Raw genomic sequence first — 115343 nt, 5'->3', positions numbered from 1 at the left:
GCCACAGGAGGCTTCCTGTACGTCGATAATGCTGTGTCTGCGATGATTGCCGCAGCCCAGAGCGCAGACGCGGAGGGCCAAGCCTACAACCTTGCGGACGGCACCGGAGCTACCTGGAAGAGATATGTGGCGACACTGGCAGAGGGGTTGGGGCGAAGGCCGCCGTGGATTGATCTGCCGTATGGGGTGGCAATGGCGATTGCAGGCGCGATGGAGGCTCCGTACCACTGGATAAAGGCGCTGCCAGGGCGTCCTATGCTCACGCGTCATGCAGTTCTTCTGCTGGCGAGGGAACAGGAATTTCCGAGTGACAAGGCTCGAGCAGAATTTGGCTTTGCCCCGCAGGTTTCTTTTGAGGAGGGTGTCGCCCGTTCGGTGGATTGGCTGAAGAGCCGGGAGCGTATCTCTAAGGCAGCGATTTGAAGGCGAGCGTGGCGTTTAACCCGCCAAAGGCGAAGGAATTTGAAAGGCAGGCCTCTACCGTGGCTGCCCGGGCCTGATTGGGAATAATATCCAGATCGCAGGCTGGGTCGGGAGTGAGGAAGTTGGCGGTGGGAGGAAGAATGCCATGCTTGAGACTGAGGATGCTGGCTACAGCCTCAAGGGCCCCAGCAGCTCCAAGGGCGTGCCCGTGCATAGATTTTGTAGAGCTGACAGCAAGCTTATCGGCGTGCGCTCCGAAAGCATCGCGAATGGCTGTGGTCTCAATGCGGTCGTTGGCCTCTGTGGCTGTCCCGTGGGCGTTTATGTAGCCGATCTGCTCATGGGTGAGATTGGCGTCGCGAAGCGCCAGCCTCATTGCGCGAGCAGGTCCCTTGGCAACTGGCTGCGTAATGTGGCCAGCATCGGCTGACATGCCGAAACCTACTACTTCGGCCAAAGGGCATGCGCCACGGGCAAGGGCGGCTTCCAGCGATTCCAGCACAAGCATGGCAGCGCCTTCCCCCAGAATCAGGCCGCTCCGCTCGGCAGAGAAGGGACGGCAGGTGTCCTTGCTGATGACGCGCATGGCCTCCCACGCCTTGAGACCGCCAAGGAAGAAAGGAGCTTCGCTGCCACCTGCGATGGCAAGAGGAGCAACGCCGGAGCGTACCAGCCAGAAGGCATGGCCGATAGCATGGGCCGAAGAGGCGCAGGCGGTTGAGAGGTTGTAGGCCGGTCCTTCAATGCCGAACTGCATGGAGATATGACTGGTGCCGGCATTGCTCATTCCAAGCGGAATCGTATAGGGGTGGACGCGGCTCTTGCCGTTATGGAAGAGCTCCCAGTAGCCAGCCTCCTCTGTACCGCGACCTCCCAGGCAGGAGCCGGTGACGACGGCTGCAGTTTCGCGCAGATCAGGGGTCCATTCGATGCCTGCTGCGGCGACGGCTTCGCGGGCAGCCAATACGGCAAACTGAGCGAAACGATCCATGACATCGATGTCTCTGGCTGCGAAGTTATCTTCGGGGACGTAATTGCGGACCTGTGCGGCGTTCTTGAAGCGGATTTGAGAGATGTCGACATTAACCATCTCTTGAATGCCGGAAACGCCTGAAATCAGGGATTGCCAGAAGCTGGGTGTATTGTTGCCAAGGGCGCTGATGACGCCGGTTCCCGTAACGACTACACGATGCATGATTACTCGCTGGGCGAAGAAGATGCCTTCGCCTGAAGAAGCTGAGTGATACCTTCAATCATCTCGTGAATGTTCTGGATGTGCTTGGCATCTTCATCGTTGATCTCGATGTCGAACTCGCTTTCGAGGCCAAAGAGGATGTTGAGACGGTCGAGGGAGTCGATTTCCAGCGATTCAAAGCTACTGTCGGGGTGCACATTCTCGATGGGAATGCGTTTGGTGGTCGCGATGACCTTTAAAACCCGATCCTGAATGGTATGGTCTGTCACTTCAGCGATGATCCTTGGCACCAATTAAGTGGTGTGAACTGGTTTTGCAGAGCCAATTCTACCTTGACTTTGGGAAGGTTGATACTGCGAAGGCATCCAAGGCTGGACCGAAGGAGGGGATAAAAGCAGATTCTTGATCAGGTTTGTTCGATAAGGACGTACCAAGATATGCTCATATCCTTGCAAAAACAGCCGAAGAGCATCTCTTATAGATGGCTGCCACCGCTATTTTTCACTTTGGAACGCGTTGCGGACTTAGAGCTGCCTGCCTTACCCGGCAGTTTGTGCAGTGGGGAGCCGGTTGCGAGATGGTCGCGCAATTTGCGTGATCTTTCCTGGTTGCGGCTGTTAAGCAGCAAATCTCGTGCGTCATTCAGATGGTCAGCCATGAGGCGTTCGGCAAGCTCAGGATTGCGCTGTTCGATGGCATTTAAGATGGGTTGGTGAAAATGCAGAGTATGTTCGAGCTCGACGAGCTGCGAAGTTACCATAATCATGTTCAGCATGGCGCGGTGAATTGTATGAAAAAGCCGACCGGCGAGACGATTTCCGGAAGCCTGAAAGATAGCACGATGAAAGAGGATATCTGACGCAACTAGCCGGACACGATCTTGCTTGCTGTGTTCGAGGTCGGTGATGGACTGCTTCAAGAGTGCAATATGCTGTGACGTGGCGCGCTCGGCGGCTTTGGCAGCCAGAGCAGGTTCCATCATCAGCCGCATCTCGGTCAGCTCTTGGAGCGACGTGTCGTCCAGCAGGAACAAGAACTCCATGGGGACCGCCAGAACAGAAGAGGCATCTTTGTTCAGATAGCTGCCGTCCCCAACCTTCTGTGTGATGACGCCCATAATCTCCAATACTTTAAGAGCTTGACGCAGGGACGAGCGCGCGACTCCAAAGCTCGCGGCAAGTTCCCGTTCCGATGGCAGCTTTGTTCCGGGGGACAGCACTCCATCACTCAGCAGTTGCTGAAAACGCAGAATGAGGAGGTGAGTGACATCCTCCTTATTGCTGAGGATATGTTCGCTATCGTCAATTGGAGACTTACGTCGTCCATTCATTCCTCAAATAATCCGTATCATTGCGAGCTTTGTCAAATTTGAATCTATAGAAGTCGCAACCATCGGTACGACCGTTTTAGGGGAAATATGAATTTATTATTGCGGACGGTAGCAATGATTTTAATCCCACTTTCCTCAATAGAGCGCTGCAATTACTGATTTATTTGAAGACCGCAAGATCGCCCTCAAATTTTTTGTTTGACATGATCTTCATTTTGGTACTACCTTTGCACTCGTTCAAAAAATAGTCTCCCGCTATGGATGTGGAGAAAATATACGAGGTCGCACATGAGAAAGATCGATAGCCACGTCAGAATGGGCCTGATAGCAACATCCTTTGCAATTCTTATCAGCGTTTCAGCGGCGATGGCACAGGTCGAAACGGGCCGATTTGTGGGGCGTATCACCGATCCTCAGGGGGCGCTTGTTCCGAACGCCGCTGTCAAGGCGACTAACCTTGGAACTAATATTGTGCAGACCGCTACCACCAATGCCGATGGCGAATATGTAATCACTCCCGTGCAGGCTGGAGTCTATAACCTGACAGTGACAGCCAAAGGCTTTTCTGTCGTTAGCACCTCAAACGTCGAGGTTCAGGTTGGACAGGTGGTTCGAGAGGATCTTGCTCTCCAACTGGGTTCTGAGAATACTACGATTGATGTGACGGTCGAAACGCCGCTGCTCAGTACGGATACAGCAACGATCGGTACGGTAATCAGCAATCATCAATTGACCAGCCTGCCGCTTAATGGCCGTGGATTTTTCCGCCTGGCAGAGTTGACTCCTGGAGCTGCCCTTTTGCCGCCGACCGGTAACTCATTGGCAATCCGGCCCGAGGTTGTCGACGGAAATACGATCAGCGGCATTCGCGGAAGTGCTATCTCGTTTCTGTTGGATGGCGTGGATGTGAGTGAGCAGCATCAGGGGGGCACATTCATCCAGACTTCGATTGACGCATTGCAGGAGTTCAGTGTGCAGCAGAGTCCCTATTCTGCGGAGTACAACCGTGGGGGTGCGTTCTTCAACGCCACTACCAAATCCGGCACAAATAAGTTTCATGGCGGCGTATTCGAATTTATCCGTAATGACAAGTTGGATGCTCGCAACTTCTTCTCAACGACGCGCGCTATCTTGAAGCGTAATCAATTTGGAGGTGCCATCGGCGGTCCGTTATCCATTCCACACCTGTATAGCGGGAAGGATAAAACATTCTTCTTCCTCGATTATGAAGCCCAGAGGCTTCGGCAGGGCTTAGTTGTTAACAGCACAGTGCCGACAGATGCAGAGCGAAATGGCGACTTCAGCGCACCGGGGTTGAAGCCGATCTATGATCCGTTGACGACGGTAACGAATGGTACAACCATTACGCGGCAGCAGATCAGTTGCAATGGGGTGCTCAATGTAATCTGTCCATCGCGAATTCCAAGCCAAGCAGCAGCTGTGTTGGCTTACATTCCGCATGCAAACACTGGCGCGACAAACTTCGAAGCCGTTCCATCTCAGGCAATTGATTGGGACCAGTTCACCATACGGATCGATCATCAAATTAGCAGCTCCAATCACCTCTTCGGCCGTTGGGTGTACGTCAATAATCGAGAGGTGGATCCCAATGCCGCTCCGCTGCTGAAGACTGCATCACTGACTTCAAATGGTCAGGACATCGCGGTAGGCCTCATTACAAATATTGGAGCCAATAAGGTACAGGACTTTCGCGTGCACTACCTTCCCAGCCATGTGCGGCTTGCTGCGTTTTTGCAGGGACCTGACTTCAATGGGTTGAACGGCATTGCAGGATTTAGTGGGCTGTTGCGGCCTGGAACGGGAGGATCGTTTCCGGACTATTCCTTCAGCGGGTATAGCGCTCTGCAGGGATCGGCCTTTGATCAGCGTCCGAAGTCTCAGGATCGCACGGTCTTTGAACCTACAGACACATTTACGATCCTGAAGGGAAAGCACTCTTTGAAGTTTGGCGTATTAGTGCGCTATTACCAGTGGATTGGTTATGACAGCTCAAACTACGCCGGCATCTTCAACTTCACCGGAATCGAAACACAGAATCCTACTGCAACTCCGTCTCATACTACCGGCGGTGATGCGTTTGCAGACTTTCTGCTGGGATATCCTGCTTCTGTGGCTCGAGCCTATCCAGGAGCTAACTTTGGCGGACAGCGCTGGTATCACCAGTATTTTGCTCAGGACGATATTCGAGTAAATGATCGCTTAACTGTGAATGTTGGCCTACGATACGAGTACTCCCCATGGCTGAATGGATATAAAGGGCAGCTAGGTACATTCGATGCATCGCAGGCCAAGCCGATCATCGTTGAAAGTCATACCGATAAAGTGGATCTATCTTCGCAATATGCTGCTCCTGCCGCGTATCAATTTTTTGGTCAATATATTCAGACCAGCAGCCAGGCAGGACTTCCTTATTCAATTACGTACACAGACAGAACCCAGTTCGGTCCGCGGATTGGATTTGCATGGCGTCCACTTGGAAACAATACAGTTGTTCGCGGAGGCTTCGGCATCTTCTACGAGCCTGAAGGTACCGGAGGCCGCGTGAATCGTAATATCTTGCCATTCTTGCTATCGGAGACAGTCAACCAGACGCAGAATATAGTCCCAACGCGTACGACTGCAAACTTCTTCCTCGGTTCGCAGCTTGGTTCAGCAACCGCTAATCCATCGCTTCTACCGACATTGACCCATCTAAAGGTAGGATCGAACCAGCACTACAGCTTCGGTGTGCAGCAACAACTTACTCCCAAGACAGTATTTGACATTGCATATGTAGGAAATCATGGGGTTCATCTGCAGAGCACAGATGACTTCAACGATCCATCCCCCGGCCCCGGCGGAGTGCAGGCGCGACGCCCATACCAGCCATGGGGAACCATTACCTACCAGTCTCAGGATCTTGGAACAACATATCAATCATTGCAGACGAAGATCGAACATCGTGCCGGTAACGGTTTGACAGGGTTGATCTCCTATACGTGGTCTAAGTTCATGCAGTCGAATCAATCGTCTGCAGTTGGTGGCAATCTCGGATATGAGAGAACTTATTCTCCCTTCAATACTCCTCAGAATTTGGCGATCAGTGGCACGTACGAACTGCCAATAGGGAGAGGACGGAAGTATATGGGGAACAGCAACCGACTTATTGACGCTACGTTAGGTGGATGGCAGGTGCAGACAATCATCGTTCTGCGGAGCGGGACTCCATATACGCCAGTGGTTTCATCGGACCGAGCAAATACCGGTGTCGGATCGCAGCGGCCGAATCTCAATCCTGCGGGTGGATCGCCGACATTTCATCGATCGTTGACGAGTTGGTTCGACAAGACAAAATACGTTGTAGCTCCGCAATATACCTATGGACAGGTTCTCGCCAACACGCTTCAATCCGACGCTTTCCGCCAATACGATGCCTCAATTTTCAAGGACTTTGCGATGCCCGGGGAGTCTACTCTCTCGTTCCGTGCAGAGTTCTTCAACTTGCCAAATACGACCAGCTTTAATGCCCCAAGCTCGACGATTGATGCTTCATCCTGCTGCACCATTACCTCCACTTCCATTCCTTCGCGTGATATCCAGTTCGCGTTGAAGTACAACTTTTAGACGAAGAGGCTAACGACCCATGCATAAACTTGCAATGACCTTGCTCTGTGCTGCTGCTATTCAGGCTGCGGCGCAGGCACCATCAACAAACCCGGTATCGATTCAAGTGAATCTTGCAAAGCCCGTGGGAGCCTATACACCTATCTATCGTTGGTTCGGATATGACGAGTCGAATTACACAACAATGAAGTACGGTAAGCAGTTGTTGGGAGAGTTGCACGATCTCAGCCCGGAGCCTGTATACATTCGAGCGCATCACCTGTTGACTTCAGGCAATGGAGTTGCCGAGTTGAAGTGGAGCTCTTCCAATGTATTTACCGTGGACGCCAACGGAAAGCCTGTATATGACTTTACGATCACAGATAAAACCTTCGACGAATTCCAAAGAGCAGGAGTTCGTCCAGTAGTTGAATTGGGCTTCATGCCGAAAGATCTTGCCACGAAAATTCCGGGAGTTGATGAATACCAGGTCCGCTATCCGAAAAGCACTATCTCGGGCGCATCTAATAATCCACCTCGAGATTATGCGCTTTGGGGAGAGTTGGTGCGGCGGTATACAGAGCACCTTGTTCAGCGCTATGGAAAGAGCGAGGTAAGTTCGTGGTACTTCGAGGTCTGGAATGAGCCTGATATCGCCTATTGGCACGGCACTCCCGAGGAGTACTACAAGTTATATGACTATGCTGTGGATGGCGTCCGAAAGGCTCTGCCGAATGCTATCGTAGGTGGCCCGGCGAGCACGGGACCAGCTTCTGAAAAAGCATCAGTATTTTTGAATAATTTTCTCAAACATTGTCTAAACGATAAAAGTGCAGCGGACGGAAAGGCGATTCCGCTCGATTTTATTTCATTTCATCCCAAAGGCCGTCCGACAGTTGTTGATGGACATGTGCAGATGGGATTAGCAAATGAATTAAACGCTGCAGCAAAGGGTTTCAGTATTGTAGCGAGCTATCCGAAGTATGCCCATCTTCCTATCATTCTCAGTGAAGCCGATCCTGAAGGATGTGCCGCTTGCTCGATGAAGGTCAATCCAGCCAATGCTTATCGCAATGGACCGTTGTATCCGGCATATACAGCCACTGCAATTAAATCGTTATTTGATCTGCGGGATCAGTACAAAGTCGACCTGATTGCCATGTTGTCATGGGCATTTGAGTTCGAAGGCAAGGAATACTTTGAAGGCTTCCGTACGCTGTCGACAAATGGAATCGACAAACCGATTCTCAATGTCTTCCGTATGGCTGGGTTGATGTCGGGTGAACGAGTCAGTACAAACAGCACCGGGCAGATACCCTTGAAGGACATTCTCAGCTCCGGAGTGAGAAATGCCGACGATGTTGACGCTTTAGCAACCAAAGGCGACCGCGAGGCTGCGGTCATGATCTGGGACTACCATGATGATGATGTCCCAGCTGTCGGTGCTCAAGTGCAGGTAACGATCTCAGGGATTCCATCGAATATAAAAAGAGTGCTATTGCAGCACTATAGGATTGATGAGACGCATAGCAATTCCTACCATGTCTGGAAGGCGATGGGATCGCCACAGGAGCCGACGCAAGCACAATATGCCCGATTGAAAGAAGCTGGTCAGTTAGAGCTTCTGAGTTCTCCGAAATGGCTGAATGTGGCTGATGGTAAGGTGACAATTGCTACTGAGCTTCCTCGCCAGGCTACTTCATTGCTGCATTTGAAATGGTGATGATGTGGCGATATCAGTAGGGAGCGTCAAGGAGCACAGACTCATAGAAGTGCAATGGTACTTTGTCGCGATGGTCACAGCGGCAATTGCCATCAGCTACTTCGATCGGCAAACGCTGCCGGTTGCCATTTCTGCGATTCAGCGGACAATACCGCTCAGTGACCAGCAATTTTCGTGGCTTCAGTTTGCATTTCTAATTCCTTACGCATTGTTGTACGCGGCAGGTGGAAGGATGCTCGATCTACTGGGAACACGCCGCGGATTTCTGCTCATTATGCTTTGGTGGTCGGTTGCATGTGCGCTACATGGATTGGCTACGGACTTTACTGTTTTGTTAGGTGCTCGCTGCCTATTGGGCATGGGAGAGGGGGGAGCTTTTCCTGCAGCAACGAGGGTAGTTGCAGAGTGGATTCCCTTGAATCAGCGTTCTACCGCCATGGGAATCATTAATGCTGGGACGGCTGTGGGATCGGTGTTGGCTCCGCCTTTGATCGGAATTGTGTTGCTTACAAGTGGATGGCGGATGGTCTTCTTTGTGTCAGGTGCGATTGGCTTGGCCTGGGTCATATGGTGGTGGGCTAGCTATCACGGGAGTAACGATGCTTCTATCGCTACCCTCGATGCAAGATTGATTGCACAGCAAATGTCATTTCTAGAGATAGTTGGAATGCGTAAGGTAAAGATACTGGTATTTGCCAAATTCATGAGCGACTCCGCATGGTACTTCTATCTCTTCTGGCTACCTAAATATCTGTATGACATGCGTGGGTTCGATATCAAGCACGTTAGTTACTATGCATGGATTCCGTATGCTGCTTCAGGCGTAGGAAGCTTTTTGGGGGGCTGGCTATCAAGCGTACTGCTGGCGAAGGGGAGGTCTCTCGACTTCTCACGAAAGTTTGTTCTGGGCGTCAGCGCACTTTTTATGCCAGTTGTTATGTTTGTTCCGCACGTTCCTGTGGGATGGGCTCTGCTACTGTTCAGTATTGCGTTTTTCTGTCAGCAATCATGGTCAGGACTCATTATGACATTGCCGGCGGATATCTTTCCTTTGTCGGCAGTTGGAACTGTGTCTGGCCTCGTTGGCTTTGGCGGCGCTATCGGCGGCGCTGTCTTTAGCGTGATCGCCGGTTTCCTATTAGGCCATGGCTTTGGGTATGGAATGTTGTTTTGTATTGTTGGAACTTTTCACATCATTGGATTTCTTGCCATCCTGTTTTTGGAAGGCAAGGTGCAGCCGCTTCGTGCTCCAGATTTGCTAACAAGAAACAGCTAATGACGAGGACTATAGAGAGTCAGCCATGAAGATTACAGAAGTACGCACACGAGTCGTTCAATGGGAAGGCAAAACCACTCCACTTCCTCCCCATTTTTGTACCAACCCGATGGATCTGGTGATGTTTCGCGAAGCTTCCATGGAAAATTTTGCATTTCATGAGTGGGTGCTCGTCGAAGTATTTACTGATGCGGGATTAGTTGGACTAGGTAATGCCGCTCTGTCGCCTCTTGTCACCAAATCCTGCATCGACAATTATCTAAGACCTCTTTTAATCGGGGCAGACCCTTGGGACGCAGAGTACCTCTGGCAGCAGATGTATCGTCGGACGATGGCCTTCGGACGAAAAGGAATCGGAATGACAGCTATCAGCGCAGTTGATATCGCCCTGTGGGACCTAATGGGCAAATCGGCGAAGCAGCCTGTCTATCGATTACTAGGGGGACGCACAAAGAAAAAAATTCCCGTCTATGCCAGCCGTCTTTATAGTATGCCCCTGAACGAACTCCGCATTGAGGCACAACGGTACAAAGACCAGGGATACAAAGCAATGAAATTGCGTTTCGGGTGGGGACCAGTTGATGGCGCTGAAGGGATGCAGCGCAACATCGAGTTGTTGCGTACGATACGTGAGGTCGTTGGCGATGGCATCGATTTAATGGCCGATGCTTATATGGGGTGGACGCTCGATTATGCCAAACGCATGTTGCCGTTGTTGGAACCATTCCATCTTCGATGGCTGGAGGAGCCTGTTATTCCTGATGATACACGTGGGTACAAAGAACTAAAGTCCCATGGACATGTGCCCATTGCTGGTGGTGAGCATGAGTTCACGATCTTCGGCTTCCGTGACCTGCTGGAAGCAAATGCACTGGACTATATTCAGTTCGACACAAACCGTGTTGGCGGTATCAGTCAGGCTCGTAAAATTTCTGCACTCGCAGAGTCGTTTCAGATACCAGTGGTTCCGCATGCAGGGCAGATGCACAACTACCACGTTGTGATGGCCAGCCTCAACTCTCCAATGGCAGAGTTCTTTCCTCAGGTTGATGTTGAAGTCGGCAACGAACTTTTCTGGTACATCTTCGATGGCGAACCCACTCCGGTTGATGGCTACATTAATCTCGACGAAAACGTTGCGGGCTTGGGGCTTACTGTCAACGAGAAGTCTCTGAAGCGCTTCAAGATAATTGAGTAAGGCAGGTAAATCATGATTCATCTTGTTCAGATCAGAAATGGTTCTTCTCGGCGAGTGGCATTGGTTGAAGAGCCGAACCTGCGCTGTTTAATAGGGATACACAGTGTTTATGAGTTGGTACAGCAATACCTCCCCGGTGGCAGTCATTTGAGCGAAAAGGTATTTGCATTAGCACATGGGGAGGTGCTGCCGTATGACCTAATCTATGCTGGCAAATCAGAGTGGCATCTAATGCCTCCGATCGATGTTCCTGACATGCCTTCTCGTCTGATGATCTCTGGCACCGGGCTGACACATCTGGGAAGTGCAAAAGAGCGACAGGCAATGCATGCCGTCAGTACTTCGAAGGTTTCTGAAGTGATGACGGACAGCATGCGAATGTTTCAGTGGGGAGTGGAGGGAGGACGGCCCTCTAATGGCGAGATAGGAGTTGCGCCAGAGTGGTTCTATAAAGGGGACGGTTCAATATTGAAAGCGCCTTTTGCTCCTCTTACAATACCCACCTATGCAGAGGATGGAGGTGAGGAGGCAGAATTGGCAGGCGTCTACATCATTGGAGAAGACGGCCAGCCTTATCGTGTCGGATTTACGACAGGCAACGAGTTTTCCGATCATCGTTTTGAAAAGCGCAACTATCTGAATCTGGCAGGATCGAAGCTTCGAAACTGCAGTTTGGGGCCGGAGCTAATAGTCGGTGGTGACTTTCAATCGATTGCTGGAGAGGTTCACATTGAGCGCGAAGCAAAAATAATCTGGGCGAAGACAATCGCTACAGGTGAAGAGAATATGTGCCACAGCTTGGCCAATATGGAACATCATCACTTTAAATTTGAAGCACATCGCCAGCCGGGAGATGTGCACGTGCACTTCTTTGGAGCCCATTCACTTAGTTTCGGTGACGACATTGTGCTCGAAGATGGAGACTGGATGGCGGTTCGCTATGAAGGCTTCGGAAGAGCTCTGCGCAATCCTATTCGGGTAGAGAGAGCAGATAAGAAGTTGGTGACGGTGTATCCGCTCGTTTAGGTAGGAGCAAAGGAGAAGGTTCTATGAGTAAGGATGTAGCGTTACTTGGCTTGGGCACGATGGGAACAGGCATGGCGGAAAATCTGTTGAAGGCGGGATTCTCGCTGACAGTCTATAACCGAACGCCGGAAAAGGCTCAGGCGTTGATCGGTGATGGCGCGCGTTTCGTATCCACTCCATCGGAGGCTGCTCGAGATGCCGCAGTTGTCATCAGCATGCTTGCCGATGACGCAGCCTCTCGCGATGTATGGATGGGGAGCAATGGAGCACTTACGACTACCAAAAAAGAGACGATCCTGGTTGAATCGAGTACTGTTAGTCCGGCATGGATAGCGGAGCTTGCTAGTCTTGCCTCACGGAAAGGCGCGAAGCTGCTGGATGCTCCTGTAACGGGAAGCCGGGTACAGGCAAAGCTTGGCCAACTTTCCTTTCTCGTTGGCGGCGATGACGCAACTCTGAAAGGTGCAATGCCGATATTGAAGGCGATGAGTAAAGAGATCATTCATCTTGGGCCGATTGGAAGTGGAGCCAAGATGAAATTAATCAACAATTTTCTCTGTGGCGTACAGGTCGCATCGCTAGCGGAGGGGCTAACGTGGATTGAGAGAAGTGGGCTGAACGTAGAGAAGGCGCTTGCAATACTCAAAGCAGGAGCGCCGGGAAGCCCGCTGTTCAGTGCAGTTTCAGCACGGATGACGGAGCGCGATTACTCTGTGAATTTTTCTCTCAAGCTAATGGAAAAAGACCTTCGATATGCAGAAGTAGAAGCGGCTCAAAACCATGTGAGCCTCAAAACAGCTAAAGCAGCGCGCTGCCTCTTTGAGATGGCCGCGGCAAAAGGATTTGCTGATAAAGACATGTCTTCGGTGATAGAACTACTTCGCGACAAAATAACACCCATTCAAATTGAGAAACAGATTTGCTAAATACTCATTCGGGAGAGTCGAACGATGAAGCTCGTTGCGGTCTTCTGCAGTGTCTTGTTTATTTTTTGTAGCGCCTCTGCACAGACTACATCTGTACCGGCGTACCTTGATCCCTCGAAGCCGATTCAGATAAGAGTGAATGATCTCATCTCAAGGATGACTCTCGAGGAAAAGGCTGAACAGCTAAATCATCTAAATACTGGAATACCTCGCCTCAACGTAAAAGCATGGGGCGGTTGGAACCAGACGCTACACGGTGTGTGGTCGAAGCAGCCGACAACTCTGTTTCCAGCCCCCATTGCAATGGGAGCTACTTGGGATCCGTCGCTGATTCAGAGCATTACAGGAGCGATGTCCGATGAGGCACGAGCGCTTTATAACATCAATGCAGATGGGCCTCGTTCAAAGCACGGTTTGGTATTTCGCTCTCCAGTCATTAATCTCAGCCGCGATCCGCGATGGGGACGCATTCAGGAAGTATTCAGTGAAGATCCTTATCTGACCGGACGTATGGGAGTGGCATATGTCAAAGGGCTGCAGGGCAACGATCCTCACTATTTGAAAGTTGCTGCAACGGTAAAACACTTCGCGGTATATAACGTTGAAACTAATCGTCAGCATCTGTCGGCTGCAGTTGACGAGCGTAATTTGATAGAGTACTGGTTGCCACAATGGAAGGTTGTCATTACAGAAGGTCACGCACAGTCTGTAATGGCTTCCTATAATGCGATCAATGGTACGCCGGATGCTGTTAATCACTATCTGCTGACCGACATCCTGCGAGGGAAGTGGCACTTTGATGGATTTGTAACGGATGATCTCGGCGGTGTTAATTTGCTGGTTACAGGACATCACATCACTGAAGATCCTGTTGAGGCTACTGCGCGTGCCATTCAGGCCGGTTGTGATTCAGACGATGCGCAATTCGAGACCAATATCCCTCTGGCTGTAAAAAGTGGACGTCTGCCAATTGCAGATGTGAATCGTGCATTGGCGCGCGTACTCACGGTGGGTTTTCGCTTGGGTGCTTTTGATCCTCCTACAGAGAATCCTTACACGAAGATTCCAGCTAGTGTCATTCGTTCCAACGAACATCTGCAGCTCTCGCTACAGACTGCACTTGAGTCAATGACGCTGCTTACAAACCATCACAACTTTCTGCCTATTAAAAAAGAAAATCTGAAACGCGTAGCAGTGATTGGCCCGGCTGGCGACATTAACTATGAGACTGGAAATTATTACGGAAAACCTGCACGAAAAATTAGCCCTTTTCAGGGATTGAAAGATGCTCTGGGCGCGGGAGTTGATGTTGAGTACGAACAGGGAACGGGTTTTGTTGAGCCTGCCGATCCGGCCGCCATCACACGCGCGGCTAATCTGGCGCGCAAGTCGGATGTTGCAATTCTCTTTCTCGGCACGAATCTTAGTATTGAGGCTGAAGGCAGAGATCGGCGTGATCTAAATCTGCCGGGCGCGCAAAAGCAACTGATGGAGGCCGTCTATGCCGCCAATCCAAAGACAGTTCTTGTATTGATGAATGCTGGACCATTAGCTGTCACCTGGGCGAACGATCATCTGCCAGCCATCCTCGATGCCTGGTATCCGGGGGAGTCAGGTGGTACGGCAATCGCGCAGGTATTGTTGGGAGACTACAATCCAGGTGGACATTTACCCTATACCATCTATGCCAGCCTGGACGGAGTTCCGCCGCAAAACGAATATGATGTTTCCAAAGGCTTCACCTATCTCTATTTCAAAGGGATACCGTTATATGCCTTCGGGCATGGCCTCAGTTATACGCAATTCAAATTTAGCGATCTGAAGCTGACACGAGCTACTACTAGTACTGTAGGCCACGTTGAAGTCTCATTCGACGTGCAGAACACAGGGGGAAGAGAAGGGGCAGAGGTTGCGCAGATGTATGTTCATCAATTGAAATCGAATGTCGTACAACCTATCAAAAGCCTACGAGGTTTTGAACGCGTGCAACTTGCTCCCGGTGAGACAAAGCACATCACGCTCTCTCTAGAGGTCTCACAGCTCTCTTATTATGATGTAACCACCCATAAATTTACTGTTGCTCCAGGGACATTCGAAGTGATGATAGGAGCATCATCAGACGACATTCGTCTCCGGGCACAACTAAAGGTGTACTGACTGCAGGCCGCGATCTTCACTAAGAAGATAAGGAGCGAAATGGCTATGGACGTAAGCTATAGCGAGGCCATCCCTAGCTAAATTCTTACTTGAATATTTTAATGGGGCGCTTGGAGAGAATGTAAACGCCGCCTCGCAGTTTAAGAGCATACGAAGCGGCGATATCGAATTAGAAATGCTGAGTCAGTAAATACGAGTAAGCGAGTCAGGCAGGCTTTCCTAATTGGAGTGGAGATCGAGGAAAGCGTGCGCCTTTTAATCGCGTTTGTTCGGCTGCGAGAGATGCCTGTTCCATCCTGCTGATTTTTTCAGCGATTGCAAGGCTAATGAAATAGTTCAGCGATATTCCCTCTGCGTGTGCTAAGCAATTGGCTTGCTCACGCATCGAAGGAGATAAACGGAGTGGAAAGCTCTGCTTCCGCTTATATTCGAGGCCCATTTGTACTCCCTATAACTGCATGTTGTTTACGTAGCAAATTTCAAAACGGATTTTGTTACTTAGGTTTTTGATTACTTTGGTGCTTTCCCGCCGAAGATCCTCACTTGTCCACGCGTTGGAAATTTTAGACTTCATTGACGTTTAAAACCATAATCACCCAGCTAACAACCCCATATTTTCTAATAAGATATTCCGGTAAAACTCTGGTGATATCGCCTGCGATATCGAATAGCGACTTTATCTCTTTCGCTTCGATTCCAATCTCTATTCCCAACGCTATAAAGATAAGGCCAAAGGTTGGTTACTTTTGGCACCTGTATTTTGGGTTTTGACTTGACGTTGGAGAAAACAGTGTCTCGCTTGCCAAAGTGCTGCCAGGTGGCTCGTCATAAGTTCTCGAACAGGTACTTGATAGCGCATCCTTTCGCTTTGTTGAATACCCTGCTTGCTGAAAGTCCAGCCTTCGATATTCCTCTCTCACTTCTCAAAAACACAGATCAGCCGCTTCGTGGGATCGAGGTTATCGATCCGACAAGTTTATCTCTTCGCATAGACCACAAGGAGTTCTCATGGTAGGCACATCACACTCTTCGAATGTAGAGCATCTGAAACACTCCAATACGGATTCCAGTCAGCTTCGCTTCTCGGCCCTGAAATATTTCATCCATATGGGAAGTGCGATCGTGCTTTTGGCAATGTGCCTTGTGACTCTGACCGGATGTGGCTCCAGCGGATATGCAGGTGGTGGAATCGTGAGTCTATCGGCCTCTTCTGTGACTCTGGATGCTGGTCAGGCTTTCATCGTGGACTCTAAACTCTCGGGGAACCCAACAGTCTCCTGGTCTCTTGCAGGAAGTTCGTGTAGCGCTAGTACGTGCGGTGTACTCTCCAGTACGACAGGAGCTGGAATTACTTATACGGCACCTACCGGTATCGCATCGCAGATGAAGCTGACGTTGACTGCAGCGGTTGCCGGAACGAAGAATCAGAGCACTGTTAGCATTACAGTGAATCCGGCACCTACGATCTCCGGAACTCTTCCTATTGGATCAGTGGGAGATGCTTATACTGCCACACTAACCGCATCGGGTGGAACAGCTCCATTGAAATTGAGCTTTGGAAGTGGCTCCCTTCCAGCAGGTCTTAGCTTCGACACCACGACAGGAGTTATCTCTGGGACTCCTACGACTGTGGGAACTTCGAGCTTTACTGTCAAAGTTACAGATGCGAGCGATGTCCCAAACACAGTATCCGCCTCAGAGATAATTGTGATTGGAACCGGGCAAGGCGGTGGGCAGTCTGGTCCGCTTACTGTTATCGGAGGAAACCCGCCGACTGGAACAGTTGGCACGCCGTATTCGACCTCGCTGCAGGCAACGGGTGGAGCGACTCCCTATACTTGGAACATTCTGTCTGGCGCGCTCCCGGCAGGTCTTACGATCTCTCCTTCTACGGGCACGATCTCAGGAACACCCACCACGCAAGAAACATCGACCTTCACCGCCCAGGTGAAAGATGCTCTTGGCACTCAGGCAAGTGCCTCCTTTAGCATTACGATCAATGCGGCTACGTCTCCTCTCACATTAACTTTGACAACTCTGCCTGGTGCAACCGTAGGCGTTCCCTATACGGGCACAATTGGAGCTACTGGCGGTACAGCACCATATAGCTGCGCTATTACGGCTGGAAGCCTTCCTGCCGGATTGACTCTGAACGGATGTGTAGTGAGTGGAACACCCACTACAGCAGGGACATCGACGATCACCGTCAAGGTGACGGACTCCAGCAACCCTACGCAGAGTGTCACGGGGCCAGTTACACTTACGGTATCTCCCGCAGCTTTGACGCTCACCCTTTCTTCGCTGCCGAACGCGACGGTTGGAACACCCTATACCAGTACGATCGGTGTCTCTGGCGGTACGTCTCCCTATGCCTGTGCAATTACATCTGGGACCTTGCCTGCGGGATTAACCCTCACCGGTTGTGTAGTCAGTGGTACGCCGACAGTGGCTGGCACAGCTCACCTTACCGTCAAGGCAACTGACTCCAGCAATCCAGTGGAGACAACAACCGGCCCAGTTAGCCTTACAGTCTTGCCGGCTGCTGTCACTCTGACCCTCACCTCACCGCCTGATGCTACCGTTGGAACGCCATACACCGGAACCATCGGTGTCAGCGGTGGAACAGGTCCATACTCTTGCACGGTTACAGCAGGAACGTTACCTGCTGGCCTGTCGATCTCGGGTTGCGTTATCAGCGGAACTCCAACGATAGCGGGGACAGCCGACCTGACGGTGAAGGCAACCGATTCGAGTAGTCCTGCGGCAACCACAACTGGGCCGGTCAGTCTCACTGTTGTAGCGGCTGGCGCCACCCTGACCCTCACCTCACCGCCTGATGCTACTGTTGGAACGCCATACACTGGAACCATCGGTGTCAGCGGTGGAACAGGTCCATACTCCTGCACGGTTACAGCAGGAACGTTGCCTGCAGGATTATCGATCTCGGGCTGTACTATCAGCGGAACCCCAACAACGGCGGGGACAGCCAACCTAACGGTGAAGGCAACCGATTCGAGTAGCCCAGTCAATACCACTACGGGACCGGTGACTCTCAAGGTCTTGCCAATTGGAACTCTCAGTCTTACGGGCTCACTTCCAAATGCAACTTTGGGACAACCTTACACGCAGACACTCCACGCCATTGGAGGAGTGGCTCCATATACCTACACTGTTACCACTGGCGGCTTGCCCGCAGGGCTTAGCCTTTCGCCCTCGGGTGACATCACCGGAACGCCGACTGCTGTCGGAGCCAGCAGCTTTACGATATCTGTTAAAGACAGCGAATCCACACCGCAGACTGCAACCAATGCTTATGTCCTCCTTGTGGTCTATCCCACAACACCAAATGACTCTGAGCTGAATGGTCCGTATGCCTATCTCTTCCAGGGATACGACGACGTGCTCGCCGGTGTCCTCGCCTATCAGACTGCGACTGTCGGAAGCTTTACCGCCGATGGAGCCGGTGTTCTCAGCAATGGAGAATTGGACTCCAACCATCAGACTTCCAATCCCACTGGGAGTATGGTTGGCACGGATACATTCATTGGAACCTATACGATAGGAACCAATAATCGCGGATCATTGACGATAACTACCTTGAACGCCGACGGCACAACGGGTAATACTTCCACGTATGCTATCGCTCTTAAGGCTCCTGTTGCTCCCTCAACCATTTCTGTCAAAGGAGATTTGATTGAGTTCGACAATAACTCACTACAGGGAACGAAAGGTTCGGGAACGCTGCTTGCTCAACAGCCGACAGATTTTGCGGCTGGGTTAAATGGTAGCTATGCATTTGGTCTTCAGGGCGATACGCCTTGTCTACCGACATGCACGGTTGGCATTATTGCAGGACCGACAGCCGCTGTAGGCCAGTTCACGACAAACGGAGCTGGAGCTATCAGTGGAGGAACGAGCGACGCGAATATCGCTACGGCAAACTTCGCGAACGAAGCTCTGTCTGGAAGCTATGGAGTTGCGGATGGAAATGGTCGTCTGCAATTGACAATGAACACGGCAGGTATGCTAGCTGGTGTCTATCCGCAGGACTATGCGGTTTATATGGTGAGTGCTAATCATGCCTTCGTCTTATCGACGGATAAACACTCAGCTTATATTTTGTTTGCTGGGTCCGCGCAGCTACAGACCCAGAGCACCTTTAGCAATGTTTCGATGAGTGGGCCAATCATTGGGTATGAGAATGCACAGTCGAATCCTGGACTACTTGGCACCACGCTCCAGGATGTACTGAACTTTTCGACCTCGACGATCTTCCGTGCCACAGCGAATGCGGGAACCTGCGATACGACAAATGTCGATGTCGCTGGTGTAACCGGGCTGGTCAATCAGATTACGGGGCTCGGCGGTTTATTGCCAACCAATGTGGTCCAGGCGCTCCTGGGTACCTATCAATCAACAGGTAACTCCAGTTGCACGGTTGGTAGCAACGGTAGGGGCGTATTCAATTATCCTGCCCCTTCAGGTGCAATCGCTACCCTGTTAGGCCTGCTTGGTCTGGACAACCCACCTGCGCCTCGAGTGTTTTATCTCGTTGGTCCCAACCAAGGATATTTCCTGGAGACGGGCTACGCCGGACTGGGCAACTTCGATCCTCAGATTGGAGCTCCCTTCAGCATTGCGAGCTTCGATGGAACGTTTGTCTATGGAACTGCTCCGGCTAGTTCTTTGGCAAGCATTAATAGCTCTGGCGTAATTGTAGCGAACGGAGCTGGACAGGCAACATCTACGCTTGATCTGAACGTAGGTCTTGGCACTGTCAATCTTCTTCAACTGGGGGTAACAAGCACATCTAACTACACTCTGACCGACGCGACGGCAGGTCGCTTTACGATGGGCACCTCCGTTATCTACGAGATCGCTCCCGGTAACTTCGTTTTGCTCGATACGAATCCGGTGACGACTTCGCCATCCATTGTGCTGCTCTACTAGGCTGTCTGATCGGCTAACACCGGGCGCTCAGCCTGGAAGGGGATATGAATGATGCGTCTAATGAATGTAGCTCTGATTTTCGTAATGGCTGGAACCTCTGCTGCGATCGCACAGCAGAGGCCAGCGAATTCTACCTCGACTGTTCCACGCTTTGATCTTTCGCTGGGCTATAGCAACATTAGAGCCAATGCGCCTCCGGGCGGCTGCGATTGTTTTGATATGAATGGCGGATACGCTTCTGTGGACTTCCATCTAAAGGACTGGCTTAGCATCGCTGGAGAGTTTACCGGTGGTCACGCGAACAATATCAGCATGCTTGGCCAGAACCTCACTCTACTTACCTTTATGGCCGGTTCCAAAATATCGTATACCGGTCATCGGCTGGTTCCATACGGTCAGGTGCTCTTTGGAGGAGCGCATGGAAGCGATTCCTACTTTCCTACAAATACATCGAGCACTTCAAGCGCATCAAGCTGGGCGCTATCCACTGGTGGCGGCCTTGATCTAAATATTAATCGTCGCTTCGCCATTCGAGCGCTCGAGATGCAATATCTCAGGACTGCTTTACCCAACGGGACAAACGATGCTCAGAATCACCTCATGATTGGTGCAGGAATTGTCATTAAATTTGGTGGCAGCCACGAGGCTCCGCCAGCTCCTCTTTTGGCGCAGCAGCAAAATGAGCTTTCCTTCACCTGCACCACAAACGTGGCCAATATCGATCAAGGTCAGACCCTTGAAATCATTGGCAATACCATGACTGAACCTGACAGATTAGACGTTAACTATTCATGGTCTTCCAACGGAGGAACAATCGAAGGCTCAGGTCGGCGCGTGACGATCAACACAACCGGCATGTCGCCCGGTGATTATCGCGTGACGGGTCATGCCTCCCTGGTTTCAAGCCCTTCGACCACCGCAGAGTGCGAGGCCGCATTTCGTGTCCATCAGCATGTTGAGTCGACGCAGACGTCGGCAGCACTAAGTCAGGCGGACAATGCGGAAAATGAGAAGGTCTTTCACGAAAACGTACAGGATGCGCTGTTCGACTATGACAGTTACCAGATCAGATCTGATGCTCAGGTAGCGATTGATCACGCAGCTCAGTATTTGAAAGAGCATCCGGAGATCAATGTAATGATTGGAGGATATTCTGATGAACGCGGTTCTGCCGAATATAACCTGGCGCTCGGTGAAAAGCGCGCAGATGCTGCTCGCAAAGCACTTATTGCGGATGGCGTAGCCGCAGATAGGCTCCAGATTATTAGTTATGGAAAAGAAGCCCAGGTATGTACCGCTGAGAATTAAAGTTGCTGGCAGCAGAACCGCCGTGCAGCTTTCTCGCTGCATCCGTAAGCTGCGTTACCGCAGTTTCACGGATTCTTATGGAGGTTAGGAAAAATCGCTTATTTCCTAACCTCCATAAGCACACTAGCTTTAGGAAGCAGAGATCGCATGTGCTGGCATTACTATTTTGGTAGCCGCGATTACACACGCTACCCTCCGATCAGCCAAAAGCTCATCACGAGTTTTGTGATAGCAGCTGAGCCCAATCTTTGTCTACTGTTTCTACATCCGTTTAGTTCTCTGGGGTAGGAAGAATATTGAATTGGGAGGTGAAAAAAAGAGGCAACTGGCGGAAGAGGAGGGATTCGAACCCCCGATACCCTTTCAGGTACGCCAGTTTTCAAGACTGGAGCCATCAACCACTCGGCCACTCTTCCTCTATAAAGTTTAGTACGTGATGGGCTGCCGGCGCAAAGAAAGAGTGGACAAGATTAGTATTACCGGGAAAATGATTGCTTGAACCGGCGCACAGCCCAGTCGCAGCAAAACGCCCTCCTGGCCGGTGCAGCTCTTTGTGTCCTTACCCTATGTTGATCCATGTCTTTCGCTTCGACGCTATGCTGGCTCAAAAGAGGGTTTGGCGAGTTTATGACGGAAACATGTATCTTTATTGCCAGATAGATTGAGCGCGGTCCTACATTAATTGCTGGAAGCGCATAGGCACAATGAGAGCATGAGCATCTGGATTAAGAGGAAGGCGGGAGCGACGCAGTGAGAAGCAATGCAGTTAATTTGTGGTGGATCTGCGCGTTTAGCTTGCTCATTGCCGCGACTTCAGTAGATTCATTGTCACAAACAACGCGCCCGGCAAGTTTGGGACCGGTCTCTGCAGAGGCACCTATCGTCCCAGGAAATTTTGTCGATACCACGGAGGCCAGCCATATTAAGTTTACGGGTGTGGCATCGCATACTTCGAAGAAGTATCTGATAGAGACGATGGGCTCGGGCGTCGCTGTTTTCGATTACGACAATGATGGCCTGCTTGATATTTTCTTTGCCAATGGTGCTCCCCTCTCCGATCCTACGCCGCTGGGAACCATTCCGCAGAAGAAGAGCGAAAAGGACTGGAACCGGCTCTATCATCAGAAGAAAGATGGAACCTTTGAGGATGTTACAGAGCGTGCGGGCCTGCAAGGCGTGGGCTACGATATGGGCGTCGCTGTCGGCGATTATGACAATGACGGCTATGAGGATCTTTACGTAACCGGATATGGTGGAAATCATCTGTATCACAACAACGGAAACGGGAAATTTACAGATGTAACCGTGCAGTCTGGTACAGGTGGAAGCGGATGGTCGACAAGCGCGGCTTGGGTCGATCTGGACAACGATGGTCTGCTCGATTTGGTTGTATTGCGCTACATGAAATGGGACTTCAACGATATCTGGTGTGGAGAGCACCGCGAAGGAGCCCGTTCTTATTGCCATCCTGACACGTTTCCCGCGATTTCACCTTTGGTCTATCACAACGACGGCAACGGGCATTTCACCGAAGTTGCACAGAAGATCGGCATGGGTGCTCCGGGAAAAGGGCTAGGTATTGCTATAGCGGACTTCAATAGAGACGGCAAGATTGATGTCGCCGTCGCAAACGATTCCATGCTGGAATTTCTCTATCAGAATAAGGGTGACGGCACCTTTGAGGAGACTGGTCTAACAGCAGAGACCGCTGTTGATGGCGATGGTCGCACCTACGCTGGGATGGGAATCGATTTTCAGGATTACAACAACGATGGCCTGCCTGATCTGGTTGTTACCGACTTGGCGAACCAGAAGTACGCGCTCTATCGCAACAACGGCGACGGCAGTTTTAGCTATGACAGCTATGTCTCCGGTATAGCCGGAATAACTCTTTTGCACTCCGGTTGGGGGGTCCACTTTCTTGATTACGACAACGACGGTTGGAAGGATCTGCTGATTGCACAGGGACACGATCTGGATACTGTGCAATTGAGTTATCCGCAACTGCATTACAAAGAGCCGATGTTGTTGGTACGAAATACTGGGAAAAAATTTGTCGATGTCTCCAGCGAATCAGGAAGCGTATTTCAGCAGCCTTGGGTGGGACGAGGCATGGCTGTTGGCGACCTGGATAACGATGGTCGAGTCGATGCGGTAGTTACGACCAACGGAGGTGCGGCGCACATTCTGCACAACGAAACCGTAACCCGGAATCACTGGCTTTCAATCTATCTTGTGGGACATCGCAGCAATCGCGATGGCATTGGCGCAGAGATTAAAGTCACCACAACCAAGGGCGCACAATATGTAACGGTAACGACCGCAGGAAGTTACCTTTCTTCGAACGACAAGCGCGCTCATTTTGGGCTTGGTTCAGACGCCGTAGCAAAGGAGGTCGAAATTCATTGGCCCAGCGGCATCATTCAGAAGCTTGAGAATGTCCAGGGCGATAGAACTGTGAAGATCGACGAGCCAGTTGGAAACAAGAATTAAAGACAAAGAGAAATCCATCACCATTTAGCCACGGATGCAGGTTCTTCGATGGAGTGGGTAGATCATCGGGTTCAGTGGTGAATACCAACTAAACCCGATCGGCGATGCTTTCCGCAAAGGCACATTCTCACCTGGGTTCCACCTCAAGCTATTTGGCAGGCGTACCTCTTCCTGTAAGCTGGCGAATCAGATCGACCTCATGCTGCCGATAAGGAGTGTCGTCCTGACGAAACACCTCGTGGAACCAAACAGTAGGCTGTATCAGCACGTAAGGCCGTTTCCATGAATCCCACGGTAGATAGGTCTGTGTCTTGCCTGCAACGAGTCCCCAGTTGATCGCGGCGACGTTGTACTTCTTCGCGATCGGCAGGGAGCCGTCAAACGTGCTGCCGGCGCCGCGCGCCATATACTCGGTGCAGAGAATCGGCCGATGCCTCGGCTGCAACTCCTTGATGCGCGCCTCGAACTCTTCCGGCCAGCCATAGTTATGGAACGAGAGAACGTCGGACTCAGCGAGCTGAATCTTCGTTGTGGCACTCTCTTTCGCCGGATCGGACCAGTTGCCAGTCCACACGCCACTCGTAAGCGGCTGCGAAGGATTTTCTTCGCGGGCCCATGCAAATGCCTTCGGAAGCAGTTCATCAACACGCTTTACCTTTGCTGGAACATCTGCTTCGACATCTCCACCTTGATTGTCCGGTTCGTTCCACACGTCCCAGCCGAGAATGCGGTCATCGTTAGCGAAGGCACCCACGACGCCTTGAACGTACGCCTTCAGCTTCGGTTCATAAGAGCGGTCGAGCAACTCACGCTTTCCCGGGCTTTGCACCCAACCTGAGTTGTGAATACCCGGAATAGGAGGATGCTGTGGGCCAAGATGCGGATCGGTCTCCCAGCACGAGTCAAATAACACCAGCAACGGCCGGATATGGTGTTTCGCTGCGATGCTCAAAAAGATATCAAGCCGTTTTTTGAAACCCTCGGGATCCTGCTGCCATAGCTGGTCTTGCAGAAACACTCGCATCGTATTCATCCCGATCGATTCACCGAGCCCCAGCTCTTTATCGTTCAGTGCAGGATTGAATGTGGCTGCCTGAAACATCTCGAGTTCGTTAATGGCATCAGAGGGGATAAAATTTGCTCCCACAAGCCAAGGCTGCTTTGCATACCAATCGTTCGCTTGTTTTTCGGTCCAACGAGGGCGCCCCTGACCCAATACGGCGACTGTCTCCAGCATCGCGAGACTTAGTACGAGGGCAAATTTGAGCTTCATAGCGAAACCTTTCAAATGCAATTGAAATGGGATGATGATCCGCGGCTTCCATCATATAGGAAATACATGAAATCGGTTACATTACACACCTGTCTATACTTAGCGTTAGTCGACCATTAGCGGAGGAATGAACAGAAGCATGAAAGATTCTTTTTTGCCTAATCAAGCATCAGACGACCAGCAGCACACCGGCCTCTTTACCCGTCGCCAGATACTGCAAGGTTCAGGATTGTTGTGTGCTGCTGCATTCACCTCTTCGCCGCTCTTAGCTGCGTCAACCGGCAGCGCGTACGATCGGCGGCCCGCTGCTTCAAAGCGGAAATTTGTAAGCCACGCCATCGAAGCGGCCATTGTCCGCACAAAGAAGCAGATCGCAGATCCGCAGCTAGCCGCTATCTTTGAGAACTGTTTTCCCAACACACTCGACACGACCGTTTTTCCTTCCACCGTTGACGGAAAGCCAGATACCTTTGTCGTCACCGGTGACATTGATGCCATGTGGTTGCGTGACTCTTCAGCGCAGGTGATGCCCTATCTTCCCTTCGCCAAAGAAGACCCCGATCTCTCGCACCTGCTCGAAGGCGTCATCCGTCGCCAGGCAAGGCTTATCCTCATCGACCCATACGCAAATGCCTTCGTACCTACACCCTCCAGTCCGCCGCTCTCCTGGTCGCTCCACGACGACACCGACATGCACCCCGGCGTAGGCGAGCGTAAATGGGAGATCGACTCCCTCTGCTATCCCATCCAACTTGCCCATGCTTATTGGAAAGCCACAGGAAATGCCGCGCCCTTCGACGAAACCTGGAAGCAGTCGGCACACGCTATCGTTCGTACCTTCCGCGAGCAGCAGCGCAAGACGAACCACGGCCCGTATCACTTCCAGCGCCCCGCCGCGTCGCCTACCGACACCCTCATGCTCTCCGGCTACGGAAATCCCATCCGTCCCAACGGCCTCATCTGTTCCATGTTCCGCCCGTCTGACGATGCCTGCATCTATCCTTTTTTCATCCCGGCCAATCTTTTCGCGGTCGCATCATTGAAGAAGTTGGCAGAACTCGCTACCGGAGCAGCATCCGATCAGAAACTCGCCTCTGACTGCAATGCTCTTGCCACAGAGGTAGCAGAGGCAGTCGCGCGTTACGGCATTGTCGAGCACCCAACGCACGGAAAGATCTATGCCTACGAGATCGATGGGTACGGCAACCACGTCTGTATGGACGACGCCAATGCCCCCGGCCTCCTTAGTCTTCCTTTTCTTGGTGCCTGCTCTATCTCCGACCCGCTCTATCAACGCACCCGCGGCTTCGCCCTCAGCAAAGACAATCCTTACTTCTTCCAGGGCAAAGCGGCAGAGGGCATCGGCGGTCCGCATATCGGACTGGGTTACATCTGGCCGATGTCCATCCTCATCCGTGCTTTTACCTCAAACAACGAAGCAGAGATTCGCCGGTGTCTCTACACTCTGCGCAATACGACCGGCGGCACTTACTTTATGCACGAGTCATTTCAGCAGGACAATCCAAAGGATTTCACGCGTGCCTGGTTCGCCTGGGCCAACACGCTCTTTGGCGAACTGATCTTAAAGCTCGCCACTACTCACACTTCACTCTTGCGCGAAGACTTCAGCGTAAGAACATAAGCGTCCCGCCAGCGCGCATAAGTTTTCGGAATGACCTGAGAACGCCAGATCATCAGGCGTTCGCTCGTCATAAAATAGCCGTACTATTTGGAGAACAGCGCGTTCATGTCAACACTGTCACCCTTTGTCCTTCTTCCTAGTTCGCACGTACGTGCTCACGATCAATTTCCCGGTGCCTCCGAGCTTGAAAAACAGCTTCGCGCCAAGATTCGTGGCGAGGTTCGCTTCGACGCAGCTTCCAAAGCCGCTTACTCCACTGATTCCTCCAACTATCGTCACATTCCGATCGGCCTCGTCATCCCTCACGACGAGCTCGACGTTGTCAATACGGTAACCATCTGCCGCAGCTTCAATGCTCCTATCCTCTCTCGCGGTGGTGGCACTTCGCTCGCTGGCCAGTGCTGCAACGCCGCCGTCGTCCTCGACTTCTCCAAGTACATGAATAAGATGGGCGCAGTTGATCCTGTCGCTCGCACGGTTCATGTCCAGCCTGGCATCGTCCTCGACCGTGTTCGCGAAGCGGCAGAGAAGTTCGAACTTACCTTTGCTCCTGATCCTGCCACGCACAGCCGTTGTACCCTCGGCGGCATGATCGGCAATAACTCCTGCGGTGTCCATGCGCTGATGGGCGGTAAGACTGTCGACAACATCGAATCGCTCGATCTTCTCCTCTACGATGGAACACGGCTCACCGTAGGCGCGACTACTGAAGCCCAGCTCGAGCATCACATCGCCTCCGGAGGCCGCATCGGCGGCATCTACGCCGAGCTCAAGCGTCTCCGGGACTCTTACGCCGCGCTTGTTAGGAAAGAATTTCCGCGCATCCCCCGCCGCGTCTCCGGCTTCAACCTCGACGAGCTTCTCCCCGAGAACGGCTTCAACGTAGCCCGCGCACTGGTCGGCAGCGAAGGCACCTGCGCCATCATTCTCGGAGCAACGCTGCGTCTCGTGAAGAGTCCGCAGTACCGCACCCTCGTCGGAGTGGGCTTCGAAGATATCTTCATCGCCGCCGATCATGTTCCTCAGCTTCTCACCCACAAGCCAATCGGCCTCGAAGGAATGGACGGCCACCTTCTTGATGCTCTCCGCAAAAAGCACAAGCTCGAAGATGACCTCTCGCTGCTCCCCGAAGGCCGAGGTTTCCTTCTTGTCGAGTTCGGTGCAGACAGCCAACCCGAAGCCGACCAGCAGGCCGAAGCCTTTGCAGCGTCATTAAAAGATCTTCCTGCCAAGCCCTCCTACCGCATCTACAACGCACACGAGGCCCACCGCGTCTGGGTCATTCGCGAGTCCGGCCTCGGTGCTACCGCAGTCGTCCCCAATCAGCCCATGCGCTGGGAGGGCTGGGAAGATGCTGCCGTCGATCCCGCGCAGGAGGGCTCTTATCTCCGTGCCATCGACGCGCTGATGCGCGAGTTCAACTACACCAGCCCCATGTATGGCCACTTCGGTCAGGGCTGTGTCCACATGCGCTTCAACTTCGACTTCGAAAGCGAAGCGGGCGTCCTAGCCTTTCGAGAATTTATCGACCGCGCTGCCGATCTCGTCGTCGCCCATGGCGGCTCGCTTTCCGGCGAACACGGCGACGGTCAGGCTCGCGCCGCGCTTCTCCCCAAGATGTACGGCCCGGAACTCTTGCAGGCCTTTCGTGAGTTCAAGCAGATCTGGGACCCCGATAACCGGCTTAACCCCAGCAATCTCATCGATCCGCACCAGCCACACGAAGACCTTCGCCTCGGCGCCGATTACAAGCCCTGGCAGCCCAAGACGCATTTCGCCTACGCCGAAAACGATGGCTCCTTTGCCGCAGCGACGCTGCGCTGCGTCGGCGTTGGCGCCTGCCGCAAACAGGACGCCGGAACCATGTGTCCCAGCTTCATGGCTACTGGCGAAGAGCTCTATTCCACTCGAGGCCGCGCTCATCTCCTATGGGAGCTGATGCAGAAAGAAGTCCTCCCCGGCGAATGGAAGAATGACCAGGTAAGGGAATCGCTTGACCTTTGTCTTTCCTGCAAGGCCTGCAAGAGCGAGTGCCCTACCAGCGTGGACATGGCCACGTACAAGGCCGAGTTCCTCTCCCATCACTATGAGCATGCCTCGCGTCCGCTCTTTCACTATGCCTTCGGGCGGATCGACCGTTGGGCACGTCTCGCCTCCATCGCTCCGGGCTTCGTCAACGCCTTCAATAACGCGCCGCTGATCCGCAACATGATCAAATCGACCCTCCACATCCACGGCAAGCGAACGATGCCACGCTTCGCCAAATCCTTCACAAGCGAACGAAAAAAAGCCCATACCCCAACCGGGAAAGACGTCTTTCTCTGGGCTGACACCTTCAATAACTACTTCCATCCCTCGACGATGCGAGCGGCTCATGCCGTCCTGACCGATGCAGGCTTCCGCGTAGGCTTGCCGAATCAACATCTCTGCTGCGGTCGCCCGCTCTACGACTTCGGCATGTTGGATACGGCCAAAGAGTATCTCCTCAAAATACTCGATACTCTCGCGCCGCAATTAGCCGCTGGAACTCCCATCGTCGTGCTCGAACCGAGCTGCGCCTCTGTCTTCCGCGATGAACTGACCAACCTGCTCCCTAATGATCCTCGTGCTGCCAAACTCCGCGATCAGACGCTTCTGCTCGGCGAGTTCCTCGTAAAGCATGCGCCTGACTACCACCCTCCGCAGATCGATCAGAAGATCATCGTCCACGGTCATTGCCACCACCACGCCACTCAGAGCATGAGGGACGAGATGCAGATCCTGCGTGCTACCGGAGCTGATGTCCAACTCCTCGACTCCGGCTGCTGCGGCATGGCTGGTCCCTTCGGCTTCGAGGCCGACAAGTACGAAGTCTCGCAAACCCTTGGCGAGCGGGTTCTCCTTCCCGCTGTTCGTAGCAATAAAGAAGCCATCATCATCAGCGATGGCTTTAGCTGCCAGGAGCAGATCACGCAAAACACCTCTGCGAAACCCATGCATCTGGCCGAGGTTCTAGCGCAAAATCGCCAACGGTAGCTAATTACCTTGAAAATTGCTAAAAATGCACTGACCTTAGCGTGGTATGACCAATTGCAGGTAAGATTCCCAAGAGCGCAGTGTGCGCATTGGAGAACGCATGAAAATAACCGATATTCGATGGATTGCAGTGGCAGTGGCAGGTTTAATGGTTGGGACAGTCGTCCCAGCAATGGCAGCAGGCAAGGTCTGTGATGCTCGCGCCTACGGTGCCAAGGCGGATGGCACAACGAAAGACACTCAGGCCATTCAGAACGCGATTGACGACTGCGCGAAGGCCGGTGGCGGTACCGTGAAGCTTTCCGGTGGCACATTCCTCTCAGCGCCTATCGTCCTTAAGAGCAATATCACTTTCGACATTGCCAAAGGGACGACGTTGCTGGGTTCTCCAGATCATGCTGACTATCCGAGCAAAATTGAGTTTCGTGGTCCCGGTTATCAGTCTCTCGTCAGCGCAACGAATGCTCAGAACATCACCATCACCGGTGGCGGAGTCATCGATGGCAATGGTGCAAGCTGGTGGGCATTGGCGCGAACCCAGAAGAACGCCGGCGTCCTTGGCAGTGAAAACTCGCGACCAAGAGGTGTTGTCTTCGACCACTGCAAGCACGTCCGCATCGAGGGTGTGACTGTTCAGAACTCGCCTTACTGGCAGATTGTTCCGTACTATACCGACGACGTGGTCATCCGTAACGTTCGCATTCTCGCTCCTCAGCACTCGCCGAATACCGATGCTATCGATCCTTTCAGTTCCAGCAACGTTGTCATCGATCACGTCTATGCTGACGTAGGCGACGACAACGTAGCCATCAAGAGCGGCATGATTAATTCGCCCGGTCCTGATGCGCCGAGCAAAAACATCACCATCACCGATTGCGACTTCATGCACGGTCATGGCCTCTCCATCGGCAGCGAGATCGCTGGTGGCGCGCAGAACATCAAGGCCGAGCGCATCCACTTCAACGGCACCGATCAGGGTATTCGCATCAAGGCAAACCGCGACCGTGGCAACGATGTCAGCAACATCTCCTTCAAGGACATCACGATGGAGAACGTGAAGACTTCGATCCTCATCAGCGAGTACTATCCGAAGGCGCTGCCTCAGGGAGAGGTTGCGGCAGAACCTGTTCAGCGACTGACGCCGCACTTCCACAACATCACCATCGAAAATGTGAAGTCGGTCAACAGTGCATGGGCAGGCGTCATCATCGGCTTGCCTGAGGCTCCTGTAAAAAATCTTGTGATGAAGAATGTCGACATCCAGGCTAAAAAGGGGATGGCGATTGCCTATGCAGATGTCACTGGAAAGAATGTCAAAGTGACGGCAGCCGAAGGGGAGGGAATTACTGTCGCTCCTACAGCAAAGGCGACCTTCAAATAATTAGCAAAGCTCTAATAATTAGCAAAGCTCAATCGGAAAAAGCGCGGCCTGAACCTCGGCAGCGCTTTTTCCTGTAATGCGAAGCACCTTCATACGGCTTGTCGTGCCGGAAAGAAGGGCAATGCGCGACCGAGGAATCCGCAGCAGGTCGGCAATGAACTCAATAAGCGCCTCGTTGGCGCGTCCATCCACCGGTGGCGTTGTCAGCGAGATCTTCACGGCACCGGCATGGAGGCCGGTAACGTCATTTTTCTTTGCTCCTGGGTGTACGCGGACTGCCAGCGTGCAACCGTCAGGGACATTCTGAGCGAAGGTACATGTGTCTTCGATCATGCCGGATACTCCCGCTTGCCGAAGAGCGCCGTGCCGACGCGGACACAGGTGCTGCCTTCCTCAATCCCTACGACAAAATCGTTCGACATGCCCATGGAGAGCTGCGTCAGTGCTGGATGTGTCTTTTGTGACTCATCTCGAAGCCGCCGCAGTTCTTTGAAGTAAGGCCGCGCCGTTTCGGCGTCGAGCGACCATGGCGGAACAGTCATCAAGCCGACAGCTTCGACTGATTCGAGGTGGTCTATCGCAGCCAGAAGCTCCGGTAACTCTTCCGGAGCCAGGCCGTGTTTCGATTCCTCGTAGCTCAGCTTTACTTCAACCAGCACGGGGAGCTTTTTGCCGAGTGCGGTTGCGGCTGCGTTCAGGCGCTGTGCGATCTTCAATGAATCCACCGCGTCGATCGCGTCGAACAGCTCGGCTGCTTTGTTGGTCTTGTTGGATTGCAGCGGGCCGATCAGGTGAAAGTTAGCATCGGTCAGGCCGCCGAGGTGCTGCGACTTCTCCTGAAACTCCTGCACGCGGTTTTCGCCGAACAAGCGCTGACCCGCCGCATAGGCCTCCAGAATGACTTCGACTGGATGAACCTTGCTGACGGCCATCAGCGCTACTTCGCTCTCCGAACGATTGCTCTGGCGGCAGGCCTGTGCAATCTGTTCGTGCAGGCGGGCGAGATTATCGGCGATGGACATGATTCTGTCTTATCTGCCGTGCTCTTCCAGATACTTCTCTACCTCGAGCGCGGCCATGCAGCCTGATCCGGCTGCGGTAATGGCTTGGCGGTAGCGGCGGTCCTGAATGTCACCGCAGGCAAAGATGCCGGGGATGATCTTGCCGTTCAACGTCGGAAAGACGTTGTTTTGCGTCAGGATGTAGCCGTCTTCGTCGAGATCCAGCATGCCCTTGAACGCCGATGCGTTTGGCGTGTGACCGATGCCGAGGAACATCGCCGAGACGGGAAGGATGGACTCTTCGCCGGAGATGCGGTTCTTCAGACGAAGACCTTTTACGTCTTTCTCTTCAACACCGAGCACTTCTTCGACCGTGGTGCTGGAGAGGAACTTGATGCTCGGATGAGCGATGGCGCGCTCGAGCATGATCTTCGAGGCGCGGAAGTTCTCGCTGCGATTGATCAGTGTGACCTTTGAGGCGAAGCGGGTGAGAAAAAGCGCCTCTTCCATGGCCGAGTCGCCGCCGCCGATGACGGCGATCTCCTTGCCGGAGAAGAAGAAGCCGTCGCAGGTGGCGCAGGAGCTGACGCCGTGGCCGATCAGGGCTTGTTCCGACGGCAGGTTCAGCCAGCGGGCGCTTGCGCCTGAGGCGATGATGAGCGTCCGGGTGTGAATGATCTCGTTGCCGAGGTTCAGCTCGAAGGGATGCTTGCTGAGATCGACCGACGCGAGATGGGCCATGCGCAGCTCGGCACCGAAGCGGACTGCCTGCTTCTTCATGTTCTCGATCAGCTCTGGACCTTGAATGCCGTCGGGCCAGCCGGGAAAGTTTTCGACCAGCGTGGTGATGGACAACTGGCCGCCGGGCTCGTGGCCTTCGAGGACGAGAGGCTTGAAATTGGCACGGGCGGCGTAGATGGCGGCGGTCAGTCCGGAGCAGCCGGACCCGAGGATGACGGTGTCGCGAGTATTGTTTTCTGGCATATGAACTCTCTTAGTGTAAATGCGCGGTTCAGGAAAAGGATTCAAGGGCGCATTTAGTGACACAATTGAGGCTATGGCAAATCTTACGTTGGTCTACGGAATGAGGCTGCTGCCCGCGGATGAGATCGCGGCAGTGGGCGACGCACCGGTTACGCTGAACAATGGCAACGAAGCGCATGTGACCATGCATATTCTGGAAGGAAGCCGGGAACAGATCGAAGCGCAGCTTCGCATGAGCATTGACGCCTTCTTTGATTTCTATCCTGAGATCTAGGTACTTCCAGGGTCTACCCCCCCGGTATACTTATTTTGCAAAGTCTTCATTCTACAGGGTTTATTTTGCAAAGTCTTCTTTCTAAAAGACTTAGGTCCAGCCTGCTTTGGCTGGGCCTTTGTGTGTTTCTTTCTGTTTTAAGTTTATCGAATGGGAAGGAACTATTTTGCAGTTTTCGGGGATTTATTTTGGAGGATAAGTTGTTTATTTTGTGCTGGCTAACTGTTTTCTGACGGCTTCTGGGCTTGACAGGTATTTTTGCTGAAAAGGCAACGGCAACGGGTTGTACAGGGGCAAGGAGAGTGCCGCAGGGGAGGCTTGTCTCGAAATAGGGCAAGACCGTCACGTTACCAGTCTTCTGCCGAAAAAGAGCAGAGGACGGTGTGGCGAGATGTTCGGGACTCTGTGGATATTTCGGCGGTTGCGCGGCTTGTCAGCGGTGATGCTGTTGGTGGTGGCGACCGCTGCTCCCTCACAGACAATTCCCTCCAAGGGCTCCGGGACTGCGACAACGGCACAGAACGTGGAAGATGTTCTGCATGAGATGTCGGATAGAGCGGACGTCATCTTCGTGGGGCAGGTGGTGGCGATACGTCCCCATGATGGCGGCGGCGAGGGTGCAGGGTTTGTCGAGGTTGATTTTCAAGTGGCGCAGGCCATTCGCGGCTGCAATGGCGGCACATATGTTTTGCGGGAGTGGGGTGGGTTGTGGTCGGGCAATGGGCAGCGCTACCAGGTAGGTCAGCGGCTGCTGATGTTGCTGCATGCGGCGGGAGCCAGCGGGATGAGCTCGCCTGTGGGTGGTTTGGATGGGGCGATCCCCATTCGAGGAGTTGCCGATGCTTCGCCGCTGGTGACGGCTGAGTCGAATGCACCTGTTCCCATGGCTGACCTTCGCTGGCTTGGTGCGAAGGTGATGCATTCGGCGTCGTATGTGTTGCAGGCACCGCTGCCCCTTGCTCCTTTGACATTGGGACAACAGACGGCCTCCTTGAACAATCCGATTGTGAACCCAGTTGTCTCTGCGGAAGACGGTTCTAGCCGTACATCGGCTCCGGTGCAGCAGGCGACGGTCGATACGGTGGTCAAGCTGCTGACCTCGTGGAAAAAGGCAACGGATGATGGCCGTTGAAGTTACGCGATGGCTGCGAAGGATATCTGCGGTTGTCCTATGGTGGCTGGTTTCAATCGCAACGGTCTTTGCCGGAGGGCCGCGGTGGGTGACGGGGCCGCCATATTTCAGCACATCCGGTTTTCCGGTGACGTGGTATACAAACCAACTGCTTTATTTCACCGATCCGGGCGACCTGAGCCCTTATGTCGACAATGCCGCAGCGAATGCAATCGTAGCTGCCGCTGCAAACGTTTGGAATGTGCCTACCGCAAGTCTGGTGCTGGGCTATGGCGGCTCGCTTGACGAGCATGTCAGCGAGGCCAATGTCTATTTGGGTTCGAATGGACTGGTCTTTCCGACGGATGTGCAGAGCGGTAATTATCAGGCCAAGCAGATTGCTGTGATCTACGATAGCGACGGATCGGTGACGGACATGCTCCTGGGTAGCGGCGCAAGCGATCCTTCAGGATGCCGTCAGAACGCGGTAACCGAGAGTGTCGACTCCATCGTTCCGGCTGGTTATATCCAACATGCTCTGCTGATTCTGAATGGCCGCTGTACGGGACCGGCCCCGGAACAGCAGTTGCAGATCCAGTACCAACTGATGCGTGCCTTTGGGCGCATTCTTGGGCTGGGCTGGTCGCAGGTGAACGACAACGTCTTTACAGGAAGCCCGCAACCGACTGCCATGCAGGCGATGAATTGGCCGATCATGCACCCCATCGACATCATCTGCGGACCATATACGTATCAATGTCTGCCGCAGCCGTTTAGCTTGCGGGCGGATGATCTTTCAGCGCTTGCGATGCTGTATCCGATTGCCCAGAACCAGGCTCCTTTGGGCAAGACGGACTCTCTGTATCTGGCCCACGAGATCGTCGGCAATGTCTATTTTCCGACGGGGCAGGGAATGCAAGGGGTCAATGTGGTGCTGAGACGCTGGCATCAGTTTGTGGCTCTTCCAGAGACATGGCAGACGGTGTCGGCGGTCTCGGGAGTTTTCTTTAAAGGGGCAGGCGGTAATCCGGTTGCGGTAACTCCATCCGGCGCTACCGGAAGCAGCGGAAGTTTAAATCTAGGGTTTGAGGGGTATTACGAGATGGCACGTATCCCAATGCTGGATGGTAGCTGGGACAACGACATTCTCGACATAGAGCCGATCAACCCGCTTTATACCGGTCAATACGCGGTGGGTCCCTACATCGCCAATCAGGTTGAACCTTCCGGGGCGAACGCGGAGCTGGGCACAGACATCATGAGAAGTTATCAGGTGGCGCGGATGAATCTCTCCCCGGCGAGCGCTGCCAGTAGTTGTAATACCGCAGCCGACGGAACTGAGGCATCGCCGGCCGCGATTGTGTCGCAAGGCTGGTGGACGGGTACGCTCTGTGCCTATGGGCATACGGCGTGGTCCACGCTGTCGATAGCAGGCAATCGCAGCTTCACGATTGAGGTGACGGCGCAGGATGAGAATGGATTCGCCACGATGGCAAAGGCCATGCCGGTCATCGGTGTTTGGAATGCGACGGATGCACTTAAAACGCTGCCAAGCGTAGCGTCGGCTTCCACGGCATTTAATAGCGCAGCCTATGGGACGACTTCGTTGACGGTGCAGAGTGCGCAGCCAAGTCAGTTCCGAGTTGCGATTGCGGACCAGCGTGGTGATGGTCGCCCCGATTTTGGCTATCAGGCGCGATTGTTGTACGCAGGCAGTATCAGTCCGGCGAGCGTCAGTGCCGGGGGTGGAACCGTCACGATCTCAGGAACAGGATTTCGTGCGGGGAACATGGTGACCGTCAATGGCGTGGCCGCTACGGTAACAAGCTGGACGGCCACTTCGATTGTGGCTACGGTTCCCTCGCTGCGGACTTTGGGGCATAATGCGGCAATTACAGCGGATGTTGCCGTCACTGATCCTTCGACCGGAGGCACGACTGTGATGGGGAGCGCGCTGAGCTATGCTGCGCCTCTGCCCTCACTCAACCTTGTAGCTGCGCCTTCGGGGACGGTGTTCGCCGGGGACACCTTTGTTGTTCCATTTACGGTAAAGGCGCTGGCTGCCGATGGGACGACTCCCGTCGCAGGTCAGCTTGTCAGCTTTACAGCCAGCGGAGATGGAAGTGTTCAGTTCGGAGCGTGCGGCGGCGCTGCTTGCAGCGTAATGACAGATGCGTCGGGATTAGCGTCGACAAGCGTAACCGCGTTGGCAGCAGGCGATGTCACTGTATCGGCAGCGAGCACGATAGGGACACAGGCAGCTTCATTTAGTATTGCCACTCGGATAAGGACTTTAACTGCCGCTCAGTCCATGTTGTACGTCGCAGCCGGTGCAACCGTTCTCTGGACACCGCAGGTAGCGGCCAGCGATAACTCGGCCTCCACTACGGGCGTGGTTGTAACTTGGCAGCCTGTTTCAGGAGCGGCGGTCTTTTCTCCAGCACAGTCGCAGATAAATGGTTTGGGAGTAGCGGAGACTCAGGAAGAGGTTGGTCCGCTGGCGGCGAATGAGCAAGCGGTGTCATCTGCCTGTGCGTGGACGGCGGTATGCGCGGCTATTACGGCACAAGGCGTGGACCCTGGTGAATGGAGGATTGAAGCGATCAGCGGAGCGGGGCAGTCGGTTGGTGCAGAAGGAGCTTTAGCGCCGGTTTTGCTGCGAGTAACAGACACGGCCGGCCATGCAATAGCTGGAGCTTCGGTTGAGATTCACCAGACCGTGGATGCATGGCAGGGGCCTTGCCCTGGACAAGGACGCTGCCCGATACCACCTGGCGAGAGCGCAGAGGTGTCATCGTCTACCTCGGATACGAATGGCTTTGTAACGATTACGCCGTTGCAGGTTGCCGGAATTGCGGAGGTTACAAATCTTGTTGCCGCAACGGGAACACAAGGGTTCATTTCGCTATCGCTCGAGAAACATCCCTGATGTATGCGAGTCGTTGTGACACAATCAATTTGCCGGGATGTGGAGCATGATCGCTACCTTCGGCATCAAATTGTATAGATAAGAAGAGGAGCCGCAACGATGGTTGATGGAACTTCCGGAGGTGGTGTCGAGCGCAAGCGAGTGGTCATTATCGGCGGAGGATTTGCAGGGCTGAATGCAGCGCTGGACCTGGCCAAACTGCCGCTCGATATTTCGCTGGTCGATAGAAGAAACCACCATACGTTTCAGCCCTTGCTATACCAGGTAGCGCTTGCGGTGCTTTCGCCTGCAGATATTGCCCAACCGATTCGGTCCATTTTAAGCAAGTATCCGAATGTCGAAGTGTTGATGGATGAGGCTGTTGCCTTTCATCTCGATCAGCAAAGAGTTGAATTGAAGACGGGCGCACAGCTCGAGTATGACTATCTGATCGTTGCCACAGGTTCTACACACTCCTACTTCGGCCATGACGAATGGGCGAAGCTGGCGCCGGGGCTCAAGACGGTAGAGGACGCGACGGAGATTCGACGTCGCGTGCTGCTTGCGTTTGAGCTTGCAGAACGGCAGATGCAGGAGACTGGCAGCCATCCTTCGCTGAATTTTGTGATTATTGGCGGCGGACCTACCGGCGTAGAGTTGGCGGGAGCGATCAGCGATATCGCGAAGCTATATATGTCGAATAACTTTCGTCATATCGATCCTTCGCAAGCGCAGGTGCTCATCCTTGAAGGGTCACCGAATATTCTGGGGATGTATCCGGACGACCTGCAGGCGAAGGCGCGAGAACAGCTCAACGCGATTGGCGTAAAAATTCGTGTCAACGCTCATGTCTCTGATGTGCAGCCCGGTTATGTCATGGTTGGTGAAGAGCGCATCAACGCCGTGGTCACGCTTTGGGCAGCGGGAGTGCAGGCTTCGCCGCTAGGGAAGTTGCTGGGCTTTGAGACGGATAGAAAAGGATGTGTGCTGGTCGATCAGCATCTCAACCCGCCCGGACATCCCGAGATATTTATCTGTGGCGATCTCGCCCACATTGAACAGGATGGCAAGCAGGTTCCTGGTGTCGCGCAACCCGCTATGCAGATGGGCAAGTATGCTGCGAAACGAATTGCGCGGCTGGTCGCGGCGGATCTAGGAAGCGATGGCACAGGGAAGAACGAGCCGTTTCACTACTTCGACAAAGGCGATATGGCTACCATTGGACGCAAGGCTGCCGTGGCCAATATTCAATGGCCGTTCAAGGGGCATTGGAGCGGTTTTCCTGCCTGGATGACGTGGCTTGTCGTCCATATTTTCTTTCTCATCGGCTTTCGAAATCGCCTCTCAGTATTTCGCCAATGGGCCTGGACGTACGTCACCTTCAAAGACAGCGCTCGCCTGATTACCGGCTCGCAGGAACTGCCGGGATGGAATGCCGTGGAGACACAACAGCTTCACCCTGATACGGCGCCTCTGGATCTGGGATCGCCGAAGACGTAATTTGGGGGACTGAGGACTCAGATGCTCTGCTGGTGAGGGTTGAAGACTGGCGCTCTTTGCTTTGTGGCCTGTTCGAAGAGGCGCATGGTTTCGCCTTCTTCGAGCACCTTTATCTTGCTGCTGATTCCCAGCCGTGCGGCTTCAGCCATCAGGCGTTGCGGTGGTTCATCCATTGGTTCACGACCAAGATTGAATGTGCCGAAGTGCATCGGAACCATCCACTCCGCACCGGTTTCTACAAAGGCGCGCACAGCCTCTTCGGGACTGGTATGGACGGTACGGTAGCTGTCGGGAAAGTAAGCGCCGATAGGTAACAGTGCTACCTGCGGGTGTAGTCGTGCTCCAATCTCGGAGAAACCAGAAAAATAGGCGGTGTCACCGGAGTGGTAGATGGAGTTGCCGCCGGCTTCGATGACATAGCCACCGTATCCACGGTGCGTATCACTGAACATGCGCGCCCCCCAATGTTTGCAGGGAGTCAGCGTTACGTTTAGACCGCGCACTTCGAGCTTTTCCCACCACTTCATTTCGTGTACGTGCGAGAAGCCCAAGCCCGCTACCAGATCTTTTACCCCCCAGGGAACGATCACGTCAGGGGCTTTCTTTCCCAGCATTTGTGTACTGCGAACCACGCGGCGCAGAGACGCTATATTGAGGTGGTCCATGTGAGCGTGGGTTAACAGCACGAGGTCAATGGCAGGCATCTCGTTGATTCGTAACCCCGGTCGTCGTTGTCTTCGCAACACGATCAAATGTTTGGCGAAGACTGGATCGATCAACACCGCGCGGCCGCCCAGTTGCAGCAGAAATGATGAATGGCCGATGAAGGTGATTCCAAGCTCATTGGGGCCGACGATCTCAGCCAACCGTGTCTCGCCGGCTATCGGCTGCGCGTGGCTCTCCTGCACCAACCGCCAGAGTTGCTTCAGTTTCGTCACCACAAAGGGCTGTCCTCTCCACTGACCAAACATCTGCCACCTTATCTAGATGCATATGCCTGTTATGGCTTTGCCTAAGCTCTCTAGGGTAATCCGATCCTGCATCGGCTACCGAGGCTACATTAAGCGGCATCTACTTTATAAGACGAGCACACCAATCGGGAGGACTCTGCTATTTCAGTTACGTTACCGGGATTTCGCTTCTAATCGAAGTGGAGATTAATAGCCAAATTGAGGCTGCGGCTACGGAGAAGCGCCTGCTTGCCGAGCACAGGATTGCGGTCGCGGCGCCGAGTACGACAAGCGGACTCGGCGCGTCGTCTTAACGCACAGCCTGTTGTTCTGCGGCCATCGCCTTTTTAGCCCAGGACTCGTAGGTAAGCCGATCCTTCATCTCATTCCATGTCGCATCGGGAAGCACCATTAAATCGGCACGTTTGATTCCAGGAAATCCTGTTCCCAGTGCGTCCAGGCCGCCCTCTCTGTCCTCGCGCATATAGTTCTTCGAGATATAGACATCATTTGCCTTTGCCCATGTGCTGATATGGGTAACCGGCTCATCCGCAATCTCCTTTGCGGTCCAGTTTGTAAAGTGAATCTGCTTTTCGAGCCATTCGACGCCATCGCGATCTACCCACGAGGTGCGGTGGCTGATGCCCGGATAAAAGACGGTCGTAAACATACCCTTTTCTGTTCCTCGAAGGGCGATCGCGCGAGCGCGGGTATCGGCGAACCAATCCGGCCCGTGATGTGGGATGTCCATTACGGTATCCGCCAGGCCATTCATCACATACATTGGGCCTCGGTCGGCATTGAGCGCGTAGAGTATCGCGCCACGATCTCCCAGAATGCGCAGCGATTGGTAAGGCGGCCCCTGACAGGGAAGCTTATTGGCGTCGAAGTATCCCGGCTCAACTCCGTCGTAATCGCCACCTCCGCTAAGTAGTACAGCGTGGATTTGAGGATCGATTGCGCCGGTGATTCCTGTGATAAACGATCCCATTGAATAGCCCACGGTGGCGATCCGTCTCTTGTCGACCTCGGGCCTTTGCGCCAGATAAGCGACGGCTTGCATGACATCCACCTGCATCAGGCCGGCCAACCGTTGTCCCCAATCGGTCCGCGGCAACCCTGCTGGAGGATCGACCCATTTGTCGTGCGAGCCTGCCTGCGATTTCTTGTCGATATTCCGCTCCCCCTCGCCGATCGGATCGTACGTAACTACCATCGCACCAGCGCGAGCGAAGAGCATTCCGCTGTAGAACGCATACCAACTGAATTTGTCACCGCCGTGTCCATTCACGACGACAATACCGGGCAGCTTGCCCTTCCATTTTTCGGGGCGGTAGACAATTGCAGGCACCACCATCCCGTCCAATGTTTGATAGGTCACGCGCTCTGCGATGACTCCCGGCATGGGAGAAAAGCTGGACCAGGTCTTTGCCTCAAGTTTGGGAAGCGTTGCTGGGATGTAGAGCTGTTTGCGAATCGTTTGCCGCCATCCCTCGTCTCTCACGGCTCTCTGTCTCGCGGTCAGCGGCGTTGCTGCTTGACCGCAAACGGTTGCCCCGAGAACGATCCCCACCAGAGCCAGTTTCAAATACCTCACTCGTTTCCCCGATCTCTTTTATAAACTCGTTCTAAATCTCTTCTATAAATTGTAGGCGCGATAGAATCGCACAACGACTATGAATCTTTACGCTGCCGTTCTGGCCATTATCGTTCTCACGCTGCTTGCCGTCTCACTGGTGAGCCTTCGTAATGTCAAGACTAAGGCCGACTATCTTGTCGCCGGTCGATCACTTCCAGCGTTTGTTCTTATTTTTACGCTTTTGTGCAGTTGGATCGGATCAGGCTCTTTGCTGGGCGGAGCCGAGAACGCCTATCGGCATGGCTTTGCAGCACTGTGGCAGGCTGGCGGAGGCTGGGCAGGCCTTCTGCTTATCTATTTCATTGCACCGCGAGCACGGAAGTTCGCTCAGTTTACGATTCCCGATCTACTTGAGGCGCGCTATAGCCAGACCGCCCGTGTACTTGGCGTTATTGCCATTCTTTTTACCTACACAGCGGTTACCAGCTATCAGTTTGTTGGTGGCGGCGATATCCTGCATCTCGTCTTCCCCACTTTTATTACTCCTGTTCTTGGCCAATACATGCTGGCTGGCTTTGTTATCGTTTTTACCGCGATTGCGGGTATGGCCTCGGTAGCCTATATGGACGTGGCTATCGGCCTGCTTGCTACGGCAACATTGGTGGTTGCCTTGCCGGTACTTGCGCATCGCGCAGGCGGCTGGAGTGTGATTCATGCCGCTCTGCCTGCAACACACTTTCAGGTGTTCGGTGACCTGAGCTTTGCGCAGGCTATGGAACTCTTTTTGCCGACATGCCTGTTGTTGCTCGGCAATCAGTCCATGTATCAGAAATTTTTCTCGGCGAAGTCGGAAAAAGCCGCAACTCGTGCCGTGGTCGGCTGGATCATTGGCACTGTCATCTTAGAGACGGTGATTGTGGCGATTGCTGTTGTCGGCTCTGTGCTCTTTCGCTCCGGAGAGGTACATGATCGTCCCCGGGAGATTCTGGCCTACTGCGGACTCCACGGCTTCGATGGATCGAGGTTGCTTGAGATTCTTGGGGCGTTGCTGGTCGGAGCTATCTTCGCCAAGATTATCTCCACGGCCAATAATTGGCTTTTTTCTCCTGCGACCAACCTTATTAACGATATTTTTCTGCGCTATATTGCGCCAGAGTCCTCAAATAAGCGGACGCTGGCTGTCAGCCGTTTAATGGTTGTGCTTCTGGGGTTATGGGCTCTCTATCAGTCGCTGCACGTTCAATCGGTGCTGAAGAAGTCCCTCTACGCGTATACGATCTACTCGGCGGCGCTGACGCCTGTTATTCTGGCCGCTTTTTTCTGGAAGAGAGCTACTGCGAGTGCTGCGGTGGCAAGCATCGCTGTAGGTACCGTGGTTACGATCTCCTGGGATACCAGCTTCGTGCACGGCCACGTCCCGGCGATCCTCGCGCAAAGAGACGCTATCTTTCCTGCCCTCTTTGCGTCGCTTGTTGCCTTGGTCGCCGTGAGCCTTCTCACTCCGCCACCTGGTTCGGCCCAGCTTCAGCCATTTTCCGAGTCATAAACCGGGAAAAATTAAATAGACAGAGTGCAATCAGATTTTCACACTAACCTTCTGGCCTCTGATGCATCCAACACCCTACATCACCCAAGGAGGGATCCCATGGCCATCTCCAGAAAACGTAACAGCTCTGATGACGACTTTTTCAAGGTAGGGCAGGACGCGACTACTACCTTTGACAACTCTCCCAGTAATCCAACCCGGTACGCCAGCAGCGAAAATCTGGATGACATCGAGAGTGAAGAGGACGAGCTTGAGGACGAAGACTTCGACGACGAAGAAGATGATGAGGATGAAGAGGAAGAGGAATACGACGACGAAGAGGACGATGAAGATGAATACGAAGATGAGGAAGACGAAGAGGACGAAGACGAGGATGGGGACGACCACAATCTGGCAAAAGGTCCCAGGGAACCCAGCGTCTATCGCAGGATGTAGATATGCCGTGCTCCGAGGCTATTGTTAATAGCCTGCATCGGTAACGACATTTTCGAGCGGTTGTCCGGCGACGAATCGCCGAACCTGTTCTGCCCCGAACTGGAAAGCGCGGTGGATAAACTCCGGGGTTGATCCGCCAACGTGTGGTGTGATGAGGCAATTTGGTGCGAGCCACAATGGATGTCCCACTGGGAGCGGTTCGGGATCGGTCACATCGAGAGCCGCACAGATCTGATGCGAGTTGAGCGCCTCTACCATGGCATCGGTAACCACTACCGGCCCGCGGGCCGCATTCACCAGCAAAGCTCCCCGCTTCATCAGACTCAGCTCCGTTGCTCCAATCAGCCTACGTGTATCAGGGGTCAATGGCACAATAACGACCACGACATCAGCTTCGGGGAGCAGCCTGCGTAGGTTGGAGACATCCTGAACCTCCGGATTTTGACGGGAACTTCGCGCTATACGCAGAATGTTAACTCCGAAAGGAACAAGTCGCCTCTCAATGGCAGCCCCGATTGAGCCATAACCGACGATCAAGATAGTTTTGCCGGAGAGATCGTCACCTAAGACGCGATATTGCCCAACCTGTGCTCCACGCTCATTGAGAAATCCATCCGAGACAGATGCCTGTCCCTTCCACTGTTCCCGCAACTGCATATCGCGATAGAGAGGAAATCGTTTGAGCGAGGATAGGATTGCGGCTAAGACCCATTCAGAGGCGGAGATGTCATGGATACCACGGCCATCACAGAGAGTTACATCTTTGGGCAGCCACGGCGTGATCCAATCGACACCCGCCATCATCGATTGCACAACCTTCACCCCTCGTAAATGAGAGAAAGCCTCTGCTGCGTCGCGGCGCTGAAACGGAAGAATCCAGAAGTCAATCTCAATCGTGTCGGTTAAATTACGGGGGATTCGCACGATTTCTACGTCGTGCGGAAAGCCGATGAGCAACTCATCGGAGAGACTTTCATCAACGCCAACACGCACCATAATCGTTTAGACATCCTATGGAAGATCTGGCGGACTCGATCGGAATCGAACCGGCGGCTCTCTTCATACTATAAGAGGCGGGCTGGGATAGAGCCTTGATTGAGCCAGTTATTGTGCAGGCACGTGATCCGGTTGAGCCGGGTTCGGTGTGTCGATGGAGGAGTGTGTGCTGTTTAGCTTTGCGCAGATAGCGAACTCGTTCTGCGCCTCTTGTTTGGATCCAAGATGCTGGTAGATCTGTCCAAGCCTGAAATGGAGAGCAGAAACATTTGGTGCAAGCTTGACTGCCTCTTGCAACTCTTTCTCGGCTTGCGGAAGCATATTCAAGGTTTGGTATGCGCGACCTAGCTGCTCGTGTGCTTTGGGATTTGCAGGTTCGAGTGTTACTGCCTCTTGGAGGTACGGGAGCGCCTGTTCCGGATGGCCTTGCTCGGTTAGCAAAACGCCCAGATTAAGATATGGCTGTCCGCTCTTGGCGGGAGCATCTTGTTGCCATTGGATCGCCATTGTGTAAGCCTTGCGTGCATCTTCGATGCGATTCAGCCCTTCATAGGATAATCCCAGGTTATTCTCGCTTTTTACATCGTGCGGATTGAGACGCAATGCATGTGTAAAGGAGTCGATGGCATCTGCAAAGCGGTTTTCGTTGTATTTCGCGCGCCCCAGCAAGTACCAGGCATGCCCGTCCTGCGGGGTCTCAGCTACCACCATGCTTAACCACTTGTCCGCATCTGTGTAGTCGCCCAGCAAGACGTAGTCGAAAGAAACAATCTTGAGATCAGTGGGCGAAGGCCGCTGGCTGCGTGCTCCGGTAGTGTATTGTTCCAGAGACTGTGCGGGCTTCTGTTGGAGAAATAAGGTATATCCAAGCAGAAAATGAGCTTCGGCTGAATTGATATGCTCTGTCAGATAACTTGTCAGGGTCGTGTTTGCCTTTGCAAGATCGCCGGCCTGCAGGAATGCCCTCGCCTGCGTCAACGGGTCGTCTGCCGATTGTGCAAGCGGCTGCTGAGCACTAAGCGCCTTGAATGCAAACAGCAAGAGGATGGATGCAAAGGAAAGATTGAATTTCATGCAGAGAAAAGACATCCTTCTACACCGAACCATCGGAGCGGTTATACGGTTTCAACCGGCGTATGAAACATCATAGTGCACGCTAATAACACAGGCCAAATATTAGGTAATGCACTTGAGTGTCATAGCAGCAGACGCAGTTGCGCTTTACCGGATATGAATGACGTAGGTATAGACGAGTGCCAAACAGCCGGCCAGGCTTGCCAGAAAGATGCTGTGCTTCAAGGTGAACCGAAAGAGCCTCGACTGATCGGGAACTGATAATCCTGTGGCTGCAGCGGCGATGGCGATTGTCTGCAGGCTGATCATCTTGCCCATCACTCCGCCAACGGAGTTGGCAGCGGCCATCAGCACAGGATCAAGTCCGAGCCGTCCCGCCGTAACAACCTGCAGGTTCCCGAACAGCGCATTGGCGGCAGTGTCCGAACCGGTAAGGAAGACACCCAGCCAGCCCAGCAGAGGACTGAAGAATGGGAACATCACGCCGGAAGCGGCGAAGCTAAGTCCCAGCGTCGCCGTCGCTCCGCAGTAGTTCATAAGGAACCCGATGGCGAGAACCGCTGAGATTGTCAAAATGGGGAGCAGGAGTTGATGGGTAACTGATATTAGCAGGCGTAAAAAACGCAACGGGCTTACTCTGAGACAAATTGCTGCTAAGAACGTCGCAACCATGCACGCTGTTCCGGCTGCGGAGAGCAAATTCATGTTGAACATTGCGTGATAGGGAGTGGGTGTTGATGCGATGGGTGGCATTCGCTGTACAACGTCATTCAGAAATGGCCACGGAAAGGAGAAGCTTATGAGATTTAGCTTCGCCTGAATTGGCGCCACTCCCCAAAGAAGAACGCACATTACAAGAAAGGCGTATGGCATCCACGCATATAAGACCTTGCCCAGGCTATTGCGGGACGAGAGATCGATTAGTTCACTTGCTTCTTCCGGCCCACAGGCTTTATCGACACTGAGCGTCGCAGGTCGATCTAAACAATTGCGGATCGAAAGACCCGGCTCCTGCTCTTTCGGGTGCCAGAGACGCAGATAGATGATAAGCGCAGCCAATGAGGAAAGTGCCGCCAGGATATCCGTAAGTTGCGGCCCAACGTAGTTAGACACGAGAAATTGAACGCCTGCAAAGACCGCCCCACACATCAAGGCCGGTAGCCAGATACCCGACAGGGAGACAAAGCCTCCGGTCGCCATGATGATATATGCAGGGATGATGAGAGAGATTGGAGCGCATATTCGACCGACGGCTCCACTTAATTTTTCAAGTGAGAGGCCTGTTGTGCCTGCCAACGTAATCACAGGAATTCCAATAGAGCCGAAAGCCACAGGCGCTGTATTAGCGAGCAGGCAGATGGCGGATGCGCTGAATGCGGAAAATCCCAACCCTACAAGCATGGTGGCGGCAATGGCGACGGGAGTTCCAAAGCCCGCGCCACCTTCGAGGAAGGCCCCAAAGGCAAACGCAATCAGCAACGCCTGCAAGCGAGGGTCGGGAGTGAGCTTGCCAACCGAACCCCTGATGACCTCAAACTGTCCCGTCTCGACGGTTACGCGAAATAGGGCGATTGCCCAAAAGATGATCCATGAGATTGGAAACAACCCGAAGGCTGCACCGTATATCGCAGCGCTTGTCGCTACGAGTGGAGGCATGTGATATCCCGCGATCGCAACAATGAGCGTAACGGCGAGTCCCGCGAGCCCGGCAATCCACGCGGCCTTCTTCAAAATCCCCAATAAGATAAGAAGCGTGAAGATAGGAGCCGCAGCAATCATCGCGGAGAAGGCCAATCCCTGGCCGAACAGGGAATAAGTTTGATTCCAAATTACGATAACTACCATCCCAATACGCGGAATCGGATCAACATCGATAACTAGTGGAAAGGCGAGTCTGAGTCGTTATGCAAGAGCGACTCAGGTATGAAATCTAATACCGATGAGACTAGATAAAGGTCAAACCATCGTCAATTACAAAGCAAAGGTTGCCGATATTGCAGAAGTAAGCTAGCGCCCCGTTTCTGCAGATGACGAGCTGGTGTAGCGATGCCAAGACGGGATGCTGTTACGGGACCAGAGTGATCGGCGTCTGCCAGAACGCGCTTTTCTGTCCGGTAGGATTGAGTACGGTTATCTGGCAGTTATAGTCGCCGGCGGGAAGATGGCTCAGCCCAATGCTAAAGCGCAGAGGCATCGTCTTCAGCGAGTTGCTCATAGCACTCGTCATCTCCATTGGTTGGGTCTCGAACACCTTAGTTTGTCCTTGATAGAAACTCACAAACGCGATCAGCGGCTGGACCTCGGTCACGCCCTGTTCATAGGCTTGCAGGTAGACATAAAGATCGCGGCTCTTGCTAAATACCCGGGTTACGCTTGGGATCAGCTTCTGCCCATTCAGAACGAGCGGGTTGGCTGCTTCGTCTTTAGCTCTCTCTTTTGCTTTGGCCGCGTTGAAGATAGCCTCTTTTAGGTCAGCGCGCTCGCCACTAAGTACCACAGAGCTGATCGCTATCCTCTTCTCTTCTTTGTTGAGGTTGGGAATGACGAACGGTGTCTGGAAGGTTCCAATCCTGCCCGTCTCGTCGTCACGAGCGAGGAATTTGATGCTGTATTTGCCCGGCAGCAGCGTGAAACCTGTGTCGTATTCGACAGGGCGTTTGGCCAGCTCTGCCGCTGTCTCGTCGCTGAGCTTGATGTTTACGTTGTCGCGCATGTTTTCGACGGTCATATTGCCGCCGAGCTCGTCTTTCACCTCGAGAAGGAAATCGATGAGCGTATGTTCCGCTCCGCGCTTCTTGGCCAGCGCCAATTCTCGGCCTGGAATCTTTACTACAACCGGAACGAAGTACTCTGCCCGGTTCAACTGAAAGTAATTAATCTCCATTGCAATCGTGAGATCTGTTACTGGATCGCCCAGCATCAGCGCATCTTCCAGTTGACGTTCTTTATCGGCATCGTTGAACTTCGCGAATACCTTGCCCGCATAGTAGCCCTGCCGATAATCCAGCTTTGCGGCAAGCTCTGGGTTTACTGATATTTTGATATGCCGAAATCTTCCATCCAGCGTTGTATTGTTCGTGTAGTAGCCGAGGATGTAATAGCTTGTAATGTTTTGTTGCGCCTGTACGATGCCACGTGTCAGGTCGTTGTAGTCGAGCAGCGCCTTACCGCCAGTGTCCTCGGCCAATGCATAGAGCGTATCCTGCGACTGCTGCATGCGCGTCGTCACCGCCAGCGCGGCTGTGCCCGAGTACATGGCGGCATTGCCAGGCGATCCCTGCGTTGCATCACCTAGTGGAGCTTCGGCTACCAATCCGCGTGCGTCTATCGGCCAGAACGATACGCCCGACCGAATGGCATCATCGATCGTCGCGTGAAGTTGCGCCTGATTATCGATACCATGAAGCGTCATCCCGCTGGCAAAGTAGACCAGTACCTTTTTCTCGCTCAGATGCCCCAGCATCTTGGCTGCCGTTTGCAGTGCGGAGAGCTGCCGATCAGTATTGAACAGGTTGAACTCTCCACTGTCCTGGCCAAATGCCGCACCGGTATCGGCACTGTCCGCATCATCTGTGATGTCCTCGCTCTGCTGATTTTCACCTACGATCAGTGTCTCCAATATGCTCAGCAGGCGATTATGATCGTCGGTAAAGTCCTGTAGGACGTCGACTGAGCTACCGCTGTAGCGCATAATCGACACCAAATCCGATGACGTCATCTGGGTCCGTATGAACTTTTGAGCAGCTTCCAGTGCGCGCAGCTTATCGTCAGGCGGCATCGCGGTGAGGTCGAAGTAAAGTGCAATCAGCCGGCGGTCCTTGTAGCGCACATCGCCCGGCTTTTCCGCTGCAATCTGGGTCACGGCCAAGCGGTTGTAAACCGTAATGTTCTCGGGCACAGCAGGAGCAACAGGCGGAGCTGAAGGAAGTTTTTGATATTCGCAGAAGCTGATTTGTTGCGGCACACCGTCTTCGGTTACTGTGAAATCTTTCGCGGTAAGCCCGCTGAGCGACTTACCTTGCTTGTCTTTGACATTCACTGCCTCGACCACCAGCTTCGTGCTGACAGACATGGTGTACACCCCATTGCCTCCAGTCGGCTGCGCATTCTGGCCTACCACCTGCGCTCCGGCAGTCAGCGTTCCCAAAAGCATTATGATGAGCAGCAATCGCATACGTCAGAACCTCAGGCGCAGAGAAGTCTGCAAGCTGCGCATCGAATTTGCCGCTGCGGGCAATCCGAATTGCGTGCTGGTAATGGAGCTCTGCCAGGTGGAATAGGTAACGTGGTTCAGAACATTGGTTGCAGCGATCTGCAGATCGAGGTTCACCTTCGGTTTCAGGCGGAAGGTGCGGACCATCGAAGCATCCAAAGAAAACTGGCTTGGTCCTGTGATTGAATTTCGACGCGCATTGCCCCATTGACCTAATGGAGGTGCCTTATACGCTCCTGGATTTAGAAACAGCCCTGGAGGCGCAGCATAGAGCGACTCTCCCGTCACGCTCGGTCGAACGAAGGCCGAATAGCCAGAGACCACGACTGAAGAATCAATGGGAGTCTGCGGCAGGCCGCTGCCTGCAATGATCTGCGTTTGTATAGTCCATTCTTTGTAGAGCCTGCCTCTCCACCCGCTCATCAGCGATCCTCCGGCCATGCCCATTCCAGTCGTATATTGCACTTGTACATTGAGCAGATGACGCTGATCGAAGTTCGAGAGCCCGCGTTCACCGCTTAAGTTGCGCCAATCTTGCGCGATCGTAGCAGGAGTTTGCGATTGTGTTTCTGTGCCTGAACTGCTTGAACTATCGCTCACGGCCCCTTGTCCGCCGAGCGCAGAATCGTCGTCGATCGACTTTGAAAAGGTGTACAGCAAGGATGCGGTAAAGCCGCTGTGCAGCCGTCGTCGCAACTGGATCTGTCCCGATTCGCGCGTGGAGTTACCATTTGAGACCATGTACTCAAATCCCGTGGGACAGCTCGGGCATGGATTCACCGCTCCCAAAGGGTTGGTGTTGGGTAGAAATTCCTGCACACCGCGCGTTCCTTTGATGCCCAGATAGGTGACGACCATCTGCAGCGATCCCGGTAGATCCCGCTGCACCTTCAGGTCCCATGTATGCACATAGCCCACGCGAAAGTTTGGATCGACACCGAAGGTCTGTGCTGTTGTCGTGGAGCACGGCTCAAAGCCATTTGCCAGCGTTAATGGACAGGCTGCGCTGTTTTGCACCGTCAGGCTTTTGGCAAGCGGTGCCTGTTGTGCCATCTGGATTGCGATCCCCTGGTAGACGGAGGTGTCATAGTTCACACCATATCCTGCATTGACTACCATCGATGACCCCGGAATCGGGCGCCATGACATTCCGATTCTAGGCTCTATGCCATTGCGATCTGGACGCATCAACGATGTTGGATAGCGCTGCCTCGTCAATGTTCCTACCGGATCACTTGCGAGTACGGGCGCGATCGCTGAGAATCCTGAAACAACATCCAGATTAACCAGACGCCCCTTCAACTCTGTTATCGGCGCACCATATTCCCAACGCGCACCGACATTGAGCGTAAGTTGTGGAGTTACTCTCCAATCGTCGACTAGATAAGCGTCATAGACAGATTGGCGCAGATATTTATCCGCGTTTCCGAATCCGATGTTGCTTGCGTCGGGAATCCCCAGCAGAAAATCTGCAACATCCGATCCTCCCCTAGTCGTGTTGCCCGCAGTGGCAGCGCCGGTAAAGTTGAAGGTGCCGCGAGGGTTTGCCTGGGACAGATAATTAAACTGCTGACGCCGAAAATCGAATCCACCAGAGACATTGTGAGCTGCGTGGTTCCATCTCATGATGTAAGAGACGCCATTAGTGGCATTGCGGATGAATGAGCTTTGGCCATCGGTTAGCGATGTTAGGCCGCGAGAAAAGTTGAGCGTCGGAGGTCCCCAGTACGTCGGCGTCTGATCGTTACCCGTAATGCCTGCGTTGCCTGAGATATTTTCGCGGTTCTCCCAGTATGGCGTCAGACGCGTGGACTGTCGGCTGAACTGATAGCCAAGATTGATTCGCAGGCGAGCATTCAAGGTATGTGCCCAATTGATCTTGCTGCTCATTCCCAGCCCGTCGGTGGTGTCTACAAAACCCAGCAAAGTGGTGCTGCTGTTACGCGTACTCGTCGCAGCAAAGGTGCCAGTAATTTGATCCTTGCGTCCGATGGTTTTGCTTGCAGTTGAGATGAATGCGTCTTTGTGCGCATCCGTTATAAGCGGAATCTGGTAGTTGTACTGCGTGCTTCCGCTGAAGTTCGGCAGAGGATAGAGATTGAGCAACGCCTGTGCCTGTGGGTTGATGGGGATTTTGTTGCCAGGAAACGGTTGTCCTGTCGCTGGATCGTAGATCACAACTGGCTGACCCTGTGCATTTACGGCCTGGGAGAAGTCTCCATTCCGCTCCGCTATGTCCGGTACCAAACCTGGCGTTGTAACGGCGGTACTATCGCGTGTTCGTTGGTATCCCACAAAAATATTAGGTCCATTGCGTAGCAGCCCTGGAATCTTCAAGGGGCCCTGTAATGCAAATCCTCCAGTAATCTGACTCGTATCGGGTTTGGGAGTGTCGATACCCGTTAGTGAGTATGATTTGGCGTCAAACGTCGAGTTGTTGAGCCTTACATTGAGGCTGAAGTTATATAGAGCCCTCCCGCTGGCAGTATTGCCAAACCGCTGTGCCAATGTGAACTGAGAAGTTGCAGCATTATTCACGCTACCGTTGATCAGCAATCCCTCTGCGGCGCGCTGCGCAACCTCGTCGGAGGCTGGGGCAGTCTCGCCCTTCTGCCTGGGGGCTTCGCCTGTCTTCTTTGGCTCGCTTTGTATCGGTGTTTCCGCAATACCCGTACTTAATACAGGTTTCAATGTAGTTCTCATCTGCTCCAATGACAGTAGCTGCAACTCCCACTTGTCCGTAGCAGCATTCGGCGCAACTGCAATCTCTCGCTTGACCTGCGCGTAACCTGTCATCTCCACGTTGACCGTTGCCGGACCATCGACAAGGGTAGGGAAGGAATAGAAGCCTTGCAGATCTGTTACTGCAACGAACTTCTTGCCACCCTGCATGACCGTCACTGTCGCACCCGGTACCGGCAGGTCGCCGGAGATGACAACCCCGTGGTACTCCGAAGCTATTGCTGTGCTCAATGCTGCCATCAGTACAAGCATGCACAGTCCTAGACGCACCAGCTTCATAAGGTCCCGCGAAATCAAATTCGCCCCTCAATGATCAATTTTTGGCGGTACCGAATTGATGACCATCATATCCAAAGAAGACCTCGAATGCGCCAATTCGAATATCTTTATCGTTTCTGCAAATTAAGGCTGTGCTTAGTTTGCGGACGGTGTTTTTTCAAGGTGATCGATGACCAGCATCTCCACAGGCACCTTTTGGGGTTCCAGCTTCAGGCCCAATTGCTCCTGTACTGCTGTAAAGATCGATGGAAGCGGAGAATCTGTTGATCCATCCGGCGCGAAGCTCAGCCGAATGTCATAGTTGCCGGTGAGCTCCGTCTTATCGAGAACAGGTCTCCCTAATGGATGAGCCAGCATTGCAGCTAGACTTTTCATAGAGATACTTGGACTTCGTATTCCATTCTGGAAGATATATCCGGACGCAGAGCTTTCCTTGCTCGCCGCGAGTTTTGATCCACCCTTGGCGATGACCAAGACGTAACCCGGCAAGTTTTTCCACTCGCGATGAAATGTCAGGTGGAACCGTTGCGCTAAAAGGTGCTGTAAGGGAAGTCTCAACTCTTCGTAACTCAGAGGAACATCACCCTCGGGCGCTGCTTCGATGTCGTACAGTTCCGAATCAATCCACTCTAGCTTTTTCCCTGCGATTTGATCATCGTTGATTCCAAAGGCTAGCTCAATCAGAAGCTTCATTGAGGCGTTTTTTGCACTAAATCGTCTATTTCCCGATGGGCTGATCGAAGTGTATCCCTGCCCAGCTGGAACCGACCGCACGGATGCTACCTCGAACGAGGGAGCAGTCACCGGCACTTGCGCAGAAATCGAGCCGGCTACTCCGCTCCATAATGCGAAAGTTACGCCGCCGATGGCTAACAGAAGTTGCTTCTGATGATTCGCTGCACTCCATCCGGTCATCATTCAGAACAATCGCCCTTTCGAAGATGTGCTCAAAAGATATCGGGGCGTTGCTTTAAGTAGCCATCTCCCTGAGATAGTTTTGCCAAAAGCGACGAGCCGCGATCTCTAGTCGGGGGGCGAAGATTCGACTGTCTTCGCGTAATTGGGTGACGCTGATGCCAGCATGAGCCAGTTCGCATGCATGACCTACATACCATCGCTCCAGATTTTGAGCCATGACCTCCGGATGAAATTGAAGCCCCAATGCGTGCTTTCCGATCACGAAAGCCTGATTTGGATAGGAGGCCGTGCTGGCGAGTCGTTGCGCATTGGCCGGTAAGTCAAAGGTATCGCCATGCCAGTGAAGCACACGTAATTCAGGCACGAGCAGTTCCGAGAAAAAAGGGTGGCGCGCAGCATCGCTCGCTGCCTGGATAGGAGCCCATCCAATTTCTTTGCCTTGCCTCCCCGGGTAGACCGAAGCTCCGGAGGCCGCCGCAATCAATTGAGCCCCGAGGCAGATGCCAATCATGGGCAAATTTTCTGCAAGACGGGAGCGTATCAAATCGATCTCTGCATGAAGGAAAGGATAAGCCTCACCTTCATAGACGCCGATTGGGCCGCCGAGAATGACCAATAGATCGGGTGCCAGAGGATCAATTGTCCGCAGATCCGCAGTACAGACATCGATGTAGTCAATGGTGTAACCGGCCTGCGACAGCTCTGTGCCGAGCGAGCCAAGGTCCTCGAATGCGAGATGAACCAGCGCCAATACTTTTCGCAATCCATCCTCCTTAAGGGATGTGCTGCAATTTGATAGCCTGTCTATATAGACAGGCTGCGCTCTCCTGAAGCCGATAGGACAATCAAGAGGCGTAAGTGCGCTCTATAGAGCGCCGTGGATATTATCGCAATCAAAGAGTGGGGTAGGGAACGCATGATCCCGTTCTGTGATTGACAATAGAATCAGTGCCTTTTGACCTTTCTCAATTATCACAGGAGTTAGCTATGTCCTTGCTTCAGATTCAGAAAGATTATTCCGCTCTCCAACAACTTGGGTACAAGTTGGATTTGACGCGAGGAAAACCATCATCCCAGCAACTGGATCTCAGCGTAGAGCTTCTCGATCTTCCCGGCAGGTCTGATTTTTTTGCCGATGACAAGACCGATACCCGCAACTATGGCGGATTGCAAGGGCTGCCCGAGGCGCGTCGCTTATTTACAAACCTGTTGGGAGCCCCGCAGGAACAGATCGTCATCGGTAACAATGCCAGCCTCGCATTGATGCATGACCATGTTGCCTTTGCGCTCCTTAAAGGGACCTGTGATAGCTCCGAGCCATGGTCGAAGCAAGGTGAAATTGCCTTCCTTTGCCCAGTCCCCGGCTACGACCGGCACTTTAAAATCTGCGAGGACTACGGCATCCGGATGATTCCCATCCGTCTTCAGGAAGATGGGCCGGACATGGATGAAGTGGAGCGCTTGGTGGCTTCGGATTCGTCCATCAAAGGCATGTGGTGCATCCCCAAGTACAGCAACCCCACCGGCACGGTCTATTCCGATTCCGTGGTGGAGCGGCTGGCAGGTATGAAGACCGCTGCGAATGACTTCCGCATCTTCTGGGACAACGCCTATGGCGTGCATCACCTTACCGAAGAGAAGATTTCAATCGCCAATATTTTGGAGCGCTGCGCTGCAAAGGGAAATCCCAACCGGGCATTTGTGTTTGCGTCTACCTCTAAGATCACATTTGCCGGTGCCGGTCTTTCTGCCGTTGCTGCGTCCAAGGAGAACATCCAGTGGCTGTTGACGCGCTTGACTCCACGAACCATAGGGCCTGACAAGATCAATCAGTTGCGCCATGTGCGCTTCTTAAAGGACGAAGTAGGTATTGCAGCTCTGATGGAAAAGCACCGACAGCTTCTGGCCCCCAAATTCCAGGCTGTTCTGGATGTCTTCGAGGCCGAGCTATCGAACCTTAAAGATGTGTCGTGGACCACGCCCAAGGGAGGATATTTCATCAGCCTGGACGTTGCCTCGGGCTGTGCAAAGCGGGTTGTCGCGTTGGCTAAAGATGCTGGAGTCGTTCTGACGCCTGCTGGTGCAACCCATCCTTATGGAAAAGATCCTGAGGACCGGACCATTCGAATCGCACCGTCATTTCCTGGCCTCGCCGAGGTTCAGCAAGCGGCAAAGGCTGTGGCATTGTGCGTACGACTTGCTGCTGAAGAGAAGCTTCAAAGCAAGTAAGCGCAGTTCTAACCGTCGCAATCCAAAGAGCCCTATTGGTGAATCCGAGACCTGGCAATCAACGTGAGATGCACTGCCTCGCCGCAGCTAACGATATCTGCGGCGAGGGCGCAGTGTGGCATCCGGAGGAAGCTTCTGTCTACTGGACCGACATTAATCGGCGCTTGCTACATCGATATACGCTTAGAGGTTCGAGCATTGACACATGGCAGTTCGACGAACCGGTAACTGCTGTGGCTCTTACGCAAGACCCCGAGCAGTTGCTCATCGTTCTCGGCGGCCAGATTATTCTGTGGAGCACACAGTTTCACCGTCGGAGCGCCACTTTATTTCAACTTCCCACATGGCCTATGACGCGATGTAACGATGCACGAGTAGGTCCCGACGGCGCCCTTTGGTTCGGTACCATGCAAAACAATGTTTTGCATGATGGGGGAAGTATTCCTGTCACTCAAAATCTGGGTGAGTTGTTATCTCTTGAAGTAAATGGCCAAATAAAAGTCTGGCACACTGACATTGGCATAGCCAATACTGTGGCCTGGTCTCCGTATGGTGATTCCTTCTACTTCGGGGACACACTCCGCAACGTGATCTATACCTGTGAGTTCGATCGCGATATAGGTCCTTCTACTCAGCCTGTGGCTTTTGCCAAGGACTTCCCTCGAGGCTTGCCCGATGGCTCTGCTGTAGATTCGCAGGGCTATCTATGGAACTGTCGATATGGCGGTAGCTCGATCGTGCGCTTCGCTCCCGATGGTTCGGTGGCAGAAGTCATCGAGGCTCCCATAAAGAATCCAACCACCTGCGCGTTTGGTGGTCCTGACCTTAAGACCCTCTATGTTACCTCGGCAATCGCTCCTGATATCGATGAGGGCGGGCTCGGCGGCGCGCTCTTCTGCATGCAGGTGGGGGTTGCTGGGCTTCCATCCAATCTATTTCGGCTATAAGCGCACGGGCAACTGCGCCAGCAGTCCTCCATCGACACGATAAGAAGATCCAGTTAGAAACGACGCCTCGTCGCTGAGCAGGAAGGCAATGACCTGTGCGACTTCTTCCGGCTGTGCCACTCGCTGGATCAAATGAGACTTTCCCCACTCCTCCAACACCTGTTCCACGAGTCCATTGCCGCGCAACGAATTGGCCGACGAGCGCACCATCGGCGTATCAACGGTGCCTGGCATCACAGAGTTCACGCGTACATTGTCCCCCGCATGGTCCACAGCCATGGCGCGCGTCAGAGCCTCCAGCGTTCCCTTGCTTGCAGCGTAAGCGGCCACTCCTTCCTGGCACGCAAGCGCTTGAACAGACGACACCAGCACAATAGCGCCTCCCTGGCGCATTTGTGGAATAGATGCCTTTGCCGCGAGGAAGGCACCGCGAGCGTTCACTGCCTGTACAAGGTCATACTCATCAGCCGATGTCTTAATGACCGTACCGTAGTGTTGAATGCCGGCACTGTATACCAGCCAATGCAGGCTATCTTCTGTTGTCGCTGCTTGTACTGCTGCTTCAACCTGTTGCTGCTCACGGACGTCGCAGCAAATCCAGGAGATGCCATCGATGCTGTCTTTCGTTGCAGGAGGGTTCAGGTCTGCAATGGTGACTCTGGCGCCGCGTCTGCGAAGGAGGTTGGCCGTAGAGAGCCCGATGCCTGACGATCCCCCGAAGACGATCGCACTCTTTCCGCTATAAGGTTCCATTTTGCCCAACTTCCATCATGAGACGTTCTGCCATGCGCAGGCTGCCCCGAAGCTCTGCAAGTCCTCGCAACCGCCCCACAGCTGGATAAGCAGGAGCAGCCCCCCGCTCGCGATCATTGAGAAGCTCCTGTCCGTGATCGGCTCGAAAAGGAATCTGCATGGAATCTCCATGTGCGCTGCGCCGTCGCTCTTCCTTGACGATCTCGATAACGATCCCAATCAAATCTGCATCACCTTTGAGATGCTCTGCTTCAAAAAAACTTTCCATCTCTCCACCTATCGCGTTTTCGAGTGTTCCCTCTCGCTGGGTTGATCTCAAATGAAAGAAGGCAATTCGTGGAGCGAAACGCCGCACCATTGTAATCAAATCGTTGTCCGCCCTGACGCCCAGAGCTCCGGTACAAAAGGTGATCCCATTTGCATCCAGGTCAGACTGTGCCAGTAGCCACTCCAGGTCATGTGCCGTACTTACAATTCGTGGCAGACCGAGCAGCGGCCGTGGCGGATCGTCCGGATGCACGCACAACTTTATCCCAAGCTCTGCGGCAACAGGAGAGACCGAGCGCAAGAAATCGCCGGCGTTCTCGCGAAAGCCAATCTCTCCGAGCTCCGAATACCATGTCAGAGCCTCTCGAACCGTCTGTAACGTGTGGTTGCCATTGCCTCCTGGAAGCCCGTACAGAATTGTCGATTGCAACTCCTCCCGCTGCGGTTCCGTGAGGTTTTGAAGATATGCATATGCTTTGCGGCTCGAATCTTCGCCCCATTCACGTTCGGCATCCTTGCGCTTTAACAGGTAGAGATCGAACGCCGCAAATGCGGTTGCATCGAAGCGTGTCGTGAAACCGCCGTTGGGGGCCGGTGCATGCAGATGTGTTCGCATCCAACTGAAGAGAGGCATCCAGTTGTAAGCCACTGTGCGGATGCCACACTTCGCTAGATTTTGCAAAGATTGCTTTAGGTTCTCCACATCCCGCTGCCATCCTGGCGCGCGCATCTTGACTGTCTCGGAGATATCGAGACTCTCAACTACGCTCCATTGCAGTCCAGCCGCTTCAATCTCTTCCTTTCGCCGTCTGATCTGTTCAAGAGGCCATACTGTGCCAGCGGGAACTTCATGCAACGCCGTAACAATACCCTCCGCGCCTGCCTCTCTTGCGTCTCGCAGCGTGACTCGATCATCGGGCCCAAACCAGCGCCAGGTCTGCTTCATACTCACCCTTTATAGTCGGACTTGCACCGTATTTGCGTCCAAAACAACGTGGTCATATTAGTCGTCTTAAACTTGATTGAAAGCAATAATCGAGGATAAGGAAATCGTCTCGTTCTGTGAAACAGAATCCTACATCTTTCGCATTCTCCTGCTGACAGTCTCTACTTCCATTTTGACTTTCCGTTTTGGTCAAACATTATGTAATCTCGACACTGGCAAGGGAAGAAAAGAATTAAGCAACCAATTCGAGAGCAGCGAACTGCGGCTGTGTCGTGTTGCAGTACGCTGATTGGGAGTCTCACATGACGAAACGTGATATTACAATAGCGTCGACTGAAACCACGTTGCGCAAACGCTCATACACCATACAGGCAGTTGTGCGAGCTGTAGCTATTCTCAATACGTTCACGTCGACGTCGGAGGTGCTTGACCTCCGCGTTATTGCTGCCCGCGCCAATCTGCATAAGGCCACTGCCTTTCGATTACTGGAAACCTTGGTGGAGACCCGTCTCCTTGAGCGAGCCGGTAAACAAGGCTATCGCTCCTCTGTACAAATGTCTCGTACTCGGCGTTTTCGCATTGGCTACGCATCGCAAAGTAATTTGCTTCCATTTACAGCGACCGTCACGGATAGCCTGGTAGTGGCGGCAAATGCGGCGAATATCGATCTGCTGATCGCGAATAACGAATTCAGCCCAAAGATTGCGCTGCAGAACGCTGATAAGTTCATCTCCGAGAAAGTCGATCTTGTTGTCGATTCGCAGATCAATGTCGCTGTTGCCGCACAGATAGCAGCGAAGTTCTCGGATGCTCATATTCCATTTATCGCGCTCGATATTCCTCATCCCGGCGCTGTCTATTTTGGCGCCGATAACTACAAGGCCGGCCGCATGGCAGGGCGGTATCTGGCCAAATGGGCTACACGCCACTGGAAGGCTAACCCCGAGCAACTCATCCTTCTCGGTGTCGATGCGGCGGGGCCGCTCCTGAATGCGCGTCTTACCGGCGTTGTCGATGGCATCGTCGAGCTTCTTCCCAATGGCCGCAGTATTCCAACGCATCACTATGACACCAAGGGTGGACAGTTTGAAGCGACGCTGGACATCGTGCGGAAGCATCTACGACGCAAACGGCCAGAGCGCGCGCTTGTTGGTGCAGTGAACGATTCCACGGCACTCGCGGCACTGCACGCTTTTCGTGAGATTGGTCTCGAGCGCTCTTGCGCGATTGCGGGTCAGGATGGCAGCCTCGCTGCACGAGAAGAGATGCGCCGATCATCCTCTCGGCTTATCTGCTCTGTCGCGTACTTTCCTGAGACTTATGGAGCACGCATCATCCAGGTGGCTCTGGAAATTCTCAAGCACAAGGCTGTAGCTCCTGCGGTATTCGTACAACATGAGCTCATCACGGCAGAGAACGTCAATAAGATTTATCCGAACGACGTATGGATGAAGAGCGCTCCCACTCGCGGCTAAGATTTGTCCTCTTGTGAATGAATTTCGTTTCATTCAGCGAAACAAGATAACTCTCTTTTGTGAGAGCTTTTCTGGGCATTTGTAGGGTGTCTGTCTATACCTCTATCTCGATAGATCAAGCTGATTTCAACTTATTTGCTTCTCCATACGCTGCATCTTTCGGTGCTAACTTTGTTGCACTCTGCGAAACGATCTTCTGCTTGCGTTTAACCTAATCTGCTTCATTGACTCCATTTTGCAGTGCAGCGTACAAAGTGTTTCGGAATCGGACAAGAGGCTATCTTTCAGCAATCTGCTTAAAGGCGAACTGTGGAGATTGCTTGCGTCCAGTATTCGAGTTTGTATCAGCTACCAGGAGGCTGAATGTATACAACAAGCAAGAATAAGATCGCCAAAGGGAATGGCGGCAAAGTGCCTAGCAAGCTGCAGGCAGCCCTCTGGCTGGCCCTGCGTTGCACTGTAGTGACTGTGGTTACTCTTGCAGCTCCCGCAACCTTGCATGCACAGACCGGGCAGGGATCCATCGGAGGCACCGTTCGGGACTCTCGCGGTGCAGTTATCTCTCACGCCAATATTGAAGTCATTAGTGATTCCACCGGTGTACGCCAAAGTACAGTGACGAACGGTATGGGCGTCTTTCAAATCTCAGCTCTCAACCCTGGTGAGTACACCGTTAATGTCTCGAAAGAAGGCTTCGAGCAGACGTCAACAAAATCCATCACCGTTGCTGGTGTTGGTCTCACTACCGTAGACGTGTCGCTTGCTGTTGGTAAGACAAATGTTGTGGTCACTGTTAATGCGGACGCTGATCTGTTAAGCAAGAATGAATCGGACGTGACTACGACTGTCGACCACAATCTGGTTTTAAATCTTCCTTACCCCGAACGAAGCTCTCTGGAGGCGTCTTTGCTTGTTCCGGGAGTGCAGGGGGACACGCTGCAGCCAGGCGGAATCTCAACGGAAAATCCTAGTGCCTATACGAGCTATGTTGTGCCGGGGGCCAGCATTATCGTAGGCGGAGCACCTCCAGGTACCAGCTCTGTCGTTGTTGATGGTTCCGATGTGACGCAGGCCAGTTATGCTCGCACCGGGGTAAATCTCTCCGGCCGCGAGGTACAAGAGACTACGGTGATCGTTACGGGCCTCTCCGCCCGCTACGGTCGCACCGGCGGAGGCGTTATCGTGCAGAGCAGCGCCCCCGGAACGAAGGACTATCATGGCGCCGTTACGTATCGGCACACCGACCCTTTCTTCAATGCATTTCCTGATGGAAACACTGCACGCAACGCGCTGCATGAGAACTATTACGGCTTTTATGTCGGTGGCCCAGTCTGGATCCCCAAGCTGTATCCGCATCGCGACAAGACCTTTTTCTTCATCGGTGTCGAACCGGCACGTATGCAGAACTCCTTTGGCTTTCGCGGCATATTCCCCACGCCAGACGAACTTGCAGGCCATCTTCACAACTCGCTTGCTTTGTTGAATCAAAGTGTCCTTAAGTCCTCAGGCTATGCCGCTGCTCTCGCTGCTCCGCGCATCGGCTCTATCAACTACCAATCCGTTGTCAATGCCGACGGATTTCCCAACGGCCCCTATGACGCTTCGCAGATCCGCGCGATTCCGAACGACGATGTATCCGCGCAGCTTGCCAAGAATCCATTCGCGCAGTATGTCTTATCGCAGTTTCCGACGCCCAGCAATCCGGGGCCGTTCGTAAAGTTCGATAACGCCGATGCTACCTCGCAAAATGATGGAACCAATGCTACCTATCAGCGCGGTGTCGAGAATGTGGACAATCGCTACTCCATGCGATTTGACCATCACTTCAGCAATACGGATCAGATCTTCGTCCGGTACACGGTTATTCCTGTTATTGCCAACAGGTTCTTCGCAGTCTCGCCTTCAAACCCGCTGACGATCGTGCCAATGGATTCAGCTCGGACGCATGACATCGCGCTGGGTTATACCCACACGTTTTCGAATAGTATTGTTAATAGCTTTCACTACTCGTTTATGCGAGTAAATCAGCAACGACTTCCACCTCCCATCACGCAGACCAAGGACTTTGCTGCCGCTTACGGACTTACTCCGGCGTCCTTTGGATATGGGTTTCCCAGCCTTGGAAATCTCAATCAGAACGGTGTCGGTTACACCATGCAAATGGGTACTGCAACCGCCGCAATTCAAGTCGATCAGAACTTTATCGCTGGTGACGATGTCACCTGGACACATGGGCAGCACTTGTTCCAATTCGGTACAGATATTCGTTGGATCCAATCGAATCAGTACGATCTCAGCGGAGCGACTGGCGGAAAATATAACTTCCTTGGTGCGCAGACGAACAATGGCTCAACGGGCGGTGCACCGCTGGCAACCTTCATCCTCGGCACTATCTCAGCCTTTAGTAATACACCTGTTGAGGTTCCAGGCTACTATCGCTGGCGCTACTATGCCGGTTACTTCCAGGATGACTGGCGCATTACGCCGAAGCTGACGATTAATGCTGGTCTGCGTTACGAGCTAGAGACGCCGCGCATGGAGAAGTACAACAATCAAGCCTATATTAATCTCACTACTCCGGGTAATCTCAATAACCTGCTTCCAACTACCACTGCGTACTGTTTTTCAAACGCCTGTGGCAACCCACGGACACTATGGCCGATCAACTACAAAGGGTTTGAACCTCGCATCGGCATCGATTATGCGCCAACTCCTCGCACTACCGTGCGTGCAGCCTATACGCTCCAGCGGCTTCCGCTTACAGGGTACGAGAATATTCCCGACCCCAACTTTAACGTTGCTTCTCAGTCTGTAGGCAACCAGAGCGGCGGCGTCACGGCAAATTCAACAGTCAACTACATAACGAATCCAGTCGGCACGCTTACCTCTGCTTACACTTCGCTGGCAGGGAACCGTGGTCCCATCCTATATTCCACGGGGCTATCGCCTGTCTTTGTCTCGCAGAATAACTCTATTCCCTATACGCAGAGCTGGTCGTTTACCTTGCAATACCAACCTGCTCAGAGCACGGTTTTGCAGGCAACGTACAACGGAAGCAAGGGCACTCATCTGATTGGGCCATTTACAAATGCGCTCAACGTGCCGGGTTTTGGGACGATTGTCAATGCTGTGCAAACCCACCAGAATCTTGGAGCGTCTTCTCCTAACAAATATGGCATCACGCAGAACGGTGCTCTTGTATCGGAGACCAACCTGCAACTGCTGAATCCTTACCAGAACTTTTACAATCAGTCGCTTCCTGAGATCTATCCGCGTGGCGGCACAATGGAGTACAACGGTCTCTATCTGAGTGTGAATCAGCGCTTTGGATACGGTCTCTCCGTGTTGGCCAACTATACCTGGTCGAAGACACTCGACAACGTGCCGGATACAAATACCGGAGCGAACAGTGGCGGCTTCGGCTCTGCGCCTCCACAAAATCCCTATAACCCTTATGCGGAGTGGTCTGTGGCCAGCTTCGATCAACCCAGTCGACTCAAGGTGGGCTACACGTACGATCTGCCGATTGGCCGTGGTCACTTGCTCGATGCTCACAACGGATTGCTCAACCAACTATTTGGCAATATCTCCACCTCCGGTATCGCTACTTATGCAGATGGCCTTCCTAATGCGGTGACACTCGGAACAGTGGGCTACTTTGTCTCGATCACCCCAACTGGAACCAATGGTTGCACCGCCAGCGGAACCGCGAAGTATTGCACTGCCAACGCACTTCCTTCGGGCTACACTCTTCGTCCCAATATTGTTCCTGGGGTTCCTCTCCTCAACAAAAATTGGAAGAAGAACGCACTGAATTCTAAATTCACTCCTTATCTCAACCCCGCGGCGTTTGCTGTTCCTGGCTCAATCAACAATCCAGCTCTCGGCGACGCCCCACGTCTATTGGCAAACGCACGCAGCCCACGCGAGGCGCTCTTCGATATGGCCTTCACTAAAGGGGTCTCGTTCCATGAGCGCTACCAGATGAATGTCAACGCAACCTTCAGCAATGTCTTCAACCACCCGGTCTATTACGGCGTCAACCACTCGCTCGATAGCTCAATTACAACCTCCAACGTTACGGGTACGGTGACGCCAACGACATCGGCGAGCTTCGGCCAGTTCAATCAATCACAGACTGCGGGGATATCACGCATCATCCGGGTCGGTGCGGAGTTTGTCTTCTAGCTGGTAGCAAGTCACCGGTTCTGCACGCTTCTCGTGGAGATGCCGCTTCAGTAAAAGCAATATACTGGCGGCTTCTCCACGCGTATCGATAAATGCAGAGACAAAGGGGTGACCATGCAGTATCAGGGGTATCGAAAGGAGTCTTATCTGTTTGTAATACATAGGGGGAGGAGTAGCTCTTTATTGGCTCTCTTACAGAAGCGCGCATTTTTTCTGCTGGTATTGCTCTCCGGCATTGCCTGTGCTCAGCCTTCTCATGCAATAACGGATCCCTACGGCCTTGTAGATCCGCGAATCGGGACTGCGCATGATGGCCAAACCTATCCTGTCGTTGGTATGCCTTTTGGTATGACGGGATGGACTCCGGAGACGCAGCCCACAGAGGCGAAATGCCTCTCTCCTTATTACTACAAGGAGAGCAAGCTAACGGGTTTCCGCGGCAGCCATTGGCTGAGCGGTAGCTGTACGCAGGACTACGGTAGCGTTAGCCTCATGCCCATAGTAGGTGAACTAAAAGTTTTGCCAGAAGCGCGCGCCTCGCGGTTCTCGCATAGCTCTGAGACGATGTCGCCTGCTTTCTATTCCGTCTTCCTCGAAGACTACCGCACAAAGGTCGAGCTGACCGGAACCACGCATGCCGGCATGTTGCGGATTACCTTTCCGGCCACTGGTGCACGGCACCTCGTGGTGCAGCCCAATGCGAGGCTTGGTCAAGGGTTCATAGAAGTTCGACCCCAACAGCACGAGATCGTCGGTTATAACCCCGTCGTGCGCATTTACCAGGGTGCAGGCGAGTCTGCAGGTTTTAGTGGGTACTTCGCTGTTCGTTTTCGCGAGAACGTAGCCCACTTCGGCACATGGTGCGGAGATGTCATCTCCGCTAATCGCGGTACGCAGGGAAGTGGATGTTCCCACCTTGGCGGATTTGTCACCTTTGATAAGGATGCACCGTCACAGGTGCTCGTCAAAGTGGGTACTTCCTTTACCAGTATTGAAGAAGCAGAGAAAAATCTTGACGCTGAAGAGAGCGGATGGAACTTTAACAATGTTCGTATCGGAACGGAGAGAAGTTGGCGCCAGTTACTTCAGCGCATCGAGATCGAAGGTGGTACGCCAGCGGAGCAAACCATCTTTTATACTGCCCTGTTCCACGCCTCGCTCGCACCGCGAGTTATCAGTGATGCTGATGGAACATACAACGGCTTTGCTCAACAGAACCGCATGCATCGTGCCGCTCCAGGCACCGCATACTACGACGACTTTTCTCTCTGGGATACGTTTCGTGCCCTCCACCCTCTTCTTACGATTCTGCAGCCTGACCGGGATCAGCAGATGGTGCAGAGTCTGATCGATAAAGGCGAACAGGGAGGTTTTCTTCCTATCTTCCCTACGTGGAATAGCTACACATCGGAGATGATCGGTGATCACGCTGTGGCCGTCATTTATGACGCCTATGCCAAAGGTTTGCGTAACTTCGATGTCGATAGCGCTTACCGCCTCGTTCGCCAGAACGCCCTGGTCACTCCGCCGCACGATCAATATGTCGCAGGCAAGGGTCGCCGCGCTCTTGATTCCTATTCCCGTTACGGCTACATCCCTCTTGAGGATAAGGTACTCGACGCCTTTCATCACAACGAACAGGTATCACGCACTCTCGAGTACGCCTACGACGACTATGTCGTCTCCCAGTTTGCCGCAGATCTCGGCCATACTGCAGACGCCAAACTATTTCTGGAGCGTTCCGGTAACTGGCATAACGTCTTCGATTCGTCCGTAGGATTTGTACGTGGACGTCACGCTGACGGACAATGGGTAACTCCCTTCGATCCCGCAAAGCCGGAGACCTTCATCACCGAAGGAGTTCCCTGGCAATATACCTTCTTTGTTCCGCAAGACGTTAAGGGTCTCATCGCAGCGAGCGGAGGCTCTGACAAGTTCATCGCAAAACTTGACGGACTCTTCGCAAACAATCTATACGACCAGGGGAACGAGCCCAGCCATGGAATCGCGTATCTCTACAACAAGGCAGGTGCTCCGTGGAAGACGCAGCAGCATGTACGAGACATTCTGTTGACGCAGTTCGGCCCCGAGCCTTCAGGCCTACCCGGCAACGATGACGCCGGTCAAATGTCCGCTTGGTATGTGCTCAGTGCGATGGGTTTTTATCAGGAGTGCCCAGGGACGCCTACTTATAGCATTGGCTCTCCACTCTTTACGCGCGTTGTAATTCATCAGGAAAATGGCAAGTCGTTCACGATCATGGCGCGCGGCAATTCATCGCAAAACATCTTCGTGCGTTCTGTCACGCTAAATGGGCGACCGCTCCCTCAGCTTCAGTTCAGCCACCACGATATCGTGAGCGGTGCAACCCTGGTGCTCCAGATGGAGGCTAAGCCATACTTCGGCAATCAAGGTGCTCAGGGTAACAAGAATTAGATCGCAGCTTTTATGAAGATACTTTTTGACTCCGCCACCTTCGTTACCCGTATGAGCAGCGCCCCTGCGAAGACATCTCCCATAAGCCTATGTGCCTTACAGGGAGGCAAGTTTCAGCGATGAGCCTCCATGATCAATCTCATACGCAGGGTTCTTTATTGCTCAACCTCGCTCCCGCAGGATTACCGTATCTCCTTGCCGCAGCGGAGAGCCGTGGGCTTGCCGCACGAATATGCACGCCAGCCTCACTCTCCATGATCAGCAATACCGACGTGGTTATTTGGCAAGCGGACGAGCATACAGATCTTTCAGATGAGCAAATTGCAGCATTGAGTGAGCGTATTCGCCTTGGGGCCAGTCTCCTGCTCACCCTTGGCTCTGCTCCCGGCAAGCTGCCGATGCGTCTCTCCGTCATTCTGCCTACTACCGGCTGGGCAACACAGATCAACTATCCCGACTGGTATCGGCGACAGCAGACTAGCGTTTCTTTTTGCGATTCTGAGGTCTTTCCTAAAGGTGAAGCAGAAGGTCTCACTTTCCCATTCTTCTTTCCCATTCGGCCGTTCTCGGCCGTAGAACGCGGAGAAGCACGTTACGAGCGTTACGCGCAAAAGATAGCCAAGCTGAATCGAACTGTCGATGCAGGTAGTAATACATGGACCCGTTCTCTTCTTAATCGCGACTGGCGCGTTCGCCTCTCTGCATCTGACCGCGGCAACTCTCCACTGCTCATTACCGGACGTTACGGTGCAGGTCACGTCGCCGTTCTGGCGGGCCACGCAGAAGCGATCGAAGGTTACTCGGGAGCAAAAAGCACCTGGTCCGCGTTATTAAGATGGCTTACAGCTTCTCCTGCCCAGCCAGTGTCTCCACTTGTAGAGCCACCTGGCATCGCAGTACAAGTGCAGCACGGCGTTGCAAGCATCCAGATCACCAATACCTCTGCGCAACCTATCTCCTGCAATCTTGTGGTGCGGGCTCTTACCTGGGAAGGTGCCCTTATCGGTGATATCCCTACCGAGCCTCTTAGCCTTCCTGCTTTAGGGGCTTCAACACAGATGTTGCCGTTGCCCGAGCCCTCTTCTGTTGGTTATCAAGCACTCTCGTTTCGTCATGCACTTCAGCTGCGGGTTGGCATACTCTCTGCGGATGGCGCTACACTGCTCGTCGAGCATCGTGTCGCACTCGATCTCAGACCCGACCTTCGGGTCAACATCTCTGCCGGAAATCTTAACGCAGTTCCCAATCCTTTTCACACCCCCTACGCAAAGACTCTGCGCCCTTTCGCCGAACGCATGGGCGCTCTTATCTCTACCTATGCCTATCCACCCGGTGCTACCGTTGATGCTGCTGTCGAACTAAGCAATGGCCTTCGGAATCTGGCTCCGTTTGCATCGATTCACGATCTCACTTCGCCGCAGAACCTCTCTGTCATGGCGCTCAATGACGATTCCGTCAATAACAAAACTCCGCTAGATGGTATTCAGGCATTTTCCGTCTGGCGCGGCAAAAGCCATGCCGAAAATGTTCTTCAGTTCAGATTTCCGCAAGAAGTGACCGTTGCATCGATTACTCTGGTCGGCACTCCGGGCGAGAGCAGCGACGGTCGCGATCACAATCCTGCAACAGTCATTATCACCTGCGATGGAAAACAAGTGGCCCGCATCACGGATCTCGACGCACGGTTTCAGGCGGGTTATGGACAGGCCTCTCTCACGCTCTCTCCGTACCAGGTTGAAGAACTAACGCTACGCTTTCCATGGCCCAACACTGAGAAAGGGCGTCGTCGCGCTGAGCCATGGCTTGCTGAAGTTCTAATCGACGGCTGGATCGGTGAGCCTTCTTCTCCAGTCCATCAGCAGCTGATCGTTACTCTCGAAGATGCCATGACGGATACAAGTGTAGAGATCCTGCGTCAATCCATCGTTCTCACTGCAGGGGCTCGTCGCTCTGTTCAGGCCAGTTTTACGATGCCGATTCTTCAGAGTGACATGGGCTTCTATCGACTGCGAGCACGGTACGGCAATGCAGACAACGCAGTCGCAATCCTCGATACGTCAGGCAAAAAGGTTCTTCCCCCCATCACCGACATTCTCCCGGAAGATGCTGCCAGTCTTGGCTTCATCGTCACGCGCGGTTTCCGAAACGTCTTTAACATTGGAACCGGTACCGCAGAGATTGGTCCCACCTGGGCACAGCCCGATGACCTTATCTGGGCATACAGCCGGCAGCTGAAGCAGATTCACCGCGAAGCGCGTACACAGGCCAGCAAGCTTTACGTCACCGATGACGATATGCGTCACTACGCCACGCCGTGGAAGTCTTTTTCAAACGGAGAGTTTTTCTACGAGATAGCCACTCCTCTGCTCGTTGAACGGATGGAGGCACAACCCAATTGGTCGAAGTGCTCTGAGGTCACGCTGGAGCATTCGGATCGTTGGGATACCGGACCGGAGATGAAGTCGCTCCATAGCTGGCAGGACTTCGTAGAATTTGATCGAGAGCTTCGTCGTAATGGCCATCCAGGCTTGCGAGGAAAGACTCGCCACGAGATAGCTGACGAAATTCATGATGAACATGAGTCCGCTTGGCAGGGCTGGCATTTGCATCGTTACACCGGCGCAGTCTCGGAACTGCGAAAGGCCTTTGCCAATAAGCAGAAGGAGCTAACCATTATCGCCCAAGGACTTCCTATCGTTGCGGGAGAGTCAGGCGATGCTCTTGCTGCTACTATCCGCGGAATGTCGGACGACTCTACGTGGGGTATAGTTGCCGATAGCATTCCGTTAACTACCGGTCGTCAACTCGCGGAGGTGGCATGGAATCCGGTCTGGAAGATCTCCACGCAAGGAATGTGGGCCTACAACTCGGGTGTGCTCAATAACGAACACTGGCACTCTCCGGTTGGCACCACGGAGCCCTCGCGTCGTACCATGTACAACCGTGCGTGGCGCGGCATGGTCTGGGCTGATGGCACCTACGGTTCGGTCTATTCCTTCGGCTTCAACTCAAACGTGGGTGCTTCATACACCATGGCCGACAACGACTGGCAGCAATGGTGGCTCATGCAGCAACGGCATTGCCTGCTCTGGCCAGAACAGCCCTTGGGAGCGGGCCTTGTGCTCAGCTCTGCCTTCTTTGCTGACCCTGCTCATCTCCAGTTCAGCTGCGGCGACGCACTCGAAGCTAATCCGCTTTTGCCGCAGTACGCGATGGCCTTCGAAAAGCTCTACATGGCTGGCGTCAGTATCTCTTTCGGTGCAAACGCTTCGACTCTCGATCGATGGACCGGCAATGCCCCCCTCATTCTTTTTAATCCGGATGCGTTCAGCGAGGAGGAGGTCTCCTCCGTACTGCGCATCCAGGCGCGCGGTGTCCCTATTGCAGCTTGTGGCTCCTTGCGTTCCGGACCAGCTCTGCGCCTTTATAACGTCCCTGGTATCTTCCAGGTCGAACAGGATCCGGCATCGCTGTCCCAAGAGGCTGCCTCGCAGCTCGCGTCTTCGCTGCACCGTGCTTTGCGTCTGCCCATTGTTTTTCCATCCGGTACTACCGGCTATGGATTCCTCATGGGCGCCACCAAGTTCATCGTCCTCGAAGATTGGCAGGAAGAGGGCCGTGAGGTCGTTCTGCTTGTGCAAGCTCGCACTTCTGCAAAGATAGCCAACGCCTGCGATGTCAATGAGCACACACGGCTCAATGCTCGCGCCGAGGGGACGATGTGGGCCATTACCGTTCCTCTCCGCCCTGGTGACGGAACCATCATCGCACTCACAGAGGAGGTTTAACGATGCGCCGTCGTGACTTTTTAGCCGGTTCAGGCGGTAGCCTGCTCTATGCCTTGCACCCGTCCCGGCTCCTTGCTTTTTCGCCAACATCCCCACCCCTCAAGCGAGGTCTGCGCTTCGCTCTCGACTCTCGCTGCAACGCCGGCATCCGCAGCGCCGTGCAGCAACTCGCTGCATCTGCCGCCACGCATCCACTACTCTCCGTCATGGCCGGGGGAGAGCGCCCAGCGCTCGTTGAAGCATCGCAACTTCTTGCTCACCCTGACGAATTAGCCTACAACCACATCATTCTCATCGGCCGCCCCGACAACCCTCTGCTTGTCGCCGCATCGCAGCGCGAAGCCCGCTTCTCCTCCGGCGAAATATATGTCTTCGGCTTTGGTGCATTTCGTGGCGACTGCGGCTACATCGAATCCGATCGCAATCCCTTCCTCCACGCCGCCCGTATCTCCTTCGCTCCTTATGAGACCGAACTCATCGCTATCACCGGCACCAGTGAGCGGGGTATACTTCTCGCACTTGACGCTTTTAGGCAGCACAGTCTTGCTAATGGCATTGTGGCCAAAGAAGGATGGCAACGCCCCGAGGCCACGCTTCTCGACCGCGATCCTCTTCCGCCTAACTTCATCTCTCCCACACTCGCTCTTCCACAACTCCTCGACTACACCCGCATTGGGATTACCCAGGCATCTGAGGACGAATACCGCGGTGTCCTCGCCGATACTGGCATTACTCCACAGCTCATCTGGAGAGCGAAGTACTACCGCTCCGGCGCATGGGACGAAGCAGGCGCTTCAGCTGCATTCGATGCTTACTCCAATGGCCTGCATCGTCGCGCCTACGGCAGCACGCTCTGGCTTGCACAGTTCACGGATTCGTTGCAGGCTGCTGTCGCGGCTCCAAAGATTGCTGCTGCAGCCGGACTCAGCCTAAAGCAAACCAACCTTTGGACAGGAGCACAGCCTGCCTATGCCAATGGAACCTATCCGGGTGAACACAAATCCTCCGGCCCACTCTCGCTTGCCCAGCACGGCGCATGGCTATTGATGTCCACACTTCAAGGAGATGCTCTCTCTGCACTTTCATAGCGAGCTGTACCAGTTCACTAGAAGTGACATATTAAGGTGACTATTTTCGTGATTATGATCGCAAGCCATCTTCACGTTGCTCAATCCAGAGACGGCAACTTTTCGGAAGTTAAGTTCCTAAGTATTTAATAATGTTAAGGGCATTGCTGCATTGTGTATTCAAGTCCGACTTCGACCTGTCGTTGCAATAAGCGATGACAACTTGCTCGGGTAGGTTTCAGAGTTTTCAGGAGCTTCAAGCTTCCGCACACCAATTCCATAAGTCAGACTATCTCCCAGGCACAGGACAGTCTGTAGATCTTCCATTCGCCGCAGTTGCTCAAACACGGCATGCGCCAGCAGCGCATAACCTTTTGCTGTGAGGTGGACTCCGTCTGTGCTCCATTCCGTCGTTGCACCGCCATGCTCCTTCAGCAGGCTTGCGAAGTCGACGACTGGAAGATGGTTCTGTGCAGCGACAGAGAGAATCTCTGCGTTGAGTTCTCGAATCCGCTGTTCGGGAGGATGGCCGCCATAGGCTTCGGATTTATGCCTCTGCATCAGCCGAATCGTGTCCGGCTGATGCACTGTTACAAGCACCACTCGGGAGCCGTGTTGCCGGCATTTGCGAATCACACTTTCAAGGTGAGCGTGAGAGGACGCTGGCGAAAGAAATTTCCTGTTGTTCACCGCATCATTCATCCCGGCGAACAGCACCACCACATCTGGGCTATAGCTGTTAAGCTCCGTTTCGGTGCGCTCATCAATCTCTGCGGTCGTCTGCCCCGGAATGCCGCGATTGATTACTTTCATCGCAGCAATCGATCGTATGGGAATCAAGAGGGTGAAGACGATCGCGCAGACCGCTCCCGTGATGCCTGGGAGATGCCGTCGCTTAGATAAGGTGTTTCGTGCATTTACGCAGTGAAATGGATCGAAGAGCGTTTGTGTCGTCAAAGTAACGAGAAAGACCATCAAGTACCTTACCATCACATCGCGTTTCGGGATGACTAGCCTCGGCAGAATATTGTCCTGCTCATGGTGTTTTCTACGTATCCTTGTGAGCCGAGTTTTAGCTTCTGTAGAATACCCCGCATGGCTGCAGCACTGGTAACCCCTGAGACAGAATATGAAACCAACCCTATCGTAGAGGAAGGAGTCTCACGTGTTCTGACCAGCCCCCAGTTTGCCCGAGCGGAGACCCAACGTAAGCTTTTGCAATATCTCTGGCAGAATCGCCATCTTCCGTTGAGTGAATATGCCATCGCAACCGAGGCGCTTGGCCGCAACAGCCACTTTGATCCCAATACAGACGCCAGCATCCGCGTCCACATCTCGCGCCTGCGACGCAAGCTGAAGGACTATTACGCGGAGACTGGCGAGCCGGAGCTCCTGCTCATCCCCACGGGAACGCATCAACTGGTTGTCCGTGTGCCTGAACCTGCGTCTCCTGAGTCGACGCAATCGATTCCGGATCAGCCTATGCAGCAGGATTGGCAAGGCTGGCTACGAAGCCATGCCATTGCCATACTCGGAGGAGCATGCGGTCTCATGACAGTGCTGCTCGTTGTAACGACGTCGGTGATCATATTGCAGAATCATCAGCTTAAGATCGCGGCGACGCGGCAGCCAGACCAGCCGAACAGTTTCTGGAAAAGCTTTCTTCAGGGGGATGCTCCAGTGAAGATTATGCTGCCGACACCTGTGTTCTTTAACTTCCGCGATCATCCCTGGCTGAAGATGCGTTCCACGCAGGTGAACAATTTTGACGAGGTTGCGAAAGATCCGCAGTTCAAATCTTTGGTAGATAAGCTTGGCCCGATAGGTTTGGAGCAGTCGTACACCGTCACCTGGGACACGTTGGCGGGGATTCAGATTGCGCGCTACCTTGACCGTATCGGACAGGCAAAACGTGTCTCGTTTGAAGTTACTCGTGACTCGTCGCTGCTCTCCCTGGAGCAGGCGAACGTTATCGTGCTTGGCACAGACAATACGCTTCAGCCCATGCGTGAGTATATGGAGAGCATGAATTTTATTCTGGTGCCGGGCGAAGACCGCGTTATCAATAGCCATCCTGAAAAAGATGAAGAAGCTGAGTACCGGCGTGTCATCGAGGGGAATCCTCGTTCTGCTGATCGTCACGTGGAACCATCCATCATTGCGTTGCTGCCAGGACGCGCCCCTGGGTTGAAGGTTCTGATGCTCGAATCTCGTGACACTAGTGGCATGGTGTCGCTCCTTTCTTCGAACGCAGGATCCAACGCCGTTGAAAAAATATGGCGTTCGCACGGAGCGCCGGCTTTTTTTGAGATGGTTGTTATGACAGAGATGGAAGGCAATAAGCCCATCCGAAGCTGGCCTGTCACCATACATCCGTACACTAAGGCTCCACCCTCTAATAGCTTGTAAGTTATTTATTCTGCAGATGTAACTGTCCGTAACATACCCCTGGAAACTACCTTTCGAGCGTTGGGACATGACAAGATGGGTTGCCATGATCCCTTTTGTTCGCTCTTTTGTTTCCTCGGTTCTTTTGTCTGTCACCGCTTCAACCTTTGCCGCAATACCCTCTGCAAGAACATCCACCATCACTGCGGACTTGGTGGTCTATGGCGGCACAGCGTCGGGGGTGATGACGGCATATTCGGCAGCGCGACAGGGTCTGCACGTCATTCTTTTAGAGCCGACGCAGCATCTCGGCGGCATGGTTACCGGTGGTCTTTCTGCTACGGATCACGGCTACTTTCCCATTATCGGCGGCTATACGCGCGAGTTCTACAAGGAAGCGGCAGCCACATACGGCCAGCAGGAGTTGGACCATGCTAAGGACTGGCTCTCCGAACCGAAGGTTGGCGAGGCCATCTTTAATCGTTGGCTGAAAAAGGCAAAGGTCGACGTGCGCCTGGGTGAGCGGCTTAAGGAACATGGTGGTGTCGAGATGCAGGGCAAGCAGGTGACTGCACTTCTCACCGAAGACGGCAAGCGATGGCAGGGTAAGGTATTTGCTGATTGCAGCTACGAAGGCGACGCCATGGCCGAAGCGCATGTGAGCTATGTGGTTGGTCGAGAGGGAAGCGATACTTACGGTGAGAGTCTCGCTGGCGTGCGGCCTGATACCCCCAAACACCAGTTTCTTTGGAAGATTAGTGCGTACGACGACCACCACAAGCTGCTGCCGCTGATCGATCCCGGACCGCTCGCAAAGGGCAAAAGCGCAGATCGCAAGGTGCAGGCGTATAACTTCCGCCTTATCCTCACGGACGATCCCGTAAATCGCATGCCGTGGACCAGACCTGCGGGGTATGAGCCGTCCCAGTTCGCTCTTCTTAAGCGCTATCTACAAACTTACAAAGAGCATACGGGGAAGGACCCGGTCCTTCGGACTGTGACCAATCCGGTGTGCTTTGTCCACCGCAAATGCGACTTCAATAACAACGGGCCCTTCTCAACGGACTATATCGGCAAGAGCTGGACCTACCCTGATGCTAGCTACGCCGAACGCCAGAAGATCTGGAACGAGCACATGCTCTACACACAGTCCTTCTTCTACTTCCTTGCGACCGATCCATCCGTACCCCAGTCGTTGCGCGACGACACCAACAAATGGGGTCGCGCCAAGGATGAGTTCACCGACTCCAACGGCTGGCCGCGGCAACTTTACATCCGGGAGGGTCGCCGCATGATTGGGGTCTACGTGATGCACCAGGCGGACCTTCAGACCGACCGAACCAAGTCGGACTCCATCGCTATGGGCAGCTATAACAGCGACTCACATAATGTACAGCGAGTGGCAATGCCTGACGGCTCCGTCTTCAATGAGGGTGACGTGCAAGTGCCGGTGCAACCCTACGAGATTAGCTTTCGCGCCATCCTGCCAAAGCCGGAGCAGGTGACGAACTTGCTGGTTCCGGTGTGCCTCTCCGCCTCGCACGTTGCATACTCCTCCCTCCGTATGGAGCCGCAGTACATGATGATCGGGCAGGCTGCCGGCGTCGCTGCGGCCTTGGCGGTCGAGGGCGGAGTGCCGGTTCAGCAGGTGCCGATTGAGCGCCTGCAGGCCATCCTCCGCAAGGATGGAACGATCCTTCATCTGGACCAGCAGGCACAGCACGCTACCTCGAAAATTCGTTCTGAACGCTAGGAGGATATCTAACTCACTGATTTTTATGACACGTAACCGTAACGTTACAGCTTGGAACTGGACACTTGGAGAACTGGGTGGAGAAACTCACTTCCGAAAACAAACTGTGCATTCCCTGAAGTGGGTTGCCGATTTCTTCACCTTCCATGAGGCCTTATGAAACTTGCAGTCTCCAGAATTCTTCTCCTGCTGTGCTTAGCGTTAGGTTCCGTCCCGGCTCTGGCCCAGGTGGCGAATGGCTCCATTACAGGGCGTCTTACAGACAGCTCAGGCGCGGTTATGCCAAACGCTGTCCTGACGCTGACCAAAACCGAAACTGGTGTTACTCAGCAGACCAAGGCCAACGGTGAGGGCGTCTACACCTACCCGGCACTACAGACCGGAACATACAAGGTGACCGTCAGTCTTCCAGGATTCAAGAAGGCGGAGTCTACGGTAACGTTGTCCGTGGGGCAGACAGCGCAACTCGATGTTGCGCTCGAGATTGGCAGCAATACCGAATCGGTTACCGTGCAGGCAGCCACCGGCCAACAGCTCAACACGGATAACTCCACACTGAGCTATATGGTGGGAGCGCGCCAGGTGAACGAACTTCCGCTGAACGGGCGCAACCCGTACGCACTGGCGCAGCTCAGTCCCGGTATCAATCCCGGCGGTAGCTTCGGCACCGGTGTCAGCACTACACGCGGCGCGCTGGTCGCCGCGGCGACCAACAACTTCTCTTCCAACGGCGGTGTCTCCGGCAACAACGAGATCCTGCTGGATGGCATCTCGATCACACTCTGCTGCCAGGGCCAACCGGCCCTGACGCCCACTGCCGAGGTCGTGGATCAGTTCAAGGTCATCACTTCGAATCCTGGCGCGCAGTTCGGCCGTTCCAGCGGTGGCTTTCTCAACATCGTCACTAAGAGCGGCACCAACAAACTCCACGGCACGGTGTACGACTTTCTAAGAAACGATAAGCTCGATGCTGCCAACTTCTTCCAGAAGCGATCTGGAATCTACCCCATTGCCTCACGCGACGATTTCCGTTTTCCGCATCGCTATAACCAGTTCGGCGGTTTTGTTAGCGGTCCTGTCTTTATTCCGAAGATCTACAACGGCACGGACAAAACTTTCTTCACGTTTGCTTATGAAGGTCAGCGCAACATGACCTATGCTGCGCAGACCCTGACTGTGCCGACGGCTCTGATGCGCCAGGGCATCTTCACAGAGAACGGCGCGAATCTGGTGTACGACCCGTACAGCACAACGCAGGTGGGCAATTTGTACACCCGTACCGTTCTACCTGCCGGCTGCAATGTGAATGGTTGCTTTGGCGTAGGCCAGGGCGTTACCACTTTGAACCCTGTCGCGGTCAAGCTGCTTTCCTTGTACCCACTGCCAAATCAGGGAGGTCTCACTAACAACTACACATTCGCGCAACCGACGAGCGACCAGGATGACCAGTTCAACTTTCGCATCGACCACAATTTTTCCAGCGCGAATCGCATGTTTCTCCGTGGCACACGCGGCACCAATGCGCACAATGAAAACGACCTGTTGAGCGGTGCTTACAGCGGCACGAACAGCATCCACCAAAATATTGCTGGATACTTGTTTGCAGCGAGCGATAGTTGGACGATCTCTCCCAATCTTCTGCTGCAGTTAACGTACGGTTTCGCCGCGCAGCGCAATATCCAGTTGCCCGGCAATTACAACGTCAATGCGGGGCAGTTTGGCTTCTCATCGAACTTCCAGTCGGAGCAGCAGACCACAGGCTTTCCGGTCGTTGGCATCAGCGGTTTCCAACAGTTAGGCAACGCTACCAACTCCAATCAATGGAGCCACTACACGCATTCGCTGATGCCGATTCTTGTGTGGCAACTCGGCAAGCACAGTCTCACTCTGGGCTATGAAGGCCGCCTGATCAATGAGATGGAGCAAGGTTTCTCCAATCCGCTTGGAAGTCTGTCCTTCGACTCCACTCTGACGCGCGGACCCAATGCAGGGAACGGCGTATCCGGCAATCCCGCACAGTTCGATGCCATCGCGGCGTTGCTGCTTGGCGTGCCGACCAGCACGTCGATTACCCGTCAGGCAACGCTCGCGCTGCAGCAGTGGTATCATGCGCTGTATGTGCAGGACGATTGGCGTATCCGAAACAACCTGACGTTGAACCTTGGCATTCGCTACGATCGAGACCAGGCCTTCACTGACCGCCACAATAACTGGGCTGCGTTGAACCTGCAGGCGAAAAACCCGCTGTCCAGCGGAGCGCTGCCGTTCACCGGCGGAGCGCAGTATGTGGGCGCCAACGGCAACCCACGCGGTTTCTGGAATAATTACAACAAATTCGGCCCACGTGTAGGCTTCGCCTGGACGCCAAATTCCTCCACGGTCGTACGTGGCGGATACGATCTACTCTATCTACCTTCTACACAGCGAATTTATGGTGGCAGCACGCTGGGCTTTTCGCAGAACACGCAGCAGACATACACCTACACGCAGCGTCCTACAACCCTGATCGATAATCCACTCCCGAACGGAGTTCTTTTGCCCGCGGGTGCTTCCGCAGGCGTACAGGTTGGCACGGGCTCCAGTGTCTCGGGCCTTCTGTACAAGAATCCCCAGCCGTACTACTCACAGTGGAACTTCGGTATAGAGCAGCAACTCAATAGCGCTATGGTGCTTCACCTAAACTATGCAGGCAGCAAAGGAACACATCTGCCCATCACTTACCGTCCCAACGACCTGCAGCCACGTTATTGGGGCGCTGTGGGCGATCCTGCAAGTGTGCAGTCGGCATATCTAACAGCCTTGGTAGCTAATCCGTTCTATGGTCAGCCGGGTGTTAGCGGCACACTCGCATCGCCCACGGTGCAGCGTCAACAATTATTGGCGGCATTTCCGCAGTACGGCCCTAACACGGGTCTAGCGAACGGATCTTTGTCCGTGATTCAGGATGACATTGCATCGTCGACTTATCACGCCTTTCAGGCATTCCTCACCGTGCAGAGGTCGGGTCTATCTGCGATCGTTAGCTACACGTGGTCAAAGCTGCTAGGCAACACGACAGACGTGACTACCGGCAGCTTCAATGCGAACGGCCAGCCCGGCGTGCAGAACTTCTACCGATATGGTCTGGAGCGCTCTGTACAGCCTACGGATATACCGCATCGCATCGTCGGCAATGTGAATTACACTCTTCCCTTCGGTCATGCCCAGCGCTTCGGCGGCAACCTGCCTGGATGGGCGAATCAGTTCGCCGGTGGCTGGAAGCTGAACTTCATCGGCTTCATCCAGAGCGGCTATGCACTGGGCATCACCCAGACGGGAGGTGCCGCGTATTCCGGAAGCCGTCCAACCTTCGTAACGGGCGTGAATCCGCTTACCTCCGGCGACGTTCATCACCGCCTTGGTGGCGGGCCATCCGTGGGGCAGACGCAGGGGTACTTCAACCCTGCCGCATTCCGTCTGTCGCAGGCGTTCGAGCTAGGAGATGTGCCGCGTTCCTCCGGGCAGATGCGCGGACCGATGGGTTTTCAGGATGACATCTCCGTCATCAAGGAGTTTCCCATTCACGACTCCGTCGCGCTGCAGTTTCGTCTGGAGTCATTCAACTTCCTGAACAAGGTCTGGTTCGGTTTACCCAATCAACAGTTCAATTCTGCAACCTTCGGCCAAATAACATCACAATACAATCTGCCGCGAAATATCCAGGTAGCGCTCAAGCTTAACTTCTAAGCAGATACTTTGCGAAGTGGAACAGAGAGGAAGCGCGCACTATCTCGATAACCTTCATGGGTGTCGGCCGGGGCATCCGGCCGACACTCAACATACACTCTTTTTGAGGCCAGAATGAGTCTTCAGTGTTCACAGCGAAGGACCCAGCGAATGTGCGGGTTTCATATCGTGTTATTCGTTTTGTCTTTGGCCGCTTGGCCGCAAGCCTATGCGCAGGCTCCGTCGCTGTTTCTTACACTTCAGGACATTCACAGCCGCGCAGAGATTGCAAAGACCGAACCGTGGGCCCGGGAGAGCCTGCACGAGCTGATTCGCGAAGCGGATGCGTTCCCTGAATCGTACGAAAAACGCTTCGGTCTGCAGTCGGTCGAACTTCCGCCTGAAGGTGGTCAGTGGATTCACTGGTATGTCTGTCCAGATACAGGGACACCTCTAAGCTTTCGCCCTCCCAACCACAATGTGTGTCCTGACACTGGTAAGGAATACTCCGGCTACCCATTCGATCAAGTTGTATATCAACTCCGTAACGATGCCCTTGGTCGCGCGGCGCTGACTTTGGGATTAGCCTATCGGTTTACCAACCGCGAACGATATGCGAGGGAGGCAGCGCAGATCCTGACTGCTTATGCAGATCGCTACCAGAGCTGGCCCTTGCACGACAATCATGGCAACCCAACGGCGAACGGGGGAAAGGCATACTCACAAACGCTTGACGAGTCCATCTGGCTTATCAACATTGCGTGGACTTACGATTTAGTGAGAGGGGCAGGTGTGCTCGATGCGAGCGCAAAAGCTCATATCGAAAACGACCTTCTGCGGGCAAGCTATCAAACCGTCAGCAAAGCCCACAAAGGGCCAACCGACAATATTCAGTCATGGATTAACGCCGCCATCGCTGCGGTTGGCTTCACGTTGAAGGACTCGACACTAATTCACGAAGCTATCGACGGCCCCATCGGTTTTCGCTCTCAGATGCGTAATTTCGTAACGCAGGGGTTTTGGATCGAGGGTACATTTGGCTATCACTTCTATGCGTTACGCGCGTTGGTCGCCACTGCACAGATGGCCAAACTCCATGGCATTAACCTGTGGGTGCAGGAACCCGCTCTGCTCTCCCTCTTCAATGGGCCCTTGGGTATCGTCCTTCCCAATGGTTATTTGCCGGCCTTCAACGACAGCAATCCTGTAAATCTTTACGAGCAGGATTATCTCTACGAACAAGCCTATACAGCCTCAAAGAACCCGCGCTATCTGCCCGTCATGTTGAAGTATGGACGGGCCAGCCGTGAAGCTCTTCTCTTCGGAGTGGCCAGGCCTCCGAAACCGCCGCGGTTGGCACTTAAAAGCGAAGTCTTCGACAAGGCGGGATTTGCCGCTCTTCGCAATAAGATCAATGACTTCACTGTGGTCGTTAAGTTCGGACAACATGGAGGGCCACACGGGCACTACGACAAGCTGAGCTTTGTTCTCTATTCGCAAGGGCACATCATGGGAATCGACCCCGGCACTCAACTGTATGGGCTTCCGCTCCATCAACTATGGGATTCGATGACCATCGCTCACAACACCGTCTCCGTGGATGAACAGCGCCAGTCTGCCGCTACGGGGAGACTTATCTCCTGGAAGACTAATCCGAATTGGACCACAATTACGATGGATGCAGGCTCAATCTATCCGGGTGTGTTCTTTGACAGAAGCATTGTGCTCACGCCGAACTATTGCCTGATTGCCGATCATGTCCACTCCTCCACGTTCCATACTGTCGACTGGATATATCACGATGCCGGCACACTTGAGATCGCAAAACCTGCCTTCACTCAAAAGGTGACCGACCTGCCCGCGAAAAACGGATACGGCTTGTTAAAGGATGTGTGGAGATCGGTTGACGGAGGGCCATTAATAGCTCGCTTTGTGGACTACTCCAATGAACAAGCGAGCGAGGAATCGAATCCCAACAGCCCTGTTGCGTCCATACGTTCACGAAATCTCTCCGCAGACGAAGCCGCGGACAATCCTTCAAATACGGCGGTGATGGAGCTGACGATTCCGGCAGACACAAATCAGGAATTGATGCGTGGCGAGGCGCCTGGTCACAATCTAAAGAAGCCTGTGTCGTTCGTCCTTGTGCGCAAACAAGGTGCCGATGTGAGGTTCACCGCCGTCTTATCTCCAAAGCCCGACCTTAACCTTAATGTGCAACAAGGTGGTAATAGTCAAAATCATCGGGTGCTAATTACAGGGCAAGATTTTTCCGACCGCATCTCAGTCGAACCACCACTGACCGTAGAGCACAGCAGAAGCGGGGCTCGAACACAAAAGTAGTTAATAATGATGTCGCTACTGGAACTTGGAAATGAAGAATTTTCAGGACTTTCGGCCCCTCTTCGATTCAGCGATCAACCGAGCGACTTTGTAAAGCTATATATTCAATGGATTATCTGGTGGACCTAATCGGGATCGAACCGACGATCTCTTCCATGCCATTTTGCATTCCATAAGAGAAGCCCCGCGACGCATCCATAGATAAGAGATGTAGAGCTAAGGCAGTCTCCCATGCCGAAATGCTGAGCCCCGAAGGCGAACGCGATAGGGGCGAAGCCACCACCAAGCCAGCCGAGAGAATTCATGACCCCGACCGCGGTAGCTCGCTGTTGTGGGTTAACAACGTCGTGGAGGGAGGCCCAGATATTGGATTCGTAGATGCCTTTTGCGAAACCGAAACCGATCATACCGAAGATAAGCCATCCAAAAGAAGAGGTTCGGCCGGCGAGGAAGAGGAAGGGCATACCAACCAACAGACCGAATGCCTGGGTACGCATGCGACCTCCGCCATCCCGGGTGACGAGAGAGTCAGCAAGAACGCCGCCGGTGAGGACCCCGAAGACAGAGGCGATCTGCAGGTAGATGGTCGCGTTCATACCGGCCATGGCGAGGCTCATATGGAACTTGCCGTAGAGAAAGGTCGGCAGCCACACCATGAAGATCATCGCGACGAAGTTGGCGCCGATAAAGGCGATGATGAGACGAAGCACGGGGGGAGCGCCGAGGATCTCCTTGGTAATTTTACTGAGAGAGGGATTCGGAACCTTTGTTTTACCGGTGCTGGTGTCGTGGTTGGGAGACAGGTCGGAGACAGGCTCTTGCAGAAAAAGGATGAGGATGATGCACAACAGAAAGCCGAGTGCGCCGAAGCAAATAAAGTTGGAGCGCCAGCCGAAGTGCTCCCCAAGCCAAGAGGCGACGACGCCACCTGCGATGGTTCCTGCGTAGACGGCGGACTGATGCAAGGACATGGCGCGCGAGCGAGTTGTTGCGTCGTGATAGCTGCTGATGAGCGACATCGCCGCGGGAAAGTAGATCGCCTCGGCGATTCCGTTGAGGCTGCGGAGGACGGCGAGCTGCCAGAACTGGTGGGCCAGGATGGTGGTGGTGGTGACGAAGAGCCAAAAGATGAGTCCGGCCAGGATGAGCCATTTGCGCGAGAGACGGTCGCCGAGCCACCCAGCAACAGGGCCGAAGATGGCGTAGGCCCACATGAAGGAGGAGCCGATGAGCGCAAGCTGCACGTTAGAGAGGTGGAACTGGACACGGAGAAGCGGAAAAAGAGCGAAGATGGCTTGGCGATCCGAGTAGTTGAGGAAGCAGACGAGCCAGAGCATTGCGATGAGGTACCACTTATAACGCTTTGGTATATGCTGTCTGATCCCTCTTCTCCCTCATGATTGAATGTGATGTCTATTGTGCCGAATATATCTGGATTCGTAGATCAGCTCTGGAGGCTGGTTCCGCAGATGGGAGCGTACATGCCGACGTGCGACAAGGGCAGATCAGTTTGTCGGTCGAGCGTGCAGTGCAGATTGCAGCTCTTCAATGTGAGGAAGCCACTGGCGAAGCCATTCACGGATGGACTGAATCTGCAGCTCTCGTTCACGTGACAGAGGAAGAGGGTAGACGGCTTGCGCGATGCCGCGCTCTTCGGCGATGACCTTGAGCCCCCACGGAGCAGGTAGAACGTCGATGTGGGAGATGACCTCCCGGAGACTGTCTGCGGCGGATAGAAAAGCGGGACTAGCAGGAGGATGGGCAAAGAGCGGCTGGATGATCTCGGGTAGAACGCAGGCCACACCAGAGACGACGCCGTCGCAGATGCCCTCGATGAGTCCCTGGGCGAGAACACCATCGTTGCCAATGATTCGGGAAGTATCGATGGACTCGCGGGCGAGCAGGCGGAGAGTTTTGAGGGAACCGCTGCTATCTTTCATGCCAATGACATTGCTGCAGCGGCGGATCAGGTCGAGGGTAGTAGCTGGTTCGAAGCCAGTGGTGAACTGCGGAAGATTGTATAGAAGCTGCGGGAGAGGAAGCCGCATGGCAACCGCCTCGACGAATGCAATGAGATCTCCCTGAGCGTATGGAAAGAAGTGCGGTGCGGGTACGAGAAGTCCAAGCACGTCGGCTCGGATGGCGATCTCTCCCAGCGCAAGCGTGTCCCTGAGGCAGGCGCCGCCCACTCCACAGAGAAGGGAAGCGTCGGAAGGGAGGGTGGCTTTGACAATCTGTAGAGAACGCCTAAGCTCGGCGGGATTCGTCTGGCAGTATTCGCTGGTCGCTCCATTGAGGGCGAAGTTGCGAACGCCGCGAGAGAGAAGAAAATCAAGCTGGTCGCCAAGAGCCGATTCAACCAGAGATCCGTCTCTGTTTCGGGATAAGAGCAAAGCGGCAAAAACGCCATGAACAGATAAATCCTTCATAAGTTCTCCTGCGAACGTTCGTTATCTCAAAACTTCATTCAGTCAATCCAGACAATAGAAGCGTCAGGCGTCGTGCGGTGTATCGAACCAGAGTCGTCGGCTCTATTGCTCTGACCCGAGAAGATATGAACCCTCTCGGGATTGCACAAGTGTATCCATATAGTCGCCTATATGTCGACTATAAAATAAATTACAGTGAAACAAAGTATTATCTCCGCCTCCTAAATACCCGATTTTATTCTGTATTTGTACTGACTCCACTGATATGATGTTCTTGTTATGGGCAGAAGAAGGAAGCTTCCTGACGCATCGCCATCCTCGTCGGTACGCCAGCGAGCCTATCTTTATATCCATCGCAAAATTACAGAAGGCGAGCTTAAAGCGAGAAGTGCTCTCTCCGAACTTGAACTCGCGCGTGAACTTGGCAGCAGTCGCACTCCCGTCCGCGAGGCTATTAGTCAACTCGTCGCCGAGGGTTTGCTCGAACAGACGCACGGCGGGATCTTTGTCGTTGAGTTCACCCGCGAAGATGTTCTCGATCTCTGCGAATTGCGGGAAGCCCTTGAAACCTATGCATTCAGTAAGGTTGCCCGCCTGGGGCTCCCTCAGTCTGAAGAACGCGAGCGACTTCATCAGCTAGTTCAGGCTGTTCTCGACCTCAAGGAAGAGCTCGAAAAATCAGGCAAGACCGCATTGGACGTCGAAGGCATGCATCGCTTCATCGCGACCGACTTCAGCTTCCACGCACTCCTCATTGGTCTCTCCCAGAACGTCCGCATTCACAAGGTCGTCAGCGAGACCCGGGTTCTGATGCGCGTCTTCCTCATGCGCCATAAGGGGCACAGTGTCGCTGACCTCGAGCGGATTTATCAGCAGCACAAGGAATTGCTGGAAGCGATCGAGCGTCAGGATGTCGCCGCCACCACCCGTATCCTCTCCATGCATCTGCAGGAAAGCCAGCGAGAACGCCTGGAGGAGTTTGATCGACACAAGCGTGAGATTTCCATGAAGAACAATATGCCTAACTACATGGAGATCTATAAGCCGAACATCTCTCTAAGCTGAGAGCCCACCGGCTGACGTTCTCTCCTTTTTACCTTCCCCTTCGCAGATCTGCGCGTGATCCATCATCCCGAAATGATTTCAAATATGATTGTCGACTATTAGTAGTCATATATTTTTTACTTGTATTTATTTGTAGACAGTTTGAATACATAGGTGCTAGGATTCGCTTGGCTTAAATGAGGCCTTATGCGAAAGGGAAAAATCATGAAGAAAGCAACCATCTCGATTCTCCTCTTAATGCTTGTGTGCTTGGCAGGAGAGCTCGCCAGTAGGGGGCAAAGCGTCTATGGATCCATTCAGGGGATCGTTACGGACGGTAGCGGCGCAGCCATTACGGGAGCAGAGGTGACTGCGAGTGAGATGACGACCGGAATTGTGCAAAAGGTTCTGACGAACAAGGACGGCGTGTATGTTCTGCCTAACCTGAGACCTGGCACCTATGACATTGTTACGCACGATGCAGGCTTTACCGATACGAAGCACGTGGGCGTCGTGGTTCATGTGGGCGACGCGATCTCGCTGAATATGCCGTTGTCGGTGGGGGGCATCACGTCGACGGTGGAAGTTTTGGCGGAGCCCTCACCGCTTCGAACGGAGGATACGGTTGTGGGTTCGGTGATCGAGGAAGGCACGATCAAGCAGCTTCCCTTGAACGGTCGGTCGGCCTTCTCGCTGGCGCTGCTGACGCCTGGTGTGCAGCAGTCGGCGGTGAGCAACGGAACGAGTTCGGACAGCCAGCCGCGGTTGAGCGGTGGCCGTGCACGCACCAACGAGGTGACGCTGGATGGGACGTCGATCACTGATCCGCGCCGCGGCTCGTCGGTGATTGCGCCAAATCTGGATGCTATCCAGGAGTTCGCGGTGATTACAAATGGAATTCCGGCGCAGTATGGTCGCATGGCGGGCGGCATTATCACGGCGACGCTGAAGTCGGGCACGAATAAGTATCACGGCAACGCCTTTGAGTTTTACCGTGGCTCGGGGATGGGCGCAGCGCGTAACTACTTCGCGGCTACAGTTCCGAAGCTTGTATACAACCAGTTTGGTGGGATCATCGGTGGGCCAATCAAGAAGAACAAGCTGTTTTTCTTTGCCGATTACCAAGGCACAAGGCAACGTTCGCAGTCTATCTACAACCTCACCTTACCGACCGCGCAGGAGCAGCAGGGAGACTTCTCGGACATCCTGGGCGCAGCAGTGGGGACAGACTCTCTGGGAAGGACCGTGTACAAGAACCAGATCTTCGACCCGGCGACGACGCGCATTGTCAGCGGCGTAGTCGTCCGCGATCCATTTCCGGGAAACGTGATTCCGAAGAGCAGGTGGGATAAGGCCGCAACGCAGGTTGCAGCGCTCTGGGTAACACCGAATAAGCCGGGATTTTCTCAGAACTACTATAACCTCCAGGCTGGCGGCTTCAACCACGACCAAGCGGACGGCCGGGTGGATATGCAGATCGATCCGGCGGACCTTGCCTTTGTGCGCCTCTCCTACGACCGCACCTACACGATTGCGACTCGGCCGTGGAAGACTGCGGGCGGTAATACGGGTGAGATCGATACGTTCTACGATTCAGCGATGGCATGGACGCATACCTTCTCCTCAAATCTTGTGAATGATGTTCGCGTGGGCTTTCTTCGAGGAGAACTTGCTCGGCTAACTCCATCAACCGATGTAGACAGTCTGTTGATCCCGAACCTGGTGCAAGAGGCGTTGCCATCGATGTCACCGGCAGGTTATCAGGGAATCGGTGACTCGCCCGGGTTCGATCCGACGCAGCAGGAGTACCAGCTAACGGATAATCTGACGGTGGTGAAGGGCAAACATATCCTGAGTTTCGGCGGGGACTTCAGGAGATTCAACATCAATGACCTGCAGTTGACGGCGACGTCATACTCCTTCAACACGCTGCAGACCGCGAATGGAACGAATACGAGCACAGGAAACTCTTTTGCCAGCCTGCTGTTGGGACTTTCCAGCCAGTACACGGCGGACACGAATACCGGCCGATTCTACGAGCGCTCGAACTATTTCGGCGTTTATGGGCAGGATGTGTACAAGGTCAATCAGAACCTCACGCTGAATCTGGGACTACGGTATGACGTAGAACAGAACCCAAACGAGCTGGACTATAACGGCTCGAACTTTGATCTTGCTTCTGGGCAGATCATCACGATGAGGCAGTTAGGAGCAAATCGAATTCAGCATACGCAGTGGGGCAACTTCGGGCCGCGCGTAGGCTTCACCTGGGATCCATTCAGCAAAGGGACGATTATTCGCGGATCATACGGCATCTTCTATATGCCTCTGACGGGTAGGGCTACGTCTGCATATAATCGCTTTCCGAAGGATCAGCCCTTCACCCTGCAGTCATCGGGCTACGCTCCGGCGGTTGTGCTCTCACAAACTCCGGCGATCACTCCGAGTACGAACGGTTATAACCTCAACCAACAGTATGATGATCCAAACGCACACGTACCTTATTTTCAACAGATTTCGTTCGATGTGCAGCAGTCGCTTCCTTGGCGCTTTGTCGGGCAGGTAGGTTATACAAACAGTGTTTCGCGACATCTCTGGGAAAATGTGCAGTACAACCAGATCCCCATTGCCGAAGTTCAGGCTGCGGGTCGGGGGACGCAGAGCATGAGACCTTACCCGAACTTCGCTAATATCGGTAACTTCTATGCGGGGCAAAGCACGAGTTATAACGCTCTGCTCGCTCAGGTTCAGCGAAGATTTGACAATGGATTGATGCTACAGGCGGCGTTTACGTGGTCGAAGTTCATCGACGTGAATGATGATAACTTCAGCGGTCTGTATCCGCAGGATCAGTACAACATGAAGGCGGAGCGGGGGCTGAGCCTGGCGAATATCCCGGCACGGTTCATCATGGCGGGTCTGTATGATCTTCCCTTCGGCGAAGGGCGAGCCTTTATACAGCACGGAATCTTTGCGGCTCTTATCGGAGGATGGGAGGCAGGCGGCATCTTTTCCGTACAGTCGGGCCAGCAGACATGGATCAAGGCAGCAAACAACACCTCCGGAACATTCAGCCAGATGATGCGGCCGAATCTGACAGGGAATCCGTTTCTTTCGGGTAGCGAGCGCACTCTAACGCAGTGGTTCAACACGAATGCATTCTCCGCGCCTGCTCTATTGACCTTCGGAAATAGCCCGAAGACGCCGAACGTCCAGGGACCTGCGTGGTACAACCTCGACTTCAATATTCATCGCGATATCCCGGTGCCCATCACAGAGTCGACAAAGCTTGAACTCCGCGGAGAATGCTTTGACTGCGCGAATCACCCCAACTTCATGCCACCGAATGGAACCTTCGGCACCGCTACCTTTGGACAGATCACTTCTGCCAACTCATCTCGTGTTATTCAGGTTGCCGCTAAGTTCTGGTTCTGACCTGCAAACCATTAGTGGCTCCACAGATGGGACACCATGGATCTTCTGGAGGTTCTCTTTGATGCGTATCGGGTTTACAGGAATTGCTTTATGTCTTGCGATGGTAGTAGGCGCACGAGCCCAGCAAGTGCCAGGTGTGGTGATAGACCATCAGCCTGCCTCGACGAAGGAGTACGTCGGATCGCCTTCGATCGTGGTTGCTCCTAATGGGGATTATGTGGCGTCGCATGACTGCTTCGGGCCGGGATCAACGAGTACGAAGTCGGCAGTGACGAGGATCTTCGTCTCGCACGACCGTGGCGTCACATGGACGAAGGTGACGGAGGTCAACGATCAGTTCTGGTCAAACCTGTTTGTGCTGAGAAGACGCATCTACCTGATGGGCACTACTGCGGAGTATGGCCGCATCGTCATTCGTGACTCAGACGACAACGGTGCAACGTGGAGCGAGGCGCATTACCTGACAGAGGACGCCGGTTACCACACGGCACCTGTTCCTGTGGTGATTCACGACGGTAGAATTTATCGCGCGTTTGAACATCATCCGACAGGGCCGTGGGGCTCGTTTCAGGCATTCGTGATGTGGGCACCCGTGGACAGCGATATTACGAAAGAGGCTAACTGGAGCTTTTCGGATCGACTATCGTTTCCAGTAGGCGACAAGGGCGATACATGGCTGGAAGGTAACGCAGTGGTGGGTCCGAACGGATCAATCCTGGACATCCTTCGCGTCAACAATGCTTCACGTGTGGCGATCCTTAAACTTACGGATCGCACCCTTAAACTAGACCAATTTGTCGACTTTCCTGGAGGAGCGACGAAGTTTACGATCCGCTTCGATCCGATCTCAAAGCTTTACTGGACGCTGTCAAATCCGGCACTCCCGGGGGAGTCGCTGGCGGTGAGTTCGCCGGCAAGTGTGCGGAATACGTTGGCGCTGATGAGCTCACCTGATCTGACGCATTGGACTCCGCGTGAGATCGTTCTGCATTATCCCGAGTCGCGCTTTCATGCCTTCCAGTATGTCGACTGGCAGTTCGATGCGAGCGATATCATCGTTGCCTCGCGGACGGCGTTCGATGACGGCATTGGCGGAGCTCATAGCTTCCATGATGCGAATTACCTGACCTTCCATCGAATTAGAGGCTTCCGTAAATCGGGAAGGGTACAACTGACCGGAAAGCCTTTAGCAACGGCAGAAGTCATTCCGGCGCAGCAGATGGAAAAGTGGATGAAAGCCACAGCGACAGATGCGGCGAAGAGCGAAGCCGGAGTCTACGCACAGGCGATGGGAGAATATGGCAGTCATCGCACAATGATTACGACGCGGGTGAAGACGGGCGAAGCGGAAGAGCATCGCGACTGGTCGGATATCTTTGTCGCGGTGGCGGGCGAGGCGACGCTGGTGAGCGGAGGGCATTTGAAGAATCCGCGAACCATTGGCGCGGGAGAGCAGAGAGGCAGCGGCGTCGATGATGGAGTCTCCGAGCCGCTAAAGCCGGGAGCGGTGGCGCACATCGACCCCGGGATTCCGCACCAGTTGATTGTGCCTGAGGGAGGCTCGTTCACCTACTTTGTTGTTAAGATCAAGCGGGTCGCTATGCATTCGCTACGTTGAGGGGCGCAATGGATCGCCGGCGTGAGGGATGGATTTGAACAAGCAAGGAGGAGAAACCATCTGGCCAAGCAGGAGGCCAGTCAAAGGTCGCGGAGCTCCTTGAAAACGGAATTCGAATGAGAGGAAGCTCTTCTTGGACCTTCTTCAAAAAGCGCTTTTTGAATGCCTCCGTCGCCTCTGAAGCTCCTCAAAACCCTAAAAAACCAGTTATTGCTTCCGTGCATCGCTTATTGCTCTTGAAGGTGAAAGGGGATCAACCTGCTCGCATAGTTCTGCTCTTTGTATTGGGTGTTGCGGTTGACTCACGCACGATGAGGTGGGTGCCGAGGTTAAACGAACGTCCTCGCCCGGAAGGAAGTTGCGGTTGGAGAAGAGCTTCCACAGCCATGCGGCTCAACTCTTCGCGAGAGATGCTGACGGTTGTAAGCGGAGGATTCAGAAAGCGGCAGAAGTACGCATCGTCGAAGCCGACCACTGAGACGTCTTGGGGTATACGTAATTTACGGGCTTGCAATCCGCGATAGACGCCCATCGCAACTGTGTCCGTGACAGTGACAATTCCGGTGAAGCGAACGCGGCCAATGGCTGAGGCGATCGCGCGCTGGCCGGCATCGGCGCCGGGTCCTGAGATGTCGACCGTATTGGTGTTCAGCCCAAGCGAGTTATAAGCGCGTACGGCGGTTGCGAAGCCTTCATCACGCAGCTTGTGAGAGAGTAGGACCGTTCCGTTTTCCTTCTCGGAGTTGCGGACGAAGAGAAGATCGCGATGGCCTAACTTGATCAAATGTTCCACCGCAGCCTGCATACCACCTCGCGAATCGACGGATATGGTTGCGGAGTTCCTTATGGGTTTGTCGACATCGAGGAAAACGGAGGGGATTCCGCTCGCGAGGACGAGTTTGCGTGCATCTTGATCGTGCTCTGAAGTAATGACGGCGATACCGGCGATGCGTGCGCCCAGCAGGCGCTCTACTGCCGCTCGCTGGCGCTCTGGCGAAAAGTTTGTGGCCATCAACGAAATTTGATGATTGTGACGGCCAGCCTCTTCCTCCATTGCCTGGGCTGTCTCGGCAAAGAAAGGGTTCTGCAGGTTTGAAACGACAAGACCGATAACCTGCGTACTCTTCCGTGCGAGATTACTCGCATAAAGGTCGGGGTGGTATCCGAGACTCGCAATCGCTGTCCGGACTCGGTTTCGTGTAGCTGCGCTGATGCGTCCGTTTCCATTGAGGACGGCGGATACGGTGCCGAGTGACACGCTCGCCAGCGTTGCTACGTCCTGGATTTTTGGTCTCTTACGATGACTGGTTGCGCCTTTCGGCAAAGAGAGATTAGGCGTCTTGGCAGACTTCATTTTCATAGAATAGCGCTGCCTCAAAGAAGATGGTCTTGACAAAATATACCGGCTACATGATCGTATTGATGAAACGCTTCATCATATTTCCAAAACTTGAAGGGTGACCATAATGAATAGGGAAGAGCAACGTCGAGAACTGAATGCTCCCTTTTCCTTGACGAAGGAGCAGATTGATTTTTACAACGAGAATGGCTATATCAAGCTGAAGCATGTGTTCTCACCGGAGCTGCTGGAGAACTATCGTCGCATCATCACGGATCGTGTCGCCGAGTTGTCCGCCGACGCTGCTCCGCTGGAAAAGCGCACGACCTACGGCAAGGCTTTTCTTCAAATCATGAATCTCTGGACCCAGTCGGAAGGGGTAAAGGAGTTTGTTTTCGGCAAACGCCTGGCAAGCATCGCCGCAGTGTTGATGGGCGTAACAGGAGTACGCATCTATCATGACCAGGCCCTCTACAAAGAAGCAGGCGGAGGAATTACTCCGTGGCACGCCGATCAATATTACTGGCCTGTATCGAGTGACAAGATGGTGACAGCGTGGATACCGCTTCAGGAGACATCGCGCGAGATGGGGCCGCTGGCGTTTTGTGAGAAGAGCCATCGCTTTCAGATTGGCCGTGATCTTGAAATCAGCGACGAGAGTGAGATGACGCTGAAGCAGGCGCTTAGCACGTTCAACCTGGAAGAGGGAGTCTTCGATCTCGGGGAGGTAAGTTTTCATAGCGGATGGACATTTCATCGTGCAGGAGCGAATACGACTGATCGACCTCGCGAGGTGATGACCATCATCTATATGGATGAAGATATGCGGCTGGTTGCGCCAAAGAATAAGAACCAGATTGCCGATATCGAACGTTGGTGCCCAGGCGTGGCGGTAGGGGAAGTAGTTGCGTCGCCTCTGAACCCGATTATCTATTCAACCAAATCTGCGCTGGCCACCACAGGAAAGCCAGCTTGATCGCTGCTGCGTCCGATTGCTCCTGCCGAGGTGGCTTTCCGTCTGGCCATCCTGCATCATTCCATGATGGCCAGACTCCGAGGCACCGATCACTCTGCCTATGCTCTAGGTCATCTGTGTAAGGCGGTTACATCGGAAACTGCTGCGGCACGCAACGGTGAATGATGCTTGAGGTCTACTCGCAGGCGGCCACGCCAGCGAAGAGGAACGTGCAGTCAAAGGTAGCCGGGATACTGAAGGAGAGTGCGAAATGAAGGGCGTTCCCTTATTGGCCCCAAAATGGACCCTCGAGAATTTCGGCAAGCCTGTAAGTTGTTGAAATATTTGGTGGACCTGATCGGGATCGAACCGATGACCTCTTCCATGCCATGGAAAGCCTAAAAATGTAAGTTGTTGACGGAAAAGGCTTTAGAAGTTGGAAAAACCGGCAAAACCGGCCTTCTGGGCGGCCTTTGACACAAACTTTGACACAAACTTTTTGGGGCTGTGAGCCAGACTGTGGCGGGCTGGCTCACCCTAAGTTGACCGTGCGGTTCAGTGGCCGCTGCGCTTCCATTTGGAATCGCGCAACCATGAACGACAAGCGGCCCGATCGTACGGAATGTGACAAAACCTATGCTTGAGTTGAATAAAGCAGAGGTATTGTCACCGGTAGAGTAGGGCCAAGAAAACTCGCGCTCTCGACCGAAGTACGCACCTCTCTGGCATTGAGCCATCATGTCAATTTCATTCCATAGTGGAACTAAATTGACAGAACAGACTGATGCGCCGCATACTTGCCGTATGCCTTCAACGCGCATGGACGAACTCTATGCACTTGCAGAGATGCGAGACGGCCTTCTCACCTCGCAGGAGGCTCGTGCAGCCGGTATTGCTGATTCAGTCCTCGTGCGCCTCGCTCAGCGTGGCCGGTTGGAACGGGTGAGCAGAGGGGTATACCGCATCTCACACTACCCGGCAGATCGACTGGCCCAGTACAGGGAGGCGGTTCTGTGGGCGCAAGCGAGTGGCGGGCCTGCTTCAGTCCTCATATCTCACGAGACTGCATTGCTCTTGTACGGGATCTCAGATGTCAACCCCGCACGAATCCACATCACCGTACCCGTGACAGCAAGGCTCAGGCGCGAACGCCCGAAATGGATCACCATTCATCATGCGGGCATCACTCCTGGCGAGATCAATGAGTATGAAGGAATTCCGGTGACTTCAGTAGAGCGAACCATCGTGGATGTCCTTCAAAGCACCAAGCGCGTAGACGTGGCTCGCCAAGCAATAGCGGACGCGACAAAGAAGGGGCTACTGAAGCCGGCCGATGCCAAGGGCCTGAACACAATGGCAAACAAATGGGCACATGGCGTAACGAAACAAGCCAGCACAAGGAGTTCAAGTGCCTCCTAAGCGCGAAGCTCTTCCCAAAACGCTATCCCGAATCGCAAGGCAAGAGGGTCTCGATCAGGAACGCCTCCGCCGTTGGATTTCTTTTCTGGCTGTTTGCGGAGTATTGGAGTGCGCTGTCTCTGAAGGCATCCTGGACAATTACTACCTCAAAGGCGGGGTTGCGATGGAGCTTCGCTTTGCCGAGAGTGCGCGGGCGACCAAAGACCTTGATATAGGAATGGCTGGCGACAGCGCAGAACGGCTCACGCGTTTCCAAAACGCAGTATCCCTCGGCTTCGATGACTTTTCGTTTGAAGTAAAGGCGAAGCCCATCACGATGGAGAGAATTGATACGATTCGCCTTGAGCTTGCCGTGCGTTATCAAACCCGATCATGGCAGACGATTGATGTCGATTTGGGGCCAGCAGGGATAGGTGAAGTCGACCTTATAGATCCGCAAATCCCCGGACTTGCGGAGATGGGGCTGCGGACACCGACGCCGATTCGCTGCTTGAGCATTTTCGAACAGATTGCCCAGAAGCTTCACGCATGTACAGGACCGTATAAGAAGGGCCGCGCCAGAGACATTCTCGACATTCTTTTGATGGAGATGCTGGGGCAACTCGACTTGGCTGCGATCCGTAAGGCGGCAGAGCAGGTGTTTCAGCAACGCGCTACGCATTCTTTCCCACCGGCAATCGAAATCGCCCCGGAATGGAAGCCGGAGCTTGAGGCTCTCGCAGTAAATCTTGGTTATCCGACAACTTCAGCAACAGAAATTGAAGGAAAGTTCCGTGCGTTTGTTGCGTCTCTCGAAGCGCCGGGAAGCCCGCTATCACGGACAACAGACGCACTCTGAAGTTCCGGCCCAACCGCGGCTGCTCATCCTCTTTCATATAGCCCGCAAGGCTCTCTTATTCCTCTGGCAACTGGACATCGTTGAACCGATTGGCGAAATTCCGTTGGTCAACCATGACAAGTTCAGCTTGCAATTGCACCTCAACAAGCTGGCATTAACCAGATCAAAGGATCGTGTCTTGCAGATGCGTGCGTATATCCGGGACATCTTCACCGAGGCGGTCGACCAGGACTTCCTTGTGAAGGACCCTGCACGCAAGCTCAAGGTCCCCGCACAACTGCGAGCGACCGACACCACGACTCTGACATGGGACCAACTCAAGCTGGCTCTCTCGAAGTTGGATCTTCGAGACCGCATTCTGCTTGAGTTGGATATGACGAACGCTTTGCGCCCGAGCGAGCTTTTCGCTTTCCGGTGGAAGCGATTCGTCTATAAGGCTCTAACGCTCACCATCGCGGAAACGGTCTACAAAGGCAAAATCCGGGATTGGGGCAAGACCAAAAAGAGCCTTACCGTGATTCACATTCCGCAAAAGCTGGCAGACGACCTGAAGGCGTGGCGTCTTGAGTGTGAAGAGAAGGCCCGGCAGGCTTTTGCCAAAGGCAAAAGGGAGTCGGCTTCTGTGTCCGAGGATGATTTCATCTTCCAGAACGAAGATGGAGGCTTCATCGACACGGACAACTATCGTAAGCGCGTCCTCCACAAGCTCGCTCGCGAACTCCAGTTGCCCAAACTCACCTTCCAGGTCATCCGCAGAACGATAGCGACTCTTGCGCAGAAGAAGGGGACGGTAAAGGACGTTCAGGGGGTCATGCGGCACTCACGCACCGCGACCACCACGGATGTCTATATGCAGGAGATTCCCGAGAGTGTTCAATCGACCATCAACTCCATCAATTCGGAGTTGAGGAAGTCGGATGCACGGCCCCGAAAGACTCGGAAAGAATCCACTAAAGCCGGAGCAGTCGTCAGCAACCGGCGCAGTCCTTCTGCGCGCGTGACACAAAATGACACAAAGTCATGGAAGGGAGGGAGTGTTCCGCTTCCGGCATACGCTTGATTTTCAAGGGGTTATTTGGTGGACCTGATCGGGATCGAACCGATGACCTCTTCCATGCCATGGAAGCGCGCTCCCAGCTGCGCCACAGGCCCACTCTTTAGGAAGGACTCTCTTTATTTTGAAGGAGCCGGGGATATTCGTCAATGTTCCGGGAATGTTTCCGGGAACTTATCTCCTATCTCTTGGTGTCTAAACATATAGAGTGAGCGAGCACTCGGCCGCCGGCGGCGTTGTTGCTTGGGATTTGCTATTTGCCAGTTGTTTCACTCAAGTCGTAAGGTAAAGGACACCCGGTATGCAGGCGGGCATCGTAATGGGTCATTTAGCGAGCGTAATAGGCGTCAGCACCGAAGATGCTGCACTTGTAGCCGACCTCAAAGCCGGCTCCGAGGACGCGTTCGCCATCCTCATTGCCCAGTACCACCAGCCTCTCTACTCCCTCATCGCCCGCAGCATCAACGATCCAGCCGATGCCGCCGACATCACCCAGGAAGTCTTTATCAAGGTCTTCCGTAGCATTCGCAGCTTTAATGGCGACGCCAGTCTTCGCACCTGGCTCTACCGTATCGCTGTGCACGAAGCCTCTAATCAGCGCCGTTGGTGGTCTCGTCATAAGAAGCAGGAAGTCACCATCGATTCTCCCTTCGATCACGAAGAGGATGGAAACGGCGTCTGTCTCAGCGCCACCCTTGCCGACGACGGCAATTCACCCTTCGACAACGTGGCCCAAAGCGAGGTTCGCGAGCGCGTTGAAGCTGCCCTGCGGCAAATTCCCGAAACATTCCGCACTGTCGTTGTCCTTCGCGAGATCGAAGGTTTTGCCTACGAAGAGATCGCCGAAATTCTCGATGTCAACCTGGGCACGGTGAAGTCGCGGCTCACACGTGGACGCTCCGCCCTACGTGCTCTCATCCTCGCCGAACGAACCGTCCGGCAAAATAATTCCGCGTCCTCCTTTGCCATGCACTCATCCGAAGAGATGGTGACGCAATGACCACAAACTGCGACAGTATTCGGTCTTCGTTCTCGGTGTATCTCGACGGCGCAATCCCCGGCCACCAGATGCAGGAGATCGCTCGCCACCTGGAATCCTGCGACGATTGCAAGCGCGAGTTCGATGATCTGCGCGCCATGCAACAATCGCTCTCGATGCTTGGTCCGGCCAAAGCTCCCGCCGATCTCGGCATGAAGCTGCGCCTCGCCATCTCGCACGAGCGCGCAGCCATGAAATCAAGTTGGAAGGATAGCTTCAGCCTCAAGTGGGAGAACACGCTTCGGCCGTTGCTCGTACAGGCCTCTGCCGGATTTGCCGGATCGGTCGTGCTGGTCGGAGGCATTATGCTGCTGCTCGGCATGGTGGCCGCGCCCGAACCCGTCATGGCCAACGACGAGCCGCTCGGCGCTATTACAGTACCCCACTATCTTTACTCGGCAGTTAGCCCTCATGCCATCACTACCAACCACGATGTTCCTATCGTCGTTGAGGCTTATGTCAACGAGGAGGGCCGCGTCTATGACTACAACATCGTCTCCGGTCCGGTGGATGCAACGGTAAAGAACCAGGTTGTCGATCAACTCGTGATGAGCGTCTTCCAGCCGGCCAGCGTCTTTGGCTCCCCGGTTCGGGGTAGGGTCGTGCTTACCTTTGCCGGTGTCTCCGTCCGCGGCTAAGTCCAGCTTCAGCCTCACAATCAAGCCCACAGCCCGGTGCGAAGGTTGCAACCTGTATGTTGGCTCCCCTAAACTCCATGGGAGCGTCGAATCTATCGTGTCATCTTTAATCACACTGTCTTTTACCCCATCGTCGTCCTGCCATCAGCCGTTCACCGCGTGGCCGAAGCTGCTCCGAGCCGCTGCCATTCTCAGCATGGGCATTGTCCTAGTTGCTACAGCACCGGCGCAGTCCTCTTCCTCCTCTTCTTCGAGCAGTAGCAGCAATCCCGCACAGGAATCGACCAGCGCTCCCCCGCGCATCGCCCAGCCCGAAGCCGCCGGAGCTTCCGTCACGCTCGAGACCAGCGAACCGCTCTTCGACATCGCTGTCGGTCTCAACGTCTGCGGCTACGACGCCGATCTCGCCGGATCGAGTCCGGTTCGACTGGCGATCCGCAATGAGATCAACTCCGTTCTCACCACCTCAGCTGATGCTCGCAACAGCCGCGATGCTCTCTGCGCCTACGTTCGCAGCCATACCCTCGCCGACAGCCGTCTCAACCTTGCCCAGTACATCTCGCTCGCGCTCTACCTCTCTCAGCCGCCCGAGCTCTCGCCGACCGTCGACGAGACCCAGCTCCCTCCCGACTCCACCCAGGTCGTCAACATCCTTCCTCTTCTGCGCAAGTTCGCTACCGATATCAATCTCCACACCATCTGGATCGAGCACCGGCCCCAGTACGAAGCGCTCCTCAGGATCGTTCACGATCCGCTCACGCGCATGGTGCTTAATACCGATATCTACCTTCACGTCCCCGTCAGCAGCTACGACGGCCGCCGCTTCCTCGTGCTCCTGGAGCCGATGCTCGCTCCCTCAGCGACTAACGCACGCGTCTACGGCAGCGACTATATCGTCGTTGCTTCCCCGGCGGGTGATCCGCTCGGTGCCGTCCATATGGACGAGATTCGCCACACCTATCTCCACTACGAGATCGAGCCTCTGGTCTACTCCCGCGGAACCGCTATCAAGCGGCTGGTGCCTCTGCTTAAATCCGTGCAGGACGCTCCCCTCGACTTCGCCTATAAATCAGACATCTCTGCTCTGTTGACCGAGTGCCTCATCAAAGCGGTCGAGATTCACACCATGGACGTCGGTATCCCAAAGCCTCAAAAGCCGGAGGCGAACGCCAGCCGCGCCGCCTTCGGAAAGTACAGCGACGCCATGGGAGCTTACGAGCGTCACGCCGAGACCGTTCGCCAGCAGCACGTCGATCTCACCATGCGTCAGGGATGGGTCCTGACCGCTTATTTCTACGAGAAACTCGGCCAGATGGAACGAGATGGCGTCGGCTTGAAGGACGATATCGGCGAGATGGTCTACGGCATGGATGTCGACCGTGAGGCCCATCGCGACAAGCAGATCGAGTTTCTGGCTCAGGGAACAAGCGAGGTCGTCACCCGCGTGCCCCGCCAGCTCTCAGGGTTGGAGCTGGCCGAGATGAAGCTCCTCAAGGGCGACGTTGACGGTGCCTCTGCCATTGCAAAATCTGTCCTCGCCGACCCGCAGCGTGATCACGCTCAGGCGCACTATATCCTCGCCCGCGTCGATCTGATGCAGCGTCAGCCCGGAGCGGCCATCACCGACTTTCAGGAGACCCTGAAGTCGTCGAAGGATCCTCGTACCTTGGCCTGGTCTCACATCTATCTCGGGCGTCTCTACGATGTAATGCCCGACCGTGACAAGGCGTTGGCAGAGTATCAGGCCGCCCTCGCCGTACGCGACAGCCAGCCCGATACCAAGGCTGCCGCCGAAAGTGGTCTCAAGCAGCCATTTGCCGCTCCAGGCCAGCAACATCAGGCCGACTCCGACGAAGATGCTCCCATCGACCCCAGCGGAAAGGCCGAAAAGGACGCATACCGACCACCTCCGCCATCGAAATAGCAACAACCGCCAGGAAGGTAAAACGTCATTTTCGACAAAAGGCGCCGCTTTCGCCCCGTAGCGGGGAAACCCATGGAGTCCGGTCTTTTCCTTTCTTTTTCTCAAAATCTCTCGAAGTGAGAGCCAAAGCTGCGACCTTGGCCGTCTATCTAAAAGCTCCGGGAAAAGGGGCTTCAACCCCTGGGATACAGTAGAGTCAGGGGTTTGCACGGACGACATGACGACGCGCCGCAAAAAGACCGGTCGGCCACTCTCAAGTCAGGTGGTATCGACCCTGTTCGACCACCGCTTCCAGCAGCCCGATCTGTTGACCTGGGCGCTTACCCATCGTTCGCTCGCATACGAGACCAATCCTGAGACTTCGCCCGATCCCCGCTCCGACAACGAGCAGCTCGAGTTCTTGGGCGATGCCGTTCTCGGTCTTGCCGTGGCCGAATCTCTCTTCCGCCGTTTTCCCGGCTCCCGTGAAGGAGAACTCACCCGTCTCCGTGCCTCGCTCGTCAGCCGCCGCCATCTTGGCGAGGTGGCTACCCGCATCGCCCTCGGCGATCTCCTCCGCCTCGGCCGGGGCGAAGAGCAGAGCGGTGGCCGTCAGAAGCCCGCCCTCCTGGCCAATGCCATCGAAGCCGTCATCGCCGCGCTTTATCTCGACGGTGGCCTCGATGCTGCGCGCACCTTTATCGAAAAGCACATCATCGAACCCGCTCTCCCCGAGCTCAATCTCGCGCTCAAGGCCGGCGACACCTTCAGCGGAGCCATCGGCGACCATAAATCCGCGTTGCAGGAGTACCTGCAAGCCAGCGGAGCCGGCCAGCCCCAGTACGTCCTCACAGCCCAAAGCGGCCCCGACCACCAGAAACGCTTCCGTGTCGAAGTTCGCATCGAAGATGGTGAGGGCGCCTCCATCGCCCTCGCCGAATCAGAGGGTTCCACGAAAAAACAGGCCCAGCAAGAGGCCGCCCGCATCGCCATTGAACGCCTCCTCTCGGAAAAGCGCTCCATCAAGGACGATATCGTGAGGGGTTCCCGCAAGGATGGCTTCGAGGTATAGAAGTGACTCAGCCCGCCATCGACTCCAACCCGCCATCCCCTTCCGGCACTTCCATTCCCGGGGCCTCCACGCTGGTTCCGCATCACGCCCATCACAGTAAAGAGGGCATCCTGCTTGCCATCCAATCGCTGCTTGTCATCATGGTGACGGCGATCTTCATCATCACCTTCGTCATCCAGCCCTTCCGCATCCCCTCCGGCTCCATGGAGCCGACACTGCTCGTCGGAGACTTCCTCCTGGTTGACAAGCAGATCACCACGCCCGGAAGCTCCGGCTGGATCTTCCCCACACCGCGCATCCACCGTGGAGAGGTCGTCGTCTTCCACTATCCCGTGAACCCCACCATGCACTTGGTCAAGCGCGTCATCGGCCTCCCCGGCGACCGCATCAAGCTGCGCGACGGCCACGTCTACGTCGACGACGTTCTTCTCTCCGAGCCCTACGCGGTCTATCGGCCCAGCGCCCCCGACGTCTATCGCGACAACTTCCCCCGCCTGCAAAGCACCGACCCTGACGTCGACTCCCGCTGGTGGATCAGGATGCGCTCCCTGATCCATGACGGCGAGCTCACCATCCCTCCGGATAATTATTTCGTCCTTGGCGACAATCGCAACGACAGCGAGGACAGTCGTTACTGGGGCCTCGTCCCCCGCAACGCCATCGTCGGCGAGCCCTTGCTCATCTACTTTTCGCTGCAGCAGCCTTCGGCCAGTGAGGTCGCGATGGCCCGTTCCTCAAATGCTCTGGTATTGCATCGCCATCACACCGGCGCTGTAGACGCCCTGGCCGACTTCGCCCGATGGGACCGAACGCTTCAGGTCGTTAAGTAAGCCTCAGACACAACGCAAAATCGCCTGTCCTACCACTCCGGTCATCTGATCCTGTACCGCCAGTGTGGCCGTCAGAGCAGATCCACTCAGCGCTCTTAGAGAATCTCCAAAATCCCAGGCCAGATCCCGAGCCTTGCAGATATTCCAAAAGGCCAGCACCCTCCCGATCTTTCCTGTGTCTTCAGCTGCCAGACCCAGAATCCCCACCGCCAGCATCTGCAACGCGGCAGGCGTCACATCGTTCAGCAACCGATTCACCGCCTCATAGTCCATATGCTGCGGACTGTCCTCATCTGGTACCAGATTCATCTCGTGGTTAGTCTCGAGCAAAGCCAGCGCAAGGTCATGGTTGATATGTGCATTCATCCCCGCCAATGCAAACAGGATGCGGTCGATCCCTGTCTCGTACCGTGCCTCCATCAGCGCGCACCACGAGTTGGGCGTATCGCCCGATCCATCAAGAAACCCGGCCATTGCCCTGAAGTAAAACCCCGCAAAGACCACGTCCAGCCGCAACAGCCAGTCGGCGTCCTCCCATCCTTCGGGCGGAGGACTGAAGTCCACCTCCTTTGTCACCATCATGTAAAGCCGGTTGAACCACTTCAGGCCGTCTCCATCGGTCAGCAGATCGTCTATCTGCTGCATCACGTGCAACACGTCGCCGACAGTCTGCGGCGAGACTCCGTTCACAATCGCATATAAACTCTGGTCGGCAGCGGCAACACTCACACACCCCTCCTGATTCACGCCAGAAGTATAGCCATCGCAACAACGCAAAGGCTTGTCCCGGAAACATTCCACCTAAACCACCTGCCATCTCGACCAAAGCGAAAGTGGTGTGCAAGCGCAGTAGAGAGAACCCTGCATCTTGCTCTTATTTTCCAATGAGGCCACCTCCAGCATTCACCGCATCCCTTGGAACCGGGGAATCACTCGCGGTAGCATCTCATTAACATGCCGACTAACCGAACCAAAGCTCTCCTGGCCCTCTCGCTTGCCTGCATCGTCACTCTCTCCGCTTCAGCACAGATGCTCGCCCGCCCCGGCTGGGCTGGTTTTGGTGAAAAATCCGAGGCATGGTGGAAACATTCGATCATCTACGAGATCGACCCCCACAGCTTCTCCTCGACCGGGCTTCACGGCGTCGCCCAGCGTCTCGACTACATTCGCTCCCTCGGCGCCGATGCCATCCTGCTCACTCACATTGCACCCGACGCCACCCACCCCCAATCGCTCGATCCGGCACTCGGCACGCTCGACGACCTTGACGATCTCAGCCGTGAGGCAAGCAGCCGCAACATGCGCATCCTGCTCGACTTAGGTACGCCACCTGCAGGTACGGATCTCAACAGCCTCGCACGGCTTTGGCTCAACCGCGGGCTTGCCGGCTTCCGCATTGCTGACCCGCAACAGGCAGACCAGCTCCGCAAGATCACCGGCTCCTACATCGGCGAGCGCATCGTCATCGGCGACCTCTATCCCTCCAATAGCCACCAGCAGCCGCAGCTCCTGCTCAACCCCAGCCTTACCAAGCTCACTCAGTTCAACGCCGCGACCCTCCGCCCTGCGGTCGAAGCCTTTCTGTCCAACTCCAATGCTCTTTTGCTCGCCACCGATGGCCCCGAGATCACTCGCAGCGCGACCCGCTTCGGCGATCCCCAGCACGCTCTCGATCAAGGTAAGGTCCTCGCCGCTCTTCTGCTCGCCAACCGCGCCTCTTCCCTGATCTACTTCGGCCAGGAGATCGGTCTCGCCGGACCCACCATGCAGTGGGGAACTCCTATCCCGCCAGCCTCCGATCGTACCCGGCGACCCGTCCATCCTGCCGTGGTCAACGATCCAGTCAGCGTGGCAGCGCAGGATTCCAACCCGGCGTCGCTCCTGAGCTGGTACCGCCAGCTCGCCGCTCTTCACCACAGCAACCAGACGCTTAACTCCGCGCCTGCCATCATCTTCGACCACGATGCCCAAAACGTTCTCGCCTGGGTGCACAAGCCGTCCGATGCGTCGCTCAAGAATCCGGCGGTCGTTGTGGTCTGCAATCTCTCAGCGCAACCGGCACATGTCTCTCTTAAAGACGATATGCAGAAGCTCCACCTCAAGGGCAACTTCCTGCGCACCCTGCTTCGTTCCGACAACGGTATGGGCCCTATGAGTCTGGATTCGATGACGATTCCGCCCTACACCGTCTATATCGGGCAGCTTCGTTATTAATGGTGTCGCTTTAAAAGGGGTACCCTTAAGGCTACCGCTCCCGCCACTCAAAAGAGACAACCGGGGAGCGCTCTGCTACTGTCAATTCTGGGAGTTAGATGTCTGGAGAACAACAACTTTTTCCGAGTTCTGAACCGCCAGTAAATTCCACGGTAGAGACCAGCGGGCAGGCAGGCAGAAGATCTGCGCCGATCTGGCTGCAGCGTTTATCGCTCTTTGTGCTGGTGCTGTTCTGCGTATACCTCGGTGTGCTCGTCATGCTGCTGCCGTGGTGGACACGGATCTGGGACCATAACCTGTTCATTCAGGCTCATCCTCCACTTTCCGCCATCCTGCACAACGGAGCTGTTCGTGGCGTCATCTCCGGCATTGGCCTGCTCGATATCTGGATCGGCATCTCCGAGGCAGTTCACTACCGCGACTATCGCGGATAAAGGAAAATAGCAAAGGCCTGGCAAAATAAACCCATGGAAACTCCGAAAGAACTGGAACAAGCCCCGCTCGCCTACGAAAACAGCGACTTTCTGAACTCGCCCGACGGCCGCATGCTGCGTATCATCGCCGAATACCAGGAACCCATGGCCCGCTTCCGCCGCGAGCGCATCCAGGACACCGTCGTCTTCTTCGGCTCTGCCCGCTTCCGTGCCCTCGATGTTGCCAGCTCCGCATTGGAGCTGCTCGAGAACACCGGCTCCGCCCAGCCCGCACCAGAACATGAACAGCCTGCCAGCCCCGAGGAGATCGAAAGCGGAGAGGCCAGCGCTCTGAAGCTTCGTCTCGCCGAAGCAGCCGTGGAGATGGCCGCCTACTACGAAGATGCCCGCAAGCTGGCAAACCTGGTTGCAAGCTGGGCGCAGACTCTGCCCGGCCCCCGCCACCGCTTTGTCGTGACCTCAGGCGGAGGCCCCGGAATTATGGAAGCAGCTAACCGTGGAGCCTACGAGGCCGGCTGCAAGACCATCGGACTGAACATCAAGCTTCCCTTCGAGCAGCATCCAAACCCCTACATTACCCCGGCGCTCAACTTCGACTTCCACTACTTCTTCATGCGCAAGTACTGGTTTGCCTACTTGGCCAAGGCCCTGGTGGTCTTCCCCGGCGGCTTCGGCACCCTCGACGAGATGTTCGAGCTGCTGACGCTGGCGCAGACCAAAAAGCTGGCCAAAAAGATCACCGTCGTCGTCTACGGCTCAAAGTACTGGAAGAGTGTTATCAGCCTCGAGACGCTTGCCGAAAAGGGAGCCATCGCAGTCTCTGATCTCGACCTGTTTCAGTTTGCGGACACGCCGGAGGAGGCCTTTGCTATCCTCAAGCAAGGCCTGACGGAAAATCACCTTGAATCGGCTTACGAGCGGGAACAGAGGCTGCGCGAACATGAGCGCGTCCCCAGCGAACCCGCGCCGAACGCGCAGGAGATGCTCGGCCCTGACATTACCAAGACAAGGTAAAGTCGGTAACCTCTCTAGTTACTGAATTTACAAAAATTGAAGCTCCATTCTCGGTGCAGTCATGGCTGCGTCACACAGCATCCCTATCCTTGCTGGCAAGAAGCTGAAACAGGAGGGGAGCCATGAGCCAGTCGAGTATCTCGTACCTTTGGCGGGAACCGGAAGCGGCAAAAAGTTTCACGACAGGCGTGTCTCTGCACAGCCACACCAATCAGTCGCAGGAGACGCTGGACTTCATCGCCGAGCTCTCGAAGAACTGGGGCATCCTTCAACCGCTGATGCGCTGGTGCGAAGACCGCTGCCAGCGCCTTGCAGGGATCCGGCCTGACTACGCCCACAGCTATTGGACGCCGCCGCTGACGCCCAGCCTTGCCTTTGACCTCGAGCGCAGCCAGATCGAAGACCGCCTGCAGATGCCGGGGCTGGTCTCGCTCACCGACCACGACGACATTCAGGCGCCCATGCTGCTAAGGTCTGTGCCCTCATCGCGTCACATCCCCGTCTCTGTGGAATGGACGGTGCCCTTTGGCCAGACGGCGTTTCATCTTGGCATCCATAACCTGCCCAGCGCCACGGCAGCGAAGTGGATGGAGCGATTAAAGGCATTTACCGCCATTCCCGTCGAGACGCGCCAGCCCAATCTGTTGAAAGAGACCCTGGCCGAGCTCGACGAGCTTCCGGGCGTGCTGATCGTCTTCAACCATCCCATCTGGGACCTCTATCGCATCGGTAACGAGCGGCATAACGTTCTGGTCAACGAGTTTCTCGCCGTCAATGGGCAGTATGTTCATGCACTCGAGCTAAACGGCCTTCGCGACTGGAAGGAGAACCGGCAGGTATCGGATCTGGCCAGAAAGTGGAACCAACTCGTCATCAGCGGCGGCGACCGGCACGGTATCGAGCCCAACGCCAACATCAACCTGACCCGTGCTGGCAGCTTTACCGAGTTTGTTCATGAGGTGCGGCGCGAGCGGCAGAGCCATGTGCTCTTCATGCCGCAGTATGCGGAGCCATGGAAGCACAGAATCCTGCAATCGACGCTCGATGCCATTCGCGACTACCCGCACTTTCCCGAAGGCTCTCGCCGCTGGGACCAGCGCGTGTATCACCCCGACAGCCGGGGCGTCATGCGGCCGCTCTCCGAGCTGTGGACGACGGGACACGCTCCTCTGTATCTCCGCAGCGTGCTGAGTGCGGTGCGGCTCATGGGACAGGCTCCGCTCTCCGGCGGCCTGCGAATCGCCTGGAACGATGCGGGAGAGATGCGCGCTGCTCTGGCGAAGCTCGACGCCTGAGCATAGTCTGAGGAGCGATGCGTGTGCCGCGTGTTGCCTACTTTCCCGATTCGTTTCACGAGGTCAACGGAGTTGCGCATACCAGCCGCAACTTCGTGGCGTTTGCGGAACGACAGAACCTGCCCTTCCTCTGCGTGCGTGCAGGCGACAGAGGCCAGGCCCTCGAGCAGGCAGGAGAGCTGCGAACGCTTGAGCTGGGCCGGGGCTGGGCCTCCGTCGGCATCGAGAAGGACCTTGCGTTCGATGCGCTGTTCTGGCGTCATGCGGGGGTGATCCGCCGCGAATTGGAGCGCTTTCGGCCCGATGTAATTCACATCACCGGGCCGAGCGAACTGGGAATGCTGGGCGCCTACTTTGCGTGGAAGCTCAATATTCCCCTGGCTGCGTCGTGGCATACAAACGTCCATGAGTATGCCGGGCGGCGCATGAACTGGCTGACGCAGTATCTCTCCGAGAAGCAGGGGCTCGCGACAGAGCGAAGCATCGAGGCTGGGGCGCTTCGAGCGACATCGCGGTTCTACCGTCTGGCAAAGATACTGTTTGCTCCTAACGAAGAGCTTTGCAGGCTGCTCGAAGACGCAACCGGCAGGCCATGCCGCCTGATGCAGAGGGGCGTCGATACAAGTCTGTTCTCGCCGTCGCGAAGGAGCCGCAAAGACAACGATGGCAGCTTCGTCCTCGGCTACGTCGGGCGGCTTTCCATCGAGAAGAATGTAGCTCTGCTGATCCGCATCGAACGCGAGTTGAGCGCTATGGGGCTGACCGATGTTCGCTTCATGATCGTGGGGCATGGCAGCGAAGAAGCATCGTTGCGGGCATCGTTGACGCAGGCCGACTTTGCCGGTGTGCTGCGCGGCACGGAGCTGGCGCAAGCCTATGCCGACATGGACCTGTTGGTCTTTCCTTCACACACCGATACCTTTGGCAACGTCGTGCTGGAGGCTCTGGCCAGCGGCGTGCCCGCGATCGTAACCGGAGACGGAGGTCCGAAGTTCATCGTAAGTGAAGGGAAGACAGGATTTATTGTCGCTGATGAAGCCTTTGCCTCCACCATCGCAAGGCTGATGCAGGATTGCCCCCTATTGCAGGACATGCGTTGCAACGCTCGCGCATACGCCCTCAGATGTAGCTGGGACGCGGTCTTCGAGAGAGTGTACGCAGGCTATCTGACAGCGTTGCAGCCTGGAAAGTTTATTGCACCGAATATGGTTCAAGCAGAGCGAACAGGGTGACCTCTTCGTCAAAACCTCGTCATCTCGACCGGAGCGCAGCGTAGTGGAGAGATCCCTGTATTTCGCCTTTGCTCCCGCCGCCCGGCATGCCGTTGAGGACGCCCGCATATTCAATGCGAAAATAGAAGTTGATGCTCCAACTTTCCGCTGCCGGTAAACGATTCGGCCCCAAACTACTCTTTGAAGACGCCAACTGGCTGATTACGCCGGACGAGCGCACTGGCCTGGTGGGCGGCAACGGCACCGGCAAATCGACGTTGTTGAAGATTCTGGCCGGTGTCGAATCGCTGGACTACGGCGCGCTCACCCGCGTCAAAGGCATGACCCTCGGCTATCTGCCGCAGGATGGGCTCGCCCTGCGCGGCAAGACCGTCTTTGCCGAATGCCTCTCCGTCTTCGATCATCTCCACGCGCTGGAGGCAGAATCGACGGCGTTGACGCACACGCTCTCCGAGGCTGATCCCAAGTCGAAGGAGTACGCCGTCGCCGCCGAGCGCTACTCCGACATCGCCGACCAGTTGCATGTACACGATATTTACACGCTCGACGCGCAGGTAGGCGCGGTGCTGGGCGGCCTCGGCTTCAGCAAAGAAGATTGGGAGCGCAACACCGAGGAGTTTTCAGGCGGCTGGCAGATGCGCATCGCGCTGGCTAAGCTGTTGTTGCAGAAGCCTTCGCTTCTGCTGTTGGATGAGCCGACCAACCATCTGGACCTCGAATCGCGCAACTGGCTCGAGAATTATCTGCATGACTATCCGAATGCATTCATTCTGATCTCGCACGACCGCTACTTTCTCGACGTCACCGTCAACAAGACGGTCGAGATCTGGAACAAGCGGATGCAGACCTACCACGGCAACTATGAGAAGTATCTGACCCAGAAGGAAGAACGCCGTACTCAATTGATGTCCGCGTACAAGAACCAGCGCGACCGCATCGAAGCGCTGGAGGCGTTCATCAATCGGTTCCGTTATCAGGCGACCAAGGCCAAGCAGGTACAGTCGCGCATCAAGGAACTGGAGAAGATCGAGCGGATCGAGGTGCCGGAAGAAGAGGCGACGATTCACTTTACAATTCCGCAGCCTCCCGCCTCAGGCCGAACGGTGATCGAAGTCTCGCACCTGACCAAGAACTACGAGCCGAAGCATGTGCTGGAAGATGTGAGCTTTACCATCGACCGTGGCGACCGCATCGCGCTGGTCGGCGCGAATGGTGCAGGGAAGTCAACGCTGATTCGAATGCTGGCTGGACTCGAGCCGCCCACCAGCGGCGAGATCAAGCTGGGCCATAATGTGCTGGCTGACTATTTCGCGCAGGACCAGTACAAGGTGCTTGACCCCAAGGCAAAGATGCTCGACGACATCGCCGGTATTGCGCCCAAGGTTCCCGTAGTGGAGCTGCGCAGTCTGCTGGGATGTTTCATGTTCTCGGGCGAGGACGTCTTCAAACCGCTGGGGGTGCTCTCGGGCGGCGAGCGAAATCGTTATGCGATGGCCAAGATGCTGGTCTCGCCGGCGAACATGCTGCTCCTCGACGAGCCGACCAACCACCTCGACCTGCGCGCGAAGGACGTTCTGCTGGACGCGATTCGCAACTTCACCGGCACGGTCCTCTTCGTCTCGCATGACCGCTACTTCATCGACGGTCTGGCAACGCGAGTGTTCGAGGTTGAGGACAAGCGCGTGCACATCTATCCGGGCAACTACGAGGACTACCTCTGGCGCAAGCAGGGAGGCCCCGAGAAGGTGATCGCCTCGATCACAAAGGAGCCGGAACCGATAGCTGTAGTTGAGGCACCGAAGGCAGTGGAGGCTCCGCAGGCTGCGGTGAAGCGGCTGAACCCGATCAAGTTGCGGCAGTTGGAAGACAAGCTGAAATTTGCCGAGGAAGAGATTCCGCGTCTCGAAGGCGCGATTGCAGCGGCCGAGGAGAAGATGGGCGTCTTTACCTCGGCTGAGGAGTCGCAGCGTACCGCGGCTGAACTCGAAGAGCTTCGCAGCGAGCGGGCAAAGCGTCTGGCAGAGTGGGAGGAGCTAGCGCTTCTGCTCGAAGAGCAAAGCCTGGCGTAGCGCTGACCCAGCACCACTACCTGGAACCACATCATCTCGACCGGGGCGGAGAGACCCCTGTATTTCGTTTTGCGTTCTGGCTTACCGGCCTTCGGTGAGCCGCGCGGCCAACCGCTCGGGTAGTCCAGCCATCAAGATGCGACCTTGCGAAGCGGTAATGTCGTAGGGAACCCGGTGGAAGATAATAATCTCCGCTTCGGAATCGTAGATGGCGAAGGCGGCACGCCAGTCGCAGTCGCGGGGCTGGCCCACGGAGCCGGGATTGATCAGATGACGAGTGCCCGGAGGAATGGGCATAGTCCACGAGGATGCCTCGTTGATACGCGGAAGCTGCGGGCGTAGCTCGTGCCAGTCATGTCCCTTCTGTGAGAAGCCACCTTGAATGTGAGTGTGACCGAAGAAAGTGATGCTGGTGCCCATCTGCTGCAGCGGAGCCCAGGCGTCGCGCATGTTCAAAATATACTGGTCTTCGTTGAGCGGGGAGCCGTGAGCACAGGTGACTTCAGCTTGTTCGGGCTTCAGCGGTCCCTGTGGTAAATCTTTGAGCCAGCTCAGGTTGGCTGGGGTTAGTTGGTTATGGGTCCAATGGGCAGCGGCGCGGGCGACCGGGTTGAAGCCAAGGGCAGAGGTCAGGCCGCAACAGACACGATCGTGGTTGCCGCGTACCGTAAGCTGCGACTTCGGTCTAATCAAATCAATAACTTGATTTGGGCTTGCCCCATAACCGACGACATCTCCCAGGTTCCAGAGGGCGTCAAAGTCAGATGCTGCATCGAGGACGGCATTCAGGGCTTCGAGATTCGCGTGGATATCGGAGAGTATAAGTGCGCGCATTTACCGGAGTTGACCAGCTTTGTAGTTTAGCGCATTCTCGTCGGTCGATTGAGACTGTTTTGTAAATTGTTCATTCTAATTATCTTATGGGAGTAGCTAACGGAAGGTTCCTGTCCGTGTGCATGGTGGGCGCCGCGGTAATTAAGTTGCGCGTATAGGGGTGTTGCGGGTGGCGAAAGAGAGTCCCGGTGGGGGCCTCCTCGACGATCTGTCCATGCTGCATGACGGCTACGCGATCGGCTATCTCGGAGACGACTGCCAGATCGTGAGAGATGAAGAGCATGGAGAGCTGGTGCGTCTGGCGCAACTCTTTGAGCAGGTGGAGGATCTGTGCTTGAACTGTAACGTCGAGTGCCGTCGTGGGCTCGTCGGCGATCAGCAGCCGTGGCCGGTTGATGAGGGCCATGGCAATTAGGATGCGCTGGCGCTGCCCCCCTGAGAACTGGTGAGGATAGTCGCGCAGACGGCCCTCAGGATCGGGTAGGCCGACCTCGCGCATCGCATCGATAACTTTCTGACGGACGGAGCTGGTAGAGATCTCCGGGTGGTGCGCCTCGAGGGCTTCGGCGATCTGTGCGCCGATGCGCATGGACGGGTTCAGCGCGGTCATGGGCTCCTGAAAGATCATGGCGATACTGCTGCCGCGATGACGCCGCATGGAGTTCTCCGGGAGGTCCAGCAGCGATTCACCCGCAAACGTAATGCTCCCGGTGGCTCGCGCAGATGGAGCAAGAAGCCGAAGGATAGCCAACGAGGTGGCAGACTTTCCCGAGCCTGATTCGCCGACCAGGCCGAGGGTTTCACCGGGATTGATATGAAAGGAGATCTCCCGCACGGCAGTGTGTTTGCCAAAGGCGATGCTGAGGTTGCGAACGTCGAGCAGTGGCGCGGAGGACATTGATTGTATGGTAGCTAGATTGACGTGGTTAAATGTGTCCATCCCACGTTTTTTGTGTGGAGCTGATGGGTTGGAAGACGGGCTTTTTTGACTGGGGCTGGGTGCTAGTGGGGGACTTTGAGTTATGGGTGAACGTCTAACGAGGCGAATGAAGGTTATGAAGAGTCGGTGGCTTGGCGCGATGTTGAGCAGCGTGATTGCGGCGGCCCCATCTGCGTGGGGGCAGATGCACAAGGTCGCCAAGCCGCAGCAGGTGGTGCGGGCAGTGGGGGTCTATGAGTGGACGGGAGACATGGCCAAACCTACGGCCAGTCGGCTGATCCCAGTATCGCTCTTCATCAATGGAAGCCTGCAGGATGCCTCGGTGTACATGTCGCAGCCGGTGCCATTCGCGCTCGAGACCGGCAACGTGTACGAGCTGGAAAAGGCCGGAATCAGCGATGGCCAGATAGACCTCGAGTTTGCAAGAAAGCTACAGACGGCGGATGGGGACGGCGGTGGCTGGTTCGGATATGGAAGCTTTAAGCCGCTGGCTCCGATAAAGAAAGCTCCGGCGTTGCGCGCCTCGAAGACGCTGCCCGTGATCGTCAGCTCGAAGGACGATTCACGGCCGCACTTTGGCAAAGCGGACGGATCGGCTGCTCCGTCCAGCGGAACAAAAGATAGCGGCACGAAAGACAGCAGTGCAAGCACAAAGGAAGACTCCGGTAGTTCGACTGCAGACGACTCCGACCGACCAACGATGATACGGCGCAAGCCCGATGCCGACAGCAGTGCAACTACGACTACTGCTACAACAACAAGTACAACGAGCGCCAGCGAGAACAATCCTGAGGACGATCCGGATCGCCCAACCCTGAAGCGGCGCACGCCAGCCGAAGCGAAGAAGGCCAGGGACGAGGCGGAGAGCTCGGGGACGGGTGCGGTCGAGTCATTGAATAACGATCCGGATCGCCCCAACCTGCACTATGGGCGGCCTGCGGGCTCGCTGACCGAGACTGAGCTGCCCAAGCTGGTGGGGATGCCGGCGAACCTGCACCAGATGGTTGCGGTGTCGGATGCGGTGGACCGCGATCCGCATGATTTTTCGCGGCCGTGGGCGGACGGCGCAGAACGGGCAGCGGTGCTCGCCAAGATGGAGGCGATGGCGCAGGCGAAGCTGGCGCAGTATGGCGGAACGCCTGCGCCTGCTGCTGTTCCGGCGGCTACACCGAAGAAGACGCCGGTGCATGGCAAGGTTCGTCACAAGGCTGCTACAGCAGCTGCTGCAACGCCTGTGGTGACTTTGCTCGACGAGCAGTTGAAGGGCTACACGTTGAGCTACGGCGGGGCAGCGACATATATCTTCATGGCGCATACAGCGGGTACAGGAGCGGCGCTGCGATATGTAACCGTGGTGGCGCAGGCCGACGATCTGGGCGAGTTGAAGCCCGCGTTGCAGACGGTAACCGATGCCGCGCATCTGGACCGCACCCCCGAGATGGAGTTTGTCGATGTCGTCGATGCCGATGCCAGCAACAGGGCGAGCCTGTTGTTCGAGCTGAAGGCACAGAGTTCGCGGCAGTTCGTTTTGTATCGGGTAATCGCCTCCGAGGCGCAGCTGATCTTCGCAGGTGGATCGATCCAGTAGGTTCCGCATTAGGCTTTCGTTGAAAACCATCGATGATCAGGAACGAGGAGAGCTGATGGGAAAGATTGCTTTGTTTGGAGCGGCAGGCGCTATCGGGAAGAGCATCGCCGATGCGCTTCGTGCAAAGGGCGAATCGTACCGTGTCGTTGGCCGCAGCCGTGAGCGGCTGGTCGAGGCGTTTGGCTCCGATCCGAAAGCGGAGATCGTAACCTGGGACCCGGCAGATGCGGCTTCCGTGCGAGCGGCAGCGCGAGGCATGGATACGCTGATCTATCTGGTGGGAGTGCCGTATAACCACTTTGAGCTGCATCCCGTGACGATGCGGCAGACGCTGGACGGCGCAATTGCAGAGGGTGTAAAGCGTATCGTGCTGATCGGCACAGTGTATCCGTATGGTGTGCCGGTAACGGAGAAGGTGAACGAGGAACATCCCAGAAATCCGCCAACTTACAAAGGCAAGATGCGCAAAGAGCAGGAAGACCTGCTGCTGGCGGCTCATGCTTCGGGAAAGATACAAGCCACCGTGCTGCGGCTGCCGGACTTTTACGGGCCGGGTGTAGAGAGCAGCTTTCTCGATGGCATGTTCAAAGCCGTGGCAAACGGAAAGACAGCAGACATGGTGGGGCCAATCGACACTCCGCATGAGTTCGTGTTCGTGCCCGATGTGGGAGCAGTCGTGCTGGCGCTGGCAGACAAGCCGGAGGCCTATGGGCGATGGTGGAATCTTGCTGGAGCAGGTGTGACCACGCAACGAAAGATGGCGGAGCAGGCGTTCGCTCTGGTGGGACGCAAGCCGAAGATTCGCGTAATAGGGAAGCTGGGACTGCGGTTGATCGGGTTGTTTCAACCCATCATGAAGGAGCTGGTGGAGATGCACTATCTGCAGACGACGCCGGTATTGATGGATGATAGCGCGCTGATCGGGCTATTAGGAGACGTGCATAAGACTCCGTACGCTGAGGGCGTGCGGCTTAGTGTTGAAAGCTATCAGGCCGCCAGCGCAAAGGAATAGGCGCTACTGACCTAGTTGCGCATGCGGCCAGTCGCCGGTCCAATCGATGGTCGAAAGCTGCATCGAGGGCTTGCCGGTCTTGGCATCGTAGGCGTGGAAGACGATCAGGTCATCGCCTTTCGGGTCCATCAAGATGCTTTCGCCACCGGGGCCGAACCAACGAGCGTTGGCGGTTAGCAGCTCGGTGCCGCCGCCTTCTGTCAACGGTTTGCCGGTCTTATCGACGTAAGGCCCGGTGACAGATTTTGCACGGCCCACCATGGTTTTGTAGGTGCTCTTGGTGCCACGGCAACAGAGGTCCCACGAGGTAAAGAGATAGTAGTAGTGGTTGTGGTGGACGATGAAGGGCGCCTCGACGGCCTCCCAGTCAGGAGGAAGGTTCGGTGGCGCGGGGGCTGCATCGGCAGGTTTGGCGCGGCGTGCGAGGGAGTAGAGACGCGTGTCGGCTGTAGAGAGCTTGCCCGTCTTGTCGTCGAGGCGGCGCATCTTGATCCCGTCCCAGAAGCTGCCGAACGCAAGCCAATCGTGGCCGTGCTCGTCGCGTACGAAGTTAGGGTCGATGGCGTTAAAGTTGTCATCGGCCTTTGATTCGAGGACAAGACCGTGATCGACCCAACGATAGTTGGGGCTTGCGAAGTCGAGCGTCTTGTTGGTGGCGAGCGCGATGCCCGAGGTATTTTTGCCGAAGAGCGAGTAGGCGTAGTAGAGGCGGTACTCGCCGTTGACGTATGAGATATCGGGTGCCCACAACTCTTTGGTGTCGGGGCTGCGCTGCTGAATCCATGCAGGAATTACATCGAAGACCTGGCCGCACGCCTTCCACTGATGCAGATCTGTCGAGCAGCGCACCTCGAACTGTCCGCCGCCGGGAGCTTTGCCCGTGGCGAAGACGTACCATGTGCTGCCCTCTTTGATGATGGAGGGATCGTGTGTGCCGGGTGCGTCGCCAGTGAGGGTAAGCGCCTTTTGCGCGGAGGCCACGACAGAGACCGCAAGGAGCAATCCTGCTGCGAGTAAGTGCGACCAGTTGTGTCTTCTACTCTTCGGCATTGGGATTGCTCCTTGTGGTCGTGTTTTTACAGGTGCCGGTGTGTCGGCCACTTGAGGTATTTGGTGGCGGCTTCGTGGATGGGGCTGGCGACGGAGGCGAAGTTGGCGGCGACGTGGTGTTCGAAGCCGTTTTCGCAGATGAAGCGGAGCAGTTGCTGCATGTTGGGGATCTCGACGACGCCTGCGCCGCCGAAGGTGTTGAGCGGGTCGTCAGTGAAGTTGCCCTCGCCGACGTAGCCGCGGATGGTACCCTCGAAGTCGTCGGTGGTGAAGCGCGCGAAGCTCATCGCGCCCGCCTTGACCGTGCCGTCGAGCGTGCCGAAGGTGTTCTCCT

78 protein-coding genes, 2 tRNA genes and 2 pseudogenes (1 of these 82 running past the window's edge) are annotated in these 115343 nt (G+C 54.7%); 52 read left to right on the top strand and 30 right to left on the bottom strand.

Features of this window, described 5'->3' with window-relative positions:
• Positions 1 to 423, top strand: partial view of an NAD-dependent epimerase/dehydratase family protein gene (locus IEW09_RS00405; protein ID WP_188552208.1) — the 3' portion only. It extends 591 nt beyond the left edge of the window; 423 of the gene's 1014 nt are visible here — the last part of the coding sequence; the start codon falls outside the window, past its left edge; the stop codon is at positions 421 to 423.
• On the opposite strand, the gene IEW09_RS00400 is transcribed toward IEW09_RS00405, so the two are convergent.
• The 3 genes from IEW09_RS00400 to IEW09_RS00390 all read right to left on the bottom strand — a co-directional run bounded on the left by IEW09_RS00400 (position 407) and on the right by IEW09_RS00390 (position 2948).
• Entirely contained in the window at positions 407 to 1618 is a 1212-nt protein-coding gene (locus IEW09_RS00400; protein ID WP_188552207.1) for a beta-ketoacyl-[acyl-carrier-protein] synthase family protein, read from the bottom strand. The genes IEW09_RS00405 and IEW09_RS00400 overlap by 17 nt on opposite strands.
• A 2-nt stretch (positions 1619 to 1620) precedes the next feature.
• Positions 1621 to 1887 (bottom strand): acyl carrier protein, encoded by a 267-nt coding sequence (locus IEW09_RS00395; RefSeq protein WP_188552206.1) that lies wholly within the window; start codon positions 1885 to 1887, stop codon positions 1621 to 1623.
• A 206-nt stretch (positions 1888 to 2093) separates the two neighbouring features.
• Positions 2094 to 2948, bottom strand: a complete 855-nt coding sequence (locus IEW09_RS00390) for a FadR/GntR family transcriptional regulator (RefSeq protein ID WP_188552205.1) — start codon at positions 2946 to 2948, stop codon at positions 2094 to 2096.
• A 288-nt stretch (positions 2949 to 3236) separates the two neighbouring features.
• On the opposite strand from IEW09_RS00390, the gene IEW09_RS00385 reads away from it, so the two are divergent.
• From IEW09_RS00385 to IEW09_RS00355, 8 genes and pseudogenes are all read left to right on the top strand, one after another.
• Positions 3237 to 6572, top strand: coding sequence for a TonB-dependent receptor (locus tag IEW09_RS00385; protein ID WP_229738972.1), 3336 nt, complete (start codon positions 3237 to 3239; stop codon positions 6570 to 6572).
• Between the two features lie 19 nt (positions 6573 to 6591).
• A complete protein-coding gene (locus IEW09_RS00380) occupies positions 6592 to 8274 on the top strand; it encodes a GH39 family glycosyl hydrolase (RefSeq protein ID WP_188552204.1) in 1683 nt (560 codons plus the stop codon).
• A 4-nt stretch (positions 8275 to 8278) separates the two neighbouring features.
• Positions 8279 to 9550, top strand: coding sequence for an MFS transporter (locus IEW09_RS00375; RefSeq protein WP_229738971.1), 1272 nt, complete (start codon positions 8279 to 8281; stop codon positions 9548 to 9550).
• Between the two features lie 25 nt (positions 9551 to 9575).
• Positions 9576 to 10748 carry an L-rhamnonate dehydratase gene (locus IEW09_RS00370; protein ID WP_188552203.1) on the top strand — a complete coding sequence of 391 codons (1173 nt, stop codon included), beginning with the start codon at positions 9576 to 9578 and terminating at the stop codon, positions 10746 to 10748.
• A gap of 12 nt (positions 10749 to 10760) precedes the next feature.
• Positions 10761 to 11774: an AraD1 family protein gene (gene araD1, locus IEW09_RS00365; RefSeq protein ID WP_188552202.1), complete on the top strand. Its 1014-nt coding sequence runs from the start codon at positions 10761 to 10763 to the stop codon at positions 11772 to 11774.
• Between the two features lie 17 nt (positions 11775 to 11791).
• Positions 11792 to 12274 (top strand): annotated as a pseudogene (locus tag IEW09_RS18750) (NAD(P)-dependent oxidoreductase); the annotation flags it as partial.
• On the top strand, positions 12260 to 12700 hold the full coding sequence (locus tag IEW09_RS18745) for an NAD(P)-dependent oxidoreductase (RefSeq protein WP_263369070.1): 441 nt from the start codon (positions 12260 to 12262) through the stop codon (positions 12698 to 12700). The pseudogene IEW09_RS18750 and the gene IEW09_RS18745, both read left to right, overlap by 15 nt.
• 24 nt (positions 12701 to 12724) lie before the next feature.
• Entirely contained in the window at positions 12725 to 14857 is a 2133-nt protein-coding gene (locus IEW09_RS00355) for a glycoside hydrolase family 3 C-terminal domain-containing protein (RefSeq protein ID WP_188552200.1), read from the top strand.
• 205 nt (positions 14858 to 15062) lie between these two features.
• Here the strand turns inward: IEW09_RS00355 and IEW09_RS18845 are convergent, their stop codons facing one another.
• On the bottom strand, positions 15063 to 15296 hold the full coding sequence (locus IEW09_RS18845; RefSeq protein WP_188552199.1) for a toxin-antitoxin system HicB family antitoxin: 234 nt from the start codon (positions 15294 to 15296) through the stop codon (positions 15063 to 15065).
• 944 nt (positions 15297 to 16240) lie between these two features.
• Here IEW09_RS18845 and IEW09_RS00345 point away from each other — a divergent pair.
• Positions 16241 to 19807 (top strand): beta strand repeat-containing protein, encoded by a 3567-nt coding sequence (locus IEW09_RS00345; protein WP_229738970.1) that lies wholly within the window; start codon positions 16241 to 16243, stop codon positions 19805 to 19807.
• 48 nt (positions 19808 to 19855) lie between these two features.
• On the top strand, positions 19856 to 21115 hold the full coding sequence (locus IEW09_RS00340; protein WP_229738969.1) for an OmpA family protein: 1260 nt from the start codon (positions 19856 to 19858) through the stop codon (positions 21113 to 21115).
• A gap of 326 nt (positions 21116 to 21441) precedes the next feature.
• Here the strand turns inward: IEW09_RS00340 and IEW09_RS00335 are convergent.
• A tRNA-Ser gene (locus IEW09_RS00335) sits at positions 21442 to 21531 on the bottom strand.
• A 409-nt stretch (positions 21532 to 21940) separates the two neighbouring features.
• On the opposite strand from IEW09_RS00335, the gene IEW09_RS00330 reads away from it, so the two are divergent.
• The gene (locus tag IEW09_RS00330; protein WP_229738968.1) at positions 21941 to 23608 is read left to right on the top strand and encodes a CRTAC1 family protein; all 1668 of its coding nucleotides are present in this window, start codon (positions 21941 to 21943) and stop codon (positions 23606 to 23608) included.
• 148 nt (positions 23609 to 23756) lie between these two features.
• Here the strand turns inward: IEW09_RS00330 and IEW09_RS00325 are convergent, their stop codons facing one another.
• Entirely contained in the window at positions 23757 to 24881 is a 1125-nt protein-coding gene (locus IEW09_RS00325) for a cellulase family glycosylhydrolase (RefSeq protein WP_188552198.1), read from the bottom strand.
• Between the two features lie 139 nt (positions 24882 to 25020).
• Between IEW09_RS00325 and IEW09_RS00320 the strand changes: the two genes are divergently transcribed.
• The 3 genes from IEW09_RS00320 to IEW09_RS00310 all read left to right on the top strand — a co-directional run bounded on the left by IEW09_RS00320 (position 25021) and on the right by IEW09_RS00310 (position 30919).
• Positions 25021 to 26523: a glycoside hydrolase family 125 protein gene (locus tag IEW09_RS00320; protein ID WP_188552197.1), complete on the top strand. Its 1503-nt coding sequence runs from the start codon at positions 25021 to 25023 to the stop codon at positions 26521 to 26523.
• A gap of 105 nt (positions 26524 to 26628) precedes the next feature.
• Entirely contained in the window at positions 26629 to 29538 is a 2910-nt protein-coding gene (locus IEW09_RS00315) for an FAD-binding and (Fe-S)-binding domain-containing protein (RefSeq protein ID WP_188552196.1), read from the top strand.
• A 100-nt stretch (positions 29539 to 29638) separates the two neighbouring features.
• Positions 29639 to 30919, top strand: coding sequence for a glycoside hydrolase family 28 protein (locus IEW09_RS00310; protein ID WP_188552195.1), 1281 nt, complete (start codon positions 29639 to 29641; stop codon positions 30917 to 30919).
• Positions 30920 to 30937: 18 nt separating this feature from the next.
• Here the strand turns inward: IEW09_RS00310 and IEW09_RS00305 are convergent, their stop codons facing one another.
• The 3 genes from IEW09_RS00305 to trxB are packed head-to-tail and all read right to left on the bottom strand — an operon-like array spanning position 30938 to position 32904.
• The gene (locus IEW09_RS00305) at positions 30938 to 31252 is read right to left on the bottom strand and encodes a DUF167 domain-containing protein (RefSeq protein WP_188552194.1); all 315 of its coding nucleotides are present in this window, start codon (positions 31250 to 31252) and stop codon (positions 30938 to 30940) included.
• On the bottom strand, positions 31249 to 31941 hold the full coding sequence (locus IEW09_RS00300) for a YggS family pyridoxal phosphate-dependent enzyme (protein WP_188552193.1): 693 nt from the start codon (positions 31939 to 31941) through the stop codon (positions 31249 to 31251). The genes IEW09_RS00305 and IEW09_RS00300 overlap by 4 nt, the downstream gene beginning before the upstream one ends.
• Positions 31942 to 31950: 9 nt before the next feature.
• A complete protein-coding gene (gene trxB, locus IEW09_RS00295) occupies positions 31951 to 32904 on the bottom strand; it encodes a thioredoxin-disulfide reductase (RefSeq protein WP_188552192.1) in 954 nt (317 codons plus the stop codon).
• 73 nt (positions 32905 to 32977) lie between these two features.
• Here trxB and IEW09_RS00290 point away from each other — a divergent pair, with 73 nt between their 5' ends.
• From IEW09_RS00290 to IEW09_RS00275, 4 genes are all read left to right on the top strand, one after another.
• The gene (locus IEW09_RS00290) at positions 32978 to 33178 is read left to right on the top strand and encodes an allantoinase (RefSeq protein ID WP_188552191.1); all 201 of its coding nucleotides are present in this window, start codon (positions 32978 to 32980) and stop codon (positions 33176 to 33178) included.
• A 391-nt stretch (positions 33179 to 33569) separates the two neighbouring features.
• Positions 33570 to 34310 (top strand): hypothetical protein, encoded by a 741-nt coding sequence (locus IEW09_RS00285; RefSeq protein ID WP_188552190.1) that lies wholly within the window; start codon positions 33570 to 33572, stop codon positions 34308 to 34310.
• A complete protein-coding gene (locus IEW09_RS00280) occupies positions 34300 to 37218 on the top strand; it encodes an IPT/TIG domain-containing protein (protein WP_188552189.1) in 2919 nt (972 codons plus the stop codon). The genes IEW09_RS00285 and IEW09_RS00280 overlap by 11 nt, the downstream gene beginning before the upstream one ends.
• Positions 37219 to 37317: 99 nt before the next feature.
• Entirely contained in the window at positions 37318 to 38697 is a 1380-nt protein-coding gene (locus tag IEW09_RS00275) for an NAD(P)/FAD-dependent oxidoreductase (RefSeq protein ID WP_188552188.1), read from the top strand.
• A gap of 17 nt (positions 38698 to 38714) precedes the next feature.
• Here IEW09_RS00275 and IEW09_RS00270 read toward each other — a convergent pair whose 3' ends face one another.
• Complete coding sequence (locus tag IEW09_RS00270) at positions 38715 to 39635, bottom strand: MBL fold metallo-hydrolase (RefSeq protein WP_229738967.1); 921 nt, start codon at positions 39633 to 39635, stop codon at positions 38715 to 38717.
• A gap of 322 nt (positions 39636 to 39957) precedes the next feature.
• Positions 39958 to 41244, bottom strand: coding sequence for an alpha/beta hydrolase family protein (locus tag IEW09_RS00265; RefSeq protein ID WP_188552186.1), 1287 nt, complete (start codon positions 41242 to 41244; stop codon positions 39958 to 39960).
• A 79-nt stretch (positions 41245 to 41323) separates the two neighbouring features.
• Between IEW09_RS00265 and IEW09_RS00260 the strand changes: the two genes are divergently transcribed.
• Both IEW09_RS00260 and IEW09_RS00255 read left to right on the top strand, forming a co-directional pair.
• Positions 41324 to 42772 (top strand): sodium:solute symporter family protein, encoded by a 1449-nt coding sequence (locus IEW09_RS00260; RefSeq protein ID WP_188552185.1) that lies wholly within the window; start codon positions 41324 to 41326, stop codon positions 42770 to 42772.
• A 99-nt stretch (positions 42773 to 42871) separates the two neighbouring features.
• On the top strand, positions 42872 to 43207 hold the full coding sequence (locus IEW09_RS00255) for a hypothetical protein (RefSeq protein WP_188552184.1): 336 nt from the start codon (positions 42872 to 42874) through the stop codon (positions 43205 to 43207).
• Between the two features lie 24 nt (positions 43208 to 43231).
• Here the strand turns inward: IEW09_RS00255 and IEW09_RS00250 are convergent, their stop codons facing one another.
• The 7 genes from IEW09_RS00250 to IEW09_RS00220 all read right to left on the bottom strand — a co-directional run bounded on the left by IEW09_RS00250 (position 43232) and on the right by IEW09_RS00220 (position 54192).
• Positions 43232 to 44203 (bottom strand): 2-hydroxyacid dehydrogenase, encoded by a 972-nt coding sequence (locus tag IEW09_RS00250; RefSeq protein ID WP_188552183.1) that lies wholly within the window; start codon positions 44201 to 44203, stop codon positions 43232 to 43234.
• A 108-nt stretch (positions 44204 to 44311) separates the two neighbouring features.
• Entirely contained in the window at positions 44312 to 45277 is a 966-nt protein-coding gene (locus tag IEW09_RS00245) for a tetratricopeptide repeat protein (RefSeq protein ID WP_188552182.1), read from the bottom strand.
• A gap of 147 nt (positions 45278 to 45424) precedes the next feature.
• Entirely contained in the window at positions 45425 to 47071 is a 1647-nt protein-coding gene (locus tag IEW09_RS00240; protein WP_229738966.1) for an L-lactate permease, read from the bottom strand.
• A gap of 271 nt (positions 47072 to 47342) precedes the next feature.
• Positions 47343 to 49430, bottom strand: a complete 2088-nt coding sequence (locus IEW09_RS00235) for a VWA domain-containing protein (RefSeq protein WP_229739109.1) — start codon at positions 49428 to 49430, stop codon at positions 47343 to 47345.
• 24 nt (positions 49431 to 49454) lie between these two features.
• On the bottom strand, positions 49455 to 52484 hold the full coding sequence (locus IEW09_RS00230) for a TonB-dependent receptor (protein WP_229738965.1): 3030 nt from the start codon (positions 52482 to 52484) through the stop codon (positions 49455 to 49457).
• A 162-nt stretch (positions 52485 to 52646) separates the two neighbouring features.
• Entirely contained in the window at positions 52647 to 53429 is a 783-nt protein-coding gene (locus tag IEW09_RS00225; protein ID WP_188552179.1) for a TIGR03435 family protein, read from the bottom strand.
• A gap of 52 nt (positions 53430 to 53481) precedes the next feature.
• Positions 53482 to 54192, bottom strand: a complete 711-nt coding sequence (locus tag IEW09_RS00220) for a glutamine amidotransferase (RefSeq protein ID WP_188552178.1) — start codon at positions 54190 to 54192, stop codon at positions 53482 to 53484.
• Between the two features lie 224 nt (positions 54193 to 54416).
• On the opposite strand from IEW09_RS00220, the gene IEW09_RS00215 reads away from it, so the two are divergent.
• Positions 54417 to 55658, top strand: a complete 1242-nt coding sequence (locus IEW09_RS00215; protein ID WP_188552177.1) for an aspartate aminotransferase type Ic — start codon at positions 54417 to 54419, stop codon at positions 55656 to 55658.
• Between the two features lie 38 nt (positions 55659 to 55696).
• On the top strand, positions 55697 to 56605 hold the full coding sequence (locus IEW09_RS00210) for an SMP-30/gluconolactonase/LRE family protein (protein WP_188552176.1): 909 nt from the start codon (positions 55697 to 55699) through the stop codon (positions 56603 to 56605).
• Here the strand turns inward: IEW09_RS00210 and IEW09_RS00205 are convergent.
• On the bottom strand, positions 56600 to 57358 hold the full coding sequence (locus IEW09_RS00205; RefSeq protein WP_188552175.1) for an SDR family NAD(P)-dependent oxidoreductase: 759 nt from the start codon (positions 57356 to 57358) through the stop codon (positions 56600 to 56602). The genes IEW09_RS00210 and IEW09_RS00205 overlap by 6 nt on opposite strands.
• A complete protein-coding gene (gene uxuA, locus IEW09_RS00200) occupies positions 57345 to 58571 on the bottom strand; it encodes a mannonate dehydratase (protein WP_188552174.1) in 1227 nt (408 codons plus the stop codon). The genes IEW09_RS00205 and uxuA overlap by 14 nt, the downstream gene beginning before the upstream one ends.
• 302 nt (positions 58572 to 58873) lie before the next feature.
• Between uxuA and IEW09_RS00195 the strand changes: the two genes are divergently transcribed.
• From IEW09_RS00195 to IEW09_RS00175, 5 genes are all read left to right on the top strand, one after another.
• Entirely contained in the window at positions 58874 to 60046 is a 1173-nt protein-coding gene (locus IEW09_RS00195; protein WP_188552173.1) for a substrate-binding domain-containing protein, read from the top strand.
• A gap of 363 nt (positions 60047 to 60409) precedes the next feature.
• On the top strand, positions 60410 to 64234 hold the full coding sequence (locus IEW09_RS00190; RefSeq protein WP_188552172.1) for an outer membrane beta-barrel protein: 3825 nt from the start codon (positions 60410 to 60412) through the stop codon (positions 64232 to 64234).
• Between the two features lie 183 nt (positions 64235 to 64417).
• The gene (locus IEW09_RS00185; RefSeq protein ID WP_229738964.1) at positions 64418 to 66670 is read left to right on the top strand and encodes a GH92 family glycosyl hydrolase; all 2253 of its coding nucleotides are present in this window, start codon (positions 64418 to 64420) and stop codon (positions 66668 to 66670) included.
• 119 nt (positions 66671 to 66789) lie between these two features.
• Positions 66790 to 70458 (top strand): hypothetical protein, encoded by a 3669-nt coding sequence (locus tag IEW09_RS00180; RefSeq protein WP_188552170.1) that lies wholly within the window; start codon positions 66790 to 66792, stop codon positions 70456 to 70458.
• A 2-nt stretch (positions 70459 to 70460) separates the two neighbouring features.
• A complete protein-coding gene (locus tag IEW09_RS00175) occupies positions 70461 to 71546 on the top strand; it encodes a hypothetical protein (protein WP_188552169.1) in 1086 nt (361 codons plus the stop codon).
• A 159-nt stretch (positions 71547 to 71705) separates the two neighbouring features.
• Here IEW09_RS00175 and IEW09_RS00170 read toward each other — a convergent pair whose 3' ends face one another.
• Positions 71706 to 72338: an SGNH/GDSL hydrolase family protein gene (locus IEW09_RS00170; protein ID WP_188552168.1), complete on the bottom strand. Its 633-nt coding sequence runs from the start codon at positions 72336 to 72338 to the stop codon at positions 71706 to 71708.
• A 282-nt stretch (positions 72339 to 72620) separates the two neighbouring features.
• On the opposite strand from IEW09_RS00170, the gene IEW09_RS00165 reads away from it, so the two are divergent.
• The 4 genes from IEW09_RS00165 (at position 72621) to IEW09_RS00150 (ending at position 81714) form a co-directional block, all read left to right on the top strand.
• Positions 72621 to 73934 (top strand): helix-turn-helix domain-containing protein, encoded by a 1314-nt coding sequence (locus tag IEW09_RS00165; RefSeq protein WP_188552167.1) that lies wholly within the window; start codon positions 72621 to 72623, stop codon positions 73932 to 73934.
• Between the two features lie 124 nt (positions 73935 to 74058).
• Positions 74059 to 75666 carry an FAD-dependent oxidoreductase gene (locus IEW09_RS00160; RefSeq protein WP_229738963.1) on the top strand — a complete coding sequence of 536 codons (1608 nt, stop codon included), beginning with the start codon at positions 74059 to 74061 and terminating at the stop codon, positions 75664 to 75666.
• 156 nt (positions 75667 to 75822) lie between these two features.
• On the top strand, positions 75823 to 79392 hold the full coding sequence (locus tag IEW09_RS00155) for a TonB-dependent receptor (protein WP_263369008.1): 3570 nt from the start codon (positions 75823 to 75825) through the stop codon (positions 79390 to 79392).
• A 180-nt stretch (positions 79393 to 79572) separates the two neighbouring features.
• Positions 79573 to 81714 carry an alginate lyase family protein gene (locus tag IEW09_RS00150; RefSeq protein ID WP_188552164.1) on the top strand — a complete coding sequence of 714 codons (2142 nt, stop codon included), beginning with the start codon at positions 79573 to 79575 and terminating at the stop codon, positions 81712 to 81714.
• A 125-nt stretch (positions 81715 to 81839) separates the two neighbouring features.
• Here the strand turns inward: IEW09_RS00150 and IEW09_RS00145 are convergent, their stop codons facing one another.
• Together IEW09_RS00145 and IEW09_RS00140 are read right to left on the bottom strand one after the other, a co-directional pair.
• The gene (locus IEW09_RS00145) at positions 81840 to 83051 is read right to left on the bottom strand and encodes an MFS transporter (protein WP_188552163.1); all 1212 of its coding nucleotides are present in this window, start codon (positions 83049 to 83051) and stop codon (positions 81840 to 81842) included.
• A gap of 168 nt (positions 83052 to 83219) precedes the next feature.
• Complete coding sequence (locus tag IEW09_RS00140) at positions 83220 to 84143, bottom strand: dihydrodipicolinate synthase family protein (protein WP_188552162.1); 924 nt, start codon at positions 84141 to 84143, stop codon at positions 83220 to 83222.
• Positions 84144 to 84422: 279 nt separating this feature from the next.
• Between IEW09_RS00140 and IEW09_RS00135 the strand changes: the two genes are divergently transcribed.
• From IEW09_RS00135 to IEW09_RS00125, 3 genes are all read left to right on the top strand, one after another.
• Positions 84423 to 85208 (top strand): GntR family transcriptional regulator, encoded by a 786-nt coding sequence (locus IEW09_RS00135; RefSeq protein ID WP_188552161.1) that lies wholly within the window; start codon positions 84423 to 84425, stop codon positions 85206 to 85208.
• A 204-nt stretch (positions 85209 to 85412) separates the two neighbouring features.
• Positions 85413 to 88622: a TonB-dependent receptor gene (locus IEW09_RS00130; RefSeq protein ID WP_188552160.1), complete on the top strand. Its 3210-nt coding sequence runs from the start codon at positions 85413 to 85415 to the stop codon at positions 88620 to 88622.
• A 61-nt stretch (positions 88623 to 88683) separates the two neighbouring features.
• Positions 88684 to 90240: a sialidase family protein gene (locus IEW09_RS00125; protein WP_188552159.1), complete on the top strand. Its 1557-nt coding sequence runs from the start codon at positions 88684 to 88686 to the stop codon at positions 90238 to 90240.
• Between the two features lie 253 nt (positions 90241 to 90493).
• On the opposite strand, the gene IEW09_RS00120 is transcribed toward IEW09_RS00125, so the two are convergent.
• Positions 90494 to 91594: a LacI family DNA-binding transcriptional regulator gene (locus IEW09_RS00120; protein ID WP_188552158.1), complete on the bottom strand. Its 1101-nt coding sequence runs from the start codon at positions 91592 to 91594 to the stop codon at positions 90494 to 90496.
• A 157-nt stretch (positions 91595 to 91751) separates the two neighbouring features.
• Here IEW09_RS00120 and IEW09_RS00115 point away from each other — a divergent pair, with 157 nt between their 5' ends.
• The 4 genes from IEW09_RS00115 (at position 91752) to IEW09_RS00100 (ending at position 95851) form a co-directional block, all read left to right on the top strand.
• On the top strand, positions 91752 to 92555 hold the full coding sequence (locus IEW09_RS00115) for a phytanoyl-CoA dioxygenase family protein (protein ID WP_229738962.1): 804 nt from the start codon (positions 91752 to 91754) through the stop codon (positions 92553 to 92555).
• A 783-nt stretch (positions 92556 to 93338) separates the two neighbouring features.
• A complete protein-coding gene (locus IEW09_RS00110) occupies positions 93339 to 93953 on the top strand; it encodes a type IV toxin-antitoxin system AbiEi family antitoxin domain-containing protein (RefSeq protein ID WP_188552157.1) in 615 nt (204 codons plus the stop codon).
• A complete protein-coding gene (locus IEW09_RS00105; protein WP_188552156.1) occupies positions 93943 to 94791 on the top strand; it encodes a nucleotidyl transferase AbiEii/AbiGii toxin family protein in 849 nt (282 codons plus the stop codon). The genes IEW09_RS00110 and IEW09_RS00105 overlap by 11 nt, the downstream gene beginning before the upstream one ends.
• Positions 94727 to 95851, top strand: a complete 1125-nt coding sequence (locus IEW09_RS00100; protein WP_229738961.1) for a site-specific integrase — start codon at positions 94727 to 94729, stop codon at positions 95849 to 95851. The genes IEW09_RS00105 and IEW09_RS00100 overlap by 65 nt, the downstream gene beginning before the upstream one ends.
• A 16-nt stretch (positions 95852 to 95867) precedes the next feature.
• Here IEW09_RS00100 and IEW09_RS00095 read toward each other — a convergent pair.
• Positions 95868 to 95943: transfer RNA gene (locus IEW09_RS00095), tRNA-Ala, on the bottom strand.
• A 221-nt stretch (positions 95944 to 96164) separates the two neighbouring features.
• Between IEW09_RS00095 and IEW09_RS00090 the strand changes: the two genes are divergently transcribed.
• The 5 genes from IEW09_RS00090 to lepB all read left to right on the top strand — a co-directional run bounded on the left by IEW09_RS00090 (position 96165) and on the right by lepB (position 101327).
• Positions 96165 to 96845, top strand: coding sequence for a sigma-70 family RNA polymerase sigma factor (locus tag IEW09_RS00090; RefSeq protein ID WP_229738960.1), 681 nt, complete (start codon positions 96165 to 96167; stop codon positions 96843 to 96845).
• Positions 96842 to 97522, top strand: coding sequence for an anti-sigma factor family protein (locus IEW09_RS00085; RefSeq protein WP_188552154.1), 681 nt, complete (start codon positions 96842 to 96844; stop codon positions 97520 to 97522). The genes IEW09_RS00090 and IEW09_RS00085 overlap by 4 nt, the downstream gene beginning before the upstream one ends.
• Positions 97523 to 97619: 97 nt before the next feature.
• The gene (locus IEW09_RS00080) at positions 97620 to 99446 is read left to right on the top strand and encodes a tetratricopeptide repeat protein (protein WP_229738959.1); all 1827 of its coding nucleotides are present in this window, start codon (positions 97620 to 97622) and stop codon (positions 99444 to 99446) included.
• A gap of 217 nt (positions 99447 to 99663) precedes the next feature.
• Complete coding sequence (rnc, locus tag IEW09_RS00075; RefSeq protein WP_188552153.1) at positions 99664 to 100497, top strand: ribonuclease III; 834 nt, start codon at positions 99664 to 99666, stop codon at positions 100495 to 100497.
• Positions 100498 to 100499: 2 nt separating this feature from the next.
• Positions 100500 to 101327: a signal peptidase I gene (gene lepB / locus IEW09_RS00070; RefSeq protein WP_229738958.1), complete on the top strand. Its 828-nt coding sequence runs from the start codon at positions 100500 to 100502 to the stop codon at positions 101325 to 101327.
• Between the two features lie 3 nt (positions 101328 to 101330).
• On the opposite strand, the gene IEW09_RS00065 is transcribed toward lepB, so the two are convergent.
• On the bottom strand, positions 101331 to 102056 hold the full coding sequence (locus IEW09_RS00065; protein WP_188552152.1) for a DUF5995 family protein: 726 nt from the start codon (positions 102054 to 102056) through the stop codon (positions 101331 to 101333).
• 225 nt (positions 102057 to 102281) lie between these two features.
• On the opposite strand from IEW09_RS00065, the gene IEW09_RS00060 reads away from it, so the two are divergent.
• From IEW09_RS00060 to abc-f, 6 genes are all read left to right on the top strand, one after another.
• Positions 102282 to 103541 carry an alpha-amylase family glycosyl hydrolase gene (locus tag IEW09_RS00060; RefSeq protein WP_188552151.1) on the top strand — a complete coding sequence of 420 codons (1260 nt, stop codon included), beginning with the start codon at positions 102282 to 102284 and terminating at the stop codon, positions 103539 to 103541.
• Between the two features lie 98 nt (positions 103542 to 103639).
• Positions 103640 to 103975 (top strand): hypothetical protein, encoded by a 336-nt coding sequence (locus IEW09_RS00055; protein WP_188552150.1) that lies wholly within the window; start codon positions 103640 to 103642, stop codon positions 103973 to 103975.
• A 33-nt stretch (positions 103976 to 104008) separates the two neighbouring features.
• On the top strand, positions 104009 to 104989 hold the full coding sequence (locus IEW09_RS00050; RefSeq protein ID WP_188552149.1) for an LOG family protein: 981 nt from the start codon (positions 104009 to 104011) through the stop codon (positions 104987 to 104989).
• 122 nt (positions 104990 to 105111) lie between these two features.
• Positions 105112 to 106284 carry a PHP domain-containing protein gene (locus tag IEW09_RS00045; RefSeq protein WP_188552148.1) on the top strand — a complete coding sequence of 391 codons (1173 nt, stop codon included), beginning with the start codon at positions 105112 to 105114 and terminating at the stop codon, positions 106282 to 106284.
• A 17-nt stretch (positions 106285 to 106301) separates the two neighbouring features.
• The gene (locus tag IEW09_RS00040) at positions 106302 to 107516 is read left to right on the top strand and encodes a glycosyltransferase (RefSeq protein WP_188552147.1); all 1215 of its coding nucleotides are present in this window, start codon (positions 106302 to 106304) and stop codon (positions 107514 to 107516) included.
• A gap of 131 nt (positions 107517 to 107647) precedes the next feature.
• Positions 107648 to 109585 (top strand): ribosomal protection-like ABC-F family protein, encoded by a 1938-nt coding sequence (gene abc-f / locus IEW09_RS00035; RefSeq protein WP_188552146.1) that lies wholly within the window; start codon positions 107648 to 107650, stop codon positions 109583 to 109585.
• An 81-nt stretch (positions 109586 to 109666) separates the two neighbouring features.
• Here the strand turns inward: abc-f and IEW09_RS00030 are convergent, their stop codons facing one another.
• Together IEW09_RS00030 and IEW09_RS00025 are read right to left on the bottom strand one after the other, a co-directional pair.
• Positions 109667 to 110419, bottom strand: coding sequence for a metallophosphoesterase family protein (locus IEW09_RS00030; protein ID WP_188552145.1), 753 nt, complete (start codon positions 110417 to 110419; stop codon positions 109667 to 109669).
• Positions 110420 to 110498: 79 nt separating this feature from the next.
• On the bottom strand, positions 110499 to 111317 hold the full coding sequence (locus IEW09_RS00025) for an ATP-binding cassette domain-containing protein (RefSeq protein ID WP_188552144.1): 819 nt from the start codon (positions 111315 to 111317) through the stop codon (positions 110499 to 110501).
• Positions 111318 to 111474: 157 nt separating this feature from the next.
• Between IEW09_RS00025 and IEW09_RS00020 the strand changes: the two genes are divergently transcribed.
• Entirely contained in the window at positions 111475 to 112947 is a 1473-nt protein-coding gene (locus tag IEW09_RS00020; protein WP_188552143.1) for a hypothetical protein, read from the top strand.
• A gap of 55 nt (positions 112948 to 113002) precedes the next feature.
• On the top strand, positions 113003 to 113959 hold the full coding sequence (locus IEW09_RS00015) for an NAD-dependent epimerase/dehydratase family protein (RefSeq protein ID WP_188552142.1): 957 nt from the start codon (positions 113003 to 113005) through the stop codon (positions 113957 to 113959).
• A 3-nt stretch (positions 113960 to 113962) separates the two neighbouring features.
• Here IEW09_RS00015 and IEW09_RS00010 read toward each other — a convergent pair whose 3' ends face one another.
• Positions 113963 to 115009: an arabinan endo-1,5-alpha-L-arabinosidase gene (locus IEW09_RS00010; RefSeq protein WP_188552141.1), complete on the bottom strand. Its 1047-nt coding sequence runs from the start codon at positions 115007 to 115009 to the stop codon at positions 113963 to 113965.
• A 26-nt stretch (positions 115010 to 115035) separates the two neighbouring features.
• A pseudogene (locus IEW09_RS00005) lies at positions 115036 to 115343 on the bottom strand (fucose isomerase); the annotation flags it as partial.

It is taken from the genome of Edaphobacter dinghuensis, assembly GCF_014640335.1.
Classification (GTDB): Bacteria; Acidobacteriota; Terriglobia; order Terriglobales; family Acidobacteriaceae; genus Edaphobacter; species Edaphobacter dinghuensis.
Note: the sequence above shows the minus strand (reverse complement) of the source record. Positions and strands in the feature narration are given on the sequence as shown.

Bases quoted from the DNA above. Each gene is read 5' to 3' on its own strand.
- IEW09_RS00400 (WP_188552207.1), bottom strand. From the start codon at position 1,618: ATGCATCGTGTAGTCGTTACGGGAACCGGCGTCATCAGCGCCCTTGGC.
- IEW09_RS00390 (WP_188552205.1), bottom strand. From the start codon at position 2,948: ATGAATGGACGACGTAAGTCTCCAATTGACGATAGCGAACATATCCTC.
- IEW09_RS00385 (WP_229738972.1), top strand. From the start codon at position 3,237: ATGAGAAAGATCGATAGCCACGTCAGAATGGGCCTGATAGCAACATCC.
- IEW09_RS00380 (WP_188552204.1), top strand. From the start codon at position 6,592: ATGCATAAACTTGCAATGACCTTGCTCTGTGCTGCTGCTATTCAGGCT.
- IEW09_RS00370 (WP_188552203.1), top strand. From the start codon at position 9,576: ATGAAGATTACAGAAGTACGCACACGAGTCGTTCAATGGGAAGGCAAA.
- araD1 (WP_188552202.1), top strand. From the start codon at position 10,761: ATGATTCATCTTGTTCAGATCAGAAATGGTTCTTCTCGGCGAGTGGCA.
- IEW09_RS18745 (WP_263369070.1), top strand. From the start codon at position 12,260: ATGAGTAAAGAGATCATTCATCTTGGGCCGATTGGAAGTGGAGCCAAG.
- IEW09_RS00355 (WP_188552200.1), top strand. From the start codon at position 12,725: ATGAAGCTCGTTGCGGTCTTCTGCAGTGTCTTGTTTATTTTTTGTAGC.
- IEW09_RS18845 (WP_188552199.1), bottom strand. From the start codon at position 15,296: ATGGGCCTCGAATATAAGCGGAAGCAGAGCTTTCCACTCCGTTTATCT.
- IEW09_RS00345 (WP_229738970.1), top strand. From the start codon at position 16,241: ATGAAGCTGACGTTGACTGCAGCGGTTGCCGGAACGAAGAATCAGAGC.
- IEW09_RS00340 (WP_229738969.1), top strand. From the start codon at position 19,856: ATGATGCGTCTAATGAATGTAGCTCTGATTTTCGTAATGGCTGGAACC.
- IEW09_RS00325 (WP_188552198.1), bottom strand. From the start codon at position 24,881: ATGAAGCTCAAATTTGCCCTCGTACTAAGTCTCGCGATGCTGGAGACA.
- IEW09_RS00320 (WP_188552197.1), top strand. From the start codon at position 25,021: ATGAAAGATTCTTTTTTGCCTAATCAAGCATCAGACGACCAGCAGCAC.
- IEW09_RS00315 (WP_188552196.1), top strand. From the start codon at position 26,629: ATGTCAACACTGTCACCCTTTGTCCTTCTTCCTAGTTCGCACGTACGT.
- IEW09_RS00310 (WP_188552195.1), top strand. From the start codon at position 29,639: ATGAAAATAACCGATATTCGATGGATTGCAGTGGCAGTGGCAGGTTTA.
- IEW09_RS00305 (WP_188552194.1), bottom strand. From the start codon at position 31,252: ATGATCGAAGACACATGTACCTTCGCTCAGAATGTCCCTGACGGTTGC.
- IEW09_RS00300 (WP_188552193.1), bottom strand. From the start codon at position 31,941: ATGTCCATCGCCGATAATCTCGCCCGCCTGCACGAACAGATTGCACAG.
- trxB (WP_188552192.1), bottom strand. From the start codon at position 32,904: ATGCCAGAAAACAATACTCGCGACACCGTCATCCTCGGGTCCGGCTGC.
- IEW09_RS00290 (WP_188552191.1), top strand. From the start codon at position 32,978: ATGGCAAATCTTACGTTGGTCTACGGAATGAGGCTGCTGCCCGCGGAT.
- IEW09_RS00285 (WP_188552190.1), top strand. From the start codon at position 33,570: ATGTTCGGGACTCTGTGGATATTTCGGCGGTTGCGCGGCTTGTCAGCG.
- IEW09_RS00280 (WP_188552189.1), top strand. From the start codon at position 34,300: ATGGCCGTTGAAGTTACGCGATGGCTGCGAAGGATATCTGCGGTTGTC.
- IEW09_RS00275 (WP_188552188.1), top strand. From the start codon at position 37,318: ATGGTTGATGGAACTTCCGGAGGTGGTGTCGAGCGCAAGCGAGTGGTC.
- IEW09_RS00260 (WP_188552185.1), top strand. From the start codon at position 41,324: ATGAATCTTTACGCTGCCGTTCTGGCCATTATCGTTCTCACGCTGCTT.
- IEW09_RS00255 (WP_188552184.1), top strand. From the start codon at position 42,872: ATGGCCATCTCCAGAAAACGTAACAGCTCTGATGACGACTTTTTCAAG.
- IEW09_RS00250 (WP_188552183.1), bottom strand. From the start codon at position 44,203: ATGGTGCGTGTTGGCGTTGATGAAAGTCTCTCCGATGAGTTGCTCATC.
- IEW09_RS00245 (WP_188552182.1), bottom strand. From the start codon at position 45,277: ATGAAATTCAATCTTTCCTTTGCATCCATCCTCTTGCTGTTTGCATTC.
- IEW09_RS00235 (WP_229739109.1), bottom strand. From the start codon at position 49,430: ATGCTTTTGGGAACGCTGACTGCCGGAGCGCAGGTGGTAGGCCAGAAT.
- IEW09_RS00230 (WP_229738965.1), bottom strand. From the start codon at position 52,484: ATGCTTGTACTGATGGCAGCATTGAGCACAGCAATAGCTTCGGAGTAC.
- IEW09_RS00225 (WP_188552179.1), bottom strand. From the start codon at position 53,429: ATGATGACCGGATGGAGTGCAGCGAATCATCAGAAGCAACTTCTGTTA.
- IEW09_RS00215 (WP_188552177.1), top strand. From the start codon at position 54,417: ATGTCCTTGCTTCAGATTCAGAAAGATTATTCCGCTCTCCAACAACTT.
- IEW09_RS00205 (WP_188552175.1), bottom strand. From the start codon at position 57,358: ATGGAACCTTATAGCGGAAAGAGTGCGATCGTCTTCGGGGGATCGTCA.
- uxuA (WP_188552174.1), bottom strand. From the start codon at position 58,571: ATGAAGCAGACCTGGCGCTGGTTTGGGCCCGATGATCGAGTCACGCTG.
- IEW09_RS00195 (WP_188552173.1), top strand. From the start codon at position 58,874: ATGACGAAACGTGATATTACAATAGCGTCGACTGAAACCACGTTGCGC.
- IEW09_RS00190 (WP_188552172.1), top strand. From the start codon at position 60,410: ATGTATACAACAAGCAAGAATAAGATCGCCAAAGGGAATGGCGGCAAA.
- IEW09_RS00180 (WP_188552170.1), top strand. From the start codon at position 66,790: ATGAGCCTCCATGATCAATCTCATACGCAGGGTTCTTTATTGCTCAAC.
- IEW09_RS00175 (WP_188552169.1), top strand. From the start codon at position 70,461: ATGCGCCGTCGTGACTTTTTAGCCGGTTCAGGCGGTAGCCTGCTCTAT.
- IEW09_RS00170 (WP_188552168.1), bottom strand. From the start codon at position 72,338: ATGAAAGTAATCAATCGCGGCATTCCGGGGCAGACGACCGCAGAGATT.
- IEW09_RS00165 (WP_188552167.1), top strand. From the start codon at position 72,621: ATGGCTGCAGCACTGGTAACCCCTGAGACAGAATATGAAACCAACCCT.
- IEW09_RS00155 (WP_263369008.1), top strand. From the start codon at position 75,823: ATGAAACTTGCAGTCTCCAGAATTCTTCTCCTGCTGTGCTTAGCGTTA.
- IEW09_RS00145 (WP_188552163.1), bottom strand. From the start codon at position 83,051: ATGCTCTGGCTCGTCTGCTTCCTCAACTACTCGGATCGCCAAGCCATC.
- IEW09_RS00140 (WP_188552162.1), bottom strand. From the start codon at position 84,143: ATGAAGGATTTATCTGTTCATGGCGTTTTTGCCGCTTTGCTCTTATCC.
- IEW09_RS00135 (WP_188552161.1), top strand. From the start codon at position 84,423: ATGGGCAGAAGAAGGAAGCTTCCTGACGCATCGCCATCCTCGTCGGTA.
- IEW09_RS00130 (WP_188552160.1), top strand. From the start codon at position 85,413: ATGAAGAAAGCAACCATCTCGATTCTCCTCTTAATGCTTGTGTGCTTG.
- IEW09_RS00125 (WP_188552159.1), top strand. From the start codon at position 88,684: ATGCGTATCGGGTTTACAGGAATTGCTTTATGTCTTGCGATGGTAGTA.
- IEW09_RS00120 (WP_188552158.1), bottom strand. From the start codon at position 91,594: ATGAAGTCTGCCAAGACGCCTAATCTCTCTTTGCCGAAAGGCGCAACC.
- IEW09_RS00110 (WP_188552157.1), top strand. From the start codon at position 93,339: ATGCCTTCAACGCGCATGGACGAACTCTATGCACTTGCAGAGATGCGA.
- IEW09_RS00090 (WP_229738960.1), top strand. From the start codon at position 96,165: ATGGGTCATTTAGCGAGCGTAATAGGCGTCAGCACCGAAGATGCTGCA.
- IEW09_RS00085 (WP_188552154.1), top strand. From the start codon at position 96,842: ATGACCACAAACTGCGACAGTATTCGGTCTTCGTTCTCGGTGTATCTC.
- rnc (WP_188552153.1), top strand. From the start codon at position 99,664: ATGACGACGCGCCGCAAAAAGACCGGTCGGCCACTCTCAAGTCAGGTG.
- IEW09_RS00060 (WP_188552151.1), top strand. From the start codon at position 102,282: ATGCCGACTAACCGAACCAAAGCTCTCCTGGCCCTCTCGCTTGCCTGC.
- IEW09_RS00055 (WP_188552150.1), top strand. From the start codon at position 103,640: ATGTCTGGAGAACAACAACTTTTTCCGAGTTCTGAACCGCCAGTAAAT.
- IEW09_RS00050 (WP_188552149.1), top strand. From the start codon at position 104,009: ATGGAAACTCCGAAAGAACTGGAACAAGCCCCGCTCGCCTACGAAAAC.
- IEW09_RS00045 (WP_188552148.1), top strand. From the start codon at position 105,112: ATGAGCCAGTCGAGTATCTCGTACCTTTGGCGGGAACCGGAAGCGGCA.
- IEW09_RS00040 (WP_188552147.1), top strand. From the start codon at position 106,302: ATGCGTGTGCCGCGTGTTGCCTACTTTCCCGATTCGTTTCACGAGGTC.
- abc-f (WP_188552146.1), top strand. From the start codon at position 107,648: ATGCTCCAACTTTCCGCTGCCGGTAAACGATTCGGCCCCAAACTACTC.
- IEW09_RS00030 (WP_188552145.1), bottom strand. From the start codon at position 110,419: ATGCGCGCACTTATACTCTCCGATATCCACGCGAATCTCGAAGCCCTG.
- IEW09_RS00025 (WP_188552144.1), bottom strand. From the start codon at position 111,317: ATGTCCTCCGCGCCACTGCTCGACGTTCGCAACCTCAGCATCGCCTTT.
- IEW09_RS00020 (WP_188552143.1), top strand. From the start codon at position 111,475: ATGAAGAGTCGGTGGCTTGGCGCGATGTTGAGCAGCGTGATTGCGGCG.
- IEW09_RS00015 (WP_188552142.1), top strand. From the start codon at position 113,003: ATGGGAAAGATTGCTTTGTTTGGAGCGGCAGGCGCTATCGGGAAGAGC.
- IEW09_RS00010 (WP_188552141.1), bottom strand. From the start codon at position 115,009: ATGCCGAAGAGTAGAAGACACAACTGGTCGCACTTACTCGCAGCAGGA.